Origin of the sequence: Citrobacter sp. RHBSTW-00017, from assembly GCF_013797615.1 — a bacterium.
Taxonomy (GTDB): Bacteria; Pseudomonadota; Gammaproteobacteria; order Enterobacterales; family Enterobacteriaceae; genus Citrobacter; species Citrobacter braakii.
Map to the genome: position 1 here is coordinate 3,451,771 of NZ_CP056899.1, position 115,343 is coordinate 3,567,113.

Here is a 115,343-nt window from a genome sequence, read left to right on the forward strand (position 1 = left end):
AATACCGAACAGGGTAAAGGAAGCCGGTGCAGGTTGCGTTTCCCATTCTGCTTCAATAGCAGCAAGTTTGGTTTTCTGCACGTCGCCCATTTCGTAACCGGATTCATCACCCAGAACGATAACAGACAGAATAGCAGCCATACCAAAGCTGGCGGCGATTGCAAAAGAACGTTTAGCAAACGCGAAGTCACGACCGCGCAGCATATAGTAGGAGCTGATCCCCAGAACGAACATCGCGCCACAAACATAACCAGATGCCACAGTGTGAACAAATTTCACCTGTGCTACCGGGTTGAGCACCAGTTCAGAGAAGCTCAGCATCTCCATGCGCATGGTTTCAAAGTTGAAATCCGCGGCGATTGGGTTTTGCATCCAGCCGTTCGCAACCAGAATCCACAGTGCGGACAGGTTAGAACCCAGGGCCACCAGCCAGGTGACGCACATATGCTGGACTTTACCCAAACGGTCCCAGCCGAAGAAGAACAGACCTACAAAGGTGGATTCGAGGAAGAAGGCCATCAAACCTTCGATCGCCAGCGGCGCACCGAAAATATCCCCTACATAGTGGGAGTAGTAAGACCAGTTAGTCCCGAACTGGAACTCCATGGTCAGACCGGTTGCCACACCCAGAGCGAAGTTGATACCAAACAACTTGCCCCAGAACTTGGTCATATCTTTATAAATCTGTTTGCCGGAAAGGACGTAGACCGTTTCCATGATGGCCAGCAAGAACGCCATACCTAGCGTCAGTGGCACAAACAGGAAGTGGTACATCGCGGTCAAGGCAAACTGTAAGCGCGACAGTTCGACTATATCTAACATCATGACTCCTTGCTCATCGCATGAAGACTCCGAGAGTGAACCCCGTTAGAAAGGGTCACACGCATGCCCCAATACAAATTTATCTGCTTCCCTCCGCCGCTGCTCTTTCTTCTCATTTGAAGAAAGGACAATGATGAAAGGTTACAAACATGTTAATAAAACACTCAAATTGATCCCGCAATTATATTACGCCGTAAAATCCTTACAATAAACAGGTTTTTATCGAGGTAAATTTGCATTTTTCGATAGTGATCAATTTATAGCTAATTTATCACTTTCAGACCAATTTGATCTGCAGCAATTTAACCTCTTTTGAGGTTGTTTACCAAGTTTTAAACATTGATTTAAATCAATTTTCAAATTTAATGTTAATAGTGTTTAACAGTCAGGCGACTAGTGAACGCCATGTTAACGGTATGTTTTTCAATGAGTAATTGCCGTTACTACAAATGATAGGATATTTATTTAAATCTACACGATCTTTTAACCCGCCCGACTGACAAAATTGCCAGCAGATAAAGAGTCACTATTGCTGGGTAGCTCACAGTTTTTTGTTTAGCAAGTCATGGAATTGTTATTTCACACAAATTATTCATTTAAATTTTACTTATAATTAACACCAGGATGTAACTATCTCAAATGGAAGCGAAAGCGTCCCTCATTGACTGACGCATTGGGTTTGACGTCCTCAGCACAGCGCAGGCGTTTCGCTTAAAGCATCACTGAAAGTTATCACTCACTTCTCTTTTTCTCTTATGTGGCAACGTTTAAATATGCCACAAACAATTCATTATCATTTTTATCTTAAATTTAACAAAATATAATTATGTCATATAAGATTAAAAAATAAAAAACCGTTATCCCGTTCACAAGTTATTTAGTAAAGATAATTTTTTAAATTATAAAAAATGACACATGAATGAGACGCACAACAAAATAAGATTTCGATCACAAACATGGCAAGTCATTTATTCGTCATTTTCCTGGTAAATTAAAAAAACCCGCAAAAACAAAACCCAACCACCTGATAAACAAGGTTTTTTACAAATAAAAAATATAACAATCATTTTGCGCAGGATATTTTGAAAATAGATCAATTGCTTCCTTTTCCGCTTACACAGAAACTCCGAGCCTATTAAGAGGTTGTCACAAGCCATGTTCTAAATATTAGAAAATAATTTTCACTTATTGACCATCAGCCCTACAGAGGATTACCCATGAAGAAATCTACACTTGTTATTGGCGTCATCGGTGCTGACTGCCATGCAGTAGGTAATAAAGTTCTGGATCGCGTTTTTACTGCTCATGATTTTCACGTAATCAACCTCGGGGTGATGGTGAGCCAGGATGAATATATTGATGCCGCGATTGAAACAGGCGCCGATGCCATCGTGGTGTCCTCTATCTACGGTCATGGCGACATTGACTGCCTCGGGTTACGTGAGCGCTGCATCGAACGCGGCCTCGGCGACATTCTGCTGTACGTCGGTGGCAACCTGGTAGTTGGTAAACATGACTTCGGCGATGTGGAAGTGAAGTTTAAGGAGATGGGTTTTAACCGCGTCTTCGCACCGAGCCACGACCTGGAAGATGTCTGCGCGCTTATCACCAATGATATTCGCCAACACAATGGCCTCGAGCAGCGTTGCCTGGAAGAGGCTATCTGATGCAAACAGTTTCTGTCGATATCGGCTCGACATGGACCAAGGCTGCCCTCTTCGCCCATGAAGGCGAGGAATTAACCCTGGTAAACCATGTCCTGACCCCAACCACCACACATCATCTGGCAGACGGTTTTTTTGCCAGCCTGAATCAGGTGCTGAACGTTGCCGATGCTCGCCCGTTACTGAAAAGTGGTGAAGTGCAGTTGAAATACTCCTCCTCGGCCAAGGGTGGACTCGCCGTTGCAGCAATGGGGCTGGTGCCTTCCATTACGCTGGAATCAGCAAAAGTTACCGCCCATTCGGCAGGAGCGAAAATCGCGCAATATTATTCGTACAAACTGAACCGGCATGACATCCAGGAGCTGGAATCATCACCGCCAGACATTCTGTTGTTTACCGGTGGTACAGACGGTGGCGAAGAAAGCTACGGCCTGGCGAATGCGCATGCTCTGGCAGGCTCAACGCTTGATTGCGCCATTATCTACGCCGGAAACCGGGACATTCAGGACGAAATACAAACGATTCTGGGACATAAAGATCTGACCACGGTAGACAACATTCTGCCTGACCTCGATCACCCGAATCCGTTTGCCGCGCGCCAGGCGATTTGCGATGTGTTCTTGTCACGCATTGTCAAAGGTAAAGGTCTGGACGTCATCGTCGGCGAAACCGGCGAAGAGCCAATGCCGACGCCATGGACGGTATATGAGTTAGTCAAAGCCATTAGCGATTACGACAGCGCATGGAAGGAATTCATGCTGATTGATATGGGCGGAGCCACCACGGATGTCTATTCGGCCAGCGCGAATACCCTCTCCCCCGATACCGTCCTGCATGGTGTTCCTGAACCGTTCGTCAAACGTACCGTTGAAGGCGACCTGGGAATGCGCGTTTCCGCCGTCGTGGTGGGAGAAAGCACGCAGGATATGGTGAAAGTCATCTTCGCCCAACAACCGCAGCGCGAGGAAGCATTTTACCGCTACCTGCGTCATCTGGTTGGGCAACCGGATTACCTGCCGCTCAGCGAGGAGGAGAAATATTTCGACACCCTGCTGGCAGGTTTGTGCGTGGGCTATGCCGCTGAGCGCCACGCGGGCACTAAAAAGCAGGTTTGCACCTGCGTGGGTAACGTGGATTTACAGATGGGTCGCGATCTCACCACCGTACGCAAAGTCGTCGGTTCAGGGGGATGGCTCTCTCGCGCCAGCCAGTTCGATATCCATAGCTGGCTCAAATACCGGGAGCTGGACGACCAGGGTAAAAGAATTTTGTTACCGAATCAGTTTGAGTATTACCGCGATTCAAATGGCCTGCTCCCGCTACTGGCAAACGTCGCCAGGCTGTATCCGCAAGCCGCTGCTCGCACCAGCATTCAGTGTTTAACCCTATAAAACTTAAGGCAGCTACGAATGGAACTTCGAAATAAAAAATTGACCCATGACGAATTCATGACCGAAAGGCATCAGGTATTACAAACCTGGGAAACCGGCAAAGACGTTGAGAACTTCGAAGATGGCGTGAAGTACCAGCAATCAATTCCGGATAAAAAGCGCTTCTCCCTTGCTCTGCTGAAGGCCGATCAGGAAGGGAAAACCCTGAGCCAGCCGCGCGCAGGCGTAGCATTAATGGATGAGCATATTGCGCTGCTCAAAACATTGCAGGAAGAGTGCGACCTCCTGCCGAGTACGATCGATGCCTATACCCGTCTGAACCGCTATGAAGAAGCCGCTGTCGGGATCCAGAAATCTATCGAAGCAGGTACTTCCAAGCTGAATGGTTTACCGGTCGTCAATCACGGGGTTGCTGCCTGCCGTCGTATGACTGAAGCGCTGGAAAAACCGATCCAGGTTCGTCACGGCACGCCGGATGCGCGCCTGCTGGCAGAAATCGCCATGGCCAGTGGCTTTACCAGCTACGAAGGCGGCGGCATCTCCTACAACATTCCTTACGCTAAACGTGTCACTCTGGAAAAATCCATCCGCGACTGGCAGTACTGCGACCGCCTGATGGGCCTGTACGAAGAGAACGGTATTCGTATCAACCGTGAACCATTTGGCCCACTGACCGGCACCCTGATCCCGCCGTTTATGTCCCACTCGGTGGCGATTATCGAAGGTCTGTTGGCTCTGGAACAAGGTGTGAAGTCAATTACCGTTGGCTACGGCCAGGTCGGTAGCCTAACGCAGGATATTGCAGCGATTCAGGCGCTGCGCGAACTTTCCCACGAATATTTCCATAACCACGGCTTTGACGATTATGAACTGAGTACCGTTTTCCACCAGTGGATGGGCGGATTCCCGGAAGATGAAGCAAAAGCCTTCTCCGTTATCGCCTGGGGCGCAGCGGTTGCCGGTATGTCAGGTGCCACCAAAGTGATCACCAAAAGCCCGCACGAAGCGTTCGGTATCCCAACGGCGGCAGCGAACGCCCAGGGTCTGAAAGCTTCACGTCAGATGCTCAACATGGTCAGCGACCAGAAATTCCCGCAGTGCGCTGCCGTGGAGCAGGAAGTTGATCTGATTAAGAGCGAAGTCCGCGCGGTGCTGAAGAAAGTCTTCGAACTGGGCAATGGCGACATTGCGCGCGGTACGGTGCTGGCCTTTGAAGCAGGCGTACTGGATGTACCTTTCGCGCCTGCCGCCTGTAACGCCGGTAAGATCCTGCCTGTTCGCGATAACACAGGCGCCATCCGTATTCTCGAAGCCGGCTCCGTTCCGCTGCCGAAAGACATTCTCGCCCTGCACCACGACTACGTCGCAGAGCGCGCGCATTTCGAAGGCCGCAAGCCTTCTTTCCAGATGGTCATTGATGACATCAACGCCGTATCCCACAGTAAATTAATAGGAAGACCATAATGAAAATTAAACAGGCCCTTTTCACAGCTGGCTACTCCTCATTTTATTTTGACGATCAGCAGGCCATCAAAAACGGCGCCGGTCATGACGGGTTTATCTATACCGGCGCTCCGGTAACGCCTGGATTTACGTCTGTTCGTCAGGCGGGTGAATGCGTATCCGTACAGCTGATTCTGGAAAACGGCGCAGTAGCAGTGGGCGATTGTGCAGCGGTGCAATATTCAGGTGCAGGTGGACGCGATCCGCTGTTCCTGGCTGAAAACTTCATTCCGTTTCTCAACGATCACATCAAACCGCTGCTGGAAGGCCGCGACGTTGATTCGTTCCTGACCAACGCCCGTTTCTTTGACGAACTGCGTATTGACGGCCATCTGCTGCATACCGCCGTACGTTATGGTCTGTCTCAGGCGCTGCTCGACGCGGCGGCACTGGCTACCGGTCGTCTGAAAGCAGAAGTGGTTTGTGATGAATGGCAACTGCCGTGCGTCCCGGAAGCCATTCCATTATTTGGCCAGAGCGGCGACGACCGTTATATCGCCGTCGACAAGATGATCCTCAAAGGTGTGGACGTCCTGCCGCATGCGCTGATCAATAACGTAGAAGAGAAGCTGGGCTTCAAAGGCGAAAAACTGCGTGAGTACGTCCGCTGGTTGTCTAACCGCATCCTGAGCCTGCGCACCAACGAAACCTATCACCCGACGCTGCATATTGATGTCTACGGCACCATCGGTCTGATCTTCGATATGGATCCGGTGCGTTGCGCCGAATACATCGCCAGCCTGGAAGCCGAAGCTCAAGGCCTGCCGCTGTACATTGAAGGCCCGGTAGATGCCGGTAACAAGCCGGATCAGATCCGCATGCTCACCGAGATCACTCAGGAGCTTACCCGTCTGGGTTCCGGCGTGAAAATTGTTGCGGATGAATGGTGTAACACCTATCAGGATATCGTGGACTTCACCGACGCGGGCAGTTGCCACATGGTGCAGATCAAGACCCCGGATCTGGGCGGTATTCACAACATCGTCGATGCGGTGCTGTATTGCAACAAACACGGAATGGAAGCCTATCAGGGCGGTACCTGTAACGAAACGGAAATCAGTGCGCGTACCTGCGTACACGTCGCGCTGGCTGCGCGTCCAATGCGTATGCTGATCAAGCCGGGTATGGGTTTCGATGAAGGTCTCAACATCGTGTTTAACGAAATGAACCGCACCATCGCGCTGTTGCAAACTAAGGATTAAGAGATGGCACGCACATTTAAGATCTTATCGCCTACGGCTATCCTGGGTTATGGCTTCCCGGAAGAAAGTTTTCGTAAAGCCATGGAAGAGTCACCGGATCTTATTGCTGTTGACGCAGGTTCCTCCGATCCAGGCCCCCACTATCTGGGGGCGGGTAAACCCTTTACCGACCGGGCCGGTGTGAAACGCGATCTGCGCTATATGATCGTGGCAGGCGTGAAGAACAACATCCCGGTAGTGATCGGCACGGCCGGTGGTTCTGGCGCAGCTCCGCATCTGGAGTGGTGTCGCCAGATAATCCATGAGATCGCACAGGAAGAAAAACTGTCCTTCTCAATGGCGTTAATCCCGTCTGATGTCGACAAAGAAATCGTTCATCAGGCGCTGGATAACGGCAAAATCACCGCGCTCGATTTTGTGCCTGAACTGACTCACGATGCAATTGAAGAGAGCACCTACATTGTCGCGCAGATGGGCGTCGAGCCTTTTCAGCGTGCGCTCGAAGCTGGCGCGCAGGTGGTGCTGGGCGGACGTGCCTACGATCCGGCCTGCTTCGCCGCGCTGCCAATAATGCAGGGCTTTGATGAAGGTCTGGCACTTCATTGCGGGAAGATCCTTGAGTGTGCTGCCATTGCTGCCACCCCTGGCTCCGGCTCAGATTGTGCGATGGGGATCATTGATGACAACGGCTTTACGCTGAAGGCGTTCAATCCCAAGCGTAAGTTCACTGAAACTTCCGCTGCGGCGCACACCCTGTATGAGAAGTCCGATCCGTACTTCCTGCCAGGACCAGGCGGCGTGCTGAACCTGAAAGCGTGCACCTTTACCCAGGTTAACGAGGGCGAAGTGTATGTCAGTGGTTCACGTCATGAAGAAACACCGTATGCGTTGAAACTGGAAGGCGCGCGTCAGGTTGGCTTCCGTTGCCTAACCATCGCCGGAACGCGCGACCCAATTATGATTGCCGGGATTGACACCATTCTCGAAGAGGTACAGGCAAGCGTGGCGCGTAACCTCTCACTGAATGACGACAGTATCCGCATGACGTTCCACCTGTATGGTAAGAACGGTGTGATGGGCAACCATGAACCGATGAAAACCGCCGGTCATGAGCTGGGGATTTTACTGGATGTCGTTGCGCCGACGCAGGATATCGCCAACAGCGTTTGCTCGCTGGTACGCTCTACCCTGCTGCACTACGGCTATGAAAATCGCATTGCGACTGCGGGCAACCTCGCCTTCCCGTTCTCGCCATCTGATATTCAAAGTGGACCGGTGTATGAGTTCTCGATCTATCACCTGATTGAAGCGAGCGATGCGCTGCGATTTGATTTCCACATTGAACAGGTGACGCCAGAAGGAGTTCAGGCATGAAACACTCAATTTGTTCACTGGCGCAGGTTATTCGCTCCAAAAACGCCGGACCGTACGAACTGGTTTTAGATATTTTATTTAAAACAAGGGAAGACTATCAGCGGGTAAAATCCTGCGAGCAATTAACACCGCAGCTCATTGCCAGTTTATATAATGTTGAACCTGACTTCATTCACAATATCGTGTGGTTCGATCCGGCGAATGCCGTAAAAATCGTCATGCCGCGCGATATTATTTCCGGCAACGTCGGTGATAATGATGTTTATGGTGCTCAGCAACACGCTCCATTATTAAGTATTGAGTTCGACTTGTAACAAAAAACACAATAACAACCATTGGAGCACAGAATTCAGCGGTATCACAGTGCTTCGAATTATTCATGCGGTTGGTCACAACAGGCGTGCGTCTGAGCTGCTGTCCAGGCTCAGGCGCACGCCACCCTACACAATTCCAATTACCAGCCTTTATCCGATGGAGTACACATGAAGAAAATAAGTTTAACGAAGATGATCATATTAGGCCTGATACTCGGCATGATTGCCGGGGTGGCCATAAATAATATGGCCGCGGCTGAAACCGCAAAATCCTATGCAGCAGATATTTCTATTTTTACCACCATATTCTTACGCATGGTAAAAATGATTATAGCGCCATTGGTTATTTCAACTCTGGTTGTTGGTATTGCCAAAATGGGCGATGCCAAAACGCTGGGACGTATATTTTCGAAAACCTTCTTCCTGTTTATTTGCGCCTCTCTGGTGTCAATTGCACTGGGTCTGGTTATCGTTAACATCTTCCAGCCAGGCGCGGGGATCAACTTCGTGCCACATGACGTCGGGGCTGTTGCCGCCGTTAAGTCAGAGCCATTCACGCTGAAAGTGTTTATCTCGCACGCGGTACCGACCAGTATTGTCGATGCGATGGCGCGTAACGAAATTCTGCAGATCGTGGTGTTCTCAATTTTCCTCGGTTGCAGCCTGGCCGCGATTGGTGAAAAAGCCGAGCCTATCGTGAAGGTTCTGGATTCACTGGTACACGTGATGCTGAAGCTGACGGGCTACGTCATGCTGTTTGCACCATTGACCGTTTTTGCCGCTATTTCTGGTCTGATTGCCGAACGTGGTCTTGGGGTGATGGTCAGCGCCGGGATCTTCATGGGTGAATTCTATCTGACCCTGGGTATGCTTTGGGCAATCCTGATTGGCCTGTCAACCATGATAGTCGGGCCTTGCATCGCGCGTTTGACCAAATCAATCCTCGAGCCTGCACTGCTGGCCTTTACTACCTCCAGCTCAGAAGCCGCCTTCCCGGGCACCCTGGACAAGCTGGAAAAATTCGGCGTTTCTTCAAAAATCGCCAGCTTCGTTCTGCCTATCGGTTACTCCTTTAACCTGGTCGGCTCCATGGCGTACTGCTCATTTGCCACCGTCTTTATTGCTCAGGCGTGCAACATTGAGCTGAGCATGGGCGAGCAAATTACCATGCTGTTAATCCTGATGCTGACCTCTAAAGGGATGGCGGGCGTACCGCGTGCATCAATGGTGGTTATCGCCGCAACCCTGAACCAGTTCAACATTCCTGAAGCTGGTCTGATCCTGTTGATGGGCGTCGATCCGTTCCTCGATATGGGTCGTTCTGCTACCAACGTCATGAGTAACGCAATGGGTGCTGCCATTGTAGGTCGCTGGGAAGGTGAACACTTCGGCCAGGGTTGTCGTGGCACTGCACCAGTGAAGACCCCGGAACAAGAACGTCCGGTTACCGAAACAGAAGTCGCGTTGTCCTGATACGACGTTATTGCCGGATGAAGCTTGCGCTTATCCGGCCTACATAACGTTTAACTATCCGTTGGCCGGATAAGGCGGTAAGCCGCCATCCGGCACCATGATGAGCACACCAACAGGATTGCACCATGACTAAAAATCTTCTCGGCGTGAGTATTTTTTCCTTCAGCGTTTTGTTTAGCGCAACGACTCTCGCGCAAACCACGCCGGATTACGCAAAGCTTATCGACCAGGCACATCAAAAATATAAAAGTAACCACGATGGAAAAGTCGCCGACTACATCCCTGCCCTGGCGACCTACAGCCCGAATAACTTTGCCATCACCATTGCCACGGTGGACGGCAAGATCTACCAGGTTGGCGATGTTAACAAACCCTTCCCCATGGAATCCCTGAGCAAAGTCTTCACCATGGCGCTCGCCATGGAACAGCACGGCCCTCAGGTGGTGCTGGATAAACTCGGGGCCAATGCCACTGGCATGCCCTTCAACTCCGGTTTAGCGGTTGAGCTGACCAAAGGCGCGCCTGAGAACCCGCTGGTAAACGCCGGGGCGATGAGCACCGTTAGCCTGATTGAAGCCAAAGACAAAACCGATCGCTGGAACAAAATCCTCGACAACCTGAACGTCTGGGCCGACGCCACGCTCACGGTTAATGAGCCGGTCTTTAAATCCGAGATGGAAACCAACCAGCACAATCAGGCACTGGCGAAGCTGATGGAGTCCTATAACAGCTTCTATGGCAATACCGACGAAGCTGTCGAAATTTATACCCGTCAGTGCTCGGTGGATATCACCGTTGAGCAACTGGCCAAAATGGGGGCGGTACTGGCGAACAAAGGCAAATCTCCATTCAACGGCAAGCAGTTGCTGAATGAAAAATATGTTCCGCAGGTGCTGGCAGAAATGGCGATTGCCGGACTATACGACGGCAGCGGTAAATGGCTCTACACCGTGGGCATCCCGGCAAAAAGCGGCGTCGGCGGCGGCATGGTCGCCGTTGTCCCGGGCGAATATGCGATTGCCGTCTATTCTCCGCCGCTGGATGAAGCCGGTAACAGCGTTCGCGCCCAGAAAACGATCGAATATGTCGCCGAAGCGACAAAAGCCAATGTCTTTTTAGCGCATTAAGCAATTACGGATGGCGTGAGCGCCATCCGACATATTAACTAAAAGGTGAGATGTAAACATGTCTAAACCATTTGTCTGGCAGGAACTCTTTGTTCAGAGTAAAGATAATACCGAATATGAATTACTGAGTAACCAGCACGTTGCGGTAACGGAGTTAGACGGAGAGGAAGTGATTAAGGTTGCGCCAGAAGCGCTAACCTTATTAGCCCAGCAGGCATTTTATGAGGCTTCATTTTTCCTGCGCGCCGGACATTTAAAACAGATAGCCAGCATTCTGCACGATCCGCAGGCCAGCAGTAACGATAAGTACGTCGCATTGCAACTGCTACGCAATGCTGAGGTTTCGGCCAAAGGCGTCCTGCCCAACTGCCAGGATACCGGGACCGCAACCATTGTGGCCTGCAAAGGACAGCATGTCTGGACCGGCGGCGATGACGCAGAAGCATTAAGCAAAGGCGTGTACACCACCTTCACCGAAAACAACCTGCGTTACTCGCAAAATGCCCCGCTGGACATGTATACCGAGGTCAATACCCAGACTAACCTGCCGGCGCAAATCGACATCAGCGCCACGCCGGGTAACGAATACCGTTTCCTGTTCGTCAACAAAGGCGGCGGCTCTGCTAACAAAGCGGCGCTGTTCCAGGAAACCAAATCTATTCTGCAGCCGGAAAAGCTCACCGCGTTTCTGATCGAAAAAATGAAATCACTGGGTACAGCCGCCTGCCCGCCGTATCACATCGCTTTCGTCGTTGGAGGCTTGTCCGCCGACCAGACGCTGAAAGTTGCTAAACTGGCTTCAACTAAATATTACGATAACCTGCCCACCAACGGGAATGAACTGGGTCAGGCATTCCGCGATACGGCGCTGGAAGCCGAGCTGCTCAACGCCAGCCGCGAGTTTGGCATCGGCGCGCAGTTTGGCGGCAAATACTTTGCCCACGATATCCGGGTGATCCGCCTGCCACGCCACGGCGGCTCCTGCCCTATCGCCATGGCTCTCTCCTGCTCAGCCGACCGCAACATCAAGGCCAAAATCAACAAACACGGAATCTGGCTGGAAAAACTCGAGCATAATCCGGGCAAATTTATTCCCGATTCACAGCGGGTGGAAAATGGCGCCCAGACCGTACAACTGGATCTGAATCGTCCGCTGCGCGAGATCCTGCAGGATCTCACCACTCTGCCAATTGGGACGCGTTTATCGTTAAACGGCCCGATTGTTGTGGCTCGCGATATCGCGCATGCCAAAATCAAAGAGCGCCTGGATAACGGCGAACCGATGCCAGATTACATGAAAAACCATATCGTCTATTACGCGGGCCCGGCTAAAACCCCCAGTAATCTGGCCTGCGGTTCGCTCGGTCCCACAACAGGCGGGCGCATGGACGGTTACGTCGATGCTTTCCAGGCCGCGGGCGGCAGTCTGATCATGTTGTCGAAAGGCAACCGCAGCGCGCAAGTCACGGATGCGTGTCGCAAACATGGTGGTTTTAACCTCGGCAGCATTGGCGGCGCCGCAGCCTTGTTGGCGCAGCAGTACGTGAAGAGCCTGCACTGCCTTGAATATCCCGAGCTGGGAATGGAAGCGGTGTGGATGATGGAAGTTAAAAATATGCCGGCCTTCGTATTAGTGGATGACAAAGGCAATAACTTCTTTAGCCAGTTTGAGCAGCAGCATCGCTGCGCAACCTGTCCGGCAGGACATTAAGGAGTCACCATGGAAGCGCGAGCCAATAATGACAGACACCGCCAGCGTCAGCAGAAACTGAAAGAACAGGTTGATACCCGCGTGGCGGCGGCAACGGAGAAGAAAGGGATCCTGATTGTCTTCACCGGCAACGGTAAAGGAAAATCCACCGCAGCCTTTGGTACGGCAACGCGCGCGGTTGGTCACGGAAAAACCGTTGGCATCGCGCAGTTTATTAAAGGCCAGTGGGATAATGGCGAGTACAACACGCTGCAACCGCTCGGTGTCGAATTTCATATTATGGGCACCGGATTTACCTGGGAAACCCAAAATCGGCAAGCGGATATCGAGGCGGCAACGGTAGTCTGGCAGGAAAGTAAGCGCATGCTGGCTGATCCGCAGTACGATCTGGTGGTGTTGGATGAGCTTACCTACATGCTGGCTTACCACTATCTGGACACCCAGGAGGTTATCAGCGCCATCGAAAATCGCCCTGCGGAGCAAAGCGTCATCGTTACCGGGCGCGGATGCCATGCGCTGTTACTGGAACTGGCCGATACGGTCAGTGAAATTCGCCCGGTCAAGCACGCGTTTGACCGCGGGATTCAGGCACAGATTGGAATCGACTGGTAGCCGTTCTTTTGCCGGATAACGATGCTAACGCGTCTTATCCGGCCTACCAATCGTTGTAGGCCTGATAAAGCGCAAACCACCGTCAGGTAGCCGACACCACGGACTTACTGAGCAACCAGTTACGAAATGTCTGTAAATGTGCAGACTCCGATTTCTCTTCACGCCACGTCATAATGAAACGGTTCCCGGTGCGCATCGGAACATCGCAAGGAATGACCATATCTCCATTGTCCAGATCGTGCTGAATGGCAAAACGAGGAAGCAGCGCAACCCCCAGATTAGAACGAACCGCCGCAATCAACATCGACAACAGATCAAATCTCGGGCCTTTATTTACCAGCGGACTGCTGACGTTGGACAGCGCAAACCATTCCTGCCAGCCTTTGATTCGCGTACTCTGGTGCAACAGCGGGTATTCGTTCAGCAGTTCGTGGACTGACAGTTTCCGTTCCGGTTCGGCCAGCAGACAGCGGCTGCAAACTGGCAGAATTTCCTCTTCAAACAGGTACTCAACCTCTGACCACGGTGAGTAGAAATCTTCGCGCATAATTGCCGCATCATACTCACGATTAAGAAAATCACCGATATTCGCCAGCGAATGGATGTTCACAATAATATCAGGATTGAGTTTGTTAAACTCGCGCAGGTTGGGGATCAACCAATGCGTACTGAACGTCGGATTTACCGCCAGCTCAATAACCTGTACGGTCGGTTGCCAGGTCATTATTGTGGTCGTATCGCGCTCGAGTTTATTTAACGTTTCTTTAACGATACTTAAATAGTGTTTGCCGGCCGCATTTAAAAAAATACGTTTTTTGGCATGATTAAATAGCGCGGTATTAAGAAAATCCTCCAGTGCATTCACCTGGCGGAAAACAGCACTTTGTGTTAACGCCAACTCTTCAGCTGCCCGGGTATAACTTTCGTGACGCGCAACCACTTCAAAAGTTACCAGCAACTCCGTCTTGGGTATTTTTCCTCTCATAACCTCTTCCATATGCAGCGTACAAAAATAGTTTAATTTATAAAAAATAATTCAAGGCACCCAGATAAGCACCGAGAGTTATATTTTATTTTCTCCATTGATGTCATTGATCCAATCCATGATTTGCTCACACTGATGGCGGATAAATATTAACCAATAATACTCAAGCACAACAATAAACACAATTTAAATAAGGTTAAACCTAAGTAAATAGTGCCAATAAGTTCTTAATAATTTTTCAAGTCTTCTTGTTTATTGCAGAAAAAACTTTGCGAGATTAATCAATATTATCCATGCGCTAATCCTGGATAATTTCACGTTATAACTTACGGGCAAACGACTGCTTTTAATCATTTATTGATGTCGTTTGTGCCATTTTTTGACAGACGTGATAAAGGACACATTGTGAAAACTTTCGGAAAGGTCTGGCTCGTTGGAGCAGGTCCTGGTGATATTTCATTACTGACCCTCAAAGCAATGATGTGCATTAAACAGGCCGACGTCATTATTTACGATCGGCTGGTCAATCCTAAAATTTTGGAATGGGCATTACCTGACTGCCTGCTTATCAATGTCGGCAAAAATCCAGGCTTCCATTGCGTTCCCCAGGATGAAATCAACGCACTGCTGGTCCAGTATGCCCAAACACACCACAACATTGTGCGTCTCAAAGGTGGCGATCCGTATGTATTTGGCCGTGGGGCTGAAGAAGTTGAGGATCTGGTTGAAATGGGCATCCCTTTTGAAGTTGTACCGGGTATTAGTTCTACGATTGGCGGCCTGACCTATGCCGGTATCCCGGTGACGCATCGCGATTTTGCCTCCGGTTTTCACGTGGTGACAGGCCACACGCGGGAAGGCAATCAGCAGCAGGACTGGCGTCAACTGGCGAAACTTAACGGCACGTTGGTCATCGTCATGGGTATCGCCAATCTGGCGTTTATCTGTGAAGAGCTGTTGATGGGCGGGAAATCAGCAGACACGCCCGCCGCGCTAATTATGTCCGCGACCCGAGAAAATCAACGCCGCCTGACCTGCACGCTCGGTTCATTATTGAGCAAGGCGCAGGAAGCTAATATTGTTCCACCGGCGCTGATTGTAATCGGAGATGTGGTGACCCTGAGCGATCGGCTCTCTTTTATACCTGAAGCCATCACGTTGCCAGACAATCTTTACTGCGAAAGTCTGGCGTGACGAAAAGACTGGGGCGACGTTTGATGCGCCGCCCGGAAAACGCGGCAAAAGTAACTGGTTTGCGCGTATTGCAGTTTCCTGGCAATACTGTCTATGGAATGATCCGGATCGTGTAATAACTCCCCTGCTTTTTGCATTTTTTTCTGACTCACCCAGGTTTTAAAATTAACACCCTGGCGTTTCTTGAAAAACCGGCTGAAATAGTTCGCGCTTAAGCACACATGAGCCGCGACAGATTCCAGAGACAATTCACCATACAAATTCTGGTAATGGTGCCAACTTACTGATTTAGTGTATGATGGTGTTTTTGAGGTGCTCCAGTGGCTTCTGTTTCTATCAGCTGTCCCTCCTGTTCAGCTACTGAAGGCGTGGTGCGTAACGGTAAAAGCACTGCCGGACATCAGCGCTATCTCTGCTCTCACTGCCGTAAAACATGGCAGCTACAGTTCACTTACACCGCCTCTCAGCCCGGTACACACCAGAAAATTATTGATATGGCCATGAATGGCGTCGGATGTCGCGCCAGTGCACGCATTATGGGCGTTGGCCTCAACACGATTTTACGACACTTAAAAAACTCAGGCCGCAGTCGGTAAACTCACGCATACAACCGGGCAGTGACGTCATTGTTTGCGCGGAAATGGACGAACAGTGGGGTTACGTCGGCGCTAAATCACGCCAGCGCTGGTTGTTTTACGCGTATGACAGGATACGGAGGACGGTTGTGGCGCACGTATTCGGTGAACGCACGTTGGCCACGCTGGAGCGTCTTCTTGGCCTGCTGTCGGCCTTTGAGGTCGTGGTATGGATGACGGATGGCTGGCCGCTTTATGAATCACGCCTGAAGGGAGAACTGCACGTTATCAGCAAGCGATATACGCAGCGCATTGAGCGGCATAACCTGAATCTGAGGCAGCATCTGGCAAGGCTGGGCAGGAAGTCACTGTCGTTCTCAAAATCGGTGGAGCTGCATGACAAAGTCATCGGGCATTATCTGAACATAAAACACTATCAGTAAGTTGGAGTCATTACCCAAATTCTCGTCAATATAACGCAGCGCCGCCATAAGTTTTTTCTCGTGACGTGAAGGCTCAGTGAAATAATGATGAGCGTATCGGGTTGCCGGAACAACAATCTTCTCAGAGATCAATTGTTCTTTCTCAAAATTATCAACAATAAAACTTAACAAATTTGCTGACGCCACCAGTACATTATTATCCACCATCGCAGACTGGCCCCACTCAGCTTTAATTTCGGGGTTATTAATCCATGAATTTTTGTTATCAATAGCGATAGTTTTATATTCCTGATACTTCACCCGCACCTGCCCGCAGATAATAAAACCGTAAAGGTGTCCCTTATGAATTAATGGCATCGAGAACAGGCTTAGCCCTGCATGACAGGTGAGTATTCTGGGTTTAAGCTGTTTTAATGCCTCAAAAGCACAGTACTTGTCGCACTTTTGGCAACCTGCTCGATAGCGCTCATCCGCACGCATTAATGTGCAAAACGAATTAAAATTATGACATTCAGACAACGCTATACCGTTAATATCAACGACGACTGTGGCTAACCCAGTGGCTCGGGAGAAGAGTTCTGCGATAGAGAAAAAACGGTGTAAATAGTCATCCTGGATTTTCAGCGGCACGTTATCCTCCGGCATTAATAATATTAAGGCCGCTAATATGCAAAAATTAGCCTCAGGAAAGAATGATGCTTACCGCAAAAAATAATCTCATTTGTGCAGATGATTATGATCAATTGGCAAGAAAATTATAGCGACCACGATAATACTCTGCAGCACATCGCGACTTCGCTTTCTCAAAGATTAACGAATCTTCACACTCTCTTGTGAGACTCTTTTCGCAACACCCAACACCTAACCTCATTATTTTCAATAAATTACCCGTTTTTAATGTGAATCGATGATGTGCTTATTTGTGATAATCATCATGTGAATGTGAAAGGCCCTCCTGAATAATATGTTCAATTAGCAAACAATCTGAACGGAGTTGATCCATGGCCGTCACCACAGGCGTTATCGCCGACGATTTTACCGGCGCAACGGACATTGCAAGCTTTATGGCGCAGCAGGGGTGGCGCGTCGCGCTTCTGCCCGGTATGCCCGATACCGCGCAATGCTGGAATGAAGAGGTTGACGCTATCGTCATCTCGCTGAAAAGCCGCTCATTACCCGCAGAACAGGCCGTCGCCCAATCCCTGTCCTGTGCCCGCTGGCTGAAACAAAATGCAGGTGTCCGCCAGATTTATTTTAAATATTGTTCGACGTTTGACTCCACGCCAACAGGCAATATTGGCCCGGTCAGCGATGCATTGATGAACGACCTGCAGGTTCCGCTGATCGTCCACTGCCCTGCTCTGCCGCAAAACGGACGCACGGTGGTGCATGGTCATCTTTTTGTACACGGCATACTGCTTAACGAATCCGGGATGGAAAAGCATCCGCTCAATCCAATGAACGATGCCAGCCTGCCGCGCCTGCTGAGCGCGCAAACGCCAGGCGCGGTTGGTTGCATCAACCTCACGACCCTGCGTCAAGGTGTGGAAGCGGTCACTTACGCCCTGGCCCAACTTCAGGCTGAAGGTACGCGTCACGTTATCGTCGATACGCTGGATGAAGCAGATCTCAACACGCTGGCGCAAGCTCTCCATGCCAGCCCTCTGTTAGCCGGTGGCTCCGGGCTCGGCGGCGCGCTGGCCGCCTGCAGCGGAGGCCAGCAATCCATGCCGCCGGACTCTTTTCCACTGCCTGCCAAAACGGTGGTGTTCTCCGGTAGCTGTTCGGCAATGAGCAATCGTCAGGTTAATCGCTATAAGGCCGCAGCAGCGTCTCGTTTGCTTGATGTGTCCCGCTGCCTGTCTGATGCCGAACGCTACACCGATGAACTGAGCGCCTGGGCGATGACGCATATCAGCGACTCATTAGCGCCGCTGATATACGCCACCCAGCCGCCAGACGTACTCAAACGTATTCAACAGGAGCACGGCGAACAGGTCGCCAGCCAGGCAATCGAACACGCTTTTGCCCGGCTGAGTTCAAAGCTACGAACTGCGGGTGTAAACACCTTTATCGTCGCGGGCGGAGAAACCTCCGGCACCGTTGTGGAAGCCTTGCAGGTGAAGCGTCTGTCCGTCGGCAAAGCCATTGCGCCAGGCGTACCGTGGGTATTTTCCTCCGGTCTGGCGCTGGCGCTGAAGTCAGGCAACTTTGGTGACGACGATTTCTTTTTTACTGCCCAGGAGTACGCATTATGAATTCGGTGAGTGAACACCAACTGCGCGAACTACTCGTCCACTATGGCCGTTCCCTGTTTATGCGCGGTTACAGCAGCGGCGGTTCCGGCAATCTTAGCGTCAAAATGCCAGATGGCGGCTATCTGGTGACCCCGACCAACTCTTGTCTGGGCGAGCTTGATCCTGCCACGCTAAGTCGACTGGATGCCAACGGCGTTCATCTTAGCGGCGACAAACCCTCAAAAGAGGTGCCCATGCATCTGGCGTGGTATCGACATCGGCCATCCTGCGGCGCGGTCGTGCACCTGCATTCTCCATGGCTGACCGCGCTCTCCTGCCTGCCGTGCACCACGCCGAAAAACTGCCTGCCGCCGTTAACGCCGTACTATGTGATGCGCGTCGGGCAGTTACCGCTGCTGCCCTATTTCAAGCCAGGCCATGAGGGCATTGCCAGCGCACTGAGTGAAATCGCGGCAGACCATACGGCCGCGCTGCTGGCCAATCACGGGCCGGTAGTAAGCGGTCGCTCGCTGCGTGAGGCGGTGTTTAACGCTGAAGAACTGGAAGACAGCGCCCGCATCTGGCTGACGTTAAAACCGCTTGGCTATGTTCCGCTCTCAGAAGAAGCGGTGGCCGAACTTGAACATTCCCGGCAAGCGTGAGGTGACATAATGATCCCCGAGCAACGACGTGATTTTATCTACCGCTACGTGCACGAAAAAAATGCCGCCTCATTTAATGAACTGGCAGATTTGATGAGCGTGTCGCATATGACCGTGCGTCGCGACATCCAGTTGCTGGAAGAAGAAGGCAAAGTTATCGCCATTAACGGCGGAGTGAAGCTCAATAACCTGCTGAAATCCGAGCTGCCATGGCGGGAAAAAGCCGAGTTGAATCATGACGTGAAACGTAAAATGGGCCAGCTCGCCGCCATGCTCATTGAGCCCGGACAAACGCTGTATCTGGATGCCGGTACGTCGTTGTTTGAAGTGGCGAAAGCGGTCGCCGCCAGCCACTGTTTCAATCTGACGGTAGTAACCAACGATTTTTCCATCAGCCACTATCTGATGGATATGCCGCACATCACGCTCTATCACACCGGTGGTCTGGTGGATCAGCGTAACCGCTCATGCCTTGGAAAAAGCGCCGCCAGTTTTCTGCGCACCATTAATATTGACGTGGCGTTTCTGAGCTCCTCATCGTGGGATACCGAACGCGGCATGTCGACGCCGAGCGAAGGGAAAGCCTCGGTTAAAGAAGCGGTACTCACCGTTTCCCGGCGTCGGGTGCTGGTCTGCGACAGCAGTAAGTTTGGCAAATACGGCATGTTCCATATCTGTGGGCTGGAACAGTTAACCGACATTATTTCTGATAACCGGTTACCGGAAAACGCCCAGCAAACTCTTGCCAGCCAGGGCGTTAAGCTGCATCTGGTTGATAACCGGGAGGGTGCGCGCCATGCTGAAGTTAGCGGCTAACCTCGACTGGTTGTTTACAGATTTACCAATAGCGGCGCGATTTGCGGCGGCGCAGGCGGCTGGTTTTCGCGGCGTTGAAGGGCTATTTCTCTGGCAGCACCCGCTGGCGCATTTGCACGCTGCACAGCGGGAAACATCCCTGCCGGTGGTGCTGATGAACGCACCGGCGGGTAACTGGGCACAAGGTGAGCGGGGACTGGCCGCGCAGCCCGGTCGAGACCAGGAATTTCACCATAGCCTGAACGTGGCGCGTGATTACGCCACGGCGCTGGGCTGTCGTCGGGTTCACGTTATGGCTGGTTCGCGTTGCGGCGATCTGACGCTTCACGCTCAGCGCACTCTCCTGACCAACCGGCTGCGTATCGCCTGCGATATGATGGCTGAAGCGGAAATCGATGTGCTGATTGAACCGTTAAATTCGCAGGATATGCCCGGTTATTTTATTGACAGCTTTCCGTTGGCCGAATCTATTATTCAAGAGGTTGGCAAGAAAAATATCGGTTTACAGTTTGATATTTACCACTGTCAGAAAATTCATGGCAATGTGGCAAAAAATATTGAACGCTACCTCACCTTAATTAAACATTTTCAAATTGCTTCTGTCCCCTATCGCCATGAGCCGGGAACAGGTGAATTAAATGAAGCATGGCTATTCGATTTTATTAGAAAAATGAATTACCAGGGCTGGATTGGCTGTGAATATCAACCATCAACATCAGGGCCCGACTCATTAAACTGGATAACGCCTTACCTATAATTTAAATATCTCTGTACCGGAGGAAAATATGTCGGATACTGTTATTATTTCGCTGGCACCCGTTGCCGCGGATTGCCCCAGAGTTATACCCGCAGAACTGGCGCAGGAAATACTCGCCAGCGTTGAGCATGGCGCGTCCATCGTGCATTTACACGTTCGCGATAAACAGGGTCGCCTGACGCCGGATACCACCGATTTTCAGGCGACCATTGATAACGTCATGCGCCATTCAGACCTGATTATTCAGGCGTCTACCGGCGGCGTATCTTCAATGTCCATCGCCGAACGCTGCGCGCCACTCTCCTGCCCCGGCGTAGAGATGGCTTCGCTGAACGTCGGTTCCGTCAACCTCGGAGATGCGGTGTACTTTAATCCCGGTCCGGACGTGGAATATTGCTCCCGGCAAATAGTCGAGCGCAATATTATTCCCGAGTTTGAAGTTTTTGAAATTGGCATGATTAATAACATCCTGAACCTTGAAGATAAAATAAAATTCCAAAAACCCATGCTCTTTAATATCGTCCTCGGCCATCGCGGCAGTACGCCAGCAACCATTGATGCTCTAATTGCTCTGCGTAGCATGATCCCGCGCGATGCCTTATGGGGTATTACTCATTTTGGCAGAAAGAACTTCGATATTATTGCCGCCGCCGTCGGCATGGGGGCCAGTGAAGTGCGAATCGGCTTTGAGGATAGCTATTATTTAAGCGCTGAAGAAAAAGCACAGCATAATTACCAGCAGGTTGCAAAACTCGCCACGCTCATTCGCAGCATGGATAAAAAAGTCGCCACGCCAGAAATTGCGCGGCACATGTTATCTATTCCATCCCGGCAGCAATAACAACAGCAAGGACATTTCAACATGACTATGACCACTGTTATTCACAAAACCGGACTCGGCGTCAGCGTTGCGGGCGCGGCGCTAGCGATTATCGGTGCGCTAATCCAGTCCGCGGCGCTCTGGCAGCCCGGGCTGGTGATGTTCACCGCCGGATTCGCCGCCGGTGCAGGCTACTGGCCGGGTCTACGCAGTTATCAGTTTACGCTATGGATCATCGCCGGGTTTGTCGCCGCCATGACCTGGTCTACGGATCTGATCGTCTGGGGCGGTTTCAATATCACCCATAAATGGATCGTGTTCCTCGTCATTCAGGCCACCATGTTTAGCATGGGCACTAAGCTAACGATCCAGGATTTTATTGACGTCGCCAAAATGCCGTGGGCGGTGTTTATTGGCACCTTCTGCCACTTCGTCATCATGCCTCTGCTCGGCCTGAGCATTACGCTTATCTTTAACTTTCCGCCTGAGGTGGCGGTCGGGATTCTGCTGATTGGCGCCTGCCCAAGCGGACTCTCCTCTACCGTCATGGTCTATATCGCGAACGCCAACCTGGCGCTGGCGGTCTCGATCGCCGCAGTCTCAACGCTGGCGGCGACGGTGATGACGCCGCTGTGGGTCAATCTGCTGGCGGGGTCGATGATCGATATCCAGCTCACCGCAATGGTAATGGATGTGGTGAAAATCGTATTGATCCCCATCGGCGCGGCAATTCTGCATGACTATCTGAAAACCTATGCGGGCGTGCGCGGACGCCGTGTCGTCCAGATGCTGGCCGGGATCGGCGCTCTTTGGCTGCTGTATATGATTGCTGGCGGCTGGGACGCACTGTTTGGTCACGCCAGCGCCGATGCGCAAATGTACGCGGTGGTGCTTAACTTCGTGGCAGGCGGTCTCGTCTGGGCATTGTTCTACAACTGGCTGTATGGCCGCGTGGCGGGCGTGAAGAAAATCATGCCGACCATCTCAATGATGGGGATCATTTTCTTTACGACCACCGCAGCCGCAGCCGGGCGCGAGAACCTGGTGCAGGTCGGCTTCCTGCTCTGCTTCGCCATGTTGATGCATAACCTCGGCGGCTTCCTGATTGGCTATCTGATGAGCCGCTGGATCTTCCGCATGGACGTACAGTCTGCCCGCACCGTAGCCTTTGAAGTCGGCCTGCAAAACGGCGGCATGGCGTCCGGGCTTGCCGCAGCGATGGGCAAACTGGCAACGGTTGGCCTGGCCTCGGCGGTGATGACTCCGCTTGGCAACGTCAGCGGCTCGCTGCTCGCGAACTACTGGCGCAAGAAAGACGCCAAACAGGCGCAGGCCGCCGCAGCCAAAGATCCCGTTCAACCCGCTTGCGAAAATCTGTCAAAAGGATAATCACGATGACAACTCTCACTCTGGGGCATGCCCTGCGCGCCGTGGCCTCTGCGCTCGACCTTGCCGAAACATGTTACGCAAAACGCCCGTTAAGCGTGGCCGTATGCGATGCCAATGGCGAACTACTCAGCTTTGCGCGGATGGATAACGCCAAACTGTTAACCATCGAGTTAACCCAGCGCAAAGCACGCACCAGTAGCCGCCTGGGCTGTACCACGCAGGCATTTTTACAGCGACTGCAGAAAGAGCAACTGGATATTGGTTATTTTGCCGACCCGCTGTTTACGGCGCTGCCGGGAGGGATCCCGATTCTGCACCAAGGAAAATGCCTTGGGGCCGTCGCGGTAGGCGGTTTATCCGCGCAGGAAGATCATGATGCGGCGCTGGCCGTCGCGGAAACGTTACTTAAGGAGATTGCCCAATGAAAAAGGTCGCCATGCTGCATACCAGTGCCGCCACGCTTACGATGATGCAACAACTGATTACCGACATCATGCCGGATGTTGAAGTCATGCACCTGGTGGAAGAATCCATGATCAAGCAGGTAATGAAGGCCCAGGGCGTGACGCCCAATATTGCCGCCCGCATCGCCGATTATGTACATATTGCCGAAAAGGCGGACTGCGATATCTTTATTACCGCCTGCTCCTCAATTGGTACTGCGGTGGAGCAATGCCAGTTTATGACCCCACTGCAGCTCGCGCGCATTGATTGTGCAATGGTGGAAGAGGCGATTGAAAAAGGTGAGCGGATCGCCGTACTGGCGACCGTGGCAACCACGCTGAAGCCAACGCTGGATTACGTACAGCGCAAAGTGCAGCAGAGCGGTAAATCGCGAACCATCACGCCTATATTAATGGAGGAGGCATTCCACGCGCTGCTGGCGGGAGACATGGATACTCATGACCGTATCGTCAGTGAAGGGTTACAGAGCGCCTTTACCCAGGCAGATGTTGTGATGCTGGCGAAGGCCTCGATGGCGCGCGTTTTACAGCAGCTCCCTTCCCCGCCGGTGCCGGTAATGACCTCGCCGGAAAGCGGAATTCGCTGGTTGAAAACACTGGCTGAAAGCTGAATTACAGGCCAAAAAAAAGGCCATCATCAGATGGCCAACCATGTCGAAACGGGACCAGCCCTTGACTATGCAGAGAGTCAGGGCTGTTTTTTTTCTTACTTAATCACTGTTTTCAGCGCTTCGCCGATATCGGCCAGGCTACGAACGGTTTTCACGCCAGCGGCTTCCAGCGCAGCGAATTTCTCATCCGCCGTACCTTTACCACCTGCGATGATCGCACCAGCATGACCCATACGTTTACCTTTCGGCGCAGTCACACCCGCGATGTAACCCACAACCGGCTTGGTCACATGATCTTTAATGTACGCCGCCGCTTCTTCTTCCGCGCTACCGCCGATCTCACCGATCATGACGATCGCTTCGGTCTGCGGATCTTCCTGGAACAGCTTCAGGATATCGATGAAGTTAGAGCCAGGGATCGGGTCGCCGCCGATACCCACACAGGTAGACTGACCAAAACCGTAGTCGGTGGTCTGCTTAACCGCTTCATAGGTCAGCGTACCAGAACGAGAAACGATACCGACTTTACCAGGCTTGTGAATATGACCCGGCATGATGCCGATTTTACATTCGCCAGGGGTGATAACACCTGGGCAGTTCGGGCCAATCATGCGTACGCCAGCTTCATCCAGCTTCACTTTCACAGTCAGCATATCCAGCGTTGGGATACCTTCGGTGATGGTGATGATAAGCTTGATGCCTGCATCGATAGCTTCCAGGATGGAGTCTTTGCAGAACGGAGCCGGAACGTAGATAACGGTGGCGGTTGCGCCGGTCGCTTCTACTGCTTCACGTACGGTGTTGAACACCGGCAGACCCAGATGCGTGGTGCCGCCTTTGCCCGGCGTAACACCGCCGACCATTTGCGTACCGTAAGCAATCGCTTGTTCAGAGTGGAATGTCCCCTGGCTACCGGTGAAGCCCTGGCAGATAACCTTGGTATCTTTATTAATTAAAACTGACATTATTTCCCCTCCACTGCGGCAACAACCTGCTGAGCTGCATCCGTCAGACTTTTCGCTGCAATAATATTCAGGCCGCTATCAGCCAATTTTTTCGCGCCGAGTTCAGCGTTGTTACCTTCAAGACGTACCACGACCGGAACGTTAACGCCCACTTCTGCTACCGCGCCGATGATACCGTCCGCGATCAGGTCGCAGCGTACGATACCGCCGAAGATGTTAACCAGTACGGCTTTAACATTGTCGTCAGAGAGGATAATTTTGAACGCTTCGGTTACACGCTCTTTGGTCGCACCGCCGCCAACGTCAAGGAAGTTAGCCGGTTCGCCGCCGTGCAGTTTAACGATGTCCATGGTGCCCATTGCCAGGCCCGCGCCGTTAACCATACAACCGATGTTGCCGTCCAGAGCGACGTAGTTCAGTTCCCACTGTGCAGCCTGTGCTTCACGCGGATCTTCCTGAGACTGATCGCGCATTTCACGCAGGTCAGCCTGGCGGAACAGCGCGTTGCCGTCAGCGCCCAGTTTGCCGTCGAGGCAGATCAGATCACCCTGCTTGGTCACCACCAGCGGGTTGATTTCGATCAGCGCCAGATCGCGCTCAAGGAAGATAGTCGCCAGACCCATGAAGATCTTGGTGAACTGCTGAACCTGTTTACCTTCCAGACCCAGTTTGAACGCCAGTTCACGACCCTGATAAGGCATCGGACCGGCCAGCGGATCGAGCGCTACTTTGTGGATCAGGTGCGGCGTTTCTTCAGCCACTTTTTCAATTTCCACGCCGCCTTCGGTAGAGGCCATGAAGACCACGCGACGGGAACTACGGTCAACAACTGCGCCGAGGTAAAGTTCTTTACCAATGTCGGTCGCTGCTTCAACCAGAATCTGATTTACCGGTTGACCATGGGCGTCTGTCTGGTAAGTGACCAGACGTTTACCCAGCCAGTGTTCAGCAAAAGCGCGAATGTCTTCTTTGCTGTTCACAACCTTCACACCGCCCGCTTTACCACGGCCACCAGCGTGAACCTGACATTTCACTACCCACGGGCCTGCGCCGATTTTAGATGCAGCTTCTTCAGCTTCACGCGGAGTAGTACAGGCATAACCCACCGGTGCCGGTAAGCCATAGCGGGCAAAAAGTTGTTTTGCCTGATATTCATGTAAGTTCATGTGTTCTGTCCATCCTTCAGGTAATCGTTATCTTTTACCCGTAGGCCTGATAAGCCTCCAGACCTACGGGGCAGGTGATACTCTTATTTACTACACGTCCAGCAGCAGACGCGTCGGATCTTCCAGCAACTCTTTAATGGTTACCAGGAAGCCTACTGACTCACGACCATCGATCAAACGGTGGTCATAAGACAGCGCCAGATACATCATCGGCAGGATTTCAACCTTGCCGTCTACGGCCATCGGACGATCTTTGATGGCATGCATACCCAGGATGGCGCTCTGCGGTGGGTTGATGATCGGGGTAGACATCAGGGAACCGAACACGCCACCGTTAGTGATGGTGAAGTTACCGCCCGTCAGATCGTCGACCGTCAGCTTGCCGTCGCGACCTTTAACTGCCAGCTCTTTAATATTTTTCTCGATGTCAGCCATACCCAGCAGATCCACATCACGCAGGACCGGCGTGACCAGGCCACGCGGCGTGGAGACCGCCATGCTGACATCAAAGTAGTTGTGGTAAACCACGTCATCACCGTCGATGGACGCGTTCACTTCCGGATAGCGTTTCAGCGCTTCAACAACCGCTTTCACGTAGAAAGACATAAAGCCCAGACGGATACCGTGACGTTTCTCGAACGCGTCACCGTACTGCTTACGCAGATCCATGATTGGCTTCATGTTGACTTCGTTGAACGTGGTCAGCATGGCGGTGGAGTTTTTCGCTTCCAGCAGACGCTCAGCTACGCGTTTGCGTAGACGGGTCATCGGAACACGTTTTTCGCCACGAGCGCCCAACTGAGCCTGTGGCGCAGGCGCGGCGGCCGGCGCTTTGGCTTCTGCTTTCGCAGCCGGTGCTTTGGCCAGATGCTTTTCAACATCTTCACGCGTGATACGACCACCGACGCCGGTGCCATTGATGGCGCTGGCTTCGAGGTTATGCTCACCCAGCAGGCGACGGATCGCCGGGCTCAGGGCATCGTTGTTCTGTTCAGCAAGAGACGCCTGCTGGCGTTGTGCCGGAGTAGAATCTTTCTCTTCAGACTTGGCGCTGGTCTCTTTGCCAGAGCTGTTGCCTTCACGCAGGCGACCGAGGATCTGGCGAGAAGTGACGGTTGTCCCTTCATCTTCCAGAACCGCATCAAGAATACCGTCCGCTGATGCCGGTACTTCCAGTACCACTTTGTCAGTTTCGATTTCTACCAGTACTTCATCACGACGTACTGCATCGCCCGGTTTTTTGTGCCAGGTTGCAACCGTTGCATCCGCTACGGATTCAGGCAGGTCGGGAACAAGAATATCTACGCTACTCATTATTTATCCTTTATTTAATCGACGTTCAGCGCGTCATTAACCAGATCTTGTTGCTGCTTCTGGTGAACGGACATATATCCTACTGCCGGAGAGGCAGAGGCCGGGCGACCTGCATAACGCAGAGCTGACCCAAATGGAATTACTTCACGGAAATGATGCTGGCTGCAGTACCATGCGCCCTGGTTGAGCGGCTCTTCCTGGCACCAGACAAAATCATGTACATGAGCAAACGGTTTCAGCGCTTCCTGCACCGCTTTATGCGGGAACGGATAGAGCTGTTCGATACGCACAATGGCGACATCTTTTTGGTCGTTCTTGCGGCGTTGCTCCAGCAGGTCGTAATAAACCTTACCAGAACACATCACGACACGCTTCACGCCTTTAGGATCAAGTTCATCTACTTCGCCAATGGCTGGCAGGAAGGTGCCATTTGCCAGTTCGTCCAGCGTGGACACCGCCAGCGGATGACGCAGCAGCGACTTCGGTGACATCACTACCAGCGGACGACGCATTCCGCGCAGCGCCTGACGACGCAGCATGTGGTAAACCTGTGCCGGGGTAGACGGGACGCAAACCTGCATGTTTTGCTCAGCGCAAAGTTGCAGATAACGTTCCAGACGCGCGGAAGAGTGCTCCGGACCCTGACCTTCATAGCCGTGTGGCAGCAGCATAACCAGACCGCACATACGGCCCCATTTCTGCTCGCCGGAAGAGATGAACTGGTCGATAACCACCTGCGCACCGTTGGCGAAGTCACCGAACTGCGCTTCCCAGATAGTCAGAGTGCGCGGTTCTGCCGTGGCATAACCGTATTCGAATGCCAGCACCGCTTCTTCAGACAGCACGGAGTCCCATACGCGGAACGTGCCCTGCCCGTTATGCACATGCTGCAGCGGAGTGTACGTTGAACCATTCGCCTGGTTATGAATAACCGCATGACGGTGGAAGAAGGTTCCACGGCCAGAGTCTTCACCCGACAGACGTACCGGAATACCTTCATCAACCAGCGTGGCGTAAGCCAGATTCTCTGCGCCACCCCAGTCGAACAGCTTCTCGCCTGCGGCCATGGCCTGACGGTCGCCGTAAATTTTGGCAACACGCGACTGCATTTCCACCGCTTCAGGCACGGTGCTGATGCGTTTTGCCAGCTCCTGCAGACGCTTCATCTCAACTTTGTTCGGGTAGTTTTCATCCCATTCGTGGTTGAGGTACGGAGACCAGGTGAAGGAGTGCATATTCATTGGACGCCACTCTTTCACCACGCATTCGCCTGCGTCCAGCGCGTCACGATACAGATTGACCATTTCGGTCGCATCTTCCAGCGTAGCGACGTTGTCCGCTTCCAGCTTGTCAGCGTAGATTTTGCGCGGGGTCGGATGCTTTTTGATTTTCTGATACATCAGCGGCTGGGTTGCGCTTGGCTCGTCGGCTTCGTTGTGGCCGTGACGGCGGTAGCACACCAGATCGATGAAGACATCGCGTTTAAAGGTATTACGGAAATCCAGTGCCAGACGCGTTACGAAAGCGACCGCTTCCGGGTCATCCGCGTTCACGTGGAAAATCGGCGCCTGAACCATCTTACCGATGTCGGTGCAGTACGGTGTAGAACGTGCATCTAGCGGGTTAGAGGTGGTGAAGCCCACCTGGTTGTTGATAACGATGCGAACGGTACCGCCCACTTCGTAACCACGCGCTTTCGACATGTTCAGGGTTTCCTGAACCACGCCTTGCCCGGTTACTGCCGCATCACCATGAATAGTGATTGGCAGCACTTTATTGCTGCTCGGCTCGTCCAGACGATCCAAGCGTGCACGTACGGAACCGATAACCACCGGGCTAACGATTTCCAGGTGCGACGGGTTAAACGCCAGCGCCAGATGCACCAGACCGCCTTCGGTTTCGATATCCGATGAGAAGCCCATGTGGTACTTCACGTCACCGGTACCGAGGTGTTCTTTATGTTTGCCCGCAAATTCGTCGAATAGATCCTGCGGCTTTTTACCCAGCACGTTAACCAGGACGTTCAGACGACCACGGTGCGCCATACCCAGTACCACTTCACGGGTACCGCTGTTACCGGCGTGGCGGATCATCTCTTTGAGCATTGGGATTAACGCATCACCGCCTTCCAGCGAGAAGCGTTTCGCGCCCGGGAATTTCGCGCCCAGGTAGCGTTCCAGACCTTCCGCTGCAGTCAGTTCGCTGAGGAAGCGTTTCTTCTCTTCACTACTGAACGCAGTACGACCAGACTCGATACGCTGCTGAAGCCAGCGTTTTTCTTCGGTGCTGGTGATGTGCATATACTCGGCGCCAATCGGGCCGCAGTAGGTTTGTTTCAGCGCGACAACCAGGTCGCTCAGCTTCATCGTGTCTTTGCCACCGGCAAAAGAACCCACGTTAAAGCTTTCCTGGAAATCCGCATCGGTCAGATCGTGGAAGGAGGGATCCAGATCGGCCACATTTTCTTGCTGCCACAGTCCCAGCGGATCGAGATTCGCATGCTGATGACCGCGGAAACGATAGGCGTTAATGAGCTGCAGGACTTTAACCTGCTTCACATTGGCATCAGGGTCGGAAATAGAAGAAGAGTAACGTGGGGTAATCAACGCCTGTCGACGGAAATAATCACGTGTTTTTGAGTGGAGTTGATCCGGTTTGACTCCGGTACCAGGTAACTGCTGGAACGTCGAACGCCAGTTAGCATCTACCGAGTCAGGGTCGGTTAAGAAGTCTTCATAGAGCTGTTCTATCCAGCTCTGGTTAGAACCAGAGAGGTAAGAAGAGTCCAACCAGGCTTTCAAAGCGCTGTTCTGCATCGTGATCCCTTAAGCATTTGTATGCTTATTTCGCCGTGGATACTACCACGCACACCGATGTGCGTGCCGGGGTTCACTTGTTGCGGACTGTCGTGTCATCTGCGTCCGCTAAGGAACCTTTAAAAACTGTCTAATAATCGTCGTCGTTCAGGCTGCGATTATTGCTATCAATGTGGCAGTTTTTAGAGGTTTCCCTGCACGGCCGGGGAATCTCTTCCCCGGCAACTACAACTACTTATGCACTACGTTTGAGCAGCATCGACTTAATATGACCGATGGCGCGCGTCGGGTTCAGCCCTTTAGGACATACGCTGACGCAGTTCATGATGCTATGACAGCGGAAAACGCTGAAAGCGTCACTTAAACCTTCCAGACGGCTGTCGGTCTCGGTATCGCGGCTATCAATTAAGAAGCGATACGCGGCCAACAGGCCTGCCGGGCCAATAAACTTGTCCGGGTTCCACCAGAATGATGGGCAGGACGTTGAGCAGCATGCACACAAAATACATTCATACAGCCCATCGAGCTTCTCACGCTGCTCTGGCATTTGTAAATGCTCACGAGCCGGAGGATTTTTCCCATTATTCAACAAGTAAGGCTTAATCTTCTCATACTGTGCGTAGAATTGTCCCATGTCTACCACCAAATCGCGCACAACCGGTAAACCTGGCAGCGGGCGAATGACAATTTTCTTGCCCGGCTGATTCAGCGCAGAAATAGGTGTGATACAGGCCAGTCCATTTTTGCCGTTCATGTTCAGACCGTCGGAGCCGCAGACTCCTTCACGGCAGGAGCGACGAAACGACAGCGACGGATCTTTTTCTTTCAGCTGCATCAACGCATCCAGCAGCATCATGTCGCGCCCTTCTTCCGCCTCCAGGGTGTAATCCTGCATGCGCGGAGCGTCATCAACATCCGGGTTATAGCGATAAACTGAAAACTCGAGTTTCATTGTCCTGTCTCCGCATTAATAAGTACGAATCTTCGGCGGGAATGCCGGGCGCAGCTTCGGTTCCATATTGACTTGACGTCGCGTCATGGATTCCGACTCTGGCAGGTACAGGGAATGGCACAGCCAGTTTTCGTCATCACGTTCCGGGAAGTCGAAGCGGCTATGCGCGCCACGGCTTTCGGTACGGAAGTTTGCAGATACTGCAGTGGCGTACGCGGTCTCCATCAGGTTATCCAGCTCCAGACACTCAACGCGCTGGGTGTTGAACTCGCTGGAGGTATCGTCCAGACGGGCATTTTTCAGGCGTTCGCGAATCGCTTTCAGTTCTTCCAGACCCTTCGCCATCGCATCGCCTTCGCGGAATACCGAGAAGTTATGCTGCATACATTCTTGCAGCGCTTTACGAATTGCCACCGGATCTTCACCGTTACGGTTACCGTTCCAGCGATTCAGACGCGCCAGAGAAGCGTCGATTTCATCTTCGGTTGCATCCAGCAGGTCACCCTGCTCTGCGATAGATTCCTGCAGATGCAGACCCACAGCACGACCAAATACCACCAGGTCAAGCAGTGAGTTGCCGCCCAAACGGTTAGCACCGTGAACCGATACGCAGGCGATTTCACCGACGGCAAACAGCCCTGGGATCACCACATCTTCGCCCTGCTCATTCACGGTCAGCGCCTGGCCGGTGACTTTGGTCGGAATACCGCCCATCATATAGTGGCAGGTTGGGATAACCGGGATTGGCTCTTTCACCGGGTCAACGTGAGCAAAGGTACGGGACAGTTCGAGAATACCCGGCAGACGGGACTCCAGCACTTCTTTACCCAGGTGGTCGAGTTTCAGTTTGGCGTGCGGCCCCCACGGACCGTCGCAGCCGCGACCTTCGCGGATTTCGATCATGATGGAACGCGCCACCACGTCACGACCCGCCAGGTCTTTCGCATTCGGGGCATAACGCTCCATGAAGCGCTCACCGTGTTTGTTCAGCAGGTAGCCACCTTCACCACGACAGCCTTCTGTTACCAAAACACCCGCGCCAGCGATACCGGTTGGGTGGAACTGCCACATCTCCATATCCTGCACCGGCACGCCAGCGCGGATAGCCATACCGACGCCGTCACCGGTGTTGATGTGGGCGTTGGTGGTGGACTGATAAATACGGCCAGCACCGCCGGTCGCCAGCACGGTTGCGCGGGCTTTGAAGTAAACGACTTCACCGGTTTCGATACACAGCGCGGTACAACCAACAATCGCGCCATCGGCATTTTTCACCAGATCCAGCGCGTACCACTCGGAGAAGATGGTGGTATGGTTTTTCAGGTTCTGCTGATACAGCGTGTGCAACAGCGCATGGCCGGTACGGTCTGCCGCTGCCGCGGTACGTGCCGCCTGCTCGCCGCCGAAATTCTTCGACTGGCCGCCAAACGGACGTTGATAAATTGTGCCATTATCGAGGCGAGAGAACGGCAGCCCCATGTGGTCCAGCTCCAGAATCGCTTCCGGACCGGTTTTACACATATATTCAATAGCGTCCTGGTCACCAATGTAGTCCGACCCTTTGACGGTGTCGTACATGTGCCATTCCCAGTTATCTTCATGGGTATTACCGAGCGCAACGGTGATGCCACCTTGCGCAGATACGGTATGGGAACGGGTTGGGAACACTTTGGAGAGCAGCGCACAGGTCTGACCGCTCTGGGAAATTTGCAGCGCCGCGCGCATACCTGCGCCGCCGGCACCAATCACAACAGCATCAAATTCTCTGACTGGCAGTTTCATTACACACCCCACACCACAACAAATCCATAAATGACGTAAACCACCAGCGCAACGACGATAGCCAGTTGCAGAATCAGGCGCACGGCCAGCGGTTTAACGTAGTCGGTCAACACCTGCCACATGCCGATCCAGGCATGAATCAAGATGGAGAAAAGAGCCAGCAGGGTGAAGACTTTGGTGAATGCCGATGAGAAGAAACCGGTCCAGACTTCAAACGTCAGTTCGCCGCTGGTGGCGAAGAAGCCGACCATATAGATGATGTATAACGTCAGAACGATAGCGGTAGCACGGACCAGAATGAAGTCATGTACGCCGTTGCGTCCTAATGCGGAGGCGTTGCTTACCATACGAGGACTCCTGCGAGAAGTGAAAGCACGACAATGATAACGAAACAAATTTTGGCGGAACGTGTCCCTGCTTCGAGGGTTTCTTCGATATAGCCAAAATCCATCAACAGATGGCGAATGCCCATTACGGCGTGATATGCCAGCGCAATCAGGATCCCCCACAGAATTAACTCCACAAAGAAGTTATTCATAATGGATGACGCCGCGAGGAAACCTTCAGGGGAGGAAAGGCTGGTACCCAATAACCACAACAGAATCCCGACCGCCACGAAGGTGATCACTCCGGATACGCGATGGAGAATGGACGCTATCGCCGTGATTGGGAACCGGATCGTTTGTAGATCCAGATTGACAGGTCTTTGTTTTTTCACATTTCTTATCATGAATAACGCCCACATGCTGTTCTTATTATTCCCTTTGGACTTCGGGTACAGAAGATGAAGACACCTGTAGCCTGAAAGACGATGGGATTTCCTTCCTCCGGTCTGCGTGCGGGTCAGACAGCGTCCTTACTATAACTACGCGTCATATAAAACACTGCTTCCAGATGCTAAAACGACACGTTACAACGCTGGTTGGCTCGGGATTGCAGGGTATTCCGGAGACCTGGCGGCAGTATAGGACGTTCACAAAATCATTACAATTAACCTACATATAGTTTGTCGGGTTTTATCCCGAACAGTGACATAGGTCACGATAACAACATTATTTTAATTTTTAACCATCTAATTTGACAATCATTAAACAAAGTTGTTACAAACGACACCAGAAAAAGCATATAATGCGTAAAAGTTATGGGGTCACTCTTTCACCGGACATTTAGTTATGTAACAGTGTGGAAGTATTGACCAATACAGTCAGGACAGTTATTAGTGATAGACAGGTTTAATAATTCGGATTGCTAAGTTCTTGATTTGCAGTTTATTCGCCATGAAAAGACCGTTTTACCTGCAAGCGCCCATAGCTCTGTACCCAGGTTATCCCCTCTTTCGCAGAGCGGCGAGCCAAATAACAAACTGGTAACGGTTCATTGATGTACGAAGGCAAATGTGAGTTCCAGCAGTCTTAAGCAATAAGGCGCTAAGGAGACCGTAAATGGCTGATACTAAAGCAAAAATCACTCTAAATGGTGACTCTGCTATTGAACTGGATGTGCTGAAAGGTACGCTCGGTCAAGATGTTATTGATATTCGTAGTCTTGGCTCAAAAGGGATGTTTACTTTTGACCCAGGTTTCACCTCTACCGCATCCTGCGAATCCAAAATTACTTTCATCGACGGTGACGAAGGTATTTTGCTGCATCGCGGCTTCCCGATTGATCAGTTGGCGACCGAGTCGAACTATCTGGAAGTGTGTTATATCCTGCTGTACGGTGAAAAACCGACGCAGGAGGAGTACGACGAGTTCAAAACCACAGTCACTCGCCATACCATGATCCACGAACAGATCACCCGCCTGTTCCACGGTTTCCGCCGCGACTCTCACCCGATGGCCGTTATGTGTGGTGTTACCGGGGCGCTGGCTGCGTTCTACCACGACTCGCTGGATGTGAATAATCCGCGTCACCGTGAAATCGCCGCCTTCCGTCTGCTGTCCAAAATGCCGACCATGGCAGCGATGTGCTACAAATATTCCATCGGACAGCCGTTCGTGTACCCGCGTAATGACCTCTCCTACGCCGGTAACTTCCTGAACATGATGTTCTCCACGCCGTGCGAAAAATACGAAGTGAATCCGATTCTGGAACGCGCAATGGACCGTATCTTGATCCTGCACGCTGACCACGAACAGAACGCCTCAACCTCTACCGTTCGTACCGCCGGTTCTTCTGGCGCTAACCCGTTTGCCTGCATCGCGGCCGGTATTGCTTCCCTGTGGGGACCAGCACACGGCGGCGCAAACGAAGCTGCTCTGAAAATGCTGGAAGAAATCAGCTCTGTTAAACACATTCCGGAATTTGTTCGCCGCGCGAAAGACAAGAATGATTCCTTCCGCCTGATGGGCTTTGGTCACCGTGTTTATAAAAACTATGACCCGCGCGCCACCGTCATGCGTGAAACCTGCCATGAAGTACTGAAAGAACTGGGCACCAAAGATGATCTGCTGGAAGTGGCGATGGAACTTGAACACATTGCGCTCAACGACCCGTACTTCATCGAGAAGAAACTCTACCCGAACGTAGATTTCTACTCCGGCATCATCCTGAAGGCGATGGGTATTCCGTCCTCCATGTTTACCGTTATCTTCGCCATGGCGCGTACCGTGGGCTGGATTGCACACTGGAACGAAATGCACACCGACGGCATGAAAATCGCTCGTCCGCGTCAGCTGTACACCGGCTACGATAAGCGCGATTTTAAGTCTGATATTAAGCGTTAATTGTCTGCCGGATGGCGCCAGCGCCTGTCCGGCTTACAGCCATTAATTCTCCTGGGTCGGACAAGGCATTGAAGCCAGAATCCGACCTGTTTTTTTTTTTGATGCATATTATTTTATTCTCATCATGCTTTCTCTATGATTTACTGAGATTTCCGTCATTTCACTCAGGAGCATGGGATGCCTGTTTTGCAGTGGAGCCTGTTGTTTCTGCTATCGCTCCTTCTTTCCCTGTTCTTTTTGTTTATACACCTTCCAGGACCGCTGCTGCTCGGTTCGATGATCGTCGGCATCATATTCAGTATGCGCGGCATCTCACTGCACCCTCCCCGCTGCACATTTCTTGGCGCGCAGGCGATTCTCGGCTGCATGATTGCCCAAAACCTGACGGGCTCAATCTTAACGACCCTTACGGCCCACTGGCCGATGGTGATTATCATCCTGCTGGCGACCCTTATCAGCAGCGCGGTAATCGGCTGGCTGCTGGTTCGCTACAGTAACCTACCGGGAAACACCGGTGCATGGGGCTCGTCACCTGGCGGTGCGGCGGCAATGGTGGCGATGGCGCAGGAATATGGTGCCGACATCCGGCTGGTGGCGTTTATGCAGTATCTGCGCGTACTGTTGGTGGTTGGTGCGGCGGCACTGGTCACCCGAGTGATGATGGGCGACCAGGCCCAAACGGTCAGTGAGCAAATCGTCTGGTTTCCGCCGCTGAGCAGCAATCTGTTCAGTACCCTGGCGCTGGCCGCCGTTGCCGGTACGGCCGGGCGTCTATTGCGTATCCCCTCTGGCGTCATGTTGCTACCGATGCTGGCAGGCGCATTGCTGAATGCTGGTGGCGTGATGGTGATCGAACTGCCGGAATGGTTGCTGGCGATTGCCTATATGGCCATCGGCTGGCAAATCGGTCTGGGCTTTGACAAGCAGATCTTTTTAATGGCGTTGCGCCCCTTACCGCAAATCCTCTTGTCCATTTTTTCACTGATGGCGATCTGCGCCGCTATGGCCTGGGGACTGGCGCATTACATGCAGATAGATTTTCTTACCGCCTATCTGGCGACCAGTCCAGGCGGCGTGGATTCTGTTGCGGTGATTGCCGCAGGGAGTCACGCCGATATGGCGCTGATCATGGCGATGCAAACCCTGCGGCTATTCAGTATTTTATTGACTGGCCCGGCGGTGGCGCGGTTTATTTCGCTACACGCGCCAAAGCATCCCGCTTAGTGCTGACATCCCGGACACCAGTAAAAGGGTCGTGAAGAGAGCGTCGTTTTTTCGATGATTCCGCCACAGCGCTCACAGGCTTCACCATCCCGGTGAAAGACCTTAAAGCGAAACAGCGCGCCGTGATGTTTGTTCTCATCCACCAGCCCGCGGGTGTTATAGGACAAACGAGGAATATCAAGCAGCGCATGCGCCAGCGCATCCAACTGCTCATCTCCGAGCATCGACGCTTTATGCTGCCCGGTCAGCCCTACCTGCCAGAGAATCTCTACCCGCAGGTAGTTACCTAATCCCGCCAGAAACGCCTGGTCCAACAGCAGGCCAGAAAACTGGCGATTGCGAAAACGCGGGGATAACAGACGCGCTTTCACGTCATCGGGCGTTAAACGTAAATCCAGGACGTCTGGCCCAACCCGTTGCAGGAACGGGTGGGTAGCGAGCTGTTCCGGCGTCAGCATGTCGATATCAGAGGCGCTATAGAGCAGAATAGTTTTGTCGTGTGTTTGCAACCTGACACGCAGAACCCGCGAAGTCTGCGGTATTTTGCCGGTATCCACCACTCGCCACACGCCATAGAGCTGATTGTGGCTGTACAGCGTCAATCCATTAGAAAAATGGGTCAGCAATGCTTTACCCCGCGTTTCAAGCTGGGTAACACTCTGCCCAATCAGTTGAGATTGATACGGTTTTAGCTGCTCAAAGGCAAACCAGACATCGGTCAGGGGTTTGCCTTTGACTGCCGCCTCCAGGTTATCCGCCGCGCGGCGGATCTCCGGGCCTTCAGGCATAATACTGTCCTTTTTTAATGTGTTGCACCGCCCGTCACTGCGATATCACTCTCCACCTGCAACGCGGTGGCAATCGCAACTTCCAGCGCCCGGCGCACTGTGTCCGCTGCCATACTTGGCGCCCCGGGGTGCTGTGCAGCCTGTTGCGGCAAATAAGGGATATGAATAAATCCTCCCTTTACCGCCGGAACGTCACGTAGTTTATGCAGCAGGCCATACATCACGTGGTTACACACGAAAGTGCCCGCGGTCTGGGAAACCGAAGCCGGAATTCCCGCGTTGCGCATGGCAACAACCATCGCTTTGATCGGCAACGAACTAAACCACGCCGCCGGACCATCGGCCACAATCGGCACATCTACCGGCTGTTGACCCTGATTATCCGCAATACGCGCATCGTCAACGTTGATCGCCACGCGCTCCACGGTGACATCCGCGCGCCCACCCGCCTGCCCCACCGCCAGCACCAGTGATGGCGACAGCGCGTCAATCGCACCATTGAGTACGGCAAGAGACTCGCCAAAGACGCACGGCAGTTGGCGGGCAACGACGCGGCATCCGCCGATGATAGCATTGTCGAGGCCCGAGACCACTTCCCAGGAAGGGTTAACTGACTCGCCGCCAAAGGGTTCAAATCCCGTGATGAGTACTGTTTTCATCCTGTCTCCTTACAAGAACATCAGGAAATACATCAGGAACACGTTGACCAGCAACAGCAGTATGCCGGTTGGCACCTGCGCTTTAATCACCGCGTTTTTATCCGGCAGCTCCAGCAGCGCTGCAGGAACAATGTTAAAGTTTGCCGCCATCGGCGTCATTAACGTCCCGCAATAGCCAGAGAACATGCCAATTGCCGCCATTACTGCCGGATTGCCGCCGTGCTGCAGCACGAGGATCGGAATCCCAATTCCAGCGGTCACGATCGGGAAAGCGGCAAACGCATTGCCCATGACCATCGTCAGCAATGCCATGCCGAGGGTGTACACCGCCACTGCGATAAAGCGGCTATCCACCGCCAGGTATTCTTGCGTCAGCCAGGAAATACCGCTGCCTACGCCCGCTGCCGTAAACAACAGCCCGAGCGTGGCCAAAATCTGCGGCAGGATAAACGCCCAGCCGATGGAGTCCAGCAGACGGCGCGCCTCCTGAATCGGTTGATAAACCCGCTCATGGGTCATTTTTATCGCCATCGCCAGACCAATCAACGAGCCTGCGGTCATAGAAAAGAGCGTCACCAGCGTGGCGTGATTACCCGGCCCAAACAGCGCATCCTGTAAGCCCGGAATATGGTTGAACATCAGCACGCCAATAACCGTTACCACCGGAATTGCCAGCGCCGGGAAAAACAGGCGGTTACCCAGACGACTGGCGCTTTCTTCGCGCTGTTGCTGCGTTCGTTGATGGTAGCTTCCCAGCTTCACGCCGCCAAAACCGGCGATCAGGGCCAGCACGACCACCGCAACGCCAACGGCAATATGCACCGTGCGTTTGTCGCCAAACAGCGAATATGTCCAGTCGCCAAGCAGAAACAGTACGCCGTATATGCCCCAAAACAGGCCGGTGGTGAAGCGACGCGGGTTCGCTTTGTCCTGCCAGGACATCAGCGCCACAATCAGTAATACCGCTCCCGCCAGCCAGTAGAGATAGCTTTGTTGAAAATTCATTTCGCTTCCCCTTTCGCTACGGCATTCGCTTTCGCCACCTCACGTTGCAAATAGCTATCCAGACGCCACAGACGCGTACCGTGGATCAGGAATGCACAAATTGCCGTTGGGATCCCCCACAAGGCAATATGCAGCGGTTCGGTCTGGATCCCACCAGACTCCAGCATAAAGTTATGCATAAAAATGATGGCGCCGAAGGCAACAAAGATATCTTCACCGAAGAACAGTCCGACGTTATCGGTCGCAGCTGACATGGCGCGCAGACGATAGCGTACCGCCCCAGGTATCTCGCCGTGATTTTTCTCTGCGGCCCCTTCCGCCATCGGCGCCAGCAGCGGACGCACCATCTGCGGATGCCCCCCCAGACTGGTCAGCCCTAACGCAGCGGTCGCTTCGCGAATGAACAGATAGACAATAAGCAGACGACCACTGGTGGCGCTGCGGATTTTTGCAATCCACGCCTGAGCACGCTCTTTGAGTCCGTGGCGTTCCAGCAGGCCAATAACCGCCAGCGGGATCAGCAGGATAAATGGCAGGTTGCGGGTGTTAAGAAAACCTTCACCCAGCTTCTCAAGGATAGTGGCTACCGGCATATGCGCCGCCAGCCCCGTGACGATCCCGGCAATAATGACCACCAATACCGGGTTAAAACGTAAAAGAAATCCGACCACGATGACGGCGATCCCCGTCAATGGCCAGAGAGAAATTACCTCTCCCATAATTCAGTCCTGTATATGTTGTTGTGTAATATATTATTGTTTTTTATGAATAAATTTATGCGCTAATTTGAATATTGCATGCATTGAATGCGGCTCGCAAGCGACGGGCAAAAGCGAGTGCGTGCTCACCATCCCCGTGAATGCATACCGTCTGGGCTGTCACGTTCGCCCACGTTCCACTCTGGCTTTTTACTCTGCCGGATTGCACCATTTCTAGCGTTTGCGCCAGCGCCTGCTCTTCATCCTCAATCAATGCGCCCGGCTGGCTGCGCGGCACCAGACTGCCATCCGCCTGATAACCCCGATCGGCAAAAACCTCCTGACGTGTTACCAGACCATAGCGTTCACCCGCACGAATCAGTTCGCTTCCCGCCAGCCCTACCAGAACCAGCGACGGATCGCAGGCATACACCGCTTGAGCAATAGCATCCGCCAACTGAGGATCTTTCGCCGCCTGGTTATAAAGCATACCGTGCGGTTTAACATGACGCATTACGCCGCCCTGCGCACGCGTGATGGCAGCCAGCGCACCAATTTGATACAGCATCTGCGCATACACCGTTTCCACAGGCAGGGTCATGGCGCTACGGCCAAAATTTTCACGATCCGGAAAACTCGGATGCGCGCCTATCGCTACGCCATTTTTTAGCGCTTCGCGCACGCTTAAAAGCATCGTCTGCGCATCACCGGCGTGAAACCCACAGGCGATGTTGGCTGATGACACCAGTTGCAGCAGCGCTGCATCGTTAGGGCATCCCTCACCGAGGTCTGCGTTGAGATCAATTTTCATTGTTAAGTCGCCATGTTAACTGTTCCAGATAACGCTGCCGATCGTGGCGCGCCTTAAGCGCTTCCTCCAGCGAACACTGCACAAAATGGATCGGCTGGCCGAGCGGGATCTGCGCCAGATGATACATATCTGCTTCGATGATACAGGCGATACGCGGATAGCCGCCCGTCGTCTGAGCATCTTTCATCAGCACGATAGGCTGACCATTATGCGGAACCTGCACTACGCCAGGGAGCAAACCATGCGACAATAGCTCGCGATCGGTCGTGCGCGTCAGCGACTGCCCCTGCAAGCGATACCCCATACGGTTGCTTTGCGGACTCAGCTGCCACGGGGAGCGCCAGAAAGAAGCCTGCGATACTTCGTCAAACTCCTGGTATTCAGGCCCGGGGAGCGCGCGAATGTGGTTGCCCCACATCAGCTGTTTTACGCCCTGCGGCCCGCTGAATTGCCGGGTCGATGCGCCAATTGGCAGCCGATCGCCATCGCGCAGCAGACGCCCTTCCAGCCCGCCAATTCCGACTTTGAGATCGGTACTGCGCGACCCCATTACTTCGGGCACATCAAAACCGCCCGCTACCGCCAGATAGCTGCGCATGCCGTGATGTGGACGTTTTAGCGTCAGACGCTGCCCGGCTTTCACCGGCAGCCGCCATCCGCTCCATACAGGAGTACGATCCAGGTGCGCTTCACATCCCGCACCGGTCAGGGCAAACCAGCCATCGGTTTCAAATTCCACCACCAACTGCCCCAGTGTGATTTCCAGCGCAGCGGCATTCGCATCATTACCTACCAGCAGGTTAGCAACGTTCAGCGCCGGTTTATCCAGCGCGCCACAGTGACTGATTCCGGATTGACGAAAACTATGGCGTCCCCCGTCCTGTACTGAGGTGTACATGCCAGCGCGAATGATGTTTAACATATCCCCTCCTTCTGCGGGACAAAACGCACGGTATCGCCAGCCCGTAACAGAATCGGCTCCTGCCGTTTTGGATCAAATAACGCAACGGAGGTACGGCCAATCAATTGCCATCCGCCTGGCGTGGAAAGCGGATAGACCCCCGTTTGGGATCCGCCAATACCGACAGAACCTGCCGGAACAAGCAGACGCGGTTCCGCACGCCTCGGAGTATGGAGCGGTTCAGGTAAGCTCCCGAGATAGGGAAATCCCGGCTGAAAACCGATAAACCACACCACATAATCAACCGACGCATGAAGTTCGACGACCTGCTTGTCGCTTAATCCACTGTGCCGGGCGACCTCTGCCAGATCGGGGCCGAACTCACCGCCATAGGTCACGGGAATTTCAATAAAGCGCGAGTCCGGCTCCAGCGCCTCACTCTCTTCCCACCAGCGCTGCAGGCGTTCAATCGCATCCAGCGCCAGCGTTTTCGGGTCGCGCAGGGTAACCGTGATATTGTTCATTCCCGGAATAGCTTCCAGCACATTCGGGGCATCAACCAGACGCTGGGCCAGACGCCAGATGCGTTTCTGAGTCGCCAGCGTAATGGGAGGTTCCAGCTCAAGAACCACCGCACTCTCACCTAACAGATAACAACGCGCTCGCTGCACTTTCGTCCCTCTTTATTACGCTGGATTAGGAATATCGATAAAGGTTACGTCCAGATCGGTATTTTCATTCAGCCATTCGCTCAATGCGCGAATGCCGCCGCGTTCGGTCGCATGGTGACCAGCAGCATAAAAATGCAACCCTTGCTCGCGGGCTGAGTGAATGGTTTGCTCTGAAACTTCACCGGTGATAAAGGCATCGACACCAAACCGGGCTGCGCTATCAATGAAACTCTGACCGCCCCCTGTACACCAGGCGACGCGCTGAACTTTTTCCGGCCCGGTATCACCACACCATAACGGTTTACGGCCTAAACGCGCTTCAATCCACGATGCCAGCTCCAGCCCCGGAACCGGCATGGAGAGTTCTCCCCATGGCACCAGCGGCTCGATTTCACCCATGACGGTGATCCCCAACAGCGCTGCCAGCTGCGCGTTATTACCCAGTTCCGGGTGAGCATCCAGCGGCAGGTGCCAGCCATACAGGTTGATATCATTTTCCAACAGCGTCTTCAGACGATGGCGCTTCATACCGCGTATAACCGGAGATTCGCCTTTCCAGAAATAACCGTGATGAACGATGACCGCATCCGCCTGCAGACGTACCGCCTCATCCAGCAACGCCTGACTTGCGGTCACGCCGGTCACGATTTTATGCACCGTCTCTTTGCCCTCAACCTGCAAACCATTCGGCGCATAGTCGCTAATGGCGGCGCTGTTCAGTTTGTCGTTGATCAGTTGTTCCAGTTCGGTGTTTTTCATCATCGTCCTCGTAGTCATAAATTCTGCCTGCCCAATCAGCAACACAGCTTAGGTTAAAATAGCGTTCCCGCTTGCGTTCGTCGATAGACATTTCACTGACACATCAAGAAACAATCACACCCGATTTGAACGCAATTTGCTTACCCCCACGCGATCTAATTCATGTATATTTATGCAATCAGACAGCATATTGCAAAAATAATCAGATCTGTATCAAAGTTAAAACTTTAAGGAAACACACTCGCGCAGCACGTTCAGCCTGTCGCGAGGCATTTACTTCGAGAAAAGAATGAATAAACAAGCATCTCAACCACGGGCGATTTATTACGTCGTTGCGCTACAAATTTGGGAATACTTCAGTTTTTACGGCATGCGTGCATTGCTGATCCTGTATCTCACTAACCAGCTTAAGTACGACGATAATCACGCATATGAACTGTTCAGCGCCTACTGCTCGCTGGTCTACGTCACGCCCATTCTTGGGGGATACCTGGCCGATAAAGTGCTCGGCAATCGAATGGCGGTGATGATCGGCGCATTTTTAATGGCAGTGGGGCATCTGGTATTGGGCGCCAGCGAAATGGCCCCGGCGTTCCTTTATTTGTCGCTGGCGATTATTGTCTGTGGCTACGGTCTGTTTAAATCCAACATCAGTTGCCTGTTAGGCGAGTTGTATCAGCCTGAAGACCCTCGCCGTGACGGTGGATTCTCTCTGCTCTACGCTGCCGGTAATATTGGTTCAATCATCGCGCCTATTGCCTGCGGCTACGTGCAGGAAGAGTACAGTTGGGCGATGGGCTTTGCGCTGGCGGCGATTGGCATGCTGGCGGGGCTGGTGATTTTCGTATGCGGTAATCGCCATTTCGCCCATACCACCGGCGTCAACAAGGCCGTTCTGTGTGCGAAAAAATATATGCTGCCAAACTGGGCCTGGTTGTTAGTTCTGCTGGTTGCAGCACCGCTGCTGATTACCGTTCTGTTCTGGAAAGAGTGGTCCGTTTACGCACTGATCGTTGCTACTGTTATTGGTCTGGCGGTTCTGGCGAAGATTTACCGCCAGGCGCAGACCCTGAAACAGCGCAAAGAACTGGGGCTTATCGTTACGCTGACCTTCTTCAGTCTGTTGTTCTGGGCCTTTGCTCAACAGGGCGGCAGTTCGATTAGCCTGTATATCGACCGCTTCGTTAACCGCGATATTCTGGGATATTCCGTCCCTACTGCGATGTTCCAGTCGGTTAACGCCTTTGCCGTTATGCTGTGCGGTATCGTGCTGGCCTGGGTGGTCAAAGAAAGCGTTAGCGGTAATCGTACCGTACGTATCTGGGGTAAATTTGCCCTTGGCCTCGGTTTAATGAGCGCCGGATTCTGTATTCTGACCTTGAGCGCCCGCTGGTCCGCGGCTTACGGTCACTCTTCCATGCCGCTGATGGTATTGGGACTGGCGGTCATGGGCTTTGCCGAGCTGTTTATCGATCCGGTGGCTATGTCTCAGATTACACGTATCGAGATCCCAGGAGTGACCGGCGTGTTAACGGGTATTTACATGCTGCTTTCCGGAGCCATCGCCAACTACCTGGCCGGCGTTATCGCCGATCAGACCTCACAAGGTTCGTTTGACTCAGCGGGCGCTATCAACTATTCCATCAATGCATATATTGATGTCTTTAGCGAAATAACCTGGGGCGCGCTGGCCTGTGTGGTGCTGGTGCTGCTGATTTGGCTGTACCAGTCGTTGAAGTTCAGAAATCGTCCGCTGGCGGTAGAGTCCTGAGTTTACAGGCCCGATGATGTAATAAGATTCGGGCCTGTTTTTCTGGAGATTATGCATGGTTTACAGCCAAATCCGCTTCTGAAACACCGGTCACCAGTTTTACCATTTCGCGTTCTATTCCCTGCTCCAACATGGTTTGCGCTATACGCAATGCCGCTTCTTGTTTTCCTTGTTGTAGTCCTTGTTGTAGTCCTTGTTGTAGACCTTCCTGTAATCCATCTAACCGTAACCGCTCTGCAATAGTCATCAGCCTCTCCTTGTGTTGGGGGATCCGTTGTGTCATCTCTTGCATAAACTCATTAAAGCGAGATTCATCGCCAGATTGTAGAATGTAATTAAACATCGCTTGTAATTGCGTGTCATTAGCGCATCCAGTAAGTAGCAGCGTGGTCAGTTGCTCTACCAGCCCCATCAAATCCCGCCGACGGATATGTTTTTGCATTAATTCCAGCAGCGCCATTCGCCTGTGAGCCATGATCTCATCATCGGGTACCACCGTTATGTCCACCAACGGAAATGCGCTGGAATAAAGTTGTCTTGCCACCACGGAGTCGGCAAAGGCATCCAGCCAGCACAACGAGTACGGATAAGGGCTTCGGCAGCCATGATAAAACAGCATCGGTATCACCAGCGGCAGTTCCTTATGCCCTGCGTCCAGATGGCGCTGCATCGCCGCCATCGCATAACGCAACAGACGAAAAGCCATATGCGGCTCGGCTGAACTTTGATGCTCTAAAACCACATAGACATAACCGTCGCCGTCGCGAGTGTGCAAAGACCAGAGCACGTCGGAGTAGCGCGAACGTAAATCCGCTTCAATAAAGCTTTCTGACTCCAGCTTCAGCGAATTCAAATCGCAAAGTGTCCGCAGTTCAGCTGGCAGGTGAATGTCGAGAAAATCCCGCGCAGTTTCGGGATGATGTAAAAACGTTTTAAACACCGCATCGTGCGGTGTGGATGTCGTTGGCGTTGTCATTAATTTCCGTCATCTGAATGAAGATGACGGAAATTTACTGCTGAGGGAAAACTTATGCAGCAGGGTATTCACGGTACTGAGAGCACGTTTCAGCGCTAATAGCTCCCGACTGCAACATGTTCATTCTGCTGGAAGGCATTACGCAGAAATCCGTCACATACTTATCCCTTGCGCGCCGCCTCATAGGCCGCCAGCGTCGCCAGTCTTGCCTGTTTATGATCGACAATCGGACGAGGATAGTTAAGCGTAACCTGCGCTTTTTCAGCCCATGTCCACGGGTCATGAATGGCTTTACCCGGCACATCGCGCAGTTCCGGCAGCCACTGGCGGATAAACTCACCGTCGCGGTCAAATTTTTCGCCCTGAGTCGTGGGGTTAAAGATACGGAAATACGGTGCGGCGTCGGTCCCGGTTGAGGCCGCCCACTGCCAGCCGCCGTTATTGGCCGCCAGATCGCCATCGATCAGTTGCGACATAAAATATTGCTCGCCTTTACGCCAGTCGATCAGCAGATCTTTCACTAAAAAACTGGCTGTAATCATGCGTAATCGATTATGCATCCAGCCCGTGGCGTTGAGCTGACGCATCGCCGCATCCACAATCGGGTATCCCGTGTTCCCTGTTTGCCAGGCATGCAAATGTGCCGGATTATTCTGCCATTGCACGCGATCGGTCCAACGGATAAACGGTTGATGCCGACACAGCGCCGGATGGTAAGTCATCAGATGACGATAAAATTCACGCCAGATAAGTTCGTTCAGCCAGACGCTGCCTTCCCCTCCTTCAAGCGCCTGCGGCTGCTCCGCGAGCAGTCGATTCAGGCACTGGCGCGGCGACAATCCCCCTGTCGCCAGGCTTGCGGATAATCGACTGGTACCGTCAACCGCGGGGAAATCACGCTGTTGCTCATATTCTCTCGCGGCCTGCTGGCAAAACTGGCGTAATTGCGCGATAGCCAGTTTTTCTTCTGCCACAAACCGCTGCGTATCAAAATCTTGCTGCGGATAGCTCAGCGTTATTGATGTTAACGGAGCGTCAAGAGCGCCGCTTTCTCTCACCTTCGGCGCGCTAACGCATTCTGGAACACCCTCTTTAATCCGCTTCAGCCAGGCATTTTTAAACGGTGTAAAGACTTTATACATTTCGTGATTGCCGGTCATGACCGCCCCTGGAGGCAGGATCACGCTGTCATCAAACCCTTCACACACCACATGGGGTAATGCCTTCTCAACGGCAACATCACGCTGACGTTCGTTTATTTCGTATTCATAGTTATAAAACAATCGGCTGACGCTATGCTGTGCGCAGACGTTTTTGACGGTTTCCACGCTGGTCGCAAAATCTGCAACTTCATCAAACAGAAGCGGGATGCCTTTTTCCGCCAGCGCCGCCTTCAACGCATTCAACTGCGCACTCACAAATGCCGCCTGACGTGGGGCCATTTCGTGCGCCTTCCACTGCTCAGGAGTAGAGATATATAGCGCGATGACCTGCGCAGTACGATCCCGACAAGCCGCCGCCAGCGCGAGGTTGTCATGCAGACGTAAATCACGTCGAAACCAGACCAGATGGGTGGTCATAATACTCCCGGATATAAATTAATCATTGCCACTCGTTATCTATTACACCGACAAGTGTAGACGTCGGCGCATAAAAAAAACCGCCACATTACTGTGAGCGGTTTTCTTGAGCAAGAACGATAACTTAGTAGAAATCGCAGGTGGCTTTTTCAGCCTGCTCCATCCACACCGGTTTATCACTGGTTTTAGACCAGACGCGGTGCAGGTAGCTGTAAAAACGAGCGCGGTCTTTCCAGAACAGCATGACCGGTAGCGCCAGCACGCCCGCCACTACGGCAAAGGTACGGCGCAAGAAAACAATGTGTGCTGGATATTCTTTATAAAAGTCCATAATCCTCTCCCATATATCTGTTCGGTGAATAGCACCGGAAAAATAAACTTGGTTAACTGATGAAAATAATACCGCCTTGTGTGTAATTTTGCTACTCATCCGACCACTTATTTTTATCTATTAATGCTCCGTTTAGCTTAAAACTGTAATTAAGTTACATAAAAGTTAAATTAATACTAACCATTAGTTAAATAATGGTTTTTGCCATTTTTATACTTTTTTTACACCCCACCCGCTGATTTTTGCGAAATCTTTGCAAGCAAAAACCTACGCTCTGGTTATCACATTTATGCCACTGGAGGTGCACTGTGAGTGCAGGCGTGATAACCGGCATTGTGCTGGTCTTTTTATTATTAGGTTACCTGGTCTATGCCCTGATCAATGCGGAGGCGTTCTGATGGCGGCCCAAGGATTTTTACTCATTGCCAGTTTCTTGCTGGTGCTATTTGTCATCGCCAGACCGTTGGGATTTGGGCTGGCTCGACTGATCAACAATACGCCCCTGCCGGGTCTGGTTGGCGCGGAGCATTTACTCTGGCGCGGTCTGGGCATCTCGCAGCAGGAGATGAACTGGCGGCAGTATCTGCTGGCTATCCTTGCTCTCAATGCGCTGGGCCTGCTGGTCCTGTTTTCGATGCTAATGGCGCAAAACCTGCTGCCGCTAAATCCCCAGCAACTGCCAGGGCTTTCGTGGGATCTGGCGCTCAACACGGCGGTGAGTTTTGTCACTAATACCAACTGGCAATCCTATGCTGGCGAAACCACCTTAAGCTATTTCAGCCAGATGGCCGGGTTGACCGTGCAGAATTTCCTGTCTGCGGCGACCGGAATTGCGGTGATTTTTGCCCTGACCCGCGCTTTCACACGCCAGAGTATGAACACGCTGGGCAACGCCTGGGTCGATCTGGTTCGCATTACGCTGTGGATCCTCGTCCCTATTGCGTTGCTCATTGCCCTGTTCTTCATTCAGCAAGGTACGTTGCAAAACATATTGCCTTATCAGCCCATCACCACCCTTGAAGGGGTGAAACAGCTGCTGCCAATGGGGCCAGTCGCCTCACAGGAAGCGATTAAGATGCTCGGCACTAACGGAGGGGGATTCTTTAACGCTAACTCATCGCATCCGTTTGAAAACCCAACCGCACTGACCAATCTGGTACAGATGCTGGCTATTTTCTTAATTCCCACCGCGCTGTGTTTTGCCTTTGGTGATGTAGTGGGCGATCGTCGTCAGGGGCGGACCTTACTGTGGGCCATGTCACTGATTTTTGCAGTCTGCGTTGCCGTCGTGATGTGGGCCGAAGTTCAGGGCAACCCGCACCTGATGGCATTCGGTGCCGACAGCAATATCAACATGGAGGGCAAGGAGAGCCGCTTTGGCGTGCTGGCCACGAGTCTCTTTTCCGTCGTCACCACAGCAGCATCCTGCGGGGCTGTCGATGCGATGCATGACTCCTTTACCGCACTGGGCGGCATGGTACCTATGTGGCTGATGCAGATTGGTGAAGTGGTCTTCGGCGGTGTGGGTTCAGGTCTGTACGGCATGCTGCTGTTCGTGCTGCTGGCGGTATTTATCGCCGGGTTAATGATTGGCCGTACGCCGGAGTATCTGGGTAAGAAAATCGACGTGCGCGAAATGAAAATGACCGCGCTGGCGATTCTGGTCACCCCTACGCTGGTCCTGCTCGGGACAGCCATCGCCATGATGAGCGATGCCGGGCGCAGCGCCATGCTTAATCCAGGTCCTCACGGGTTTAGTGAAGTCCTGTATGCCGTGTCGTCTGCCTCGAACAACAACGGTAGCGCCTTTGCCGGATTAAGCGCCAATAGCCCGTTCTGGAACTGCCTGCTGGCCCTGTGCATGTTCTTCGGTCGCTTCGGCGTGATCATCCCCGTGATGGCTATTGCCGGGTCGCTGGTCAGTAAAAAGATCCAGCCAGCAAGCCCAGGCACGCTACCTACCCACGGCGCGCTGTTTGTCGGGTTGTTAATCGGTACGGTGTTACTGGTTGGCGCTCTCACCTTTGTTCCTGCCCTGGCGCTTGGCCCGGTCGCAGAATACCTGTCATTACACTGAGTGATGCGGAGCACATTACTATGAGTCGCAAGCAACTGGCGCTGTTCGAACCCTCTCTGGTCGCACAGGCGCTGATGGACGCCGTGAAAAAATTAAGCCCACATACCCAGTGGCGTAACCCGGTGATGTTTATCGTCTGGCTGGGCAGTTTGTTAACAACCCTGTTAACGGTGGCGATGGCAACAGGTCATATGAAGGGCAGCCCGTGGTTTACCGGCGCGATAAGTCTGTGGCTGTGGATTACCGTTCTGTTCGCCAACTTCGCTGAGGCGCTGGCAGAAGGTCGCAGTAAAGCTCAGGCTAACAGCCTAAAGGGAGTCAAAAAAACCGCCTTCGCCCGCAAACTTCGCGAACCCAAATACGGCGCGGCAATGGATCACGTTCCTGCCGATGATTTACGGAAAGGGGATATCGTGCTGGTGGAAGCTGGCGATATTATCCCGTGTGACGGCGAGGTCATTGAAGGTGGCGCATCAGTAGATGAAAGTGCCATTACCGGTGAATCCGCGCCTGTGATTCGTGAATCCGGTGGCGATTTCGCCTCCGTCACCGGCGGGACCCGCATCCTCTCCGACTGGCTGGTTATCGAATGCAGCGTCAACCCTGGTGAAACGTTCCTCGACCGGATGATCGCCATGGTTGAAGGCGCGCAGCGGCGTAAAACGCCCAATGAAATCGCCCTGACGATCCTGCTGATTGCCCTGACCATTATCTTTTTGCTGGCGACCGCCACGCTATGGCCGTTTTCCGCCTGGGGTGGTAGTGCGGTCAGCATCACGGTGCTGGTTGCCTTGCTTGTGTGTTTGATCCCTACAACGATAGGCGGACTGCTCTCAGCGATTGGCGTCGCCGGGATGAGCCGCATGCTGGGCGCGAATGTCATCGCTACCAGCGGACGTGCAGTAGAGGCGGCAGGTGACGTAGACGTACTGCTGCTGGATAAAACAGGCACCATTACGCTGGGTAACCGTCAGGCTTCGGATTTTCTGCCCGCCCACGGCGTGGACGAAAAAACGTTGGCCGACGCCGCACAGCTTTCATCGCTGGCCGATGAAACGCCGGAAGGCCGCAGCATCGTGATCCTGGCAAAACAGCGCTTTAATCTGCGTATTCGCGACGTGCAATCGCTGCACGCTACCTTTGTGCCGTTTACCGCCCAAAGCCGGATGAGCGGCATCAACATCGACAACCGAATGATCCGCAAAGGGTCGGTCGATGCCATTCGTCGGCACGTTGAAGCCAACGGCGGCCACTTTCCCGCCGATGTGGAGCAGAAGGTCGAAAGCGTCGCTCGCCTTGGCGCAACGCCGCTGGTGGTTGCCGAAGGCTCCCGCGTACTGGGCGTGATTGCGCTGAAAGATATCGTGAAAGGCGGGATCAAAGAACGTTTTGCCCAACTGCGCAAAATGGGGATTAAAACGGTGATGATCACCGGCGATAACCGCCTGACCGCTGCCGCGATCGCCGCTGAGGCCGGAGTGGATGACTTCTTAGCTGAAGCCACGCCGGAAGCCAAGCTGGCGCTGATTCGTCAGTATCAAGCGGAAGGTCGTCTGGTGGCAATGACCGGCGACGGAACCAATGACGCTCCTGCCCTGGCGCAGGCCGATGTTGCGGTCGCCATGAACTCGGGAACTCAGGCAGCGAAAGAAGCAGGTAACATGGTGGATCTCGATTCCAACCCCACCAAACTGATTGAAGTAGTGCACATTGGTAAACAAATGCTGATGACGCGCGGTTCGCTGACCACTTTCAGTATTGCCAACGACGTCGCGAAGTATTTCGCTATTATCCCGGCCGCCTTCGCCGCCACCTATCCGCAGCTCAATGCGCTGAACGTGATGGGACTGCATTCGCCAGACTCGGCGATCCTCAGCGCGGTTATCTTTAACGCGCTGGTTATCGTCTTTCTGATCCCGCTGGCGCTAAAAGGCGTGAGCTACAAACCTTTGTCCGCATCCGCGATGTTGCGCCGCAATTTGTGGATCTATGGTCTGGGCGGTTTGGTTGTGCCGTTTATCGGTATCAAAGCGATTGATTTACTGCTGACCCTGCTGGGTCTGGTGTGAGGTTTCAGATGAGTGGATTACGTCCTGCATTATCAACATTGATTTTCCTGATGCTTATCACCGGCGGGGCTTACCCGTTGCTGACGACCGCGCTGGGGCAGTGGTGGTTTCCCCACCAGGCTAACGGTTCGCTTCTTAGCGAAGGTCAGGTGGTTCGCGGCTCTGAGCTCATCGGGCAACATTTTACCGCTGCCGGTTATTTTCAGGGGCGTCCGTCTGCCACAGCTGAAATGCCCTATAATCCAATGGCTTCAGGCGGCAGTAATCTGGCAGCCAGCAACCCGAAACTGGATAAACAGCTGCAAAGCCGGATTGCCGCGCTGCGTGCCGCCAACCCGCAGGCCAGTCCTGCCGTCCCGGTAGAGCTGGTAACGGCTTCTTCCAGCGGGCTGGATAACAACCTGACGCCAGCCGCGGTGGCCTGGCAAATTCCCCGCGTGGCGCAGGCTCGCAACCTCAGCGTTGAAGAGGTTACGCGGTTGGTTGCACAATATACGCAAAAGCCGTTGGTCAGTTTTATCGGTCAGCCGGTGGTGAACCTGGTGGAACTTAATTTAGCGCTGGATAAGCACTGAGAAAAAGGACATGCATAACGAACCCTTACGCCCCGACCCCGATCGCCTGCTGGAGCAGACCACGGCCCCGCACCGGGGAAAACTGAAAATTTTCTTCGGTGCCTGTGCTGGCGTCGGCAAAACCTGGGCCATGCTGACAGAGGCCCAGCGACTGCGGGCGCAAGGGTTAGATGTGCTGATTGGCGTGGTGGAAACCCATGGACGCAAAGAGACCGCCGCGCTGTTGGACGGCCTCAGCATCCTGCCGCTAAAGCGACAGGCGCGTCACGGTCGCCATATCAATGAGTTCGATCTCGACGCGGCGCTGGCTCGCCGTCCGGCGCTCATTTTGATGGATGAACTGGCGCACAGTAATGCGCCAGGCTCACGGCATCCTAAGCGCTGGCAGGACATTGAAGAGCTGCTGGAAGCCGGGATTGATGTCTTTACTACCGTTAACGTGCAGCATCTGGAAAGTCTCAATGACGTGGTCAGCGGCGTTACCGGCATTCAGGTTCGTGAAACCGTACCCGACCCTTTTTTCGATGCCGCCGACGATGTGGTGCTGGTCGATCTCCCCCCCGACGATTTGCGCCAGCGCCTGAACGAAGGCAAGGTTTATATCGCCGGTCAGGCAGAAAGAGCAATTGAGCATTTCTTTCGCAAAGGTAATCTGATCGCGCTACGTGAACTGGCCCTGCGCCGCACGGCTGATCGGGTAGACGATCAGATGCGCGCCTGGCGAGGACGTCCGGGAGAGGAGAAAGTCTGGCATACCCGCGACGCTATTTTACTGTGCATTGGGCACAATACCGGCAGCGAAAAACTGGTACGCGCCGCCGCACGTCTGGCGGCGCGTCTCGGCAGCGTCTGGCATGCGGTGTATGTCGAAACGCCCGCGCTGCACCGACTGCCCGAAAAACAACGCCGCGCAATTTTAAGCGCTCTGCGGCTGGCTCAGGAGTTAGGCGCAGAAACAGCCACCCTTTCCGACCCCGCCGAAGACAAAGCGGTCATCCACTATGCCCGTGAGCATAATCTGGGAAAAATTGTGCTCGGGCGTCCGACTACGCGTCGCTGGTGGCGTAGCGATTCCTTTGCCGACAAACTCGCTCATCGCGCACCGGATCTCGACCTGATGATTGTTGCGCTCGATGAGCCCCCTTCACGCCCTGTGCTGCAAACGGCTGATAGTCGCACCTTTAAGGATAAATGGCGGGTACAAATTCAGGGTTGTGTGGTTGCCGTTGCGCTGTGCGCCATTATTACGCTAATCGCCATGCAGTGGCTAATGGCCTTTGACGCCGCCAACCTGGTGATGATCTATTTATTGGGTGTGGTGGTTATCGCACTCTTTTACGGACGCTGGCCGTCAGTACTGGCAACCTTTATTAACGTCGCCAGCTTCGATCTCTTCTTTATTGCCCCACGCGGGACGCTGGCCGTTTCAGACGTTCAGTACCTGCTCACCTTTGCCGTAATGCTAACGGTAGGGCTGGTTATTGGTAATCTGACCGCCGGGGTGCGTTATCAGGCGCGGGTTGCGCGTTATCGTGAACAGCGTACGCGTCATTTGTATGAGATGTCGAAAGCGCTGGCCGTCGGTCGGAGTCAGACGGATATCGCCGCCACCAGTGAACAGTTTATCGCTTCAACGTTTCAGGCCCGCAGCCAGGTTTTACTGCCCGGTGAGAACGGTAAGCTGGCCCCGCTCACCCATCAACAGGGCATGACACCGTGGGATGACGCCATTGCCCAATGGAGCTTTGACAAAGGGCAACCGGCCGGTGCAGGCACCGACACGTTACCGGGCGTGCCGTATCAGATTTTACCGTTAAAAAGCGCCGATAAAACGCATGGGCTGCTGGTGGTCGAACCGGGAAATTTACGCCAGCTTATGATCCCCGAACAGCAACGCCTGCTGGAAACCTTCACTCTACTGGTAGCCAGTGCGCTGGAGCGCCTGACGCTGACCGCCAGCGAAGAGCAGGCGCGGTTTGCCAGCGAGCGCGAAAGCATTCGCAACGCCCTGCTCGCTGCTCTGTCCCACGATTTACGCACGCCGTTGACGGTGTTGTTCGGTCAGGCGGAAATCTTAACGCTGGATCTGGCCAGCGAGGGATCGCCGCACGCGCGCCAGGCCAGTGAGATTCGCCAGCACGTTCTGAATACTACCCGACTGGTTAATAACCTGCTGGATATGGCGCGAATTCAGTCTGGCGGCTTTAATCTTAAGAAGGAGTGGTTAACGCTGGAAGAGGTGGTCGGCAGCGCCCTGCAGATGCTGGAGCCCGGTCTCTCTGCTCCAATAAATCTGTCGTTACCTGAACCGTTAACATTGATTCACGTCGATGGTCCGCTCTTTGAACGGGTGCTGATTAACCTGCTGGAAAACGCCGTCAAATACGCGGGGCCACAGGCGCAAATCGGTATTAATGCCAGCGTCGATGGCGCACATCTGCAACTGGACGTCTGGGATAATGGGCCGGGTATTCCGTCGGGTATGGAACAGCGCGTTTTTGACAAATTTTCCCGGGGAAATAAAGAGTCATCGGTTCCCGGCGTTGGGCTGGGGCTGGCAATTTGTCAGGCTATTGTGGACGTGCACGGCGGTACTATTTCGGTCCACAATCGCGCGCAAGGAGGAGCCTGTTTTCGTGTTACACTGCCCCAGGAAATCCCCCCTGAACTTGAAGATTTTCATGAGGATATGTGACGAACGTACTGATTGTTGAAGATGAACATGCCATTCGCCGCTTTCTGCGCACTGCGCTGGAAGCCGATGGCCTGCGTGTATATGAAGCGGAAACGCTGCAACGTGGTCTGTTGGAAGCCGCCACGCGAAAACCCGATCTCATCATTCTCGATCTCGGCCTGCCGGACGGCGACGGCATTGATTTTATTCGCGACCTGCGACAATGGAGCGCGATTCCGGTGATTGTGCTTTCAGCCCGCAGTGAGGAAAGCGATAAAATTGCTGCGCTGGATGCCGGTGCCGATGACTATCTCAGTAAACCCTTTGGTATTGGCGAGCTACAGGCGAGATTGCGCGTGGCATTGCGTCGCCACGCCAGCGGTGCGTCTCCCGAACCGGTGGTACATTTTTCCAACGTCAAAGTGGATATTGCCGCGCGCCTCGTTCACCGTGGTGACGAGGAAATTCATTTGACGCCGATTGAGTTTCGTCTGTTAGCGGTTCTGCTAAATAATGCCGGGAAGGTACTGACGCAACGCCAGTTGTTAAATCAGGTTTGGGGACCAAACGCCGTCGAACACAGTCATTATCTACGTATTTATATGGGACACCTGCGCCAGAAGCTGGAACAGGACCCGGCCCGTCCGCGTCATTTTCTGACCGAAACCGGAATTGGCTATCGGTTTATGCCGTGAATTCTTATTCATTTTTTCTGATTAATTAATAAATATATTTTTCATTACTCACTCCACTGCATAATACTTATTATGCAGCCAGTAGAATATTGTAAAAAAATAATAAAATACAAATAAATAACATATAAACAACAAAACAGCATCTTGTCCCGCACTATGCATAAATGGCGACTAAATATTTTATAAACGATCGTTTTTTATTGATCTTCTTCACAGTTCATAGCCATTTCCTGGATAAAATACCCGCACCTTCCACTTATCCAGTAAAGGTAACTAAAATGGAAAATAATAGCCGTACAATGCCACATATAAGGCGAACAACGCATATTATGATGTTTGCCCACCGCAACAGTTTCGACTTTCATTTCTTTAATGCCCGTTAGTCTTCCGACTAAGGGCACTCAAGTATACAGGTCTTCCTGACTCTCTGTATCGCAGGCTAACGCCTGTATCCGCAGTGCTCTCCCTGCATAACCCTGTATTACCTGTGACCGGACCGGTTAGGGTTTATTGCATCTTCAAAAAAGCAATTTACTGATTTATTTATCAGCGGTATGACTTTGCTTTTTTTTCCGGAGTTATCAATTTCTCATTTGAGAAATTGAGGGCCTGCTATTACCTAAAAATAAAGAGATGAAAATGTCAGAATTAAAAATTGCCGTAAGCCGTTCCTGTCCTGATTGTTTTTCTACGCAGCGTTCTTGCGTAAATATCGATGAAAGTAATTTTATTGATGTTGCTGCTATCGTGTTATCCATCAATGATATTGAACGTGGAAAACTCGATGAAATTGACGCCACCGGCTATGGGATTCCTGTTTTTATCGCCACCGAAAATGAAGAACGTGTTCCATCTGAACATCTGCCGCGGATCTCAGGTGTATTCGAATGTAATGAAGCCCGTACCGCCTTTTATGGCCGGCAGTTAGAAACCGCCGCCAGCCATTATGAAACGCAGTTACGTCCGCCGTTCTTCCGTGCGCTTGTCGACTATGTCAATCAGGGTAACAGCGCCTTTGATTGTCCTGGTCATCAGGGGGGCGAGTTTTTCCGTCGCCATCCTGCGGGTAATCAGTTTGTCGAATATTTCGGCGAAACACTTTTCCGCTCCGATTTGTGTAATGCCGATGTCGCAATGGGTGATCTGCTGATTCACGAAGGCGCTCCCTGCATCGCACAACAGCACGCAGCTAAAGTTTTCAACGCGGATAAGACCTACTTTGTACTGAACGGGACCTCCTCATCGAACAAAGTGGTGCTTAACGCATTGCTCACCCCAGGCGATCTGGTGTTATTCGACCGCAACAACCACAAGTCAAACCACCACGGCGCGTTATTGCAGGCCGGGGCAACGCCGGTATATCTGGAAACCGCGCGTAACCCGTACGGCTTTATCGGCGGGATCGACGCGCACTGCTTTGAAGAAGGCTATCTACGTGAACAGGTGAGTGAAGTTGCGCCACAACGTTCGAAAGATGAGCGTCCGTTCCGTCTGGCCGTGATTCAGTTAGGTACCTACGACGGCACAATCTATAACGCCCGTCAGGTGGTGGATAAGATCGGTCATCTGTGCGACTACATCCTGTTTGACTCCGCGTGGGTTGGCTATGAGCAGTTTATTCCGATGATGGCCGATTGCTCTCCGCTGTTGCTGGATCTTAACGAAAATGACCCCGGTATTCTGGTCACCCAGTCAGTGCACAAACAACAGGCAGGCTTCTCTCAGACTTCGCAGATCCACAAAAAAGACAGCCATATTAAAGGCCAGTCTCGCTACGTGCCTCATAAACGAATGAATAACGCGTTCATGATGCACGCCTCCACCAGCCCGTTCTATCCGCTCTTTGCCGCACTGGACATCAACGCCAAAATGCATGAAGGCGTCAGCGGGCGCAACATGTGGATGGACTGCGTCGTCAACGGAATTGATACTCGTAAGTTGATCCTGGAAAACTGCCACCATATCCGCCCGTTCGTGCCGGAGATAGTAGAGGGTAAACCGTGGCAGGCTTATCCCACCGCTGAAATCGCCAGCGACCTGCGTTTCTTCCATTTTGTCCCCGGTGAACACTGGCATGCCTTTGAAGGATATGCCGAACACCAGTATTTTGTGGATCCATGCAAATTGCTGCTCACCACTCCGGGTATTAATGCGCGTAACGGCGAATACGATACCTTCGGCGTTCCGGCTACCATTCTGGCTAACTTCCTGCGCGAAAATGGTGTGGTGCCCGAAAAATGCGACCTCAACTCCATCCTGTTCCTGCTGACCCCCGCAGAGGATATGGCGAAGTTGCAGCAGCTTGTCGCCCTGCTGGTGCGTTTCGAAAAACTGCTGGAAGCCGATGCCCCGCTAGCCGAGGTTCTGCCCTCGATCTACAAGCAGCATGAAGCCCGTTACGCCGGTTACACCCTGCGCCAGCTGTGCCAGGAGATGCACGATTTGTATGCGCGTCACAACGTGAAGCAGCTACAGAAAGAGATGTTCCGTAAGGCACATTTCCCGCGCGTCAGCATGAATCCCCAGGATGCCAACTATGCATATCTGCGTGGTGAAGTTGAACTGGTGCGTCTGCCGGACGCTGAAGGTCGCATCGCGGCAGAAGGCGCGCTGCCTTATCCTCCGGGCGTGCTGTGTGTGGTTCCGGGTGAAATCTGGGGCGGTTCGGTATTACGTTACTTCAGCGCACTGGAAGAAGGAATCAATTTGCTACCGGGTTTTGCGCCTGAACTCCAGGGTGTCTACATCGAAGAACACGACGGTCGTAAACAGGTGTGGTGCTACGTGATTAAGCAACAAAGCGCGCAACACGCTCTGTTGAAAGGGGAAATGTTATGAGCAAAGCCAAATCCAACAAAATGGGCGTCGTCCAGCTCACTATCCTGACCATGGTTAATATGATGGGATCCGGAATCATCATGTTGCCCACCAAGCTTGCGGAAGTCGGTACTATCTCGATCATCTCGTGGCTGGTGACTGCTGTCGGTTCAATGGCGCTGGCCTGGGCCTTCGCAAAATGCGGTATGTTCAGCCGTAAATCTGGCGGTATGGGGGGTTACGCTGAATACGCCTTTGGCAAATCCGGTAACTTTATGGCGAACTACACTTATGGCGTTTCGCTGTTAATCGCCAACGTGGCTATCGCCATCTCCGCCGTTGGCTACGGTACCGAGCTGTTTGGCGCCACACTGACACCGGTGCAGATTGGCCTGGCAACCATTGGTGTACTGTGGATCTGTACCGTGGCTAACTTTGGCGGGGCGCGCATTACCGGGCAGATCAGCAGCATCACCGTTTGGGGCGTCATTATTCCGGTTGTCGGTTTGTGTATCATCGGCTGGTTCTGGTTCAGTCCGACGCTGTACGCTAACTCCTGGAATCCACACCACGTCCCGTTCTTCACGGCTGTCGGCTCTTCCATTGCGATGACCTTGTGGGCTTTTCTGGGTCTGGAATCGGCCTGCGCCAACGCTGAAGTGGTAGACAATCCGGAACGCAACGTGCCCATCGCCGTATTGGGCGGTACGCTGGGCGCGGCGGTGATTTACATCATCTCCACCAACGTGATAGCCGGGATTGTGCCGAATATGGATCTGGCTAACTCTACGGCGCCGTTCGGTTTAGCCTTTGCACAAATGTTCACCCCGGAAGTCGGTAAGGTGATCATGGCGCTGATGGTGATGTCCTGCTGCGGTTCACTGCTGGGCTGGCAATTCACTATCGCTCAGGTATTCAAATCGTCGGCTGATGGGGGTTACTTCCCTAAAATCTTCTCCCGCGTGACCAAAGTAGATGCGCCGGTTCAGGGGATGCTGGCTATCGTGATCATCCAGAGTGGTTTATCACTGATGACTATCAGCCCGTCACTGAACAGTCAGTTCAACGTGCTGGTCAACCTGGCGGTGGTGACGAACATCATTCCGTATATTCTGTCGATGGCCGCGCTGGTAATTATTCAAAAAATGGCGAATGTTCCGTCGTCGAAAGCGAAACCGGCAAACTTCGTGGCGTTTGTTGGCGCATTGTACAGCTTCTATGCGCTCTACTCCTCTGGCGAAGAAGCAATGCTTTATGGTTCTATCGTGACCTTCCTCGGCTGGACGCTGTATGGCCTGGTATCACCGCGTTTTGAACTGAAAAATAAGCATAGTTAAATCCTGGCATAAAAAAGCCCGGTAGCGCTAACGCTTACCGGGCCTACAAAACGCGTCAGTACAAACAAGACTTACGCGTTTTTCAGCACTTCGCTGACAATCTCAACAGCTTCTTTTTCGATCTGCTTGCGATGTTCTTCACCAAGGAAGCTCTCGCAGTAGATTTTATAAGCGTCTTCAGTACCTGACGGACGCGCAGCAAACCAGCCGTTGTCAGTCATCACCTTCAGACCGCCGATAGAAGCACCGTTACCCGGTGCCGCCGTCAGACGTGCCGTGATCGGGTCGCCCGCCAGCGTGCTGGCACTCACCATTTCCGGAGACAGCTTAGACAGCGCCGCTTTCTGCGCGGAGGTCGCGCTTGCCTGCAGGCGGTTGTAGCTTGGCGCGCCGAAGCGGGCTGCCAGTTCGTTGTAGTGCTCTTGCGGATTCTTACCAGTCACTGCGGTAATTTCTGCCGCCAGCAGGCACATGATGATGCCGTCTTTGTCGGTTGACCACGGTGTACCGTCAAAGCGCAGGAAAGAAGCGCCCGCGCTCTCTTCACCACCAAAGCCAAAGCTGCCGTCAAACAGACCGTCAACGAACCATTTAAAGCCAACCGGAACTTCGACCAGTTTACGCCCTAAATCATTCACTACGCGGTCAATCATCGCCGAAGAGACCAGCGTCTTACCAACGGCAACGTCTTTGCCCCACAGCGGACGATGCTGGAACAGGTAGTTGATCGCCACCGCCAGGTAGTGGTTCGGATTCATCAGGCCCGCCGGGGTGACGATACCGTGACGGTCGTAGTCCGGATCGTTGGCAAAGGCCAGATCGAACTTGTCACGCAGCGCCAACAGTCCCGCCATCGCGCACTCGGAGGAGCAGTCCATACGGATTGCGCCATCTTTGTCGAGATGCATAAAGCGGAAAGTCTGATCAACGTGATCGTTAACGATAGTCAGGTTCAGGTTGTAGTGCTTGGCAATACGCTTCCAGTATTCGATACCGGAACCGCCAAGCGGATCGACGCCCAGCGTCAGGCCCGCTTTCTGGATCGCCGCCATGTCGACGATGTCGGCCAGTCCTTCAACAAACGGCTGAACCAGGTCCTGCTCTTTTACATGACCAGATGCCAGCGCAGCATCCAGCGACATACGCTTCACGCCTTGCAGACCGTCAGCCAGCAGAGCGTTAGCCCTGTCTTCCACTACTTTGGTGACGTTAGTATCTGCCGGACCACCGTTTGGCGGGTTGTATTTAATGCCACCATCTTCCGGCGGGTTGTGGGATGGCGTGATCACAATGCCGTCAGCCAGCGGGCCGCCTTTTTTGTTGTGGACCAGGATAGCATTCGACACGGCAGGGGTTGGCGTAAAGCCGTTATTTTCCTGCACGATGACGTCCACGCCGTTCGCTGCCAGCACTTCCAGTACAGAGATAAAAGCCGGTTCAGACAGCGCGTGGGTATCCTTGCCCACGTAGCACGGGCCAGTGATCCCGTTTTTCGCACGTTCTTCAGCAATCGCCTGAGCGATAGCCAGAATATGCGGCTCGTTAAAACTATGACGACCTGCGCTGCCGCGATGTCCGGACGTACCGAACTTGACGGCGTGCTCAGCGTTCCCTGCTGTTGGTTTCAGTACATAGTACTGTGCCGTCAGTTGGGCGACGTTAATCAAATCACTCTGTTGCGCAGGTTGACCTGCACGGTTGTGGATTGCCATTGCCTGGTCCTTCTAATGCAAGGATTAAATTGTTCCGCAAACCTTTTCAATCAATTCCGCAGGGAATTGCATTGACTGCATGATGTGCTCAACCATGCTGCATTTACGGCCGGTATTGGTATTGGTGATCACCCAGTACGGCGTGCCTGGCACGTGTTTCGGTTTGGTTTGATTACCATTATTCAGCAGCGTCTGTTCATCTACTGCAAAATAAACGCGCGTACGCCCATGCAACGATTCCGTTGCTTCGGCGAACGCGTTTTGATCCAGTGAATAGAGTGTAGACAGCACCAGCATAAAGCGATTTACTGCTTTCTTCTGCTCCGCATATTCGTCGGACAGCAGCAGTTCACGCATCGCGCGCACTTTATCTTTTACGGGGTTAACCGGCTTCGCTTCCACGACAGCTTGCACAGCGCGGACTTCTTTTACTACCGGAGTGACAGGCTGTGATGCGGCGGAAAACTTCAACATACGCCGTAAAATGTCGGATGCGCTCTCGCCGATATGCTTGGTGTGGCTGGCAATATAGCTATAGAGTTCATCATCAACTTCAATCGTTTTCATCTTAATCCAGTGCAGTGTTTAGCTGAATACAAGTTGTTGGGGTCAACACGCGTAGTGTAAAGGCAAATCCCAACAGCGGATAGCGTCAAGCCTGGTGGCTGGCAAAACTCAGAGTAACCGTAGTTGTTGCAGCCATGTGGCAGAATGGTCAACATGATACCCTAACCCGTGAGTGTGAAAAAAAGAACTTTGCCATGAAATTGAATATCCGAGCGCAATCTGCGCAAAACCTGCACAATAATTCTCCCATCGTCCTGGTGCACGGCCTGTTTGGCAGTCTGGATAACCTGGGGATCCTGGCGCGCGATCTGGTGGCCGATCACGATATCATCCAGGTTGATATGCGAAATCATGGCCTCTCCCCGCGTTCACCTGAGATGAATTATCCGGCCATGGCGCAAGATCTGCTGGATACGCTGGACGATCAACAAATCGAAAAAGCGATCTTTATTGGTCACTCGATGGGGGGCAAAGCCGTCATGGCGTTAACCGCGCTGGCCCCTGAACGTGTCGAACGGTTGGTAGCCATCGACATTGCTCCCGTTGACTATCATGTTCGCCGTCACGATGAGATTTTTGCTGCCATTAACGCAGTGACTGATGCACAGTCCTCTTCGCGTCAGCAGGCGGCGAGCGTCATGCGCCAGCATCTGCAAGAGGAAGGCGTGATCCAGTTTCTGCTCAAATCCTTCGTGGACGGCGAATGGCGCTTTAATGTTCCCGTGCTGTGGGAGCAATATCCTCATATTGTCGGCTGGGAGACCATCCCGGCGTGGGAACACCCGGCGCTGTTTATCCCCGGTGGCAACTCACCTTATGTAACCGAAGCGTATCGCGAACAACTGCTGGCGCAATTCCCGCAGGCTCGGGCGCACGTTATTGCAGGCGCGGGCCATTGGGTGCATGCGGAAAAACCGGAGGCGGTACTGCGCGCCATCCGTCGTTATCTGAGCGAACAGGCTAACTGATTAAAAACTCAGCGTCTGCGCGTGATTACGCGCGTGGGCGTTGGCGTGTCTCCCCTGCTGATGTATTATGGCGGGCTATCCATCCGGGCAGACGCCTGGCTGATTGTTTCCCCGAAGTCACCAAGATCATGGCCAAAGAACAAACGGACCGTACGACATTAGATCTGTTCGCGCAGGAGCGTCGCCCGGGACGACCCAAAACTAATCCGCTCTCGCGTGATGAACAGTTACGTATTAACAAACGTAATCAGCTTAAACGCGATAAAGTTCGCGGGCTTAAGCGTGTCGAACTGAAACTGAACGCTGATGCTGTTGACGCTCTGAACGAGCTGGCCGAGGCGCGCAACATGAGTCGCAGTGAACTCATCGAAGAGATGCTGATGAACCAACTCAGCGCATTGCGCGGTCAGGCTTAGTCTGAATTTCTGCTCTAAATCATAAATCGTGTAGCACAGAGTGCAGTCCTGCGTGTTTGCTGTTTCCGCATGCCTGACTGTTCTGCTATGATTGCCCTTATCCGTGGGCAATGCGCCACCACCATTTCAATAAGTTTCAAGAGGTTATTTTACTCATGGCAATCACTGGCATCTTTTTCGGCAGCGACACCGGTAACACCGAAAACATCGCAAAAATGATTCAAAAACAGCTTGGTAAAGACGTTGCCGATGTACATGACATTGCAAAAAGCAGCAAAGAAGACCTCGAAGGGTATGACATTTTGCTGCTCGGCATTCCAACCTGGTACTACGGTGAAGCGCAGTGTGACTGGGACGATTTCTTCCCTACCCTCGAAGACATTGATTTTAACGGCAAACTGGTTGCATTGTTCGGCTGCGGCGACCAGGAAGATTACGCAGAATATTTCTGCGATGCGTTGGGTACAATTCGCGACATCATCGAACCGCGCGGCGCAACCATCGTTGGTCACTGGCCAACGGCGGGTTATCACTTTGAAGCGTCCAAAGGCCTGGCTGACGACGACCACTTTGTGGGTCTGGCCATTGATGAAGATCGCCAGCCTGAATTGACCGCCGAACGCGTAGAAAAATGGGTTAAGCAGATCTCTGAGGAGCTGCACCTCGACGAAATCATCAATGCCTGATTTTGTGTGGCGCAGATTTCCATCTGCGCCACATCAATAGATAAAACCAATCAAAATAATTGCTACAAATTTGTAACTTTTTCGTCTGACCCTGTACAATGGCCAGATGCCAATCGGGTATTGCACAGTGTGTTTGTCGGCGATACCACGTTTTGATTAACAATATATGCCAGAGACTTGCAGTTTTCATTTAGCCATGGCAGTTCTATAATGAATCGCATTATCTCAAGTGCAATTTCTGTCACTTCTGTTAATGAAGTGAATCGTTTAGCTACAGGACAGATTCCGCATGACTGACAACAATACCGCATTAAAGAAGGCTGGCCTGAAAGTAACGCTTCCTCGTTTAAAAATTCTGGAAGTTCTTCAGGAACCGGATAACCATCACGTCAGTGCGGAAGACTTATACAAACGTCTGATCGATATGGGTGAAGAAATTGGTCTGGCGACCGTGTATCGCGTGCTGAACCAGTTTGATGATGCCGGTATCGTGACCCGCCATAATTTTGAAGGTGGTAAATCCGTCTTCGAACTGACTCAACAGCATCATCACGATCACCTCATCTGCCTCGACTGCGGCAAAGTGGTCGAGTTCAGCGATGATTCCATCGAGGCGCGCCAGCGTGAGATTGCGGCTAAACATGGTATTCGTTTAACCAACCATAGCCTCTATCTTTACGGTCACTGCGCCGAAGGCGATTGCCGCGAAGATGAGCATGCTCACGACGGTAAATAATGTGATGCTTTCTGAAAAGCCAACCATTCGGTTGGCTTTTTTTATGGGCGTTATCACCCCTTTTCCCCTTCCCTCCACTCCTGTGTTGCTTTAATGTAAAATCAATAGTCCCTTCCCGGAGAGTCGAAATGGAACTTCGCCAGCTACGCTATTTTGTTCGCATTGTAGAAACCGGCAGCATGGGTAGCGCGGCGCTCGATCTCAATATTGGGGTTTCGGCACTCAGCCAGCAAATGTCCCGCCTGGAAAACGAACTCGCTATTCGCCTGCTGCAGCGCACCTCGCGTGGCGTGACGCCCACCAGCGCCGGACTGGCTTTTTACTCCCAGGCGCAGCTGGCGCTCCGCCACGCAGACGATGCAATCCTCGCCGCGCGAGAGTCCCGGCTTTCCGGGCACGTCAGCGTCGGTATGGCCCCCAGTACCGCTTCCGTTCTCGGCATGCCTTTTATTAACGCCATGCGGGAAAGCTATAGTGATGTCCGCCTGCATGTGGTGGAAAGCCTCTCTGGCAACCTGGAACGGATGATTAATACCCGCCAGATTGATCTGGCCGTGGTTTTTCAGAAAGAAAAGATCGTGCGCTGGAGCGCCAGACCGATTCTCGAAGAGCGCCTGTTTTTGATTGGGACTCATGCCTTACTGGCCGATATTGCCGATGACAATATTGCGCCAGCCCAGCTGGCAAGTATCCCATTGATAATGCCCAGCCCAGGCCACGGTCTGCGCGGCAGGCTGGAAGCAATTTGTCAGGAACACGCGCTGCGCATTGAGATCGCCACAGAAATTGATGGTCTGGCGCTGCTAATGCGCGCCGTTCGCAGTGGAATCGGCGCTACTCTCCAGCCCGGCGCGGCGATTTCCCATCTCGATAAAGAGACGCTAAGAGTGATCGGCGTCCATAATCCAATACTCAGTCGCCCCAACTTTCTGGTCAGCCTTTCTGATGATGAGCTCACCCCCGCGGGCCTCGCCGCCCGCGTCGTACTAACGAAAGTGATGCATCAACTGGTGGAAGCAGGAAGCTGGCCAGGCGCCATCCTTTACAATAACTAAAGCCCTCTTTAGCACTTCGTCATAGCGCCTGCACAAGCTGTGCGTATACATTTTAATTACAAATTTAACAATTAGTTAAATGGTAATGGAGTATACGATGGTTGATGTTCTGGTGATTGGCGGTGGCAATGCCGCGTTATGTGCTGCCCTAACCGCCCGTGAGCAAGGAGCTTCGGTACTCTTGCTCGAAGCGGCTCCACGGGAATGGCGCGGAGGAAATTCTCAACACACGCGTAATCTGCGCTGTATGCATGACGCGCCGCAGGATGTGCTGGTGGAAAGCTATCCTGAAGAGGAGTTCTGGCAGGATCTGCGGCGCGTCACCGAGGGAAATACTAACGAAGCCCTGGCGCGTCTGGTGATCCGCACCTCTTCACAATGCCGCGACTGGATGCGACAACACGGCGTTAATTTTCAACCTCCTCTCTCCGGTGCTTTACACGTAGCGCGAACCAACGCCTTTTTTATGGGGGGCGGGAAAGCCCTCGTGAATGCCTATTATCGCAGCGCAGAAAAGTTAGGCGTGCAAATCCGCTACAACACGCCGGTGCAGGCGCTTGAACTGCATAACGGTGAGTTTGTGGCAGCGCTGGCAGGCGAAGAGCGCATAACCGCTAAGTCCTGCGTGCTTGCCGCTGGCGGATTTGAGTCAAACCGCGAATGGCTGCGCGAAGCCTGGGGAGAAAACGCCCGCGGCGAGTGGCCTGCGGATAACTTCCTGATTCGCGGCACGCGCTTTAATCAGGGCGTACTGCTTAAATTTATGATGGATGCCGGGGCGGACATCATCGGCGAACCCTCCCAGTCACACTGCGTCGCCATTGATGCCAGAGCGCCATTATATGACGGCGGGATTTGCACCCGCGTGGACTGCGTTTCACTCGGCATAGTAGTCAACCGTGACGCAGAACGTTTTTATGATGAAGGCGAAGATTTCTGGCCCAAACGCTACGCCATTTGGGGACGCCTGGTCGCCCAACAGCCAGGACAGATTGGCTATTCCATTATCGACAGTAAAGCCATCGACCACTTTATGCCACCGGTATTCCCCGGCGCACAGGCGAATACGCTGGCGGAGTTGGCGCATCAGTTGGGGCTGGATGCCGAACGCTTTACCCACACCGTGACGGCGTACAACAACGCCTGCCAGCCAGGTCAGTTCGACCATACCGTCCTGGACAACTGCACGACGAAGAAGTTAACCCCCGCGAAAACACACTGGGCGCGACCGCTGGACCAGCCACCTTACTACGGCTATGCCCTGCGGCCAGGGATCACCTTCACCTATCTTGGGTTAAAAGTGAACGAACGCGCTGCCGTACACTTTGCCGGGCAACCAAGCCGCAACCTGTTCGTCGCCGGAGAGATGATGGCGGGCAACGTGTTGGGCAAGGGTTACACCGCTGGCGTGGGCATGTCGATCGGGACAACCTTTGGCCGCATTGCCGGAAAAGAAGCCGCGCTGGCAGCACGTAAGGAGGCACGTCATGAAGCAGCTTGAGAAACTGATCATCGAAGCACAAATTATCACCGAGCCGGAAGCAGAAGTTGAACGTGTGATGCAGGTCTGTAACGCCTGCCGCTATTGTGAAGGTTTTTGCGCCGTATTCCCGGCAATGACTCAGCGCCTGGAATTCGGTAAAGCGGATATCAATTATCTGGCTAACTTGTGCCATAACTGCGGCGCCTGCCTGCACGCGTGTCAGTATGCCCCACCCCATGAATTTGCCATCAACGTACCGAAGGCGATGGCGGAAGTGCGGCTCGAAACCTATCAGCACTACGCGCAACCCGCCGCCTTTGGCGCGCTTTATCGTCGCGCAGGCATCACCGTGACGCTGGCGCTGGTTTTCGGTCTGATCCTGTTTTTACTCCTCGCCATGAGTTTAAAGGGCTCGTTATTCCATCCTCCGCTGGCCGGGGATTTTTATCAGATTTTCCCGCATAACCTGCTCGCATGGATGTTTGGTTCGGTATTTATTCTGGCGATAGGTCTGCTGATGGCGGGTGTTCTGCGCTTCTGGCGCGAAATCTCTCCGGGTGTACCGCGTTCCGCTGAAATTGCTGAAGCCTCGCACAATGCGCTGACGCTGAAGTATCTCGATGGTGGGCATGGCAAAGGTTGTAACGAAGCAGATGATGCCTTCACCCTGATGCGCCGCCGTTTCCATCACTTCACCTTCTACGGTTTTATGCTCTGCTTTGCCGCCACCGTGGTGGCAACGGGCTATCACTACTTTGCAGGTATAGAAGCGCCCTATCCGTTCTTCAGCGTTCCGGTAATGTTGGGCACGTTGGGCGGCATTGGCCTGACTGTCGGCCCGGCTGGCTTGCTATGGCTCAATTTTAAGCGCTCACCGCTGCATGGCGACGCACGGCAAAAACCGATGGATCGCGGTTTTATTTTGCTGCTGCTCCTGACCAGTCTGACCGGTTTAGCGCTGCTGGCGGGAAGAGACACGTCCTGGATGGCTATTTTGCTCGCCATTCACCTCGGCGTGGTCATGGCGCTCTTTCTGACCATTCCTTATGGAAAATTTGCCCACGGATTTTACCGCTGCGCAGCCTTACTCAAGTGGGCGATTGAGAAACGGCGCGGCAAACAGGCGGGGGTCGCAGGCGACTAACCCGCAAACTCTTACCTCTATAAATATTATGATAAGACAGTGGAGCAAACCCAATGACACAACAACCATCGCGCGCCGGAACTTTCGGCGCAATACTGCGGGTAACCAGCGGTAATTTCCTCGAACAGTTTGACTTTTTTCTGTTCGGTTTTTACGCCACCTATATCGCAAAGACCTTCTTTCCTGCAGAGAGTGAATTTGCCGGGCTAATGTTAACTTTCGCCGTGTTTGGTTCAGGTTTCTTAATGCGGCCTGTTGGCGCAATAGTGCTGGGTGCTTACATCGACAGAATTGGTCGCCGTAAAGGACTGATGGTGACGCTGGCGATTATGGGCTGCGGTACCCTGCTGATTGCCCTGGTACCCGGTTATCACAGTATTGGTCTGCTGGCCCCTGTCCTGGTATTACTCGGCCGATTATTACAGGGCTTTTCTGCAGGGGTGGAGCTGGGCGGCGTCTCGGTTTATCTTTCTGAAATCGCCACCCCTGGCAATAAAGGCTTCTACACCAGTTGGCAGTCCGCCAGTCAACAGGTCGCCATTGTGGTGGCAGCTCTGATTGGTTACGGCCTGAACGCCACCCTGGGACACGATGAGATCTCTGAATGGGGCTGGCGTATTCCATTCTTTATTGGTTGCATGATTATTCCTTTGATCTTTGTGCTCCGCCGCTCGCTTCAGGAAACAGACGCCTTTTTACAACGTACGCACCGTCCCGACACCAGGGAAATTTTTACTACCATCATCAAAAACTGGCGTCTCATCGCTGCGGGTACGCTGCTGGTGGCGATGACCACAACGACGTTCTACTTTATTACCGTTTACACACCGACCTATGGTAGGGCTGTACTTCACCTGAGCGCTCGCGACAGCCTGATCGTCACCATGCTGGTCGGTATTTCTAACTTTATCTGGCTGCCAATTGGCGGGGCGATTTCTGACCGAATTGGTCGTCGTCCGGTGTTGATGGGGATTACCATCCTTGCACTGATCACCACCTGGCCGGTTATGCACTGGCTCACCGCCGCGCCAGATTTCACGCGCATGACGCTGGTCCTGCTTTGGTTCTCGTTCTTTTTTGGTATGTACAACGGGGCAATGGTCGCCGCACTCACCGAGGTGATGCCTGTCTATGTGCGTACGGTGGGTTTTTCACTGGCATTCAGTCTTGCCACGGCGATTTTTGGCGGCCTTACGCCAGTCATATCCACAGCGCTGGTCCAGCTAACCGGGGATAAAAGCTCACCGGGGTGGTGGCTGATGTGTGCGGCACTTTGCGGGCTCGCCGCCACGGCAATGCTGTTTGTCCGGCTGAGTCGTAATTATCAACCGGTGGAATATAAACCCTGAAATGCAAACGGGCGGAAAACTCTCCGCCCGTTGTCTGTTTCATTTTTCGATTTACTGCGCAGTATTCTTGCTACGAATTTCCTGCCAGACCTTGTCGCAATCAGCATTAACGGACTGACCATTACCTGTGCGCGTAGCCTGGATGCATTGCTGATAATCCAGTACGCGTACGCTTTCTTCATTGGCAAACTGCTGATGCTGCTTTTCTTTCTTCAGCACATTCAACACGCTTTGGCAGGCTTCGATTTTCTCCGGCGATCCTTGCGCGGTAGTAATGCACGCGCTGTAGGCTTCTTTCAGACGGCTGTCTTCTTTTGGTGCCGGGGATTGCGCGCAAGCCACCAGCCCGGATGCCATAACAGCGATGAGTATCAGTTTTTTCATAGCACTTTCCTCAACGATGCGGCAGGCGCCCGGCCTGCCGCTGTTGGCATTAGAAGATGGTGAACGGAGCAATAACGATGAATTTCACGTCGCGCTCATCCTGGAAGATGTTGCCGTAACCACCGCCCCAGCTCGGAATGTCTGAATGGTTGTCGTACTGGGTGAAGTGCAGTTTAAACATGGTGCCCTTCGCACGCCCCTCTTGCAGGGTATAGACCGCATCCAGGCTGTAAGAAGATTCTTCGATAGTCCGGTTTTTGTCGTAATACGCATCCGGATTGATCTGCCAGGTTGATGGCTTGGCATCCCATGCGTAAACGTAGGACGCGCCCACTGCCCAGCCCGGCAAATTCCAGTTCTTCAGGTCATACATTGCGCCGAAGAAGACAGCCTTTTCGCCGTTGGCGTTGAAGTCGGAACGGTTATCCCACCAGATATCCAGGCGACCGTTTGATGAGGCGTAGGTCGGGGTCATACGCTGCAGGAAGTACCCCTGCTGCCCGTCCGCTTTAACCCAGGTCCCTTCCAGACGCAGGTCAACCACTTCCGCCACTTTGTAGCCAAAGGTCAGCGCCTGCAGCCAGGCCGTACCGTCATAAATATCGTTCACGGTGCGATCATCAACTTTGTCGCGCGCGCCGTAGAACTGATAGCTGGTGGTAAACGGGTTACCGCCTAAATCGAATTTATAGCTGGCTTTTGCGAAGTACTGATCGACGTAGCCTTCAGACTGACCAAATGCGGCTTCCAGCAACAGGTTATTTTTGAAGTCATATTTCGCGCCGATTGAGTGCAGATAATCTACGCTGGTCTTTTTATCAGCCTGATAGAATTTATCGACTTCAGTGTGCCATGGTGCTTTATATTCGTTGGCCCACATATAGGAGAAGCTCAGTGCACCAGCATCACCATAGTCGAAGTTGGCTCCGGCTTCAGCACCCTGATAGGTACCTGGCATAAAGCTCCAGTGCGGAGCCAACAGAGTCTGTCCGGTTGGTTGAATGTAACCAGCGCGCGCCCAAGTTGGGCCGAATTTAAATTTGGCTGCTGCTTTATAAAGGCTAATTCCGCTCTTATCGCCGGAGTAATCTTCATCATAGCCTTTATTTTTTGACGAGAATGCAATTTCGTTTGGATGGCCGCTTTCGCTACTTTCGTTCATTTCAATAGCGGTAAATGCTGCGATATCAATACCAAACATATCAGCCGCATAACCGGACTGGAAGTCGAGGTTAGCGTTCCAGGTGGAGTGAGAAAGGTTGGTTTTGTATTTGTCGTGATCGGTCACATCTTTACGGTCACGCTCACGCTGCCAGTAATAGATGCCGCCGGTTAAGGTTGAGTCATCAATAAATCCTTCGGCATGTACCTGGGGAGCGACAACGAAACCCGACATTGCTGTGATACCGGCGATAGCCAGCGCCAGCGTACTACGTTTGCCACTAAACGTACGCATATGTTAATCCTCTTTGACGTATAACCCTTCGTTTTTCAAGCTGCATCGGTGTTGGCTTTACTCGGCCTTTGGCCTCGCCCCTTCGGGGACAGCGCACGCGCTGCGTCTCCGCCTTGATGCAACTCGAAATCCATTGGGTATAAAATGCTGCCGACAAAAGCGGACAGCGAAAAAACAAAAATTAAAAAAGTAGCGCTGAGAAAACCTCAGTGACTACAATGAATAGACTATTTTTCGCGACGCGAATTATCAATCTCTTTCTGTAACGAGTATGTAATAGTATGAGCAACCGCACATATTTTCTTGTTTTCTGTTACATTTTGCCTTGGGAGTAAAAAAACTCACAAAAACAATAAAAAACACTTTATATACATATAGATATCTCCAATTTTATTATTATATATATAATTCCACCCCTAATAATTGTCTTTACATTCGCAAAACAAATTAATTCTCGAGCGTCATTAATTCGCTCTGCAAACAGAACGTTTGAACTCCTGAATTCACTCTCCGTCGTTGATGTGATCGTCCTCGGATTTTCCACACAAATACACTCACTTTATAAGGTTTTTATTGACAGCTACCGGGTGTCCCATTATTCAAAGATGCAGGTTATACGTATAAGTTGATAAATAAATGACAAAACGCATCACGCAGAAAGACGTTGCGGCCCTGGCTGGCGTTTCACAGGCAGTGGTATCCGTGGTACTCACCAAAGGAAATCACACCTACCCACAGGAGACAGTGATCCGGGTTGAGCAAGCGGCTAATCAGCTGGGATATATACCGAACCGTTTTGCACAAGCGCTGAAAACCAATAAAACCATGTCGATCGCCTGCATCGTGCCGGATATCGCCAACCCTTTTTATGCCTCGCTCGTCCGTGGTGTTCAATCGGTGACGGATAGGTATCACTACGATGCGATCGTGGCCAGCACCGATGGATTACGGGAAAGAGAGCTGCATTTTTTGCGCTGGTCAGCGCAGGGGCGGGTCGACGCCGTGGTGGGGACATTTTTTAACGTCGGGATGAAAGATTTTGCCCCGAATCTTCAGGCAGGGATCCCGATTGCACGTATTGAAGCCAGGATGAAAAAAAGCGGCCCGCTACCGCTGCATAATGTTTATATCGACAACGCCGCTGCCGCGCGCAGCGCCGTCGAATATCTGCTGGCACAGGGGCACCAAAATATCACGATGATCGCCAGCGCTGGCGGTCCTGAGCCTGCCAGAGTGGAAGGATATCGCCAGGCGATGACCCAGGCCGGCCGCCTTCCGCGCATCAAAATTCTGCCAGGTTTTAACGAACAGAGCGGCTATCAGATCGCGATGCAGCTGATTAATGACGGCACGCTCCCGGATGCGATTTTCGCCGCCAACGATTTAATGGCTATCGGCGTGATGCGTGCCGCAAGGGAGAAAGGCATCACTATCCCGGAGCAGCTTGCGGTGATGGGGTTCGATGATATTCCCGCCGCCGGGCTGGTGACCCCTTCCCTGACTACTATCGCCCAGTACCCGGAGCAGCTTGGGCAAAAAGCGGCCGCCCTCCTCCTGGCGCAAACTGATATCACCGCACAGCTCCAGGGCAGCACCACTGAAATGCCCTGGGGCCTGGTAAAAAGAGAATCCGCCTGAACGGCTGATAAAACACCACACAAGGATCAAACAGATGGAATTGCCTTCAGATTATGAGTCGCGCGTTTATGCAGGGGTGTTAGGGAAATTAATCGGCGTCTACCTTGGCCGCCCTTTTGAAGGGTGGACCTACGAAAAAATTATGCAGGAGCTGGGGCCAATCCAGTATTACGTCCACGAAAAATTTAAGCGTCCGCTGGTTGTCACCGACGATGATGTCGCCGGAACCTTTACCTTTATCCGCGCACTGGAAGATTATGCCCTGCCGCCGGATCTGAGCGCGGAACAGATGGGGCACTGCTGGCTTAATTACATCATTGATAAGCGCACCATCCTCTGGTGGGGCGGCAACGGTAATTCGACGGAACACACCGCCTGGCTGAATCTCAAAAAAGGCATTCCGGCTCCGCTAAGCGGAGCCATTGCGACCAACGGGAAAACGATTGCCGAACAGATTGGCGCACAAATCTTTATTGATAGCTGGGCGCTTGTCGCACCGGGACAACCCCGTCTGGCGGCAGAACTTGCCAAAAATGCCGCCAGCGTGAGCCATGACGGTGAAGCGGTGTATGCCGCTATGCTCTGGGCGGCGATGGAATCACAGGCCTTTATTTGCCAGGAGATCGAACAGCTTATTGACGTCGGACTATCCGTGATCCCGGCAGAGTCGCAAATAGCCCAGCTGGTTGGCGATATCCGTCGCTGGCGACGGGAAGATAACGACTGGCAGACGACCCGCCAGCGAATCGACGACAACTATGGCTATCACAAATATCCCAGCAATTGCCACATCATTCCTAATCATGCGCTGATGATTATGGCGATCCTTTACGCGCCGGACGACTTCCAGCAGGCCCAGTGCATTGTCAATACGTCAGGATGGGACACCGACTGCAATGCGGGGAATGTCGGCTGTCTGTCCGGCATTATGCTGGGACTCCAGGGTATTGACGCAGGCCCGGACTGGCGCGGGCCGCTGGCGGACAGAATGCTGATCTCCTCAGCCGACGGGGGGTTCTCCATAAACAACGCCGTGCGGATCACCGATTACCTGGTCGGTCTGGGACACCAAATTGCCGGTCTGCCGCGCCCTGAAGCCAAAAAATCCGGCGCGCAGTACCATTTCTCACTACCGGGCAGCGTGCAGGGTTTCCGCTGGCTTAATGAAGAAAATGCGGCCGCGGTTGAGGTTAAGAATGAGGCGCACCTGGGGCGGCAGATGTTGAGTCTGCACTATCGCCATCTTGCGCCCGGACTTCACGCCAGCGTGACCACGCAAACCTTTACCCCGCCTGAAATCGTGGAAATGCGCAGCTACGATTTAATGGCTACCCCACTTATCTACCCAGGTCAGCGTCTTCAGGCCACCCTGATTGCGCCACCGGATAACACATCCGCGTTAAACGTGCGGCTCTGCTACCGGGTTTATGATGACAACAATCAGCTGACGCCTCAGTACGGCGACGCGCAGATCATAGCCCCGGGTGAATCGCTAACGCTGGCGTTGGATCTCCCGGACTGCCAGGGCCAACCGATCGGCGAGATTGGCGTAACAATCAGCACCGATGCCCGCGTTGCCCGCGGTCGCCTGCTCATCGACAGTATGCGCTGGGACGGCGCACCTGAGCTGACCCTGCGTAAACCCACAGGGGAAACTAATTTTTGGTGGCGAGCCTGGGTAAACGGCGTGGATCTCTTTTCACGCCACTATCCCACCAGCTTTCGCATCTCCAAAGAGTACGACGAGGGATTGATTATTCACGGAACGCGGCAGTGGGATAACTACCGCGTTCAGAGTGACATTACGCTGCATTCAGGGGAGTACGGCGGTCTGGCTTTTCGGGTGCAGGGGATGAGGCGCTATTACGCCGCGCGCATCCTGCGCGACGGAAAATTACAGATCGTCCGCGTGCGCGACACCAGCACCAAAGTTCTGGCAGAAGCGGCGTTGTCCGACGTGTACGAGCGCCCTGTGTCGTTCGATATTAGCGTCAACGGGCAGATTATCTCCGCGACCGTTGACGGTAAAACGCTGCGCGTGGAGGACGCTGAACACGAAGCCTTGATGGATGGCGGGATCGGTTTACTGATTTGTGCAGGTGCGCTGTCGACGGACGCTATCCATATCAGCGCCAGTTGTTAATTAACGGAAATGGACGACAACAAGGGATTAAAAATGAACATACCAAAAACAATGCTGGCGCTGATAACCGCCGTTTTGCTTTCAGGCTGTGAGGATAAACCGCAGCAGGTGACCATCGAATTTATGCACTCCGCCGTTGAGCAGGAGCGCCAGACCGTCATTGCCGGGATCATCAACCGCTTTCAGCAAGAGAATCCGGATATTATTGTGAAGCAGGTTCCCGTCGAAGAGGATGCCTATAATACCAAAATCATTACCCTTGCCCGCTCAGGATCACTACCGGAGGTCGTCGAGGTCAGCCATGACTATGCCAAAGTCATGGATAAAGAGCAGCTTATCGACCACAAAGCGGTGAAAACGCTGATCGACAGGCAAGGTGAAAGCGCCTTCTACGACGGTGTGCTGCGCATTGTTCGCACCGAAGACGGAACGGCCTATACCGGCGTGCCGATCAGCGCCTGGCTGCAGGGAGTCTGGTATCGTAAATCGGTACTGGCTAAAGCGGGAATCGACGAACCCAAAAACTGGACGCAACTGCTGGAAGCGGCACGCAGGCTGACCGACAGCGCCAGTAAAAAATATGGCATCGCGCTGCCGACGGCTGAAAGCGTCATGAGCGAACAAACCTTCTCCCAGTTCGCACTTTCAAACGGTGCCAATGTGTTCAACGCAAACGGCGACATCACGGTTAACTCAGCGGAAATGCAGGCCTCGCTGAACTATTATCGCGAACTGGCCCGCTATACCATGCCTGGCTCGAACAACGTAACAGAGATCAAAGACGCCTTTATGAACGGCACCGCGCCGATGGCGGTCTATTCGACCTATATCCTGCCAGCGATTTATCAGGATGGTTCACTGGCGGATTTAGGCTTTGTCGTGCCGAGCGAAAAATCACCTGCCGTATTTGGCGTTATCACATCATTAACGCTCACGACCGGTCAGACTGAGGCAGAGACAAAAGCCGCCGAAAAATTTGTCAGCTTTATGGGACAGGCGCAGAACGCGGCTGACTGGGTATTGATGTCTCCGGGGGCGATGCTGCCGGTGACGAAGGCCGCCGCGCAAAACGTCAGCTGGAAGGACAACCCTGCCGTCAAAGTCTTTGGAACTCTCCCTGAACAGCTGATTGCCCAGTACCCGAATATGCAGGTCTTTGGATCGGTCGGCGAGAAGAACTTTACGCGGATGGGGGATATTACCGGCTCCATGATCCTCAGTGAAATGGTCAATCAGGCGACGGTGGGTAAGCAGGAGACATCGGTGGTGCTGGAACGCAGCCAGCAGCGGGTTCAGGCGTTAATGCAGCATAAGTAAAACAGAAAAATCCGCCTCAAACGTCGCGTTGGCGGCGTTTGAGGCAGTGTGGCAGGAATTACTCGCCGACTTTAGCCCACGTATCGCGCAGACCTACAGTGCGGTTAAATACCAGCTTGTCAGCCGTTGCATAGCGGCTGTCCAGGCAGAAATAGCCTTCACGCTCAAACTGGAACGCTTTACCTGCAATCGCAGCCTGCAGTGACGGCTCACCGTAGCCCTGCTTAATGACCAGCGATTCCGGGTTGATAACGGACAGGAAGTCTTCCGCCGCACCTGGGTTTGGCACGCTAAACAGACGATCGTACAAACGGATTTCAATCGGCAGCGCATGGGACGCGCTCACCCAGTGAATAACACCTTTTACTTTACGACCATCAGCCGGATCTTTGCTCAGGGTGTCGGCATCGTAGGTGCAGAAAATGGTGGTGATATTCCCTTCTGCATCTTTCTCCACACGTTCAGCCTTGATCACGTAAGCATTGCGCAGACGTACTTCTTTGCCCATCACCAGACGCTTGTACTGCTTGTTCGCTTCTTCGCGGAAGTCTGCGCGATCGATCCAAATTTCACCGCTAAACGGCACTTCACGGCTGCCCATTTCCGGTTTGTTCGGATGGTTAGGCATGGTAACCAGCTCGCTTTCGCCCTGCGGGTAGTTTTCGATAACCAGTTTCACCGGATCGATAACTGCCATCGCGCGCGGGGCGTTTTCGTTCAGATCTTCGCGAATGCAGGACTCCAGAGAAGCGATCTCAATGGTGTTATCCTGCTTGGTCACGCCAATGCGTTTGCAGAACTCACGAATAGCGGCAGCAGTATAACCACGACGACGCAGGCCAGAAATCGTCGGCATACGCGGATCGTCCCAGCCTTCAACGTGCTTGTCGGTCACCAGCAGGTTCAGCTTGCGTTTGGACATCACGGTGTATTCCAGATTCAGGCGCGAGAATTCGTACTGGCGCGGGTGAACCGGAATGGTGATGTTGTCCAGCACCCAGTCGTACAAACGACGGTTATCCTGGAACTCCAGCGTACACAGTGAATGCGTAATGCCTTCCAGCGCATCGCTGATGCAGTGGGTAAAATCGTACATCGGGTAGATGCACCACTTGTTGCCGGTCTGGTGGTGTTCGGCGAACTTAATACGGTACAGCACCGGATCACGCATCACGATAAACGGCGAAGCCATATCGATTTTCGCGCGCAGGCAGGCTTTACCTTCTTCAAAACCACCGGTACGCATTTTTTCGAACAGTGCCAGGTTCTCTTCGACGCTACGATCGCGGAACGGGCTGTTTTTACCTGGCTGCGTCAGAGTGCCGCGGTATTCGCGGATCTCCTCCGCTGACAGTTCATCAACGTACGCCAGGCCTTTATTAATAAGCTCTACCGCATAGGCGTGAAGCTGATCGAAGTAATCCGAAGAGTAGCGAATATCGCCAGTCCAGTGGAAACCTAACCATTCAACGTCGTTTTTAATCGACTCAACGTACTCGATATCTTCTTTAACCGGGTTCGTATCATCAAAACGCAGGTTGCACTGGCCCTGGTAATCTTGCGCAATGCCAAAGTTCAGACAAATGGATTTCGCGTGGCCAATGTGCAGATAGCCATTTGGCTCCGGCGGAAAACGTGTATGGATAGTGGTGTGCTTACCACTGGCCAGATCTTCATCGATGATCTGACGAATAAAGTTACTCGGGCGGGCTTCAGCCTCACTCATCGTGGATTCCTCAAAGCGTAAACAACGTATAACGGAACATGATCTTATAAGCGACGTCAGGAGACAACTATTAGTTGCACAAAAAAGGTGTTTCAACAGGATATATGGGGGTATTTGCTGCAAAAAAAAGCGGCGGAGGAATATCCCCCGCCGCTTAAGGCACTTAACTCACTTTACTCAGGAGCAGTTATTTACCTTTAATCTCATACAGTGGTGTTTGACCAGCAACCACATGACCTTCGGCTTTAATGACCAGAGCACCGAAATCATCGCTGTTGCTGCACACAACCGGGCTAATCATGGAACGTGCGTTGGCGTTCAGGAACTCCAGATCCATTTCCAGAATCGGTTGACCTGCAGTCACTTCCGCACCTTCTTCAACCAGACGCTTAAAGCCTTTACCTTCCAGCGCTACTGTATCGATGCCCATGTGGACCACAATTTCCGCGCCTTTAACGGTTTCCAGACAGAACGCATGGTTAGTGTTGAAGATTTTCACGATGGTGCCGGCAGCCGGAGCAACCACGATTTTATCCGTTGGCTTCACCGCCACACCGTCGCCTACAGCTTTGCTGGCGAAGGCTTCATCAGGTACCTGCTCCAGCGCAACCACGTCACCGGTAATCGGAGAAACTAAAGTTTCAACGGTTACTGCGTTCGCTACAGCTTGCGGTTTAGCAACCGGAGCCGCTGCTGCTGGCGCACTTTCACCAGACGCTGCAGCCACCGGGCCACGCGCGACAACTTTCTTCATTTCGTCGCCGATAGATTCGGCCTTCGCACCCACGATGACCTGGATAGTTTGCTTGTTCAGCTTAACCACTCCAGATGCGCCTAAACGTTTACACATCGCATCGTTTACGCGACCGGAGTCGGCAACGGTCAGACGCAGACGAGTGATACAGGCATCAATCGCTTTCAGGTTATCGGTACCGCCAACTGCTGCAATGTAGTTGGTTGCCAGTTGAGCCAGACCTTCTTCAGTGTTGCTGTTCGCTTCTTCAGTAACGATATCGTCTTCTTTATCTTCACGGCCCGGCGTTTTCAGGTTAAACATACGAATAACCGCGCTGAACAACACAAAGTAAATGACGAAGAACACCAGGCCCATCACGACCAGCATCCAGACGTTCTGACTCGCCGCCGGCAGGTTGTACATCAACACGTAGTCGATAGCACCTGCGGAGAAGGAGAAGCCCGCGTGGATCCCCAGCAGTGTTGCAACGAACAGGCTGATACCCGTTAACAGTGCGTGCAGGAGGTACAGCAATGGCGCCAGGAACATGAACAGGAATTCCAGCGGCTCGGTAACACCGGTCAGGAACGCGGTGATCGCAACGGACAGCAGCATACCGCCAACCATCGGACGACGTGCTTTCGGAGCGGCGAAGTACATTGCCAGCGCCGCACCCGGCAGACCAAACATCATGATCGGGAAGAAGCCAGACATGAACATACCCGCAGTGCCGTCACCCGCGTAGAAGCGGTTGATGTCACCGTGGAATACGGTACCTGCAGCGTTAGTGAATTCACCAATCTGGAACCAGGCGATGGTGTTCAGCACCTGATGCAGACCGGTTGGGATCAGCAGACGGTTGATGAAACCAAAGATACCGGAACCCAGCGCGCCAGCGCCTACGATCCACTCACCTCCCGCATGGATGGCGTTCTGCACCGGCGGCCACACGTAGCCGAAGATAGCAGCCAGCACCAGACAGAAGAAGCCAGTGGCGATCGGCACGAAGCGTTTGCCGCCAAAGAAGCTCAGGAAGTCAGGTAATTTGATACCAGACCAACGGTTATACACTGCACCGCCGACCAGACCAGTGATGATACCTGCCAGCACGCCCATGTTGATGGCCGGGTTAATGGTAACCATTGCTTTGGTCAATATGAAATAACCGACCGCACCCGCCAGCGCTGCAGCACCCGCGCTGTCTTTTGACCAGCTGGAAGCCACACCGATAGCGAAAATTAACGCCAGGTTATCAAAGATGGCCCCACCCGCTTGCGCGATGAAGGGTACGTTAAGTAAATCTGGTTGGCCGAATCGCAGCAGCAGTGCCGCGACTGGCAGCACAGCGATGGGGAGCTGTAACGCCCTACCCAGCCGCTGGAAAAAACCTAAAATATTCATTTTATTCCCCCTACGAGACCCCGATTAGGCTTCTTTGAAGCCATATTTTTATTGTGCGACCATTCCTGACAGCAAGATTCTGGAACAACAATATTAACCATTCATCTACATTCAGAGTGTGTGAAAATTTAATTCGTATCGCAAATTAAATGCGTGTTTTTTGTGATTCCAGTCACCAAATATCGTTATTAACCCTCCCTTCCACTGGCTAACTACGAAAACTTATTTTATCATTCAAAAAATCGAAACGGATTGATCCTTACCGATGCAAAACCAGGTTACGCTTAATACTGCACAGAGACTCAATCCGCCAATTGCTTACATTTACTTTTGAGGTGAAGAATGAGACTGATCCCCCTGAATACCGCTGAACAAGTCGGCAAATGGGCTGCTCGCCATATCGTTAACCGTATTAACGCGTTCAAACCAACGGCTGATCGTCCGTTCGTTTTGGGCCTGCCGACTGGCGGTACTCCGCTGACAGCCTACAAAGCATTGGTTGAAATGCACAAAGCGGGCCAGGTAAGCTTCAAGCATGTTGTAACGTTCAATATGGACGAATATGTTGGCCTGCCGAAAGAGCATCCGGAAAGCTACCATAGCTTCATGCATCGCAACTTCTTTGATCACGTTGATATTCCAGCAGAAAACATCAACCTCCTCAATGGTAACGCACCGGATATTGATGCAGAATGCCGTCAGTATGAAGAAAAAATCCGTTCTTACGGTAAAATCCACTTGTTTATGGGCGGCGTAGGCAACGATGGTCACATCGCGTTCAACGAACCAGCCTCTTCTTTGGCTTCCCGTACCCGCATCAAAACGCTGACTCACGACACGCGTGTTGCGAACTCACGCTTCTTTGACGGCGACGTCAGCCAGGTGCCTAAATATGCGCTGACCGTTGGCGTGGGCACCCTGCTGGATGCCGAAGAAGTGATGATCCTGGTACTGGGCCACCAGAAAGCGCAGGCGCTGCAAGCCGCCGTTGAAGGCAACGTTAACCATATGTGGACCATCAGCTGTCTGCAGCTGCATCCGAAAGCCGTTGTGGTCTGCGATGAGCCTTCCACCATGGAACTGAAAGTGAAGACGCTGAAATACTTTAACGAGTTAGAAGCGGAAAATATTAAAGGTCTGTAATTGATGTCTCCGCCCTGTCGATAAGTTGCAGGGCGGCATTTTTTGAAATCGGGGGTCGGAATGTATGCTTTAACCCAGGGCCGGATTTTTACCGGTCACGAAATTCTTGATGACCATGCGATTGTTGTCGCCAATGGCCTGATTGACAGCGTTTGCCCACTGGCTGAGTTACCGTCAGGAATTGAACAGCGCTCACTGAATGGGGCCATTGTTTCCCCCGGTTTTATCGATGTACAGCTAAACGGCTGCGGCGGCGTACAGTTTAACGATACGGCAGAAGCCGTGACCGTTGAAACGCTGGAAATCATGCAGAAAGCCAATGAAAAATCTGGCTGCACCAGCTACCTGCCAACGCTTATCACCACCAGCGATGACCTAATGAAACAAGGCGTTCGCGTCATGCGTGAATACCTGGCGAAACACCCAAATCAGGCACTAGGGCTTCATCTGGAAGGCCCGTGGCTGAATCTGGTGAAAAAAGGCACCCATAATCCGGGATTTGTCCGTCAACCGGACGCTGCGCTGGTTGATTTCCTGTGCAATAATGCCGATGTGATCACCAAAGTAACGCTGGCGCCAGAAATGGTCCCGGTAGAGGTCATTACCAAACTGGTGAATGCGGGTATTGTGGTTTCTGCGGGTCACTCAAATGCAACGGTAAAAGAAGCAAAAATTGGGTTCCGCGCAGGCATCACCTTTGCGACACATCTGTTCAACGCGATGCCGTACATTACCGGCCGCGAACCTGGTCTGGCGGGCGCTATTCTTGATGAAGCCGATATCTACTGCGGCATCATCGCCGATGGCCTCCACGTTGATTACGTTAACATTCGTAATGCCAAACGCCTGAAAGGCGACAAGCTGTGCCTGGTCACCGACGCAACCGCACCAGCAGGTGCAAACATTGAACAGTTCATTTTCGCTGGTAAAACAATATACTACCGTAATGGATTGTGCGTTGATGAGAACGGTACACTGAGCGGCTCATCATTAACCATGATTGAAGGCGTACGCAATCTGGTCGAACATGCGAATATCGCTCTCGACGAAGTCTTACGTATGGCAACGCTCTACCCTGCTCGCGCCATTGGCGTCGACAAACAACTCGGCAGCATCGCGCCAGGCAAAGTAGCCAACCTGACTGCGTTCACGCACGACTTTAAAATTATCAAGACCATCGTTAATGGCAACGAGGTCGTTACTGAGTAAGAGAAAGAATGACACCAGGCGGACAAGCTCAAATAGGTAATGTTGATCTCGTAAAACAGCTTAACAGCGCGGCGGTTTATCGCCTGATTGACCAGCATGGGCCAATCTCGCGAATTCAAATTGCCGAGCAAAGCCAGCTTGCCCCCGCCAGCGTAACGAAAATTACGCGTCAATTGATCGAACGCGGGCTGATCAAAGAAGTCGACCAGCAGGCCTCCACCGGGGGCCGCCGCGCTATCTCTATCGTCACCGAAACCCGCAATTTCCACGCCATTGGCGTACGCTTAGGTCGCCACGATACTACGCTCACGCTCTATGATATGAGCAGTAAAGTGGTCGCTGAAGAGCATTATCCTCTCCCGGAGCGCACCCAGGAAACGCTGGAGTATGCGCTGCTCAACACCATTGCCACCTTTATTGAGAACTGCCAGCGGAAAATCCGCGAGCTGGTTGCGATTTCCGTCATTCTGCCAGGCCTTGTTGATCCTGAAAGCGGCGTCATCCGCTATATGCCGCACATTCAGGTCGAAAACTGGGGGCTGGTCGAAGCACTCGAAAAACGCTTTAAGGTCACCTGCTTTGTCGGTCACGATATTCGCAGTCTGGCGCTGGCCGAGCACTATTTCGGGGCAAGCCAGGATTGCGAAGACTCCATTTTGGTGCGTGTTCACCGCGGAACCGGGGCGGGAATCATCTCCAATGGCCGAATTTTTATTGGTCGCAATGGCAACGTGGGTGAGATTGGCCATATTCAGGTAGAGCCGCTGGGTGAACGTTGTCACTGCGGTAATTTCGGCTGTCTGGAAACAATTGCCGCCAATGCCTCTATTGAACACCGCGTGCAGAACTTATTGAAACAGGGTTATCCAAGCCGACTCACGCTGGATGATTGCGGCATTAAAGCCATCTGTAAGGCGGCTAATAAAGGCGATAACCTGGCATCAGAAGTCATTGAGCACGTTGGTCGTCACCTGGGTAAAACCATCGCCATCGCCATCAACCTGTTTAACCCACAAAAAATCGTCATTGCGGGCGAGATTACCGAGGCTGATAAAGTGCTGCTGCCTGCTATAGAAAGCTGTATCAACACGCAGGCGTTGAAAGCGTTTCGCCACAATTTACCGGTGGTTCGTTCCACGCTGGATCACCGCTCAGCCATTGGCGCCTTTGCGCTGGTGAAGCGTGCGATGCTCAACGGTACATTGCTGCAACGTTTGCTGGAAAGCTAATACCAAGCAGCCTCTGCGTTAGCTGCATCTGCTCACCCCAGTCACTTACTTCAGTAAGCTCCCGGGGTTCTCAGACTTGTGCCGCCTTGATGCAACTCGAATGATTTAGTGTATTTTGTGTATAGTAATGCCTTCTTTTTTTGATGTCGGATTGTCCATGGCCATTAAGAATGTAATTTGTGATATCGACGGCGTGCTGATGCACGACAATGTTGCCGTACCGGGTGCGGCAGAATTTCTGACTGGGATCCTGGAAAAAGGCCTGCCGTTAGTTTTGCTGACTAACTATCCTTCACAGACCGGGCAGGATTTGGCAAACCGCTTCGCCACCGCGGGTGTGAATGTCCCTGATAGCGTCTTTTATACTTCCGCCATGGCTACCGCTGATTTTCTTCGCCGCCAGGAAGGGAAAAAGGCCTACGTGGTAGGTGAAGGTGCGTTAATTCACGAGCTGTATAAAGCCGGGTTTACTATTACTGACGTGAACCCCGATTTTGTGATTGTTGGCGAGACGCGATCCTATAACTGGGACATGATGCATAAAGCAGCATATTTTGTGGCCAACGGCGCGCGTTTCATCGCCACAAACCCGGATACTCACGGACGCGGCTTTTATCCCGCCTGTGGTGCGCTGTGCGCCGGTATCGAAAAAATCTCTGGCCGCAAGCCGTTTTATGTGGGCAAACCCAGCCCGTGGATTATTCGCGCGGCGCTCAACAAAATGCAGGCGCATTCGGAAGAGACCGTTATCGTTGGCGACAACCTGCGTACCGATATTCTGGCGGGCTTCCAGGCGGGTCTCGAAACTATCCTGGTATTGTCTGGCGTTTCGACGCTCGACGACATTGACAGCATGCCGTTCAGACCAAGCTGGATTTACCCGTCCGTTGCGGAAATTGATGTGATTTGATGCGTAAGCCGGATAAGACGCCCCCGCGTCATATCCGGCCAGAAGAAATCCTTCCATTTAATAAAACCGCCATAAAATTATCGATTCATTAATAAACCCGTCTATTCTGTAATCTTTTTTCACCAATCCACAATGACCATTGCGTTTTTTATTTTCTGACCCGTAATTCACTTGCGCCCTCTCCAGCTTTGCGGCATTTTCTTTATCAAGCAAACATAAAAAGCATCACGCAACAGGTTAACGGAGAAGGTTATGTGTTCTATTTTTGGCGTATTCGATATTAAAACTGACGCAGTTGAACTGCGTAAAAAAGCCCTGGAATTGTCTCGTCTGATGCGCCATCGCGGCCCGGACTGGTCGGGTATTTACGCCAGTGATAACGCCATTCTGGCGCACGAACGTCTGTCCATCGTCGACGTCAACGCCGGTGCTCAGCCGCTGTACAACGTGAAGAAAACGCATATCCTGGCGGTTAACGGTGAAATTTATAACCATCAGGCGCTGCGCGCTGAATACGGCGATCGCTATCAGTTCCAGACCGGTTCCGACTGCGAAGTTATCCTTGCACTGTATCAGGAAAAAGGCCCAGAGTTTCTGGATGACCTGCAAGGCATGTTTGCTTTTGCTCTGTACGACAGCGAGCAGGACGCTTACCTGATCGGTCGCGATCATATCGGGATCATCCCGCTGTATATGGGTTACGACGAGCACGGTAACTTCTACGTTGCGTCTGAAATGAAAGCCCTGGTTCCCGTGTGTCGCACGATCAAAGAATTCCCAGCCGGGAGCTATTTATGGAGTAAAGACGGCGAAATTCGTCAGTACTATCAGCGCGACTGGTTTGAATACGATGCGGTAAAAGACAACGTTACCGATAAAAACGAGTTGCGTCAGGCACTGGAAGATGCAGTGAAAAGCCACCTGATGTCAGATGTTCCTTATGGTGTATTGCTGTCCGGCGGTCTGGATTCATCCGTCATTTCCGCAATCACCAAAAAATACGCCGCGCGTCGTGTTGAAGATCAGGAGCGTAGCGAAGCCTGGTGGCCGCAGTTGCACTCCTTCGCCGTAGGCCTGGAAGGCGCTCCGGACCTGAAAGCCGCGCAAGAGGTGGCGAACCATCTGGGTACTGTGCACCATGAGATCCACTTCACCGTGCAGGAAGGTTTGGATGCTATCCGCGACGTGATTTATCACATCGAAACTTACGATGTTACGACGATTCGCGCCTCGACCCCGATGTACTTAATGTCGCGTAAAATTAAAGCGATGGGAATTAAAATGGTGCTGTCGGGCGAAGGTTCTGACGAAGTATTTGGCGGCTATCTCTATTTCCACAAAGCACCAGATGCAAAAGAGCTGCACGAAGAGACCGTGCGTAAGCTGCAGGCGCTGCATATGTTCGACTGTGCCCGTGCCAACAAAGCTATGTCGGCCTGGGGAGTGGAAGCTCGCGTGCCCTTCCTGGATAAGAAATTCCTTGATGTGGCGATGCGCATCAACCCGCAGGACAAAATGTGCGGCAACGGCAAAATGGAAAAACATGTTCTGCGTGAATGTTTTGAGTCCTACCTGCCAGCAAGCGTTGCATGGCGCCAGAAAGAGCAGTTCTCCGATGGTGTCGGTTACAGCTGGATTGATACCCTGAAAGAGGTGGCCGCTGAGCAAGTTTCTGACCAACAACTGGAAACCGCCAGCTTCCGTTTCCCTTACAACACGCCATCTTCTAAAGAAGCGTATTTGTACCGTGAGATTTTCGAAGAGCTGTTCCCGGTTGCGAGCGCTGCGGAATGTGTGCCTGGCGGGCCGTCTGTTGCCTGTTCTTCTGCCAAAGCAATCGAATGGGATGAGGCGTTTAAAACCATGAACGATCCTTCTGGTCGTGCGGTTGGCGTACATCAGTCCGCTTATAAATAAGTTAATCCTTAGAAAAGGGCCCTACGGGGCTCTTTTTTATGTCTATTTTCTGTGCAAAAAAACAATTAATAACTAATAATTGCCGAATATTGCGTCATGCTGTTCGCAACCTAACCAAACAGTCACATTCCAGCTATTTTCAATGAAAAAGGGGTTGACGCTTCAAGGCTCAATACGCATAATGCGCCCCGCAACGCCGATAAGGTTACGCGAAAAAAAGATGGCTACGTAGCTCAGCTGGTTAGAGCACATCACTCATAATGATGGGGTCACAGGTTCGAATCCCGTCGTAGCCACCATCTTTTTTGCGGGAGTGGCGAAATTGGTAGACGCACCAGATTTAGGTTCTGGCGCCGCAAGGTGTGCGAGTTCAAGTCTCGCCTCCCGCACCATTCACCCGTAAGCGTTGCACGGATGGGGTATCGCCAAGCGGTAAGGCACCGGTTTTTGATACCGGCATTCCCTGGTTCGAATCCAGGTACCCCAGCCATTTTTTCTTCGATGTAGCGGTTCACCGCAACGGTCATTGGGGTATCGCCAAGCGGTAAGGCACCGGTTTTTGATACCGGCATTCCCTGGTTCGAATCCAGGTACCCCAGCCATCGAAGAATATGATAGTATCTGGCTACGTAGCTCAGCTGGTTAGAGCACATCACTCATAATGATGGGGTCACAGGTTCGAATCCCGTCGTAGCCACCATATTAAGGACGTATCGACTCGTTCGGTAAATCCAAAAAATTGTTGGGGTATCGCCAAGCGGTAAGGCTCTGGTTTCTGATACCAGCATTCCGAGGTTCGAATCCTCGTACCCCAGCCAATTTCAAAAAGCCGTCCATTCTGTGGATGCACCTGTTGGGGTATCGCCAAGCGGTAAGGCTCTGGTTTCTGATACCAGCATTCCGAGGTTCGAATCCTCGTACCCCAGCCATATTAAAAAAGCTCGCTTCGGCGAGCTTTTTGCTTTTCTGCATTTATTATCTGATGGCACTACGCTTACCAGGCCTACAACGTTCTCTGTAGGCCTGTCTGAATTACAATCCTAACGCGTACTTGAGTGCCTGACGTTTCAACATACCGGCGCGCTCTGCGGCCATTAGCCCAAGATTACGCATGATACGCAGCGGCTGCAGGTTGTTGCTAAATCCTGCGTAGAACAGATCCATGCCGCTTTGCATGATGAAATTGTCAGTCATGCGACGGTTCTGATAGCGCTTCAGCACCGGCTGGCTTGCCCAGGACTCACCGTAGCTGCGCGCATTCACCAGCACGTCAATCAGCGCATCCACATCACGGAACCCCAAATTAACGCCCTGCCCCGCCAGCGGATGAATGGTATGCGCGGCGTCACCCACCAGCGCCAGTCCTGGCTGCACATATTGCAGCGCGTGACGGCGCGTTAGCGGGAATGCCCCCGCTGCCACAGGCGTAACGTTACCGAGTCGCGATGGGAAATGTTTGGCGATCTCCGCCTGCAGTTGCGACATATTCAAACCTTGCAACTGGCGGATACGCGCCGGTGAGTCGTACCACACCAGCGAGGCCCAGTTATCAAACAGCGGTAAAAATGCGCGCGGACCGTCAGGGGTGAATTGCTGCCAGGTGCTGTCTCCCGGCGAATTCTCGCACTGCACGGTTATCAACATACAGGACTGCGCATACTGCCAGGCATGGATACCAATCCCGGCCATTTTCCGCACCTGAGAATTTGCGCCATCGGCGCCGATGACCAGCTTCGCGCTGATTTTTTCGCCACCAGCCAGCTCAAGCTCATGCCGATCGTTATGTTGATGCAGAGAGATCAGCGACGCAGGCACGCGCAGCGTGACTTTGGGGTGAACGTCCAGAGCCTGCCAGAGCGCCTGTTGCAGGACTGTGTTTTCCACCATATAGCCCAGCAAGGGCAGCTTAAGCTCGGCGGCATCAAACATCACATGGGCATTTTCCCATTCCCACGTTTCCAGACGACGGTAAGGGTGGCTGCGCATCCCCTGAACCGTATCCCAGACGCCCAGCCCTTTTAGCAACGACACGGAGGCGGAGCTGATGGCCGAAATTCTGACATCTGGCTGTCCGTCAGCCACAAACGGCGCGGGAACGGCATGTTCAATGACCGTTACCGTAAATCCATGCTGCGCCAGTCCTAGCGCCAGCGCGCCGCCGACCATCCCCCCACCGACAATGGCAATTTCCGTTGGTTGATTTGTCATGGTCAATTATCCTGTTACATGTATTGTGTAAGTTTACAGGATTTTTTACCCCTTGAGGCTGACATCCGTCATACTGGTCACAACCGCGCCAAAGCAGTACACTATGCGCCCTGCATTTCAGCCACAATTTCGCAAGAGCAAGTCGATGACCAAAAAACTCCATATTAAAACCTGGGGCTGTCAGATGAACGAATACGATTCATCGAAGATGGCCGATCTGCTGGATGCCACCCATGGGTATCAACTGACCGACGTGGCCGAAGAAGCGGATGTGCTGCTGCTGAATACCTGCTCTATCCGTGAGAAGGCTCAGGAAAAAGTCTTCCATCAGTTGGGCCGCTGGAAGCTGTTAAAAGAGAAAAACCCCAAGCTGATCATCGGTGTCGGTGGCTGTGTTGCGTCTCAGGAAGGCGACCATATTCGCCAACGCGCGCACTATGTCGATATTATTTTTGGGCCGCAAACCCTGCATCGTCTGCCGGAAATGATTAACAAAGTGCGTGGAAGTACCACCCGTAGCCCGGTGGTTGATATCAGTTTCCCGGAGATCGAAAAATTCGACCGCCTACCGGAACCGCGTGCTGAAGGTCCAAGCGCTTTCGTGTCAATCATGGAAGGTTGTAATAAATATTGTACTTACTGCGTGGTGCCATACACCCGCGGTGAGGAAGTAAGCCGTCCGGCGGACGATATCCTGTTTGAAATCGCCCAGCTTGCGGCGCAAGGCGTGCGTGAAGTGAACCTGCTGGGACAAAACGTGAACGCCTGGCGCGGTGAGAACTACGACGGCACGATCGGATCTTTTGCCGATCTGCTGCGGCTGGTCGCGGCGATCGATGGCATTGACCGTATCCGCTTCACCACCAGCCATCCGATCGAATTCACCGATGATATCATTGAAGTGTATCGTGACACGCCAGAACTGGTGAGCTTCCTGCACCTGCCGGTACAGAGCGGTTCAGATCGCGTACTGAACCTGATGGGGCGCACCCATACCGCGCTGGAATATAAAGCGATCATCCGCAAACTGCGCGCAGCGCGTCCGGATATCCAGATTAGCTCCGACTTCATCGTTGGCTTCCCAGGCGAAACCACGCAGGATTTCGAGCAGACCATGAAGTTGATTGCAGACGTCAATTTTGACATGAGCTACAGCTTTATCTTCTCAGCGCGTCCTGGCACCCCTGCCGCCGATATGGTTGACGACGTGCCGGAAGAAGAGAAAAAACAGCGCCTGTATATTCTGCAGGAGCGTATTAACCAGCAAGCCATGGCCTGGAGCCGTCGCATGGTCGGCACGACCCAGCGCATTCTGGTTGAAGGCACATCGCGTAAAAGCATCATGGAACTGTCTGGCCGTACCGAAAATAACCGAGTGGTGAACTTTGAAGGCAACCCGGAGATGGTCGGTAAGTTCGTGGATGTAGAAATTACCGATGTCTGGACGAACTCCCTGCGCGGTAAAGTGGTGCGCACCGAAGACGAAATGGGTCTGCGCATCGCTGAATCCCCTGAGTCGGTTATTGCGCGTACCCGCAAAGAAAACGATCTGGGCGTCGGTATTTATCAGCCTTAATCTTCAATGCCCGATGGCGCTACGCTTATCGGGCTTACTCTTCTGGGCTCGCTGCCCCGGCGGGCCTTGTAATCTACCTCATCATCCCCATATTTATCGCAATGCTTGCGCCTTTCCCCCATGGCGTGAATAATTTCCTTAGATGCCGGTAAATGTTCAGCGTCCGGCAAGACATGCAAAAGAGGAACAGTTTGAACATAGACACTCGTGAAATCACACTTGAACCCGCAGACAATGCCCGCCTGTTGAGCCTTTGCGGCCCATTTGATGACAACATCAAGCAGCTGGAACGTCGCCTCGGCATCGAAATTAACCGCCGTGATAACCACTTTAAGCTGACCGGTCGCCCAATTTGCGTCACCGCGGCGGCAGATATTTTACGTAGCCTGTACGTCGATACTGCCCCAATGCGCGGTCAGACGCAGGACATTGAGCCTGAACAAATTCATCTGGCAATTAAAGAAGCGCGAGTGCTTGAGCAAAGCGCAGACAGCGTGCCGGAATTTGGCAAAGCGGTGAACATCAAAACCAAGCGCGGGGTAATTAAGCCGCGTACGCCGAACCAGGCACAATACATTGCGAATATCCTCGACCACGACATCACCTTTGGCGTTGGCCCTGCGGGTACGGGTAAAACGTATCTTGCGGTTGCCGCTGCGGTCGATGCGCTTGAGCGTCAGGAGATCCGTCGAATCCTGCTGACCCGTCCGGCAGTGGAAGCGGGCGAAAAACTCGGCTTCCTGCCGGGTGACCTCAGCCAGAAAGTCGATCCCTACTTACGACCGCTGTATGACGCACTGTTCGAAATGCTCGGGTTTGAGAAGGTCGAAAAGCTGATTGAGCGGAACGTCATTGAAGTTGCGCCGCTGGCCTACATGCGCGGTCGTACATTAAACGATGCGTTCATCATTCTTGATGAGAGCCAGAACACCACCATCGAACAGATGAAAATGTTCCTGACCCGTATCGGCTTTAACTCCAAAGCGGTTATCACCGGCGATATCACCCAGATTGACCTGCCGCGAAGCACCAAATCCGGTCTGCGTCATGCCATTGAAGTGCTGGCTGAAGTTGACGAAATTAGTTTTAATTTCTTCCATAGCGAAGACGTGGTTCGCCACCCGGTGGTCGCCCGTATCGTCACGGCGTATGAAGCCTGGGAAGAAGCAGAACAGAAACGCAAAGCCGAGCTGGCTGCAGAACGCAAGCGCGAAGCTCAGGAGCAGGAACAAAAATGAGTCAGGTTATTCTCGATTTACAGCTGGCATGTGAAGACGAATCCGGTTTACCAACAGAAAGTCAGTTTCAGGGTTGGCTGGATGCGGTGATCCCACAGTTTCAGGAAGAGTCTGAAGTTACCATTCGTCTGGTCGATGACGCGGAAAGCCACGAGCTGAACCTGACCTATCGCGGGAAAGATAAATCAACCAACGTACTCTCTTTCCCGTTTGAAGCCCCGCCGGGCATTGAAATGCCGCTGCTGGGCGATTTGATCATCTGCCGTCAGGTAGTCGAGAAAGAAGCGCAGGAACAAGGCAAACCGCTTGAAGCCCACTGGGCGCATATGGTGGTGCACGGTAGCCTGCATTTACTCGGTTACGACCATATCGAAGACGATGAAGCGGAAGAGATGGAATCCCTCGAAACAGAGATTATGCTTGCTCTGGGCTATGAGGATCCGTACATTGCCGAGAAAGAATAAGCATTTCGAAATCTTGTAAGCCTGATAAGGCGCAGCCGCCATCAGGTATTGCGCCTTATCCGGCTTACCTGGTTTGAAGTACGATGAAGAGACATGCCGTCAACAGCTGAATATACGCATGACGAGCTTTGTATTAACTAACATGAGAACCCATACGACGCCATGAGCGACGACAATTCACACAGTAGTGACACCTTAAACAGCAAAAAGGGATTTTTCTCCCTGTTACTGAGCCAACTTTTCCACGGTGAACCAAAAAACCGCGACGAACTGTTGGAGCTGATCCGTGATTCCGGGCAAAACGACCTTATCGATGAAGATACGCGCGATATGCTCGAAGGGGTGATGGATATTGCGGACCAACGCGTGCGCGACATCATGATCCCTCGCTCTCAGATGATTACCCTGAAACGCAACCAGACCCTGGACGAATGTCTCGATGTCATTATCGAGTCTGCCCACTCGCGTTTCCCGGTGATCAGCGAAGACAAAGATCACATTGAAGGGATTCTGATGGCCAAAGATCTGCTGCCGTTTATGCGCAGCGATGCCGAAGCCTTCAGCATGGAGAAAGTGTTACGCCAGGCGGTTGTCGTACCTGAAAGCAAGCGAGTTGACCGCATGCTGAAAGAGTTCCGCTCCCAGCGTTATCATATGGCTATCGTCATCGACGAATTCGGCGGTGTCTCAGGTCTGGTGACCATTGAGGACATCCTTGAACTGATCGTGGGTGAAATTGAAGATGAGTACGACGAAGAAGACGATATCGATTTCCGTCAGCTCAGTCGCCACACCTGGACCATTCGCGCTCTGGCGCCGATTGAAGACTTCAACGACGCTTTCGGCACCCATTTTAGCGACGAAGAAGTAGATACCATCGGCGGGCTGGTTATGCAGGCCTTTGGTCATCTGCCCGCGCGCGGGGAGACTATCGACATTGATGGTTACCAGTTCAAAGTGGCAATGGCCGACAGCCGTCGTATTATTCAGGTTCATGTCAGAATTCCGGACGACTCACCCCAGCCCAAACTGGACGAATAAACCCGAAACTGGATCTAAGACTACATGGCATTTGCCCCATTAATTGAACGCCAGCGCATTCGCCTGCTGCTGGCGTTATTATTCGGTGCCTGCGGGACGCTGGCTTTCTCTCCGTATGACATCTGGCCCGCTGCGATCGTTTCGCTGATGGGCTTGCAGGCTCTTACCTTCAATCGCCGTCCGCTCCAGTCTGCCGCAATCGGCTACTTCTGGGGATTGGGGCTGTTTGGCTCCGGCATCAACTGGGTTTACGTCAGCATCGCGCAGTTTGGCGGTATGCCGGGCCCCATTAATGTGTTCCTCGTGGTTCTGCTTGCCGCATACCTTTCCCTCTACACCGGCCTGTTTGCTGGCGTGTTGGCGCGTCTGTGGCCGAAAACCACCTGGATACGCGTGGCGATTGCCGCGCCGGTCGTCTGGCAAATAACCGAATTCCTGCGCGGCTGGGTACTGACCGGCTTCCCGTGGCTACAGTTCGGCTACAGTCAGATCGACGGTCCGTTAAAAGGGCTGGCTCCGGTAATGGGCGTTGAGGCGATTAACTTCCTGCTGATGGTGGTTAGCGGCCTGCTGGCGCTGGCGCTGGTGACGCGTAACTGGAAGCCGCTGATTGCCGCGCTAGTGCTCTTTGCTCTGCCCTTTCCGCTGCGCTATATCCAGTGGTACACGCTTGAGCCGGAAAAAACCACTCAGGTCTCGATGGTGCAGGGCGACATTCCGCAGTCGCTCAAATGGGATGAAGGTCAGTTACTCAACACCCTGAAGATTTATCTCGACGCCACCCAGCCTGAGATGGGCAAATCACAGCTGATCATCTGGCCAGAATCCGCTATTCCGGACCTGGAAATTAATCAGCAGCGTTTTCTGGGCATGATGGATGGCCTGCTGAGATCGAAAAACAGCACGCTGATTACCGGTATCGTTGACGCACGTCTGAACAAGCAGAATCGTTACGACACCTACAACACCATCATCACGCTGGGTAAAGACAGCCCGTACAGTTACGATTCCAGCAACCGCTACAACAAAAACCATCTGGTACCGTTTGGCGAGTTCGTCCCGCTGGAATCGATCCTGCGCCCGTTAGCGCCGTTCTTTGACCTGCCAATGTCGTCTTTCAGCCGTGGGCCTTATGTGCAGCCACAGCTGCATGCGCACGGCTTTAAGCTGACGGCTGCCATCTGCTATGAAATCATTCTTGGCGAACAGGTACGGGATAATTTCCGCCCGGATACGGACTACCTGCTGACGATTTCCAACGATGCCTGGTTTGGTAAATCCATCGGCCCGTGGCAGCACTTCCAGATGGCGCGTATGCGTTCCCTCGAGCTGGCGCGCCCTCTGCTGCGTAGCACCAATAACGGTATTACGGCGGTGATTGGTCCACAGGGTGAGATTCAGGCGATGATCCCGCAGTTTACCCGCCAGGTCCTGACCACCAGCGTGACGCCAACGACGGGCTTAACCCCTTATGCCCGTACCGGTAACTGGCCGCTCTGGCTGCTTACCGCGCTGTTTGGCTTTGGTGCGGTGGTAATGAGCCTGCGCCAGCGTCGTAAGTAACCTTCCTTTCCCGGCCGGATAACGTTTCGCTTATCCGGCCCACAAAACATTTCCCGCGCCCCATTCTGGCACGTCTATTGCTTTGTTCTACAAGACAAATGCAGTTTTGGCTGAATGTGCAACCTGGTCGCACCAACGTTGAGCGCCGGTAGCACCTGAAAAGTGCAACAAGATATTTTTGCCCCCAAATGGTGCGGCGCACTTCGCAAAAATAAACAATAAAACAGCAAATTCTTTACATTCATCCAAACTAAATGTTAACAAACATATACAAGACTGCACGTTTCAGTAGCAAACAATAACAACATCACAATGGGTATCAATGCGTCCCTGGCGCAGACGATAAAGGAGTTGGATATGCAATTACGTAAGCTCGCCACTGCCATGCTGGTCATGGGAATGTCCGCCGGTCTGGCGCACGCAGAAGACGCAGCACCAGCGGCAGGCAGCACGCTGGACAAGATCGCCAAAAACGGCGTGATTGTGGTCGGCCACCGTGAATCATCGGTACCGTTTTCTTACTACGATAATCAACAAAAAGTGGTCGGTTATTCACAGGATTACTCCAACGCGATCGTTGAAGCCGTGAAGAAAAAACTGAACAAGCCTGACCTGCAGGTGAAGCTGATCCCGATTACTTCACAAAACCGTATCCCGCTGCTGCAAAACGGCACCTTCGACTTTGAATGTGGCTCCACCACCAACAACGTCGAGCGCCAAAAACAAGCGGCTTTCTCTGACACCATTTTCGTTGTTGGTACTCGTCTGCTGGCGAAAAAAGGCGGCGACGTCAAAGATTTCGCCGATCTGAAAGGTAAAGCCGTAGTCGTGACCTCGGGTACCACCTCAGAGGTGCTGCTGCACAAGCTGAATGAAGAACAAAAAATGGATATGCGCATCATCAGCGCGAAAGACCACGGTGACTCTTTCCGTACTCTGGAAAGCGGCCGCGCCGTTGCCTTTATGATGGATGACGCCCTGCTGGCTGGCGAGCGCGCGAAGGCGAAGAAACCAGACAACTGGGAGATCGTCGGCAAGCCACAGTCTCAGGAAGCTTACGGCTGCATGCTGCGTAAAGATGACCCTCAGTTCAAAAAGCTGATGGATGACACTATCGCCAAAGCGCAGACCTCCGGCGAAGCTGAGAAATGGTTTGATAAGTGGTTTAAAAATCCAATTCCACCGAAGAACCTGAACATGAATTTCGAACTATCAGACGAGATGAAAGCCCTGTTCAAAGAACCGAATGATAAAGCGCTTAACTAATTAATTAGAAGAGTACACAAAACCTTTCAAGTTATATCGAGGCGGCAACTGAGCGAATTCCCGGGCGCTTACATGAGTAAGTAACCGGGATGAATAAAGGCAGCCAACAACGAGATATCTTGAAGGATGAAGTGTAATCAGGGAGGCTTCCCCTCCCTCTCGATTGCTACTCAGCACGGACAGACTATAAGCCTGATGGTCGTTCCCCATCAGGCCTGAAAACCGCAAAACGCTGAATAACAATCTTCGGGGGTAGCGCTGCTACCCTTTTTTTTCTGGAGTAGATTTATGTCTATAGACTGGAACTGGGGTATTTTTTTACAACAAGCCCCGTTCGGCAACACCACCTATCTCGGCTGGCTCTGGAGTGGTTTCCAGGTCACTGTCGCGTTATCTATCACCGCCTGGGTTATCGCTTTCCTCATCGGCTCTTTATTCGGCATCTTACGTACCGTACCAAATCGTTTCCTTTCCGGGATCGGCACGCTGTACGTCGAGCTGTTTCGTAACGTTCCGCTCATCGTCCAGTTTTTTACCTGGTATCTGGTCATTCCTGAACTGCTGCCGGAAAACATCGGGATGTGGTTTAAGTCAGAACTGGATCCCAACATTCAGTTCTTCCTCTCATCCATGCTTTGTCTGGGGCTGTTTACCGCTGCGCGCGTCTGCGAACAGGTTCGTGCCGCTATTCAGTCTTTGCCTCGCGGACAGAAAAATGCCGCGCTGGCGATGGGGCTGACGTTACCGCAGGCCTACCGCTATGTTCTGCTGCCAAACGCTTACCGCGTGATTGTTCCGCCAATGACCTCGGAGATGATGAACCTGGTAAAGAACTCCGCGATCGCCTCCACTATCGGCCTGGTCGATATGGCTGCGCAAGCGGGTAAACTACTGGATTACTCCGCCCACGCATGGGAATCGTTTACGGCCATCACTCTGGCCTACGTACTGATTAACGCCGTCATCATGCTGGTGATGAATCTCGTCGAACGCAAAATCCGCCTGCCTGGCAATTTGGGAGGCAAATAATGTACGAATTTGACTGGAGTTCTATCGTCCCTTCCCTGCCGTATCTGCTGGATGGGCTGATCATCACGCTGAAAATCACCGTCACGGCAGTCGTCATTGGTATCGTCTGGGGGACCATCCTTGCAGTAATGCGTCTGTCCAGCTTCGCGCCAATTGCCTGGTTTGCGAAGGGCTACGTCAACGTATTCCGCTCCATTCCGCTGGTGATGGTGCTGCTGTGGTTCTACCTGATTGTGCCCGGCTTCCTGCAAAACGTGCTGGGTCTGTCGCCAAAAACCGATATTCGCCTGATCTCAGCGATGGTCGCATTTTCGATGTTTGAAGCCGCGTACTATTCCGAGATTATACGCGCCGGTATCCAGAGTATTTCTCGCGGGCAGTCCAGTGCCGCGCTGGCGCTGGGGATGACCCATTGGCAGTCGATGAAGCTCATCATTCTGCCGCAGGCATTTCGCGCGATGGTGCCGCTGCTGCTTACCCAGGGCATCGTACTCTTCCAGGATACCTCGCTGGTCTATGTATTGAGTCTGGCAGACTTCTTCCGTACCGCCTCCACCATTGGCGAGCGTGACGGCACGCAGGTTGAAATGATCCTGTTTGCTGGCGCCGTTTATTTTGTATTCAGTCTGAGCGCATCGTTGTTGGTCAGCTATTTGAAGAAAAGGACAGTTTAATGATTACCCTGAAAAATGTTTCTAAATGGTATGGTCACTTTCAGGTGCTGACCGACTGCTCCACGGAAGTGAAAAAAGGTGAAGTGGTGGTGGTCTGCGGCCCGTCAGGTTCAGGTAAATCAACGCTTATCAAAACGGTGAACGGGCTGGAGCCGGTACAACAGGGCGTCATCACCGTTGATGGTACCGTGGTGAATGATAAAAAGACCGATCTGGCCAAACTGCGCTCTCGCGTTGGCATGGTGTTCCAGCACTTTGAACTGTTCCCGCATCTGTCGATTATTGAGAACCTGACTCTGGCGCAGGTAAAAGTGCTTAAACGCGATAAAAAGCCGGCCCGCGACAAGGCGCAAAAGTTATTGGAACGCGTTGGTCTGTCAGCGCATGCCGAGAAGTTTCCAGCTCAGCTCTCCGGGGGCCAGCAACAGCGTGTCGCCATCGCCCGGGCGCTGTGCATGGATCCTATCGCCATGCTCTTTGACGAACCGACGTCAGCGCTCGACCCAGAAATGATCAACGAAGTACTGGACGTCATGGTTGAACTGGCCAATGAAGGGATGACCATGATGGTGGTTACCCACGAAATGGGCTTTGCGCGTAAAGTGGCGAACCGGGTGATCTTCATGGATGAAGGGAAGATTGTTGAAGACTCACCGAAAGAAGAGTTCTTCGCTAATCCAAAATCAGACCGTGCCAAAGACTTCCTCGCGAAAATCCTGCACTAATTTTGCTGGCGCGCACCTCCATGTGCGCGCCACCTCACGATTTATCTCTTCACTTCTCGAAACAGGCATAGCCCAGCGTTAACCTTGTCACAAAGTCCCACTTACAAGGAGCAACAATGGCACTTCCTATCCTGTTTGATTGCGATCCAGGTCATGACGACGCTATCGCAATTGTTCTCGCCCTCGCTTCACCTGAACTGGATGTGAAAGCGATAACCTCCTCTGCCGGTAACCAGACCCCCGACAAAACACTGCGTAACGTATTGCGTATGTTAACGTTGCTCAACCGCACGGATATCCCAGTGGCCGGTGGTGCAGTCAAACCGCTGATGCGCGACCTGATAATTGCCGATAACGTCCACGGTGAGAGCGGGCTTGATGGCCCGGCGCTGCCTGAACCCGCTTTTGCTCCACAGGACTGTACCGCCGTGGAATTGATGGCGAAAACCCTGCGTAACAGTCAGGAACCCGTGACGATTGTCTCCACCGGGCCGCAAACTAACGTGGCATTGCTACTGAATAGCCATCCTGAACTGCACCCCCAAATTGCCCGTATCGTGATCATGGGTGGTGCAATGGGCCTCGGAAACTGGACGCCCGCCGCCGAGTTCAACATCTTCGTGGATCCAGAAGCCGCTGAGATCGTGTTCCAGTCGGGCATTCCGGTGGTGATGGCTGGACTGGATGTCACGCATAAAGCGCAAATACATCGTGAAGATACCGAACGGTTCCGCGCTATCGGCAATCCCATTTCGACAATCGTTGCTGAGCTACTCGACTTCTTCTTTGAATATCACAAAGATGAAAAATGGGGATTTATTGGCGCGCCGCTGCACGATCCATGCACCATTGCCTGGCTGCTGAAACCTGAACTGTTTACCACCGTTGAACGCTGGGTTGGTGTGGAAACTCAGGGCAAATACACCCAGGGAATGACCGTGGTTGACTACTACTTCCTGAGCGGCAATAAGCCAAACGCCACCGTAATGGTGGACGTGGATCGCCAGGGGTTTGTCGATTTGCTAGCGGAGCGTCTGAAATTTTACGCCTGAAATTTATCATTGAGTAAGATCGCTATGTTGAATCATAGCGATTTTACTGTTAGGGAAGGTGCGAATAAGCAGGTCATTTCTTCCCAAGCTGACTCGCTGATTAAAATTTCGCGGATCTGGGCCGATTTTTTTCCCGCAAACACATCGAATCAGCCTATTTAGGCTATTTTTTCCACCATTTCTGGCGTTATTTCCGGTTTTTACTGAGATCTCTCCCACTGACGTATCATTTGGTCCACCCGAAACAGGTTGGCCAGGGTGAATAACATCGCCAGTTGGTTATCGTTTTTCAGCAGCCCCTTGTATCTGGCTTTCACGAAGCCGAACTGCCGCTTGATGATGCGAAACGGGTGCTCCACCCTGGCACGGATGCTGGCTTTCATGTATTCGATGTTGATGGCCGTTTTGTTCTTGCGCGGATGCTGCTTCAAGGTTTTTACCTTGCCGGGACGCTCGGCGATCAGCCAGTCCACATCCACCTCGGCCAGCTCCTCGCGCTGTGGCGCTCCTTGGTAGCCGGCATCGGCTGAGACAAATTGCTCCTCTCCATGAAGCAGATTACCCAGCTGATTGAGGTCATGCTCGTTGGCCGCGGTGGTGACCAGGCTGTGGGTCAGGCCACTCTTGGCATCGACACCAATGTGGGCCTTCATGCCAAAGTGCCACTGATTGCCTTTCTTGGTCTGATGCATCTCCGGATCGCGTTGCTGCTCTTTGTTCTTGGTAGAGCTGGGTGCCTCAATGATGGTGGCATCCACCAAAGTGCCTTGGGTCATCATGACGCCTGCTTCGGCCAGCCAGCGATTGATGGTCTTGAACAATTGACGGGCCAGTTGATGCTGCTCGAGCAGGTGGCGGAAATTCATGATGGTGGTGCGATCCGGCAGGGCGCTATCCAGGGATAATCGGGCAAACAGGCGCATGGAGGCGATTTCGTACAGGGCATCTTCCATGGCACCGTCGCTCAGGTTGTACCAATGCTGCATGCAGTGAATACGCAGCATGGTCTCCAGCGGATAGGGCCGTCGGCCATTGCCCGCCTTGGGATAAAACGGCTCGATGACAGCGGTCATATTCTGCCATGGCAGAATCTGCTCCATGCGGGAGAGGAAAATCTCTTTTCGGGTCTGACGGCGCTTAGTGCTGAATTCACTATCGGCGAAGGTGAGTTGATGGCTCATGATGTCCCTCTGGGATGCGCTCCGGATGAATATGATGATCTCATATCAGGAACTTGTTCGCACCTTCCTTAGCTAATAGCGAACGTGAATACTGCGTTACTTCATTAATTTGTCAGGTAATACTGAATAAATCCCCCAGCAGATTAATGTATCATGCAACATCCGGCACAACAAATCAGAGGAACATTGAATGAATGCTTCAGATTATCTCAGGGTAAGATTTCAGAATGACAGGCAGTTATCTATATATATTGAGAATGGATTCACAAATACGATGTACACGGTTTACTGTAGCCTCAGCTATGGCGGAAGCTATTGCACAGTCAGCGTTTCTGTCAAAAGCCGTTGCGCGAAAACTGGCTGGTAAAATGCCAGTTGGCGTTTATCTTCTGCAGGTCTATGGGTTTCAGCAAAAAGCAGCTATGGCAGCCCGGGCACAGAAAGCAATAGATCCAAGTTATTATTGGATTCTTTACCAAGCAAAGCTGGAGATGCTCTATTACTTCGTTGAGCCAGCTCTTTCAGAAATAATTCAGAAAGTTCATGATGGTGTCTATTCTAACCTCGATCAGCTTGCCGACGAAATCATGGAAAGATTCGATGTTTAAGAGTCTAATATCAGTTGTACTATATAACCTTGTACTCCCAGCAATCTTGATAGTTTTTGCCGTGCTCTGGTTATATTTATTTCCTGAATACTGGTGGGAGCTAATGCTCATCAGTATTATTGCTATTTTTTGGTTTTATCCGTTCATTACAGAAAAATTCGAAAAATTCAAATAACCCAATATTATATATTTATATGGAAAAGGAGTATTTTAATATCATTCTAAACAATGTGAAAATCACATCCATTACCGCAGATCTTTATCCTGGAGCTTCAACCGGGACACATCTTGAAACCATTCTGCTACGCTATGAAAGCATCACATGGAAGCATTGCGATGGAAATATCATCTATACGGATGCGTGGAATCAACGCGTTGTGGCGTAACACATTCGCAATCCCTCACAGAGCCGCGTTAGCGGCTCTCAGGTGAAAATCACGGCTCAAACGGTCGACGCTGGAACTGATCGTGTCCGCATTTCGGGCATAGCGGCAGCACATCAGGAGTGTACACCGCTAAATGGAAGTGGCACTTCTCGCACACCAGATTGCCCAACCCGACCACCTCGCCGCTGTGATAAACCCCGTGATGGCTGAGGTCCTGGAACACTTCGCGCCATTCGAGCTGCGTTTTATCGGTAATATCGGCCAGTTCCTGCCAGATACTCTCTTTGATTACCCGCATAAAGACGCTGTCGGTCTCCTCATCGAGGCTTTCTTCATAGCTCAGAGCAAACTCTTCCAGGTCGCGTCTGACGGCCCGGGTGAGCTCTTCCACCTCGGTGCGCGTTAACTCCCCGGTCTGCATAACGCGCTGACGCGCCTGTTCCACCAACGCATCAATATCGCGTTCGCCATTACGCAGGCGTTCACTCAGTGAAGCCACCAGTTCACGGTAATATTGAGCAACCTTGTTCATCGCTTCGCCTCCTGGGTCGTTAACTGTCTATAATAATAGACGTTATTTACGCTACGCTTTGCAAGACTGTCCACAGAGTGTGTAAATTCGTGCAAGAATTATCCTTACGGGAATTCAACGTTGAATGCGCGAAAGGCTGTTTTGGCGCGGGCGTTTGGGCTATGCTATGCGGATCTAAAACACCACATCTAGAGCTACGTTTGTAGCTGTATTGAAAACAGGACCACTGGCTGCCATGCAAGAGCAATACCGCCCGGAAGAGATAGAATCCAAAGTACAGCTTCACTGGGATGAGAAGCGCACATTTGAAGTTACCGAAGACGAGAGCAAAGAGAAGTATTACTGCCTGTCTATGCTTCCCTATCCTTCTGGTCGACTACACATGGGCCACGTCCGTAACTACACCATCGGCGACGTGATTGCCCGCTATCAGCGCATGCTGGGCAAAAACGTATTACAGCCAATCGGCTGGGATGCGTTCGGTCTGCCGGCGGAAGGTGCAGCGGTCAAAAACAATACCGCCCCCGCGCCTTGGACGTACGACAACATCGCTTACATGAAAAACCAGCTCAAAATGCTGGGTTTCGGTTACGACTGGAGCCGTGAGCTGGCGACCTGCACCCCGGAATACTACCGCTGGGAACAGAAGTTCTTCACCGAGCTGTACAAAAAAGGGCTGGTGTACAAGAAAACGTCTGCCGTTAACTGGTGCCCAAACGACCAGACCGTACTGGCGAACGAACAGGTTATCGACGGCTGCTGCTGGCGTTGCGATACCAAAGTTGAGCGTAAAGAGATCCCGCAGTGGTTCATCAAAATCACCGCTTACGCTGACGAACTGCTGCGCGACCTGGATAATCTGGATCACTGGCCTGACACCGTGAAAACGATGCAGCGCAACTGGATTGGCCGCTCTGAAGGCGTGGAAATCACCTTCGATGTGAACGGTTACGACAACACGCTGACCGTCTACACCACACGCCCGGACACCTTTATGGGTGCGACCTACCTGGCCGTTGCTGCAGGTCATCCGCTGGCGCAGAAAGCCGCTGAAAATAACCCAGAACTGGCTGCCTTCATTGACGAATGCCGCAACACCAAGGTTGCTGAAGCCGAAATGGCGACCATGGAGAAGAAAGGCGTCGACACTGGTTTCAAAGCCGTTCACCCGCTGACTGGCGAAGAGATCCCGGTTTGGGCGGCAAACTTCGTGCTGATGGAATACGGTACAGGCGCAGTTATGGCCGTTCCGGGTCACGATCAGCGCGATTACGAATTTGCGACCAAATATGGCCTGACCATCAAGCCGGTAATTCTGACTGCTGAAGGCGCAGAGCCGGATCTGTCTGAACAAGCGCTGACCGAAAAAGGCGTGCTGTTTAACTCCGGTGAGTTTGACGGCCTCGACTTCGAAGCGGCCTTCAACGCTATTGCTGACAAGCTGGTAGCTAAAGGCGTGGGTGAGCGTAAAGTTAACTATCGTCTGCGTGACTGGGGTGTTTCCCGTCAGCGTTACTGGGGCGCGCCGATTCCGATGGTGACGCTGGAAGACGGTACCGTCCTGCCAACGCCAGAAGACCAACTGCCGGTTATTTTGCCGGAAGACGTAGTCATGGACGGCATTACCAGCCCAATCAAAGCCGATCCGGAGTGGGCGAAAACCACCGTTAACGGTATGCCTGCGCTGCGTGAAACTGACACCTTCGATACCTTTATGGAGTCGTCCTGGTACTACGCGCGCTACACCTGCCCGCAGTATCAGGAAGGTATGCTGGATTCCGACGCGGCGAACTACTGGCTGCCAGTTGATATCTACATTGGCGGTATTGAACACGCCATCATGCACCTGCTCTACTTCCGCTTCTTCCACAAACTGATGCGCGACGCAGGCATGGTCAACTCTGATGAACCAGCTAAACAGCTGCTGTGTCAGGGGATGGTTCTGGCCGATGCGTTCTACTACGTTGGCGCCAACGGCGAACGTAACTGGGTTTCTCCGGTTGATGCCATCGTTGAGCGTGACGAAAAAGGTCGTATCGTTAAGGCTAAGGACGCAGAAGGCCATGAACTGGTGTATACCGGCATGAGCAAGATGTCCAAGTCGAAAAATAACGGTATCGACCCGCAGGTCATGGTTGAACGCTACGGCGCCGACACCGTACGTCTGTTCATGATGTTCGCTTCTCCGGCTGATATGACGCTGGAATGGCAGGAATCCGGCGTTGAAGGGGCGAACCGCTTCCTGAAACGTGTCTGGAAACTGGTTTACGAACATACGTCCCAGGGAGATGTTGCTGCCCTGAACGTTGATGTGTTGAGCGAAGATCAAAAAGCGCTGCGTCGCGACGTGCATAAAACCATTGCTAAAGTCACCGATGATATCGGTCGTCGTCAGACCTTTAACACCGCGATTGCGGCGATTATGGAGCTGATGAACAAGCTGGCGAAAGCACCGCAGGCAGACGAGCAGGACAGAGCCCTGATGCAGGAAGCGTTGCTGGCTGTTGTACGCATGCTCAACCCGTTCACCCCACACGTTTGCTTCACCCTGTGGCAGGCGCTGAAAGGCGAAGGCGATATCGACAACGCGCCGTGGCCGGTGGCGGACGAAGCAGCAATGGTTGAAGACTCAACGCTGGTTGTGGTTCAGGTAAACGGCAAAGTACGTGGCAAAATCACCGTTCCGGTAAACGCCACTGAAGAGCAGGTTCGTGTACGTGCTGGCCAGGAGCATCTGGTGGCAAAATATCTTGATGGCGTTACCGTACGTAAAGTGATTTATGTACCGGGTAAACTCCTCAATCTGGTCGTTGGCTAAGCGCGGGAGGAAGCGTGCGACTTCTGACAACATTGTTGTTATCGCTGGCGGTGCTTGTCACCGCCGGGTGTGGCTGGCATCTGCGTAGTACTACGCAGGTTCCACCCTCAATGAAAACCATGATCCTGAACTCTGGCGATCCGAACGGCCCGTTAAGCCGCGCGGTGCGTAATCAGCTGCGTCTGAACGGCGTTACGCTGCTTGAAGACGGTACCATGCGTAAAGATGTGACGTCCTTACGTCTGGGTGCGGTCAGCCTTTCGCAAGATACGGCATCGGTATTCCAGAACGGTCAAACGGCTGAATACCAGATGGTGATGTCCGTAAGTGCTACTGTGCTGATTCCAGGTCATGATATTTACCCAATCAGCGCCAAAGTTTATCGTTCGTTCTTTGACAACCCGCAGGCTGCACTGGCGAAGGATAACGAGCAGGACATGATCATAAAAGAGATGTATGACAAAGCGGCTGAACAGTTGATTCGTAAGCTGCCAAGCGTACATCTGGCCGATACTCAGTCATCCAATGCTGATGCTGAGCCTGCGGTGAATAAAACCGCAGCGCCTGCGTCATCTCCGGCGCGTGTCTCCACCACGCTGGGTAACTGATGCTCAAGTTGTACCCTGAACAACTCCGCGCACAGCTCAATGAAGGGCTGCGCGCGGCGTATTTACTCTTGGGCAACGATCCCCTCTTATTGCAGGAAAGCCAGGATGCCATCCGTCAGGCTGCCGCAACGCAAGGATTCGAAGAACACCACGCCTTCACTCTGGACAACAGCACCGACTGGGGAGAGATTTTTTCACTCTGCCAGGCGATGAGCCTGTTTGCCAGCCGTCAAACCCTGCTTCTGCAGTTGCCTGAAAATGGCCCTAATGCCGCCATTAATGAACAGCTCGCGTCACTCGTCACTCTGTTACATGACGATCTGCTGCTGATAGTTCGCGGCAACAAACTCACCAGGGCACAGGAAAACGCCGCATGGTATACGGGGCTTGCAAATAACGCGGTTCAGGTAAGCTGTCAGACGCCGGAACAAGCACAGCTTCCTCGCTGGGTTGCCGCCAGGGCGAAACTTAACAACCTGCAACTGGATGACGCAGCCAATCAGCTTTTGTGCTATTGCTATGAAGGTAATTTGTTAGCACTGGCGCAAGCGCTGGAACGATTAGCGTTGCTTTGGCCTGACGGCAAACTAACGCTGCCTCGTGTAGAGAAAGCGGTTAACGATGCCGCGCACTTTACCCCATTCCACTGGGTAGACGCGCTGCTGATGGGCAAAAGCAAACGCGCGCTGCACATTCTGCAGCAGCTACGCCTGGAAGGTAGCGAGCCGGTTATTTTGCTGCGTACGATCCAGCGTGAGTTACTGTTGCTGGTTAACTTAAAACGGCAGTCGACCCATACGCCTTTGCGCACGTTGTTTGATAAACACCGGGTGTGGCAAAATCGCCGGGGCATGATGGGAGATGCGCTAAACCGGCTGAACCCGGCGCAACTGCGTCAGGCTGTGACGCTTTTAACGCGTACGGAAATTACGCTTAAACAAGACTATGGTCAGTCAGTGTGGGCGGAACTTGAGGGGCTTTCCCTTTTGCTCTGTCATAAATCGCTGGCCGATGTTTTTATTGATGGTTGATATGAAATCATTGCAGGCTTTGTTCGGTGGCACCTTTGATCCGGTGCATTACGGTCATCTTAAACCGGTTGAAATTCTGGCGAATCTGATTGGCCTTTCCCGGGTCATCATCATGCCCAATAACGTGCCGCCACATCGTGCGCAGCCCGAAGCGTCCGCTGAGCAACGTAAGCGTATGGTTGAACTGGCCATTGCTGATAAGCCGCTGTTTTCCCTGGATGAACGCGAGCTGAAACGCGATACCGCCTCCTACACCGCGCAAACGCTAAAAGAGTGGCGCGAGGAGCAAGGCCCGAACGTGCCGTTAGCGTTTATCATTGGTCAGGATTCGCTGCTTACCTTCCCTTCCTGGCATGACTACCACACGATTCTGGGTAATACCCACCTCATCGTGTGCCGACGTCCGGGCTATCCACTCGAAATGGCACAGGAAAAACACCAGCAATGGCTGGAGGATCATCTGACCCATTCAGCAGATGACCTGCACAACCTGCCTTGCGGGAAAATTTACCTGGCCGAAACGCCGTGGTTTAACATCTCTGCCACGCTCATCCGTGAGCGCCTGGAAAAGGGCGAGCCGTGCGACGACCTGATGCCAGACGCGGTGCTTGACTATATCAATCAACAGGGACTGTACCGCTAAGCGCCTTGCGTAAGGCCGTCAGCAGGCGGTTATTCTCTTCCTGGCTGCGAACGGCTACCCGATAATAGCGCGCATCCAGCCCCGGATAATTGGCGCAACTGCGAATCAAGACATGTTGTTTCAGCAACGCAAGTTGCAGATCCATATCCGCACGATCGCAGCGTAATAAACGATAATTTGCCCGGCCGGGATACGCCGTCAGGCCGGGCAGATCTTGCAGTTGTTGATCAAACCGCTCCCCCTCTTGTTCCAGCCATTTCCACGTCGCCCGCTGATATGCGCTATCGCGTAAGATAATCTCGCCTGCCAGGGCAGCAAACGCATTAATTGACCACGGCATTTGTTGGTTGCGCATCTGTGCAACCGCCTGTTCGTTACTGTTGACCAGATACCCCAGGCGCAGTCCCGGGATCGCATAGAACTTGGTGAGCGAACGCAGCACCCAAATATGCGGGTTCTCGTGCAGTAACGGGATAAACCCCGACTCCCCGGCAATAAAATCGATAAACGCTTCATCAAGGATCAGGGCGATCCCCAGCGACTCACAACGCGTGGCAATTTCACGCAGCAGGCGGGTTTCGGGCAACAACCCGGTGGGATTATTGGGCGTACAGAGAAACAGGCAGTCCAGCTCAGGCGTTAACGCATCGAGGATCGCATCGGTAAGCTGCCAGCCATCGTCTTCGCACAGCGCAAACTCATGGATCGTACACTCTCCCCATTGCAGCGCCCGACGATATTCCGCAAACCCGGGCGTCACGATCATCGCGTGGCGTGGCTTCAGGCCATGCACCAGGGTAAAAATGGATTCGGTTTCACCGTTCCCGGCCAGGATCCACGAGGACGGAATTTGATGATGCTCCGCCAGCGCGGCATGCAGTTGCGCGTAATCGACATCCGGGTAACGCTCCGTGCAGTCCAGATTGTCGATAATCGCCCGTTTTAAACTTACTGGCATACCCAGCGGGTTAATATTCGCGCTAAAATCCAGCAACTGCTCAGGCAAGATGCCCAACAATTCGGCGGCTTCTCGGGTGTTACCGCCATGTGCGCTCTTCAATAAAGACATCGTGCCGCTCCACGTAAAAAAGGGTATTTTAGTGAAAAATCACTGCGCAATCAGGGCAAACATCATATTTTGTGCGAATAGCCTCACGAGGAAAACATGAGACTCTGGTTAGTACGTCATGGCGAAACCGAAGCCAATGTCGCTGGTTTATATAGCGGCCACGCCCCCACACCGCTAACGGAACGGGGGATCGCTCAGGCGCAAACGCTGGGTACGCTGTTACGCAATGTCCCTGTCGACAACGTTCTGTGCAGCGAACTGGAACGCGCCCGCCATACAACGCAGTTGATTCTGGCAGAACGTGAAGTTCCTGTGCGCAACATGCCTGAGCTTAATGAGATGTTTTTTGGTGACTGGGAAATGCGTCACCATCGCGATCTGGCGCGCGAAGACGCCGAAAATTACGCCGTGTGGTGTAACGACTGGCAGAATGCGACGCCCACCAATGGCGAAGGTTTTCAGACGTTTTCCCAGCGAGTGGAACGTTTCATTGCCCAGCTTGCTGATTATAAAGCGTGCCAAAATCTGCTGGTGGTGAGTCATCAAGGCGTGCTGAGCGTGTTGATCGCCCGTCTGCTGTCCATGCCCGCTGCGGCAATGTGGCATTTCCGCGTCGAACAAGGCTGCTGGAGCGCAATTGATTTTTGTGACGATTTTGCGGTTCTGAAAGTGCTTAACAGCCGGGCCGTATGGCGCGACGGGGAGTGAAAGCGCTGTTTTTTATGCCGAAGGGCCTCTCTCCCATTGACACCCCATGACAGGCTGTTATTCTCCGCAGCCTGACTTTTCCCGCCCTTCAGAGCTTTGCAGAAATTGTTTTACAAAAATGGCGATGCATTCTGTGGCGTGGGGTGGGATGATAGCGCACTTCACAAGCGCATTCGGAGACATTTGTCCCGATATCGCCTCTGGTTCAGGTATACTAACAGACGTTTTTAACTCTTTTCACCCAGGGGGAACACTTGCAGGGTAAAGCACTCCAGGATTTTGTAATCGACAAAATTGATGACCTGAAAGGTCAAGACATCATCGCCTTAGACGTTCAGGGCAAATCCAGCATCACTGATTGCATGATTATCTGCACCGGTACATCCAGCCGTCACGTTATGTCTATTGCAGACCACGTGGTCCAGGAGTCCCGCACTGCTGGCCTGCTGCCGCTCGGCGTGGAAGGCGAGAATGTCGCTGACTGGATCGTCGTTGACCTCGGCGATGTGATTGTCCACGTGATGCAGGAAGAGAGTCGTCGCCTGTATGAACTGGAAAAACTCTGGAGTTAATGCGTGAAGCTGCAACTTGTCGCTGTGGGTACGAAAATGCCTGACTGGGTACAAACCGGATTTACCGAGTATCTCCGTCGGTTTCCGAAAGATATGCCCTTTGAGCTGATCGAAATCCCGGCAGGAAAGCGCGGCAAGAACGCGGACATTAAACGCATTCTCGACAAAGAGGGTGAGCAGATGCTGGCTGCCGCAGGCAAAAACCGCATCGTCACCCTTGATATCCCGGGTAAACCCTGGGACACGCCGCAGCTGGCGACCGAACTGGAGCGCTGGAAACTGGACGGTCGTGACGTCAGTCTGTTAATTGGCGGGCCGGAAGGTCTCTCTCCTGCCTGTAAAGCCGCAGCGGAACAAAGCTGGTCACTCTCTGCATTAACCCTTCCACACCCTCTTGTTCGGGTTCTGGTTGCGGAGAGTCTGTACAGGGCGTGGAGCATTACCACCAACCATCCTTATCACCGTGAGTGATCATTGATTCTTGAGTAGATTAAGCAGCGGATGAAACTACAGAATTCTTTTCGCGACTATTCGGCTGAGTCCGCGCTGTTTGTGCGCCGGGCGCTGGTCGCTTTTTTGGGGATTTTGCTGCTAACCGGCGTGCTGATCGCCAACCTTTATAATCTGCAAATCGTTCGCTTCACTGATTATCAGACCCGTTCGAACGAAAACCGCATCAAACTGGTGCCTATCGCGCCGAGTCGCGGCATCATTTATGACCGCAACGGAATTCCTCTCGCCCTTAACCGCACCATTTATCAGATAGAAATGATGCCGGAAAAGGTAGACAACATTCAGGATACCCTCGACGCGCTGCGTAACGTCGTAGACCTGACGGACGACGATATTGCTGCCTTTAAAAAAGAGCGCGCCCGTTCACACCGTTTCACCTCAATTCCGGTAAAAACCAACCTGACTGAAGTTCAGGTCGCACGCTTTGCCGTGAATCAATATCGCTTTCCTGGGGTCGAAGTTAAAGGCTATAAACGCCGCTATTACCCATACGGCTCTGCGCTGACCCACGTAATTGGCTACGTATCGAAGATCAACGATAAAGACGTAGACCGCCTGGACAAAGACGGCAAACTGGCTAACTACGCGGCAACGCATGACATCGGCAAGCTGGGTATTGAACGTTATTATGAGGACGTGCTTCACGGCCAAACCGGGTATGAAGAAGTTGAAGTGAACAACCGCGGCCGCGTCATTCGCCAGCTGAAAGAAGTAGCGCCGCAGGCCGGGCACGATATCTATCTCACCCTTGATTTGAAACTCCAGCAGTATATTGAAACGCTGCTGGCGGGCAGTCGTGCCGCCGTGGTGGTTACCGACCCGCGTACCGGTGGCGTTCTGGCGCTGGTATCTATGCCGAGCTATGACCCGAATCTGTTCGTGGATGGTATCTCCAGTAAAGATTACTCCGGGTTGCTCAATGACCCGAACACCCCCTTGGTTAACCGCGCCACACAGGGTGTTTACCCCCCTGCTTCGACGGTTAAACCTTACGTTGCGGTTTCTGCGTTAAGCGCAGGCGTCATCACCCGCAATACCGGCCTGTTCGATCCGGGCTGGTGGCAGCTACCGGGCTCTGAAAAACGTTACCGCGACTGGAAAAAGTGGGGGCACGGCCATCTGAACATCACCCGCTCACTGGAAGAGTCCGCGGATACGTTTTTCTATCAAATCGCCTATGATATGGGGATTGACCGGCTTTCAGAGTGGATGAGCAAATTTGGCTACGGCAAATATACGGGCATCGATCTTGCCGAAGAGCGCTCCGGCAATATGCCAACCCGCGAGTGGAAGCAAAAACGGTTTAAAAAGCCATGGTATCAGGGTGATACCATTCCCGTCGGCATCGGCCAGGGTTACTGGACAGCAACCCCAATCCAGATGAGTAAAGCGCTGATGATCCTTATCAACGACGGTTTGATAAAAGTCCCGCATCTGCTGATGAGCACGGCAGAAAACGGCAAGCAGGTGCCGTGGGTACAGCCACACGAACCACCCGTTGGCGATATTCATTCTGGTTACTGGGAAATCGCGAAAGACGGTATGTACGGTGTTGCGAACCGCCCTAACGGAACTGCGCATAAGTATTTTGCTGGCGCGCCTTACAAAATTGCGGCGAAATCCGGTACCGCGCAGGTCTTTGGCCTGAAAGCTAATGAAACCTATAACGCGCATAAGATCGCCGAGCGTTTACGTGACCACAAGCTGATGACGGCCTTCGCCCCCTATGATAAACCCCAGGTCGCTGTCGCCATGATCCTTGAAAACGGCGGTGCGGGTCCGGCGGTGGGTACCATTATGCGCCAGATCCTTGACCATATTATGTTGGGCGACAACAACACCAATCTGCCTGCGGAAAACCCAGCGGTTGCAGCAGCGGAGGACCAATAATCGTGACGGATAATCCGAACAAAAAAACATTCTGGGACAAAATCCACATCGATCCCACAATGTTGCTTATTTTGCTGGCTCTGCTGGTTTACAGCTCACTGGTCATCTGGAGCGCCAGCGGCCAGGATATTGGCATGATGGAGCGCAAAGTCGGCCAGATCGCAATGGGCCTGGTCATCATGGTAGTGATGGCGCAAATTCCCCCCCGGGTGTATGAGGGCTGGGCGCCCTATCTCTATATCTTTTGCATCATTCTGTTGGTGGCGGTAGACGCCTTCGGCGCCATTTCCAAAGGTGCGCAGCGCTGGCTGGATTTGGGTATCGTGCGTTTTCAGCCTTCTGAAATTGCCAAAATCGCCGTGCCGCTGATGGTTGCGCGCTTTATTAACCGTGACGTTTGCCCACCATCGCTAAAAAATACCGCCATTGCGCTGGTGCTGATTTTTATGCCCACGCTGCTGGTCGCCGCCCAACCAGACCTCGGCACTTCAATTCTGGTCGCCCTTTCCGGTCTGTTTGTCTTGTTCCTTTCTGGTTTGAGCTGGCGCTTAATCGGCGTTGCGGTGGTTCTGGTCGCGGCGTTTATCCCGATACTGTGGTTCTTCTTGATGCATGATTACCAGCGTCAGCGCGTCATGATGCTGCTCGACCCGGAAACCGATCCGCTGGGCGCGGGTTATCACATAATTCAGTCTAAAATTGCTATTGGCTCCGGCGGGTTACGCGGCAAAGGCTGGCTGCATGGTACACAATCGCAGCTTGAGTTTTTACCCGAACGCCACACCGACTTTATCTTTGCTGTCTTAGCGGAAGAGCTGGGTCTGGTGGGGATCTTGATTCTGTTGACGCTCTACATTTTGCTGATTATGCGCGGATTATGGATCGCTGCCCGCGCGCAAACTACCTTTGGTCGCGTCATGGCGGGTGGCTTAATGTTGATATTATTCGTTTATGTCTTCGTAAATATTGGTATGGTGAGCGGTATTCTGCCCGTGGTTGGGGTTCCACTCCCACTGGTCAGTTACGGAGGCTCGGCACTTATCGTGCTGATGGCCGGGTTCGGGATTGTTATGTCGATCCACACCCATAGAAAAATGTTGTCGAAAAGCGTGTAAGGGGTACGCAATGCGTAAGCAGTGGCTTGGTATCTGCATCGCAGCAGGAATGCTCGCGGCGTGTTCGAGTGATGATGGTCAGCAACAGGTTGCTGTCGCGCCGCAGCCTGCGGTGTGTAATGGTCCGATTGTTGAAATCAGCGGGGCCGATCCGCGCTTTGAACCCCTGAACCCAACGGCGAATCAGGACTACCAGCGTGATGGTAAAAGCTACAAAATCGTGCAGGATCCCTCCCGCTTTAGCCAGGCCGGACTTGCCGCTATCTATGATGCGGAACCAGGAAGCAACTTAACCGCGTCTGGCGAAGCGTTCGACCCGATGCAGCTGACCGCTGCGCATCCGACGCTGCCTGTCCCCAGCTATGCCAGAATTACCAATCTGGCGAACGGCAGGATGATCGTCGTGCGCATTAACGATCGCGGGCCTTATGGCAACGATCGCGTGATTTCACTTTCGCGCGCCGCAGCCGATCGTCTGAACACCTCCAACAACACTAAAGTGCGTATCGACCCAATCATCGTCGCCCAGGATGGTTCATTGTCCGGACCGGGTATGGCTTGTACCACGGTCGCGAAACAAACTTATGCCTTGCCTGCGCGTCCTGATTTAAGCGGTGGCGGCAATATGGGAAGCATGCCTTCGCCATCGGATGCAGGTCAGCCGCAAGGCGATATTCGTCCGATCAGCAATTCCACGCTGAAAAGCGATGACCCAACCGGTGCGCCAGTAAACAGCAGTGGATTCCTCGGTGCGCCAACCACGCTCGCATCAGGCGTGCTGGAAAGCAGCGAGCCGACTCCGGCGCCGCAATCGACAACCACCGCACCGGTCACGTCAACCGCGCCGGCAACAACACCAGCAGCCGTCACAGCCCCTGCGCCTGCGGCAACTGCCAACGGACGCTATGTGGTTCAGGTTGGCGCAGTCAGCGAGCAGTCGCGCGCGCAGCAGTATCAAAAGCGTTTAAGCCAGCAGTTTGGCGTTCCTGGCCGGGTGGTACAAAACGGCGCAGTCTGGCGTATCCAGATGGGGCCGTTTGCCAGCAAAGCTGAAGCCTCCACATTGCAGCAGCGTCTTCAATCCGAGGCGCAATTACAGTCCTTCATCACCGGCGTGTAATAACGTAAATCAGGTATCTGAACTGTCAGTTTCTGTAAATGACATTAACAAAGTCACGCGGAAAGTCAGATGCCTGCCAGTTATGCATTTGCTATAGTAGGGC

At 52.8% G+C, this 115,343-nt stretch carries 103 protein-coding genes, 7 tRNA genes and 2 pseudogenes (1 of these 112 running past the window's edge); 78 read left to right on the forward strand and 34 right to left on the reverse strand.

Features of this window, described 5'->3' with window-relative positions:
* On the reverse strand, positions 1-822 hold the 5' portion of the coding sequence (gene cydA / locus HV037_RS16815; RefSeq protein WP_016152309.1) for a cytochrome ubiquinol oxidase subunit I. The gene continues 747 nt to the left of window position 1, outside the view; the window shows 822 of its 1,569 coding nt (coding positions 1-822); it begins with the start codon at positions 820-822; its stop codon lies beyond the left edge, outside the window.
* Between the two features lie 1,217 nt (positions 823-2,039).
* Here cydA and glmS point away from each other — a divergent pair.
* The 10 genes from glmS to cobO all read left to right on the forward strand — a co-directional run bounded on the left by glmS (position 2,040) and on the right by cobO (position 13,193).
* Positions 2,040-2,489, forward strand: a complete 450-nt coding sequence (gene glmS / locus HV037_RS16820) for a methylaspartate mutase subunit S (RefSeq protein ID WP_016152308.1) — start codon at positions 2,040-2,042, stop codon at positions 2,487-2,489.
* The gene (gene glmL / locus HV037_RS16825) at positions 2,489-3,877 is read left to right on the forward strand and encodes a methylaspartate mutase accessory protein GlmL (RefSeq protein ID WP_047497777.1); all 1,389 of its coding nucleotides are present in this window, start codon (positions 2,489-2,491) and stop codon (positions 3,875-3,877) included. Before glmS ends, glmL begins: the two co-directional genes overlap by 1 nt.
* Positions 3,878-3,895: 18 nt before the next feature.
* Positions 3,896-5,341 carry a methylaspartate mutase subunit E gene (locus HV037_RS16830; protein WP_016152306.1) on the forward strand — a complete coding sequence of 482 codons (1,446 nt, stop codon included), beginning with the start codon at positions 3,896-3,898 and terminating at the stop codon, positions 5,339-5,341.
* Positions 5,341-6,582 (forward strand): methylaspartate ammonia-lyase, encoded by a 1,242-nt coding sequence (locus tag HV037_RS16835; protein WP_016152305.1) that lies wholly within the window; start codon positions 5,341-5,343, stop codon positions 6,580-6,582. Before HV037_RS16830 ends, HV037_RS16835 begins: the two co-directional genes overlap by 1 nt.
* Positions 6,583-6,585: 3 nt before the next feature.
* Entirely contained in the window at positions 6,586-7,956 is a 1,371-nt protein-coding gene (locus tag HV037_RS16840; protein ID WP_016156013.1) for an acyclic terpene utilization AtuA family protein, read from the forward strand.
* Entirely contained in the window at positions 7,953-8,270 is a 318-nt protein-coding gene (locus tag HV037_RS16845) for a DUF4387 domain-containing protein (RefSeq protein WP_103283637.1), read from the forward strand. Before HV037_RS16840 ends, HV037_RS16845 begins: the two co-directional genes overlap by 4 nt.
* Positions 8,271-8,438: 168 nt before the next feature.
* Positions 8,439-9,743, forward strand: a complete 1,305-nt coding sequence (locus HV037_RS16850; RefSeq protein ID WP_016152302.1) for a dicarboxylate/amino acid:cation symporter — start codon at positions 8,439-8,441, stop codon at positions 9,741-9,743.
* Positions 9,744-9,868: 125 nt separating this feature from the next.
* Complete coding sequence (glsA, locus tag HV037_RS16855; RefSeq protein ID WP_065554176.1) at positions 9,869-10,870, forward strand: glutaminase A; 1,002 nt, start codon at positions 9,869-9,871, stop codon at positions 10,868-10,870.
* A 58-nt stretch (positions 10,871-10,928) separates the two neighbouring features.
* Positions 10,929-12,581, forward strand: a complete 1,653-nt coding sequence (locus HV037_RS16860; RefSeq protein ID WP_049269278.1) for a class I fumarate hydratase — start codon at positions 10,929-10,931, stop codon at positions 12,579-12,581.
* Positions 12,582-12,590: 9 nt separating this feature from the next.
* Entirely contained in the window at positions 12,591-13,193 is a 603-nt protein-coding gene (gene cobO, locus HV037_RS16865) for a cob(I)yrinic acid a,c-diamide adenosyltransferase (protein WP_016156012.1), read from the forward strand.
* An 82-nt stretch (positions 13,194-13,275) separates the two neighbouring features.
* On the opposite strand, the gene HV037_RS16870 is transcribed toward cobO, so the two are convergent.
* Entirely contained in the window at positions 13,276-14,178 is a 903-nt protein-coding gene (locus HV037_RS16870; RefSeq protein WP_016152298.1) for a LysR substrate-binding domain-containing protein, read from the reverse strand.
* Positions 14,179-14,583: 405 nt separating this feature from the next.
* Here HV037_RS16870 and cobA point away from each other — a divergent pair, with 405 nt between their 5' ends.
* A complete protein-coding gene (cobA, locus tag HV037_RS16875; protein WP_019076302.1) occupies positions 14,584-15,372 on the forward strand; it encodes a uroporphyrinogen-III C-methyltransferase in 789 nt (262 codons plus the stop codon).
* Here the strand turns inward: cobA and HV037_RS16880 are convergent.
* A pseudogene (locus tag HV037_RS16880) lies at positions 15,351-15,638 on the reverse strand (helix-turn-helix transcriptional regulator); the annotation flags it as partial. The gene cobA and the pseudogene HV037_RS16880 sit on opposite strands and share 22 nt — an antisense overlap.
* A gap of 54 nt (positions 15,639-15,692) precedes the next feature.
* Between HV037_RS16880 and HV037_RS16885 the strand changes: the two are divergent.
* Positions 15,693-16,390, forward strand: a protein-coding gene (locus HV037_RS16885) for an IS1 family transposase (protein WP_223274117.1) whose coding sequence is annotated in 2 segments (ribosomal slippage) — positions 15,693-15,942 and positions 15,942-16,390 — 699 coding nt in all. Because the reading frame shifts where the segments join, the coding sequence is not laid out codon by codon here.
* On the opposite strand, the gene HV037_RS16890 is transcribed toward HV037_RS16885, so the two are convergent.
* Entirely contained in the window at positions 16,325-17,020 is a 696-nt protein-coding gene (locus HV037_RS16890) for a PocR ligand-binding domain-containing protein (protein ID WP_233896705.1), read from the reverse strand. The two genes, HV037_RS16885 and HV037_RS16890, sit on opposite strands and share 66 nt — an antisense overlap.
* Positions 17,021-17,391: 371 nt before the next feature.
* On the opposite strand from HV037_RS16890, the gene otnK reads away from it, so the two are divergent.
* Genes otnK through HV037_RS16930 form a run of 8 tightly spaced genes read left to right on the forward strand, consistent with a single transcriptional unit; the run spans position 17,392 to position 24,146 of the window.
* A complete protein-coding gene (gene otnK / locus HV037_RS16895; RefSeq protein ID WP_049269275.1) occupies positions 17,392-18,648 on the forward strand; it encodes a 3-oxo-tetronate kinase in 1,257 nt (418 codons plus the stop codon).
* On the forward strand, positions 18,645-19,289 hold the full coding sequence (locus HV037_RS16900) for an aldolase (protein WP_016152294.1): 645 nt from the start codon (positions 18,645-18,647) through the stop codon (positions 19,287-19,289). The genes otnK and HV037_RS16900 overlap by 4 nt, the downstream gene beginning before the upstream one ends.
* A 9-nt stretch (positions 19,290-19,298) precedes the next feature.
* Positions 19,299-20,105 (forward strand): DeoR/GlpR family DNA-binding transcription regulator, encoded by an 807-nt coding sequence (locus HV037_RS16905; protein ID WP_046274719.1) that lies wholly within the window; start codon positions 19,299-19,301, stop codon positions 20,103-20,105.
* Positions 20,086-20,862, forward strand: a complete 777-nt coding sequence (locus tag HV037_RS16910) for a TIM barrel protein (RefSeq protein WP_103283635.1) — start codon at positions 20,086-20,088, stop codon at positions 20,860-20,862. The genes HV037_RS16905 and HV037_RS16910 overlap by 20 nt, the downstream gene beginning before the upstream one ends.
* A gap of 28 nt (positions 20,863-20,890) precedes the next feature.
* Positions 20,891-21,703 carry a 3-keto-5-aminohexanoate cleavage protein gene (locus HV037_RS16915; protein WP_016152291.1) on the forward strand — a complete coding sequence of 271 codons (813 nt, stop codon included), beginning with the start codon at positions 20,891-20,893 and terminating at the stop codon, positions 21,701-21,703.
* A gap of 21 nt (positions 21,704-21,724) precedes the next feature.
* Entirely contained in the window at positions 21,725-23,071 is a 1,347-nt protein-coding gene (locus HV037_RS16920; RefSeq protein ID WP_047359475.1) for a bile acid:sodium symporter family protein, read from the forward strand.
* A gap of 5 nt (positions 23,072-23,076) precedes the next feature.
* On the forward strand, positions 23,077-23,496 hold the full coding sequence (locus HV037_RS16925; protein WP_016152289.1) for a heme-binding protein: 420 nt from the start codon (positions 23,077-23,079) through the stop codon (positions 23,494-23,496).
* Entirely contained in the window at positions 23,493-24,146 is a 654-nt protein-coding gene (locus tag HV037_RS16930; protein WP_103283634.1) for an aspartate/glutamate racemase family protein, read from the forward strand. Before HV037_RS16925 ends, HV037_RS16930 begins: the two co-directional genes overlap by 4 nt.
* Before the next feature lie 95 nt (positions 24,147-24,241).
* Here HV037_RS16930 and sucD read toward each other — a convergent pair whose 3' ends face one another.
* From sucD to sdhC, 8 genes are all read right to left on the reverse strand, one after another.
* Positions 24,242-25,111, reverse strand: coding sequence for a succinate--CoA ligase subunit alpha (gene sucD / locus HV037_RS16935; protein ID WP_003022929.1), 870 nt, complete (start codon positions 25,109-25,111; stop codon positions 24,242-24,244).
* The gene (sucC, locus tag HV037_RS16940) at positions 25,111-26,277 is read right to left on the reverse strand and encodes an ADP-forming succinate--CoA ligase subunit beta (protein ID WP_003022927.1); all 1,167 of its coding nucleotides are present in this window, start codon (positions 26,275-26,277) and stop codon (positions 25,111-25,113) included. Before sucC ends, sucD begins: the two co-directional genes overlap by 1 nt.
* Positions 26,278-26,367: 90 nt before the next feature.
* Entirely contained in the window at positions 26,368-27,591 is a 1,224-nt protein-coding gene (gene odhB, locus HV037_RS16945; RefSeq protein WP_016156001.1) for a 2-oxoglutarate dehydrogenase complex dihydrolipoyllysine-residue succinyltransferase, read from the reverse strand.
* Positions 27,592-27,605: 14 nt separating this feature from the next.
* Positions 27,606-30,407 (reverse strand): 2-oxoglutarate dehydrogenase E1 component, encoded by a 2,802-nt coding sequence (gene sucA, locus HV037_RS16950; protein ID WP_016152283.1) that lies wholly within the window; start codon positions 30,405-30,407, stop codon positions 27,606-27,608.
* 235 nt (positions 30,408-30,642) lie between these two features.
* Positions 30,643-31,359 (reverse strand): succinate dehydrogenase iron-sulfur subunit SdhB, encoded by a 717-nt coding sequence (gene sdhB / locus HV037_RS16955; protein WP_003022921.1) that lies wholly within the window; start codon positions 31,357-31,359, stop codon positions 30,643-30,645.
* Positions 31,360-31,374: 15 nt separating this feature from the next.
* Entirely contained in the window at positions 31,375-33,141 is a 1,767-nt protein-coding gene (gene sdhA / locus HV037_RS16960) for a succinate dehydrogenase flavoprotein subunit (protein ID WP_003022919.1), read from the reverse strand.
* Positions 33,141-33,488, reverse strand: a complete 348-nt coding sequence (gene sdhD, locus HV037_RS16965; RefSeq protein ID WP_005122550.1) for a succinate dehydrogenase membrane anchor subunit — start codon at positions 33,486-33,488, stop codon at positions 33,141-33,143. The genes sdhA and sdhD overlap by 1 nt, the downstream gene beginning before the upstream one ends.
* Positions 33,482-33,886 carry a succinate dehydrogenase cytochrome b556 subunit gene (gene sdhC, locus HV037_RS16970; RefSeq protein ID WP_016152282.1) on the reverse strand — a complete coding sequence of 135 codons (405 nt, stop codon included), beginning with the start codon at positions 33,884-33,886 and terminating at the stop codon, positions 33,482-33,484. Before sdhC ends, sdhD begins: the two co-directional genes overlap by 7 nt.
* Positions 33,887-34,583: 697 nt before the next feature.
* On the opposite strand from sdhC, the gene HV037_RS16975 reads away from it, so the two are divergent.
* Positions 34,584-35,867 carry a citrate synthase gene (locus HV037_RS16975; RefSeq protein WP_016152281.1) on the forward strand — a complete coding sequence of 428 codons (1,284 nt, stop codon included), beginning with the start codon at positions 34,584-34,586 and terminating at the stop codon, positions 35,865-35,867.
* Between the two features lie 177 nt (positions 35,868-36,044).
* Positions 36,045-37,091: an AbrB family transcriptional regulator gene (locus tag HV037_RS16980; RefSeq protein ID WP_016156000.1), complete on the forward strand. Its 1,047-nt coding sequence runs from the start codon at positions 36,045-36,047 to the stop codon at positions 37,089-37,091.
* Here the strand turns inward: HV037_RS16980 and nei are convergent.
* From nei to ybgI, 8 genes are read right to left on the reverse strand one after another with little or no spacing between them, the layout of a single operon-like run.
* The gene (nei, locus tag HV037_RS16985) at positions 37,088-37,879 is read right to left on the reverse strand and encodes an endonuclease VIII (RefSeq protein ID WP_047497737.1); all 792 of its coding nucleotides are present in this window, start codon (positions 37,877-37,879) and stop codon (positions 37,088-37,090) included. The two genes, HV037_RS16980 and nei, sit on opposite strands and share 4 nt — an antisense overlap.
* Positions 37,880-37,893: 14 nt before the next feature.
* Positions 37,894-38,538, reverse strand: coding sequence for a pyroglutamyl-peptidase I (gene pcp, locus HV037_RS16990; protein WP_019076289.1), 645 nt, complete (start codon positions 38,536-38,538; stop codon positions 37,894-37,896).
* Positions 38,539-38,547: 9 nt separating this feature from the next.
* Positions 38,548-39,543, reverse strand: a complete 996-nt coding sequence (locus tag HV037_RS16995) for a DUF979 domain-containing protein (protein ID WP_103283633.1) — start codon at positions 39,541-39,543, stop codon at positions 38,548-38,550.
* Positions 39,540-40,262 (reverse strand): DUF969 domain-containing protein, encoded by a 723-nt coding sequence (locus tag HV037_RS17000; RefSeq protein WP_103283632.1) that lies wholly within the window; start codon positions 40,260-40,262, stop codon positions 39,540-39,542. Before HV037_RS17000 ends, HV037_RS16995 begins: the two co-directional genes overlap by 4 nt.
* A 55-nt stretch (positions 40,263-40,317) precedes the next feature.
* Positions 40,318-41,052 carry a 5-oxoprolinase subunit PxpA gene (gene pxpA, locus HV037_RS17005; RefSeq protein WP_016155997.1) on the reverse strand — a complete coding sequence of 245 codons (735 nt, stop codon included), beginning with the start codon at positions 41,050-41,052 and terminating at the stop codon, positions 40,318-40,320.
* Entirely contained in the window at positions 41,042-41,974 is a 933-nt protein-coding gene (pxpC, locus tag HV037_RS17010; RefSeq protein ID WP_181500117.1) for a 5-oxoprolinase subunit PxpC, read from the reverse strand. The genes pxpA and pxpC overlap by 11 nt, the downstream gene beginning before the upstream one ends.
* Entirely contained in the window at positions 41,968-42,624 is a 657-nt protein-coding gene (pxpB, locus tag HV037_RS17015) for a 5-oxoprolinase subunit PxpB (RefSeq protein WP_046274709.1), read from the reverse strand. The genes pxpC and pxpB overlap by 7 nt, the downstream gene beginning before the upstream one ends.
* A gap of 15 nt (positions 42,625-42,639) precedes the next feature.
* Positions 42,640-43,383 carry a radiation resistance protein YbgI gene (ybgI, locus tag HV037_RS17020; protein WP_016152273.1) on the reverse strand — a complete coding sequence of 248 codons (744 nt, stop codon included), beginning with the start codon at positions 43,381-43,383 and terminating at the stop codon, positions 42,640-42,642.
* A gap of 289 nt (positions 43,384-43,672) precedes the next feature.
* Between ybgI and dtpD the strand changes: the two genes are divergently transcribed.
* Positions 43,673-45,154 carry a dipeptide permease DtpD gene (gene dtpD / locus HV037_RS17025; protein ID WP_103283631.1) on the forward strand — a complete coding sequence of 494 codons (1,482 nt, stop codon included), beginning with the start codon at positions 43,673-43,675 and terminating at the stop codon, positions 45,152-45,154.
* Between the two features lie 49 nt (positions 45,155-45,203).
* Here dtpD and HV037_RS17030 read toward each other — a convergent pair whose 3' ends face one another.
* The 3 genes from HV037_RS17030 to HV037_RS17040 form a co-directional block, all read right to left on the reverse strand.
* On the reverse strand, positions 45,204-46,130 hold the full coding sequence (locus HV037_RS17030; protein WP_103283630.1) for an Rpn family recombination-promoting nuclease/putative transposase: 927 nt from the start codon (positions 46,128-46,130) through the stop codon (positions 45,204-45,206).
* Between the two features lie 161 nt (positions 46,131-46,291).
* On the reverse strand, positions 46,292-47,710 hold the full coding sequence (gene phrB / locus HV037_RS17035; protein ID WP_103283629.1) for a deoxyribodipyrimidine photo-lyase: 1,419 nt from the start codon (positions 47,708-47,710) through the stop codon (positions 46,292-46,294).
* A gap of 124 nt (positions 47,711-47,834) precedes the next feature.
* Positions 47,835-48,041, reverse strand: coding sequence for a YbfA family protein (locus HV037_RS17040; protein WP_003022870.1), 207 nt, complete (start codon positions 48,039-48,041; stop codon positions 47,835-47,837).
* 308 nt (positions 48,042-48,349) lie between these two features.
* On the opposite strand from HV037_RS17040, the gene kdpF reads away from it, so the two are divergent.
* The 9 genes from kdpF to potE all read left to right on the forward strand — a co-directional run bounded on the left by kdpF (position 48,350) and on the right by potE (position 60,285).
* Positions 48,350-48,439 (forward strand): K(+)-transporting ATPase subunit F, encoded by a 90-nt coding sequence (gene kdpF / locus HV037_RS17045; protein ID WP_001670793.1) that lies wholly within the window; start codon positions 48,350-48,352, stop codon positions 48,437-48,439.
* Complete coding sequence (gene kdpA, locus HV037_RS17050) at positions 48,439-50,118, forward strand: potassium-transporting ATPase subunit KdpA (RefSeq protein ID WP_046274707.1); 1,680 nt, start codon at positions 48,439-48,441, stop codon at positions 50,116-50,118. The genes kdpF and kdpA overlap by 1 nt, the downstream gene beginning before the upstream one ends.
* Positions 50,119-50,138: 20 nt before the next feature.
* Positions 50,139-52,187 (forward strand): potassium-transporting ATPase subunit KdpB, encoded by a 2,049-nt coding sequence (gene kdpB, locus HV037_RS17055; RefSeq protein WP_103283628.1) that lies wholly within the window; start codon positions 50,139-50,141, stop codon positions 52,185-52,187.
* Between the two features lie 8 nt (positions 52,188-52,195).
* Positions 52,196-52,762: a potassium-transporting ATPase subunit KdpC gene (kdpC, locus tag HV037_RS17060; RefSeq protein WP_103283627.1), complete on the forward strand. Its 567-nt coding sequence runs from the start codon at positions 52,196-52,198 to the stop codon at positions 52,760-52,762.
* A gap of 10 nt (positions 52,763-52,772) precedes the next feature.
* Positions 52,773-55,457, forward strand: coding sequence for a two-component system sensor histidine kinase KdpD (gene kdpD / locus HV037_RS17065; RefSeq protein WP_103283626.1), 2,685 nt, complete (start codon positions 52,773-52,775; stop codon positions 55,455-55,457).
* On the forward strand, positions 55,454-56,131 hold the full coding sequence (gene kdpE, locus HV037_RS17070; protein ID WP_049269245.1) for a two-component system response regulator KdpE: 678 nt from the start codon (positions 55,454-55,456) through the stop codon (positions 56,129-56,131). Before kdpD ends, kdpE begins: the two co-directional genes overlap by 4 nt.
* A gap of 278 nt (positions 56,132-56,409) precedes the next feature.
* Positions 56,410-56,514, forward strand: coding sequence for a leader peptide SpeFL (gene speFL, locus HV037_RS17075; protein ID WP_114149115.1), 105 nt, complete (start codon positions 56,410-56,412; stop codon positions 56,512-56,514).
* Positions 56,515-56,770: 256 nt separating this feature from the next.
* A complete protein-coding gene (gene speF, locus HV037_RS17080; RefSeq protein ID WP_047501716.1) occupies positions 56,771-58,969 on the forward strand; it encodes an ornithine decarboxylase SpeF in 2,199 nt (732 codons plus the stop codon).
* Positions 58,966-60,285: a putrescine-ornithine antiporter gene (gene potE / locus HV037_RS17085; protein ID WP_016155987.1), complete on the forward strand. Its 1,320-nt coding sequence runs from the start codon at positions 58,966-58,968 to the stop codon at positions 60,283-60,285. Before speF ends, potE begins: the two co-directional genes overlap by 4 nt.
* A gap of 71 nt (positions 60,286-60,356) precedes the next feature.
* On the opposite strand, the gene pgm is transcribed toward potE, so the two are convergent.
* Together pgm and seqA are read right to left on the reverse strand one after the other, a co-directional pair.
* Entirely contained in the window at positions 60,357-61,997 is a 1,641-nt protein-coding gene (gene pgm, locus HV037_RS17090; protein ID WP_016155986.1) for a phosphoglucomutase (alpha-D-glucose-1,6-bisphosphate-dependent), read from the reverse strand.
* 24 nt (positions 61,998-62,021) lie between these two features.
* Complete coding sequence (seqA, locus tag HV037_RS17095; protein ID WP_103283625.1) at positions 62,022-62,564, reverse strand: replication initiation negative regulator SeqA; 543 nt, start codon at positions 62,562-62,564, stop codon at positions 62,022-62,024.
* Between the two features lie 194 nt (positions 62,565-62,758).
* Here seqA and ybfF point away from each other — a divergent pair, with 194 nt between their 5' ends.
* The 9 genes from ybfF (at position 62,759) to HV037_RS17140 (ending at position 70,401) form a co-directional block, all read left to right on the forward strand.
* Positions 62,759-63,532: an esterase gene (gene ybfF, locus HV037_RS17100; RefSeq protein WP_047415163.1), complete on the forward strand. Its 774-nt coding sequence runs from the start codon at positions 62,759-62,761 to the stop codon at positions 63,530-63,532.
* A gap of 128 nt (positions 63,533-63,660) precedes the next feature.
* Positions 63,661-63,948 (forward strand): LexA regulated protein, encoded by a 288-nt coding sequence (ybfE, locus tag HV037_RS17105; protein ID WP_003022842.1) that lies wholly within the window; start codon positions 63,661-63,663, stop codon positions 63,946-63,948.
* Positions 63,949-64,103: 155 nt separating this feature from the next.
* The gene (gene fldA, locus HV037_RS17110; protein ID WP_003022839.1) at positions 64,104-64,634 is read left to right on the forward strand and encodes a flavodoxin FldA; all 531 of its coding nucleotides are present in this window, start codon (positions 64,104-64,106) and stop codon (positions 64,632-64,634) included.
* Between the two features lie 210 nt (positions 64,635-64,844).
* On the forward strand, positions 64,845-64,931 hold the full coding sequence (locus HV037_RS17115; RefSeq protein ID WP_049259739.1) for a ryhB-regulated fur leader peptide: 87 nt from the start codon (positions 64,845-64,847) through the stop codon (positions 64,929-64,931).
* The gene (fur, locus tag HV037_RS17120; RefSeq protein WP_003022836.1) at positions 64,924-65,370 is read left to right on the forward strand and encodes a ferric iron uptake transcriptional regulator; all 447 of its coding nucleotides are present in this window, start codon (positions 64,924-64,926) and stop codon (positions 65,368-65,370) included. The genes HV037_RS17115 and fur overlap by 8 nt, the downstream gene beginning before the upstream one ends.
* A 128-nt stretch (positions 65,371-65,498) precedes the next feature.
* Entirely contained in the window at positions 65,499-66,425 is a 927-nt protein-coding gene (tcuR, locus tag HV037_RS17125; protein ID WP_016155984.1) for a tricarballylate utilization LysR family transcriptional regulator TcuR, read from the forward strand.
* A 97-nt stretch (positions 66,426-66,522) separates the two neighbouring features.
* Complete coding sequence (tcuA, locus tag HV037_RS17130) at positions 66,523-67,926, forward strand: FAD-dependent tricarballylate dehydrogenase TcuA (protein WP_103283624.1); 1,404 nt, start codon at positions 66,523-66,525, stop codon at positions 67,924-67,926.
* Entirely contained in the window at positions 67,913-69,052 is a 1,140-nt protein-coding gene (gene tcuB / locus HV037_RS17135; protein ID WP_101699818.1) for a tricarballylate utilization 4Fe-4S protein TcuB, read from the forward strand. The genes tcuA and tcuB overlap by 14 nt, the downstream gene beginning before the upstream one ends.
* A gap of 53 nt (positions 69,053-69,105) precedes the next feature.
* A complete protein-coding gene (locus HV037_RS17140; protein WP_047501723.1) occupies positions 69,106-70,401 on the forward strand; it encodes an MFS transporter in 1,296 nt (431 codons plus the stop codon).
* A gap of 51 nt (positions 70,402-70,452) precedes the next feature.
* Here the strand turns inward: HV037_RS17140 and chiQ are convergent, their stop codons facing one another.
* Both chiQ and chiP read right to left on the reverse strand, forming a co-directional pair.
* Positions 70,453-70,785 (reverse strand): ChiQ/YbfN family lipoprotein, encoded by a 333-nt coding sequence (gene chiQ / locus HV037_RS17145; RefSeq protein WP_016155980.1) that lies wholly within the window; start codon positions 70,783-70,785, stop codon positions 70,453-70,455.
* Positions 70,786-70,834: 49 nt separating this feature from the next.
* On the reverse strand, positions 70,835-72,241 hold the full coding sequence (chiP, locus tag HV037_RS17150; protein WP_016152254.1) for a chitoporin: 1,407 nt from the start codon (positions 72,239-72,241) through the stop codon (positions 70,835-70,837).
* 636 nt (positions 72,242-72,877) lie between these two features.
* On the opposite strand from chiP, the gene HV037_RS17155 reads away from it, so the two are divergent.
* From HV037_RS17155 to HV037_RS17165, 3 genes are read left to right on the forward strand one after another with little or no spacing between them, the layout of a single operon-like run.
* Positions 72,878-73,879, forward strand: coding sequence for a LacI family DNA-binding transcriptional regulator (locus HV037_RS17155; RefSeq protein ID WP_103283623.1), 1,002 nt, complete (start codon positions 72,878-72,880; stop codon positions 73,877-73,879).
* Between the two features lie 34 nt (positions 73,880-73,913).
* On the forward strand, positions 73,914-76,022 hold the full coding sequence (locus HV037_RS17160) for an ADP-ribosylglycohydrolase family protein (RefSeq protein WP_103283622.1): 2,109 nt from the start codon (positions 73,914-73,916) through the stop codon (positions 76,020-76,022).
* 33 nt (positions 76,023-76,055) lie between these two features.
* On the forward strand, positions 76,056-77,339 hold the full coding sequence (locus tag HV037_RS17165; protein ID WP_103283621.1) for an extracellular solute-binding protein: 1,284 nt from the start codon (positions 76,056-76,058) through the stop codon (positions 77,337-77,339).
* Positions 77,340-77,397: 58 nt separating this feature from the next.
* On the opposite strand, the gene glnS is transcribed toward HV037_RS17165, so the two are convergent.
* Both glnS and nagE read right to left on the reverse strand, forming a co-directional pair.
* Positions 77,398-79,065 (reverse strand): glutamine--tRNA ligase, encoded by a 1,668-nt coding sequence (glnS, locus tag HV037_RS17170; protein ID WP_016152250.1) that lies wholly within the window; start codon positions 79,063-79,065, stop codon positions 77,398-77,400.
* Positions 79,066-79,252: 187 nt separating this feature from the next.
* Complete coding sequence (nagE, locus tag HV037_RS17175) at positions 79,253-81,202, reverse strand: PTS N-acetyl glucosamine transporter subunit IIABC (RefSeq protein WP_016152249.1); 1,950 nt, start codon at positions 81,200-81,202, stop codon at positions 79,253-79,255.
* A gap of 342 nt (positions 81,203-81,544) precedes the next feature.
* On the opposite strand from nagE, the gene nagB reads away from it, so the two are divergent.
* The 12 genes from nagB to HV037_RS17235 all read left to right on the forward strand — a co-directional run bounded on the left by nagB (position 81,545) and on the right by HV037_RS17235 (position 88,539).
* Positions 81,545-82,345, forward strand: coding sequence for a glucosamine-6-phosphate deaminase (nagB, locus tag HV037_RS17180; RefSeq protein WP_003022803.1), 801 nt, complete (start codon positions 81,545-81,547; stop codon positions 82,343-82,345).
* Positions 82,346-82,405: 60 nt separating this feature from the next.
* On the forward strand, positions 82,406-83,554 hold the full coding sequence (nagA, locus tag HV037_RS17185) for an N-acetylglucosamine-6-phosphate deacetylase (RefSeq protein ID WP_032931096.1): 1,149 nt from the start codon (positions 82,406-82,408) through the stop codon (positions 83,552-83,554).
* 8 nt (positions 83,555-83,562) lie between these two features.
* Positions 83,563-84,783: an N-acetylglucosamine repressor gene (locus HV037_RS17190; RefSeq protein ID WP_016152247.1), complete on the forward strand. Its 1,221-nt coding sequence runs from the start codon at positions 83,563-83,565 to the stop codon at positions 84,781-84,783.
* A gap of 157 nt (positions 84,784-84,940) precedes the next feature.
* Positions 84,941-85,693 (forward strand): ribonucleotide monophosphatase NagD, encoded by a 753-nt coding sequence (nagD, locus tag HV037_RS17195; RefSeq protein WP_005121413.1) that lies wholly within the window; start codon positions 84,941-84,943, stop codon positions 85,691-85,693.
* Between the two features lie 252 nt (positions 85,694-85,945).
* Positions 85,946-87,610: an asparagine synthase B gene (asnB, locus tag HV037_RS17200; RefSeq protein ID WP_003835552.1), complete on the forward strand. Its 1,665-nt coding sequence runs from the start codon at positions 85,946-85,948 to the stop codon at positions 87,608-87,610.
* Positions 87,611-87,832: 222 nt separating this feature from the next.
* A tRNA-Met gene (locus tag HV037_RS17205) sits at positions 87,833-87,909 on the forward strand.
* A gap of 8 nt (positions 87,910-87,917) precedes the next feature.
* Positions 87,918-88,002: transfer RNA gene (locus HV037_RS17210), tRNA-Leu, on the forward strand.
* Between the two features lie 23 nt (positions 88,003-88,025).
* Positions 88,026-88,100, forward strand: a tRNA-Gln gene (locus HV037_RS17215).
* A 37-nt stretch (positions 88,101-88,137) separates the two neighbouring features.
* Positions 88,138-88,212, forward strand: a tRNA-Gln gene (locus tag HV037_RS17220).
* A gap of 21 nt (positions 88,213-88,233) precedes the next feature.
* Positions 88,234-88,310 (forward strand) — tRNA-Met (locus tag HV037_RS17225).
* Positions 88,311-88,353: 43 nt separating this feature from the next.
* Positions 88,354-88,428 (forward strand) — tRNA-Gln (locus HV037_RS17230).
* Positions 88,429-88,464: 36 nt separating this feature from the next.
* Positions 88,465-88,539 (forward strand) — tRNA-Gln (locus tag HV037_RS17235).
* A gap of 103 nt (positions 88,540-88,642) precedes the next feature.
* On the opposite strand, the gene ubiF is transcribed toward HV037_RS17235, so the two are convergent.
* Positions 88,643-89,818: a 3-demethoxyubiquinol 3-hydroxylase gene (gene ubiF, locus HV037_RS17240; RefSeq protein WP_016152246.1), complete on the reverse strand. Its 1,176-nt coding sequence runs from the start codon at positions 89,816-89,818 to the stop codon at positions 88,643-88,645.
* A 145-nt stretch (positions 89,819-89,963) separates the two neighbouring features.
* Between ubiF and miaB the strand changes: the two genes are divergently transcribed.
* The 10 genes from miaB to rihA all read left to right on the forward strand — a co-directional run bounded on the left by miaB (position 89,964) and on the right by rihA (position 100,446).
* Positions 89,964-91,394, forward strand: a complete 1,431-nt coding sequence (gene miaB, locus HV037_RS17245; RefSeq protein ID WP_016152245.1) for a tRNA (N6-isopentenyl adenosine(37)-C2)-methylthiotransferase MiaB — start codon at positions 89,964-89,966, stop codon at positions 91,392-91,394.
* Positions 91,395-91,585: 191 nt separating this feature from the next.
* On the forward strand, positions 91,586-92,632 hold the full coding sequence (locus HV037_RS17250) for a PhoH family protein (RefSeq protein WP_019076268.1): 1,047 nt from the start codon (positions 91,586-91,588) through the stop codon (positions 92,630-92,632).
* The gene (gene ybeY / locus HV037_RS17255) at positions 92,629-93,096 is read left to right on the forward strand and encodes an rRNA maturation RNase YbeY (protein ID WP_003835559.1); all 468 of its coding nucleotides are present in this window, start codon (positions 92,629-92,631) and stop codon (positions 93,094-93,096) included. Before HV037_RS17250 ends, ybeY begins: the two co-directional genes overlap by 4 nt.
* Before the next feature lie 162 nt (positions 93,097-93,258).
* Complete coding sequence (gene corC / locus HV037_RS17260) at positions 93,259-94,137, forward strand: CNNM family magnesium/cobalt transport protein CorC (protein ID WP_005121418.1); 879 nt, start codon at positions 93,259-93,261, stop codon at positions 94,135-94,137.
* 24 nt (positions 94,138-94,161) lie between these two features.
* A complete protein-coding gene (lnt, locus tag HV037_RS17265) occupies positions 94,162-95,700 on the forward strand; it encodes an apolipoprotein N-acyltransferase (protein ID WP_047415146.1) in 1,539 nt (512 codons plus the stop codon).
* A gap of 357 nt (positions 95,701-96,057) precedes the next feature.
* Positions 96,058-96,966 carry a glutamate/aspartate ABC transporter substrate-binding protein GltI gene (gltI, locus tag HV037_RS17270; protein ID WP_016152242.1) on the forward strand — a complete coding sequence of 303 codons (909 nt, stop codon included), beginning with the start codon at positions 96,058-96,060 and terminating at the stop codon, positions 96,964-96,966.
* Positions 96,967-97,254: 288 nt separating this feature from the next.
* Positions 97,255-97,995: a glutamate/aspartate ABC transporter permease GltJ gene (gltJ, locus tag HV037_RS17275; protein ID WP_016152241.1), complete on the forward strand. Its 741-nt coding sequence runs from the start codon at positions 97,255-97,257 to the stop codon at positions 97,993-97,995.
* Complete coding sequence (gene gltK, locus HV037_RS17280; RefSeq protein ID WP_003022757.1) at positions 97,995-98,669, forward strand: glutamate/aspartate ABC transporter permease GltK; 675 nt, start codon at positions 97,995-97,997, stop codon at positions 98,667-98,669. The genes gltJ and gltK overlap by 1 nt, the downstream gene beginning before the upstream one ends.
* Positions 98,669-99,394, forward strand: a complete 726-nt coding sequence (gltL, locus tag HV037_RS17285; RefSeq protein WP_003022754.1) for a glutamate/aspartate ABC transporter ATP-binding protein GltL — start codon at positions 98,669-98,671, stop codon at positions 99,392-99,394. Before gltK ends, gltL begins: the two co-directional genes overlap by 1 nt.
* A gap of 116 nt (positions 99,395-99,510) precedes the next feature.
* On the forward strand, positions 99,511-100,446 hold the full coding sequence (gene rihA / locus HV037_RS17290; protein WP_103283620.1) for a pyrimidine-specific ribonucleoside hydrolase RihA: 936 nt from the start codon (positions 99,511-99,513) through the stop codon (positions 100,444-100,446).
* Positions 100,447-100,452: 6 nt separating this feature from the next.
* On the opposite strand, the gene HV037_RS24830 is transcribed toward rihA, so the two are convergent.
* Both HV037_RS24830 and HV037_RS17295 read right to left on the reverse strand, forming a co-directional pair.
* Positions 100,453-100,665, reverse strand: a complete 213-nt coding sequence (locus HV037_RS24830) for a hypothetical protein (RefSeq protein WP_308457821.1) — start codon at positions 100,663-100,665, stop codon at positions 100,453-100,455.
* The gene (locus tag HV037_RS17295; protein ID WP_000019445.1) at positions 100,647-101,627 is read right to left on the reverse strand and encodes an IS5-like element ISKpn26 family transposase; all 981 of its coding nucleotides are present in this window, start codon (positions 101,625-101,627) and stop codon (positions 100,647-100,649) included. Before HV037_RS17295 ends, HV037_RS24830 begins: the two co-directional genes overlap by 19 nt.
* 302 nt (positions 101,628-101,929) lie before the next feature.
* Between HV037_RS17295 and HV037_RS17300 the strand changes: the two genes are divergently transcribed.
* Both HV037_RS17300 and HV037_RS17305 read left to right on the forward strand, forming a co-directional pair.
* Positions 101,930-102,235, forward strand: a complete 306-nt coding sequence (locus HV037_RS17300; protein WP_172860558.1) for a hypothetical protein — start codon at positions 101,930-101,932, stop codon at positions 102,233-102,235.
* Positions 102,236-102,429: 194 nt separating this feature from the next.
* A pseudogene (locus HV037_RS17305) lies at positions 102,430-102,621 on the forward strand (type VI secretion system tube protein Hcp); the annotation flags it as partial.
* A gap of 49 nt (positions 102,622-102,670) precedes the next feature.
* Here the strand turns inward: HV037_RS17305 and HV037_RS17310 are convergent.
* Positions 102,671-103,153: a zinc ribbon-containing protein gene (locus HV037_RS17310; protein ID WP_003022748.1), complete on the reverse strand. Its 483-nt coding sequence runs from the start codon at positions 103,151-103,153 to the stop codon at positions 102,671-102,673.
* A 235-nt stretch (positions 103,154-103,388) separates the two neighbouring features.
* Between HV037_RS17310 and leuS the strand changes: the two genes are divergently transcribed.
* The 4 genes from leuS to nadD are packed head-to-tail and all read left to right on the forward strand — an operon-like array spanning position 103,389 to position 108,253.
* The gene (leuS, locus tag HV037_RS17315; RefSeq protein WP_103283618.1) at positions 103,389-105,971 is read left to right on the forward strand and encodes a leucine--tRNA ligase; all 2,583 of its coding nucleotides are present in this window, start codon (positions 103,389-103,391) and stop codon (positions 105,969-105,971) included.
* 14 nt (positions 105,972-105,985) lie between these two features.
* Positions 105,986-106,579, forward strand: coding sequence for an LPS assembly lipoprotein LptE (gene lptE / locus HV037_RS17320; RefSeq protein ID WP_016152238.1), 594 nt, complete (start codon positions 105,986-105,988; stop codon positions 106,577-106,579).
* A complete protein-coding gene (gene holA, locus HV037_RS17325) occupies positions 106,579-107,610 on the forward strand; it encodes a DNA polymerase III subunit delta (protein WP_047415141.1) in 1,032 nt (343 codons plus the stop codon). Before lptE ends, holA begins: the two co-directional genes overlap by 1 nt.
* 1 nt (position 107,611) lies before the next feature.
* On the forward strand, positions 107,612-108,253 hold the full coding sequence (nadD, locus tag HV037_RS17330; RefSeq protein WP_049259746.1) for a nicotinate-nucleotide adenylyltransferase: 642 nt from the start codon (positions 107,612-107,614) through the stop codon (positions 108,251-108,253).
* Here nadD and cobD read toward each other — a convergent pair.
* The gene (gene cobD, locus HV037_RS17335; protein ID WP_047415139.1) at positions 108,228-109,322 is read right to left on the reverse strand and encodes a threonine-phosphate decarboxylase CobD; all 1,095 of its coding nucleotides are present in this window, start codon (positions 109,320-109,322) and stop codon (positions 108,228-108,230) included. The two genes, nadD and cobD, sit on opposite strands and share 26 nt — an antisense overlap.
* Before the next feature lie 96 nt (positions 109,323-109,418).
* Here cobD and HV037_RS17340 point away from each other — a divergent pair, with 96 nt between their 5' ends.
* The 6 genes from HV037_RS17340 (at position 109,419) to rlpA (ending at position 115,240) form a co-directional block, all read left to right on the forward strand.
* Entirely contained in the window at positions 109,419-110,030 is a 612-nt protein-coding gene (locus HV037_RS17340) for an adenosylcobalamin/alpha-ribazole phosphatase (protein ID WP_016155967.1), read from the forward strand.
* 254 nt (positions 110,031-110,284) lie between these two features.
* Positions 110,285-110,602, forward strand: a complete 318-nt coding sequence (gene rsfS / locus HV037_RS17345) for a ribosome silencing factor (RefSeq protein ID WP_003022728.1) — start codon at positions 110,285-110,287, stop codon at positions 110,600-110,602.
* Between the two features lie 3 nt (positions 110,603-110,605).
* Entirely contained in the window at positions 110,606-111,073 is a 468-nt protein-coding gene (gene rlmH, locus HV037_RS17350) for a 23S rRNA (pseudouridine(1915)-N(3))-methyltransferase RlmH (protein ID WP_003022725.1), read from the forward strand.
* 30 nt (positions 111,074-111,103) lie between these two features.
* Complete coding sequence (gene mrdA, locus HV037_RS17355; RefSeq protein WP_016152233.1) at positions 111,104-113,005, forward strand: peptidoglycan DD-transpeptidase MrdA; 1,902 nt, start codon at positions 111,104-111,106, stop codon at positions 113,003-113,005.
* 2 nt (positions 113,006-113,007) lie between these two features.
* Positions 113,008-114,120: a peptidoglycan glycosyltransferase MrdB gene (gene mrdB / locus HV037_RS17360; RefSeq protein ID WP_006685529.1), complete on the forward strand. Its 1,113-nt coding sequence runs from the start codon at positions 113,008-113,010 to the stop codon at positions 114,118-114,120.
* Between the two features lie 10 nt (positions 114,121-114,130).
* Positions 114,131-115,240, forward strand: coding sequence for an endolytic peptidoglycan transglycosylase RlpA (rlpA, locus tag HV037_RS17365; RefSeq protein WP_046274587.1), 1,110 nt, complete (start codon positions 114,131-114,133; stop codon positions 115,238-115,240).
* Positions 115,241-115,343 lie beyond the last annotated feature (103 nt).

Coding starts and splice junctions, on each gene's coding strand:
- glmS (WP_016152308.1), top strand. CDS start 2,040: ATGAAGAAATCTACACTTGTTATTGGCGTCATCGGTGCTGACTGCCAT.
- glmL (WP_047497777.1), top strand. CDS start 2,489: ATGCAAACAGTTTCTGTCGATATCGGCTCGACATGGACCAAGGCTGCC.
- HV037_RS16830 (WP_016152306.1), top strand. CDS start 3,896: ATGGAACTTCGAAATAAAAAATTGACCCATGACGAATTCATGACCGAA.
- HV037_RS16835 (WP_016152305.1), top strand. CDS start 5,341: ATGAAAATTAAACAGGCCCTTTTCACAGCTGGCTACTCCTCATTTTAT.
- HV037_RS16840 (WP_016156013.1), top strand. CDS start 6,586: ATGGCACGCACATTTAAGATCTTATCGCCTACGGCTATCCTGGGTTAT.
- HV037_RS16845 (WP_103283637.1), top strand. CDS start 7,953: ATGAAACACTCAATTTGTTCACTGGCGCAGGTTATTCGCTCCAAAAAC.
- HV037_RS16850 (WP_016152302.1), top strand. CDS start 8,439: ATGAAGAAAATAAGTTTAACGAAGATGATCATATTAGGCCTGATACTC.
- glsA (WP_065554176.1), top strand. CDS start 9,869: ATGACTAAAAATCTTCTCGGCGTGAGTATTTTTTCCTTCAGCGTTTTG.
- HV037_RS16860 (WP_049269278.1), top strand. CDS start 10,929: ATGTCTAAACCATTTGTCTGGCAGGAACTCTTTGTTCAGAGTAAAGAT.
- cobO (WP_016156012.1), top strand. CDS start 12,591: ATGGAAGCGCGAGCCAATAATGACAGACACCGCCAGCGTCAGCAGAAA.
- HV037_RS16870 (WP_016152298.1), bottom strand. CDS start 14,178: ATGAGAGGAAAAATACCCAAGACGGAGTTGCTGGTAACTTTTGAAGTG.
- otnK (WP_049269275.1), top strand. CDS start 17,392: ATGGCCGTCACCACAGGCGTTATCGCCGACGATTTTACCGGCGCAACG.
- HV037_RS16900 (WP_016152294.1), top strand. CDS start 18,645: ATGAATTCGGTGAGTGAACACCAACTGCGCGAACTACTCGTCCACTAT.
- HV037_RS16905 (WP_046274719.1), top strand. CDS start 19,299: ATGATCCCCGAGCAACGACGTGATTTTATCTACCGCTACGTGCACGAA.
- HV037_RS16910 (WP_103283635.1), top strand. CDS start 20,086: ATGCTGAAGTTAGCGGCTAACCTCGACTGGTTGTTTACAGATTTACCA.
- HV037_RS16915 (WP_016152291.1), top strand. CDS start 20,891: ATGTCGGATACTGTTATTATTTCGCTGGCACCCGTTGCCGCGGATTGC.
- HV037_RS16920 (WP_047359475.1), top strand. CDS start 21,725: ATGACTATGACCACTGTTATTCACAAAACCGGACTCGGCGTCAGCGTT.
- HV037_RS16925 (WP_016152289.1), top strand. CDS start 23,077: ATGACAACTCTCACTCTGGGGCATGCCCTGCGCGCCGTGGCCTCTGCG.
- HV037_RS16930 (WP_103283634.1), top strand. CDS start 23,493: ATGAAAAAGGTCGCCATGCTGCATACCAGTGCCGCCACGCTTACGATG.
- sucD (WP_003022929.1), bottom strand. CDS start 25,111: ATGTCAGTTTTAATTAATAAAGATACCAAGGTTATCTGCCAGGGCTTC.
- sucC (WP_003022927.1), bottom strand. CDS start 26,277: ATGAACTTACATGAATATCAGGCAAAACAACTTTTTGCCCGCTATGGC.
- odhB (WP_016156001.1), bottom strand. CDS start 27,591: ATGAGTAGCGTAGATATTCTTGTTCCCGACCTGCCTGAATCCGTAGCG.
- sucA (WP_016152283.1), bottom strand. CDS start 30,407: ATGCAGAACAGCGCTTTGAAAGCCTGGTTGGACTCTTCTTACCTCTCT.
- sdhB (WP_003022921.1), bottom strand. CDS start 31,359: ATGAAACTCGAGTTTTCAGTTTATCGCTATAACCCGGATGTTGATGAC.
- sdhA (WP_003022919.1), bottom strand. CDS start 33,141: ATGAAACTGCCAGTCAGAGAATTTGATGCTGTTGTGATTGGTGCCGGC.
- sdhD (WP_005122550.1), bottom strand. CDS start 33,488: ATGGTAAGCAACGCCTCCGCATTAGGACGCAACGGCGTACATGACTTC.
- sdhC (WP_016152282.1), bottom strand. CDS start 33,886: ATGTGGGCGTTATTCATGATAAGAAATGTGAAAAAACAAAGACCTGTC.
- HV037_RS16975 (WP_016152281.1), top strand. CDS start 34,584: ATGGCTGATACTAAAGCAAAAATCACTCTAAATGGTGACTCTGCTATT.
- HV037_RS16980 (WP_016156000.1), top strand. CDS start 36,045: ATGCCTGTTTTGCAGTGGAGCCTGTTGTTTCTGCTATCGCTCCTTCTT.
- nei (WP_047497737.1), bottom strand. CDS start 37,879: ATGCCTGAAGGCCCGGAGATCCGCCGCGCGGCGGATAACCTGGAGGCG.
- pcp (WP_019076289.1), bottom strand. CDS start 38,538: ATGAAAACAGTACTCATCACGGGATTTGAACCCTTTGGCGGCGAGTCA.
- HV037_RS16995 (WP_103283633.1), bottom strand. CDS start 39,543: ATGAATTTTCAACAAAGCTATCTCTACTGGCTGGCGGGAGCGGTATTA.
- HV037_RS17000 (WP_103283632.1), bottom strand. CDS start 40,262: ATGGGAGAGGTAATTTCTCTCTGGCCATTGACGGGGATCGCCGTCATC.
- pxpA (WP_016155997.1), bottom strand. CDS start 41,052: ATGAAAATTGATCTCAACGCAGACCTCGGTGAGGGATGCCCTAACGAT.
- pxpC (WP_181500117.1), bottom strand. CDS start 41,974: ATGTTAAACATCATTCGCGCTGGCATGTACACCTCAGTACAGGACGGG.
- ybgI (WP_016152273.1), bottom strand. CDS start 43,383: ATGAAAAACACCGAACTGGAACAACTGATCAACGACAAACTGAACAGC.
- dtpD (WP_103283631.1), top strand. CDS start 43,673: ATGAATAAACAAGCATCTCAACCACGGGCGATTTATTACGTCGTTGCG.
- HV037_RS17030 (WP_103283630.1), bottom strand. CDS start 46,130: ATGACAACGCCAACGACATCCACACCGCACGATGCGGTGTTTAAAACG.
- phrB (WP_103283629.1), bottom strand. CDS start 47,710: ATGACCACCCATCTGGTCTGGTTTCGACGTGATTTACGTCTGCATGAC.
- HV037_RS17040 (WP_003022870.1), bottom strand. CDS start 48,041: ATGGACTTTTATAAAGAATATCCAGCACACATTGTTTTCTTGCGCCGT.
- kdpA (WP_046274707.1), top strand. CDS start 48,439: ATGGCGGCCCAAGGATTTTTACTCATTGCCAGTTTCTTGCTGGTGCTA.
- kdpB (WP_103283628.1), top strand. CDS start 50,139: ATGAGTCGCAAGCAACTGGCGCTGTTCGAACCCTCTCTGGTCGCACAG.
- kdpC (WP_103283627.1), top strand. CDS start 52,196: ATGAGTGGATTACGTCCTGCATTATCAACATTGATTTTCCTGATGCTT.
- kdpD (WP_103283626.1), top strand. CDS start 52,773: ATGCATAACGAACCCTTACGCCCCGACCCCGATCGCCTGCTGGAGCAG.
- speFL (WP_114149115.1), top strand. CDS start 56,410: ATGGAAAATAATAGCCGTACAATGCCACATATAAGGCGAACAACGCAT.
- speF (WP_047501716.1), top strand. CDS start 56,771: ATGTCAGAATTAAAAATTGCCGTAAGCCGTTCCTGTCCTGATTGTTTT.
- potE (WP_016155987.1), top strand. CDS start 58,966: ATGAGCAAAGCCAAATCCAACAAAATGGGCGTCGTCCAGCTCACTATC.
- pgm (WP_016155986.1), bottom strand. CDS start 61,997: ATGGCAATCCACAACCGTGCAGGTCAACCTGCGCAACAGAGTGATTTG.
- seqA (WP_103283625.1), bottom strand. CDS start 62,564: ATGAAAACGATTGAAGTTGATGATGAACTCTATAGCTATATTGCCAGC.
- ybfF (WP_047415163.1), top strand. CDS start 62,759: ATGAAATTGAATATCCGAGCGCAATCTGCGCAAAACCTGCACAATAAT.
- ybfE (WP_003022842.1), top strand. CDS start 63,661: ATGGCCAAAGAACAAACGGACCGTACGACATTAGATCTGTTCGCGCAG.
- fldA (WP_003022839.1), top strand. CDS start 64,104: ATGGCAATCACTGGCATCTTTTTCGGCAGCGACACCGGTAACACCGAA.
- HV037_RS17115 (WP_049259739.1), top strand. CDS start 64,845: ATGAATCGCATTATCTCAAGTGCAATTTCTGTCACTTCTGTTAATGAA.
- fur (WP_003022836.1), top strand. CDS start 64,924: ATGACTGACAACAATACCGCATTAAAGAAGGCTGGCCTGAAAGTAACG.
- tcuR (WP_016155984.1), top strand. CDS start 65,499: ATGGAACTTCGCCAGCTACGCTATTTTGTTCGCATTGTAGAAACCGGC.
- tcuA (WP_103283624.1), top strand. CDS start 66,523: ATGGTTGATGTTCTGGTGATTGGCGGTGGCAATGCCGCGTTATGTGCT.
- tcuB (WP_101699818.1), top strand. CDS start 67,913: ATGAAGCAGCTTGAGAAACTGATCATCGAAGCACAAATTATCACCGAG.
- HV037_RS17140 (WP_047501723.1), top strand. CDS start 69,106: ATGACACAACAACCATCGCGCGCCGGAACTTTCGGCGCAATACTGCGG.
- chiQ (WP_016155980.1), bottom strand. CDS start 70,785: ATGAAAAAACTGATACTCATCGCTGTTATGGCATCCGGGCTGGTGGCT.
- chiP (WP_016152254.1), bottom strand. CDS start 72,241: ATGCGTACGTTTAGTGGCAAACGTAGTACGCTGGCGCTGGCTATCGCC.
- HV037_RS17155 (WP_103283623.1), top strand. CDS start 72,878: ATGACAAAACGCATCACGCAGAAAGACGTTGCGGCCCTGGCTGGCGTT.
- HV037_RS17160 (WP_103283622.1), top strand. CDS start 73,914: ATGGAATTGCCTTCAGATTATGAGTCGCGCGTTTATGCAGGGGTGTTA.
- HV037_RS17165 (WP_103283621.1), top strand. CDS start 76,056: ATGAACATACCAAAAACAATGCTGGCGCTGATAACCGCCGTTTTGCTT.
- glnS (WP_016152250.1), bottom strand. CDS start 79,065: ATGAGTGAGGCTGAAGCCCGCCCGAGTAACTTTATTCGTCAGATCATC.
- nagE (WP_016152249.1), bottom strand. CDS start 81,202: ATGAATATTTTAGGTTTTTTCCAGCGGCTGGGTAGGGCGTTACAGCTC.
- nagB (WP_003022803.1), top strand. CDS start 81,545: ATGAGACTGATCCCCCTGAATACCGCTGAACAAGTCGGCAAATGGGCT.
- nagA (WP_032931096.1), top strand. CDS start 82,406: ATGTATGCTTTAACCCAGGGCCGGATTTTTACCGGTCACGAAATTCTT.
- HV037_RS17190 (WP_016152247.1), top strand. CDS start 83,563: ATGACACCAGGCGGACAAGCTCAAATAGGTAATGTTGATCTCGTAAAA.
- nagD (WP_005121413.1), top strand. CDS start 84,941: ATGGCCATTAAGAATGTAATTTGTGATATCGACGGCGTGCTGATGCAC.
- asnB (WP_003835552.1), top strand. CDS start 85,946: ATGTGTTCTATTTTTGGCGTATTCGATATTAAAACTGACGCAGTTGAA.
- ubiF (WP_016152246.1), bottom strand. CDS start 89,818: ATGACAAATCAACCAACGGAAATTGCCATTGTCGGTGGGGGGATGGTC.
- miaB (WP_016152245.1), top strand. CDS start 89,964: ATGACCAAAAAACTCCATATTAAAACCTGGGGCTGTCAGATGAACGAA.
- ybeY (WP_003835559.1), top strand. CDS start 92,629: ATGAGTCAGGTTATTCTCGATTTACAGCTGGCATGTGAAGACGAATCC.
- corC (WP_005121418.1), top strand. CDS start 93,259: ATGAGCGACGACAATTCACACAGTAGTGACACCTTAAACAGCAAAAAG.
- lnt (WP_047415146.1), top strand. CDS start 94,162: ATGGCATTTGCCCCATTAATTGAACGCCAGCGCATTCGCCTGCTGCTG.
- gltI (WP_016152242.1), top strand. CDS start 96,058: ATGCAATTACGTAAGCTCGCCACTGCCATGCTGGTCATGGGAATGTCC.
- gltJ (WP_016152241.1), top strand. CDS start 97,255: ATGTCTATAGACTGGAACTGGGGTATTTTTTTACAACAAGCCCCGTTC.
- gltK (WP_003022757.1), top strand. CDS start 97,995: ATGTACGAATTTGACTGGAGTTCTATCGTCCCTTCCCTGCCGTATCTG.
- gltL (WP_003022754.1), top strand. CDS start 98,669: ATGATTACCCTGAAAAATGTTTCTAAATGGTATGGTCACTTTCAGGTG.
- rihA (WP_103283620.1), top strand. CDS start 99,511: ATGGCACTTCCTATCCTGTTTGATTGCGATCCAGGTCATGACGACGCT.
- HV037_RS17295 (WP_000019445.1), bottom strand. CDS start 101,627: ATGAGCCATCAACTCACCTTCGCCGATAGTGAATTCAGCACTAAGCGC.
- HV037_RS17300 (WP_172860558.1), top strand. CDS start 101,930: ATGGCGGAAGCTATTGCACAGTCAGCGTTTCTGTCAAAAGCCGTTGCG.
- HV037_RS17310 (WP_003022748.1), bottom strand. CDS start 103,153: ATGAACAAGGTTGCTCAATATTACCGTGAACTGGTGGCTTCACTGAGT.
- leuS (WP_103283618.1), top strand. CDS start 103,389: ATGCAAGAGCAATACCGCCCGGAAGAGATAGAATCCAAAGTACAGCTT.
- holA (WP_047415141.1), top strand. CDS start 106,579: ATGCTCAAGTTGTACCCTGAACAACTCCGCGCACAGCTCAATGAAGGG.
- nadD (WP_049259746.1), top strand. CDS start 107,612: ATGAAATCATTGCAGGCTTTGTTCGGTGGCACCTTTGATCCGGTGCAT.
- cobD (WP_047415139.1), bottom strand. CDS start 109,322: ATGTCTTTATTGAAGAGCGCACATGGCGGTAACACCCGAGAAGCCGCC.
- HV037_RS17340 (WP_016155967.1), top strand. CDS start 109,419: ATGAGACTCTGGTTAGTACGTCATGGCGAAACCGAAGCCAATGTCGCT.
- mrdA (WP_016152233.1), top strand. CDS start 111,104: ATGAAACTACAGAATTCTTTTCGCGACTATTCGGCTGAGTCCGCGCTG.
- rlpA (WP_046274587.1), top strand. CDS start 114,131: ATGCGTAAGCAGTGGCTTGGTATCTGCATCGCAGCAGGAATGCTCGCG.